The 115,343-nt window shown below is 38.2% G+C and carries 92 protein-coding genes, 1 tRNA gene and 1 pseudogene (2 of these 94 cut by a window edge); 7 read left to right on the top strand and 87 right to left on the bottom strand.

Annotation, left to right across the window (positions count from 1 at the left end; translation table 11 throughout):
- The 12 genes and pseudogenes from hemW to JJN12_RS05355 form a co-directional block, all read right to left on the bottom strand.
- Nucleotides 1-1,072: the 5' portion of a radical SAM family heme chaperone HemW gene (gene hemW / locus JJN12_RS05405; RefSeq protein ID WP_208428722.1), read on the bottom strand. 86 nt of this gene lie to the left of the window's left edge; the window shows 1,072 of its 1,158 coding nt (coding positions 1-1,072); the start codon lies at nt 1,070-1,072; its stop codon lies off the left edge, out of view.
- 59 nt (nt 1,073-1,131) lie between these two features.
- Nucleotides 1,132-3,369, bottom strand: a complete 2,238-nt coding sequence (gene mutL, locus JJN12_RS05400) for a DNA mismatch repair endonuclease MutL (RefSeq protein ID WP_208428721.1) — start codon at nt 3,367-3,369, stop codon at nt 1,132-1,134.
- Nucleotides 3,370-3,387: 18 nt separating this feature from the next.
- Entirely contained in the window at nt 3,388-6,180 is a 2,793-nt protein-coding gene (mutS, locus tag JJN12_RS05395) for a DNA mismatch repair protein MutS (RefSeq protein WP_331466910.1), read from the bottom strand.
- Entirely contained in the window at nt 6,149-7,171 is a 1,023-nt protein-coding gene (locus JJN12_RS05390) for an NAD(P)H-dependent glycerol-3-phosphate dehydrogenase (RefSeq protein WP_208428720.1), read from the bottom strand. The genes mutS and JJN12_RS05390 overlap by 32 nt, the downstream gene beginning before the upstream one ends.
- Before the next feature lie 16 nt (nt 7,172-7,187).
- Nucleotides 7,188-7,820, bottom strand: a complete 633-nt coding sequence (gene plsY, locus JJN12_RS05385) for a glycerol-3-phosphate 1-O-acyltransferase PlsY (protein WP_208428719.1) — start codon at nt 7,818-7,820, stop codon at nt 7,188-7,190.
- Between the two features lie 11 nt (nt 7,821-7,831).
- Complete coding sequence (gene der / locus JJN12_RS05380) at nt 7,832-9,169, bottom strand: ribosome biogenesis GTPase Der (RefSeq protein WP_208428718.1); 1,338 nt, start codon at nt 9,167-9,169, stop codon at nt 7,832-7,834.
- A 43-nt stretch (nt 9,170-9,212) separates the two neighbouring features.
- A complete protein-coding gene (locus JJN12_RS05375; RefSeq protein ID WP_208428717.1) occupies nt 9,213-9,593 on the bottom strand; it encodes a toxin-antitoxin system HicB family antitoxin in 381 nt (126 codons plus the stop codon).
- Nucleotides 9,580-9,684 (bottom strand): annotated as a pseudogene (locus tag JJN12_RS14715) (toxin HicA); the annotation flags it as partial. The pseudogene JJN12_RS14715 and the gene JJN12_RS05375, both read right to left, overlap by 14 nt.
- 115 nt (nt 9,685-9,799) lie before the next feature.
- Entirely contained in the window at nt 9,800-12,580 is a 2,781-nt protein-coding gene (locus JJN12_RS05370) for a class I SAM-dependent DNA methyltransferase (RefSeq protein ID WP_208428716.1), read from the bottom strand.
- A gap of 42 nt (nt 12,581-12,622) precedes the next feature.
- Entirely contained in the window at nt 12,623-12,763 is a 141-nt protein-coding gene (locus tag JJN12_RS14565; RefSeq protein WP_331466909.1) for a hypothetical protein, read from the bottom strand.
- Between the two features lie 435 nt (nt 12,764-13,198).
- Nucleotides 13,199-13,849 carry a cupin domain-containing protein gene (locus JJN12_RS05360; protein ID WP_208428715.1) on the bottom strand — a complete coding sequence of 217 codons (651 nt, stop codon included), beginning with the start codon at nt 13,847-13,849 and terminating at the stop codon, nt 13,199-13,201.
- Between the two features lie 238 nt (nt 13,850-14,087).
- Nucleotides 14,088-14,696: a YdcF family protein gene (locus JJN12_RS05355; RefSeq protein WP_208428714.1), complete on the bottom strand. Its 609-nt coding sequence runs from the start codon at nt 14,694-14,696 to the stop codon at nt 14,088-14,090.
- Between the two features lie 776 nt (nt 14,697-15,472).
- Between JJN12_RS05355 and JJN12_RS05350 the strand changes: the two genes are divergently transcribed.
- The 3 genes from JJN12_RS05350 (at nt 15,473) to JJN12_RS05340 (ending at nt 19,616) form a co-directional block, all read left to right on the top strand.
- Complete coding sequence (locus JJN12_RS05350) at nt 15,473-16,900, top strand: IS110 family RNA-guided transposase (protein ID WP_208428713.1); 1,428 nt, start codon at nt 15,473-15,475, stop codon at nt 16,898-16,900.
- 532 nt (nt 16,901-17,432) lie between these two features.
- Nucleotides 17,433-18,497: an NAD(P)-dependent alcohol dehydrogenase gene (locus JJN12_RS05345; protein ID WP_331466908.1), complete on the top strand. Its 1,065-nt coding sequence runs from the start codon at nt 17,433-17,435 to the stop codon at nt 18,495-18,497.
- Between the two features lie 159 nt (nt 18,498-18,656).
- Nucleotides 18,657-19,616: a CobW family GTP-binding protein gene (locus JJN12_RS05340; RefSeq protein ID WP_208428712.1), complete on the top strand. Its 960-nt coding sequence runs from the start codon at nt 18,657-18,659 to the stop codon at nt 19,614-19,616.
- 110 nt (nt 19,617-19,726) lie between these two features.
- Here JJN12_RS05340 and JJN12_RS05335 read toward each other — a convergent pair whose 3' ends face one another.
- The 7 genes from JJN12_RS05335 to pta all read right to left on the bottom strand — a co-directional run bounded on the left by JJN12_RS05335 (nt 19,727) and on the right by pta (nt 29,137).
- Nucleotides 19,727-21,811, bottom strand: a complete 2,085-nt coding sequence (locus tag JJN12_RS05335) for an elongation factor G (protein ID WP_208428711.1) — start codon at nt 21,809-21,811, stop codon at nt 19,727-19,729.
- Between the two features lie 247 nt (nt 21,812-22,058).
- A complete protein-coding gene (locus tag JJN12_RS05330; protein WP_208428710.1) occupies nt 22,059-22,943 on the bottom strand; it encodes a DUF5688 family protein in 885 nt (294 codons plus the stop codon).
- Between the two features lie 122 nt (nt 22,944-23,065).
- Nucleotides 23,066-24,535, bottom strand: coding sequence for a diguanylate cyclase domain-containing protein (locus JJN12_RS05325; protein WP_208428709.1), 1,470 nt, complete (start codon nt 24,533-24,535; stop codon nt 23,066-23,068).
- Between the two features lie 38 nt (nt 24,536-24,573).
- Complete coding sequence (locus tag JJN12_RS05320; protein ID WP_208428708.1) at nt 24,574-26,232, bottom strand: glycoside hydrolase family 13 protein; 1,659 nt, start codon at nt 26,230-26,232, stop codon at nt 24,574-24,576.
- 288 nt (nt 26,233-26,520) lie between these two features.
- Nucleotides 26,521-26,703, bottom strand: coding sequence for a 50S ribosomal protein L32 (gene rpmF / locus JJN12_RS05315; RefSeq protein WP_208428707.1), 183 nt, complete (start codon nt 26,701-26,703; stop codon nt 26,521-26,523).
- 130 nt (nt 26,704-26,833) lie between these two features.
- Nucleotides 26,834-28,027 (bottom strand): acetate/propionate family kinase, encoded by a 1,194-nt coding sequence (locus JJN12_RS05310; protein WP_208428706.1) that lies wholly within the window; start codon nt 28,025-28,027, stop codon nt 26,834-26,836.
- Nucleotides 28,028-28,138: 111 nt separating this feature from the next.
- Nucleotides 28,139-29,137, bottom strand: coding sequence for a phosphate acetyltransferase (gene pta / locus JJN12_RS05305; protein WP_208428705.1), 999 nt, complete (start codon nt 29,135-29,137; stop codon nt 28,139-28,141).
- Nucleotides 29,138-29,340: 203 nt separating this feature from the next.
- On the opposite strand from pta, the gene JJN12_RS05300 reads away from it, so the two are divergent.
- Nucleotides 29,341-30,615 carry a tRNA(Met) cytidine acetate ligase gene (locus tag JJN12_RS05300; RefSeq protein WP_208428704.1) on the top strand — a complete coding sequence of 425 codons (1,275 nt, stop codon included), beginning with the start codon at nt 29,341-29,343 and terminating at the stop codon, nt 30,613-30,615.
- Here JJN12_RS05300 and JJN12_RS05295 read toward each other — a convergent pair.
- The 31 genes from JJN12_RS05295 to JJN12_RS05145 form a co-directional block, all read right to left on the bottom strand.
- A complete protein-coding gene (locus JJN12_RS05295; protein WP_208428703.1) occupies nt 30,596-31,381 on the bottom strand; it encodes a hypothetical protein in 786 nt (261 codons plus the stop codon). The two genes, JJN12_RS05300 and JJN12_RS05295, sit on opposite strands and share 20 nt — an antisense overlap.
- Entirely contained in the window at nt 31,363-31,950 is a 588-nt protein-coding gene (rsmD, locus tag JJN12_RS05290) for a 16S rRNA (guanine(966)-N(2))-methyltransferase RsmD (RefSeq protein ID WP_208428702.1), read from the bottom strand. The genes JJN12_RS05295 and rsmD overlap by 19 nt, the downstream gene beginning before the upstream one ends.
- A 14-nt stretch (nt 31,951-31,964) precedes the next feature.
- Nucleotides 31,965-33,539, bottom strand: coding sequence for an AAA family ATPase (locus JJN12_RS14140; RefSeq protein WP_236013704.1), 1,575 nt, complete (start codon nt 33,537-33,539; stop codon nt 31,965-31,967).
- 26 nt (nt 33,540-33,565) lie between these two features.
- Nucleotides 33,566-35,611, bottom strand: a complete 2,046-nt coding sequence (recG, locus tag JJN12_RS05280; RefSeq protein WP_208428701.1) for an ATP-dependent DNA helicase RecG — start codon at nt 35,609-35,611, stop codon at nt 33,566-33,568.
- A gap of 11 nt (nt 35,612-35,622) precedes the next feature.
- Entirely contained in the window at nt 35,623-36,528 is a 906-nt protein-coding gene (locus JJN12_RS05275; RefSeq protein WP_208428700.1) for a bifunctional riboflavin kinase/FAD synthetase, read from the bottom strand.
- A gap of 10 nt (nt 36,529-36,538) precedes the next feature.
- Complete coding sequence (truB, locus tag JJN12_RS05270) at nt 36,539-37,468, bottom strand: tRNA pseudouridine(55) synthase TruB (protein WP_208428699.1); 930 nt, start codon at nt 37,466-37,468, stop codon at nt 36,539-36,541.
- The gene (locus tag JJN12_RS05265) at nt 37,468-38,451 is read right to left on the bottom strand and encodes a DHH family phosphoesterase (protein ID WP_208428698.1); all 984 of its coding nucleotides are present in this window, start codon (nt 38,449-38,451) and stop codon (nt 37,468-37,470) included. Before JJN12_RS05265 ends, truB begins: the two co-directional genes overlap by 1 nt.
- Before the next feature lie 24 nt (nt 38,452-38,475).
- On the bottom strand, nt 38,476-38,868 hold the full coding sequence (gene rbfA / locus JJN12_RS05260; protein ID WP_208428697.1) for a 30S ribosome-binding factor RbfA: 393 nt from the start codon (nt 38,866-38,868) through the stop codon (nt 38,476-38,478).
- Between the two features lies 1 nt (nt 38,869).
- Nucleotides 38,870-41,851: a translation initiation factor IF-2 gene (gene infB, locus JJN12_RS05255; RefSeq protein ID WP_328706789.1), complete on the bottom strand. Its 2,982-nt coding sequence runs from the start codon at nt 41,849-41,851 to the stop codon at nt 38,870-38,872.
- 24 nt (nt 41,852-41,875) lie between these two features.
- The gene (locus JJN12_RS05250) at nt 41,876-42,172 is read right to left on the bottom strand and encodes a ribosomal L7Ae/L30e/S12e/Gadd45 family protein (protein ID WP_236013703.1); all 297 of its coding nucleotides are present in this window, start codon (nt 42,170-42,172) and stop codon (nt 41,876-41,878) included.
- A 10-nt stretch (nt 42,173-42,182) separates the two neighbouring features.
- Nucleotides 42,183-42,440, bottom strand: coding sequence for an RNase P modulator RnpM (gene rnpM / locus JJN12_RS05245; protein ID WP_208428695.1), 258 nt, complete (start codon nt 42,438-42,440; stop codon nt 42,183-42,185).
- An 11-nt stretch (nt 42,441-42,451) separates the two neighbouring features.
- Complete coding sequence (nusA, locus tag JJN12_RS05240) at nt 42,452-43,516, bottom strand: transcription termination factor NusA (RefSeq protein WP_236013701.1); 1,065 nt, start codon at nt 43,514-43,516, stop codon at nt 42,452-42,454.
- Between the two features lie 26 nt (nt 43,517-43,542).
- The gene (rimP, locus tag JJN12_RS05235; RefSeq protein WP_208428694.1) at nt 43,543-44,010 is read right to left on the bottom strand and encodes a ribosome maturation factor RimP; all 468 of its coding nucleotides are present in this window, start codon (nt 44,008-44,010) and stop codon (nt 43,543-43,545) included.
- A gap of 60 nt (nt 44,011-44,070) precedes the next feature.
- A tRNA-Glu gene (locus JJN12_RS05230) sits at nt 44,071-44,142 on the bottom strand.
- Nucleotides 44,143-44,222: 80 nt separating this feature from the next.
- Complete coding sequence (locus JJN12_RS05225; protein WP_208428693.1) at nt 44,223-44,759, bottom strand: Holliday junction resolvase RecU; 537 nt, start codon at nt 44,757-44,759, stop codon at nt 44,223-44,225.
- Between the two features lie 247 nt (nt 44,760-45,006).
- Nucleotides 45,007-46,068: an RluA family pseudouridine synthase gene (locus JJN12_RS05220; RefSeq protein WP_208428692.1), complete on the bottom strand. Its 1,062-nt coding sequence runs from the start codon at nt 46,066-46,068 to the stop codon at nt 45,007-45,009.
- 17 nt (nt 46,069-46,085) lie between these two features.
- Nucleotides 46,086-46,682, bottom strand: coding sequence for a hypothetical protein (locus JJN12_RS05215; RefSeq protein ID WP_208428691.1), 597 nt, complete (start codon nt 46,680-46,682; stop codon nt 46,086-46,088).
- 32 nt (nt 46,683-46,714) lie between these two features.
- The gene (locus tag JJN12_RS05210; RefSeq protein WP_208428690.1) at nt 46,715-47,443 is read right to left on the bottom strand and encodes a pseudouridine synthase; all 729 of its coding nucleotides are present in this window, start codon (nt 47,441-47,443) and stop codon (nt 46,715-46,717) included.
- Between the two features lie 35 nt (nt 47,444-47,478).
- Nucleotides 47,479-47,814, bottom strand: coding sequence for a HepT-like ribonuclease domain-containing protein (locus JJN12_RS05205; RefSeq protein ID WP_208428689.1), 336 nt, complete (start codon nt 47,812-47,814; stop codon nt 47,479-47,481).
- On the bottom strand, nt 47,807-48,280 hold the full coding sequence (locus JJN12_RS05200; protein ID WP_208428688.1) for a nucleotidyltransferase domain-containing protein: 474 nt from the start codon (nt 48,278-48,280) through the stop codon (nt 47,807-47,809). Before JJN12_RS05200 ends, JJN12_RS05205 begins: the two co-directional genes overlap by 8 nt.
- Nucleotides 48,281-48,410: 130 nt before the next feature.
- A complete protein-coding gene (locus JJN12_RS05195; RefSeq protein ID WP_236013699.1) occupies nt 48,411-49,817 on the bottom strand; it encodes an RsmB/NOP family class I SAM-dependent RNA methyltransferase in 1,407 nt (468 codons plus the stop codon).
- A 5-nt stretch (nt 49,818-49,822) separates the two neighbouring features.
- Nucleotides 49,823-50,638 (bottom strand): GTP pyrophosphokinase, encoded by an 816-nt coding sequence (locus JJN12_RS05190; protein WP_208428687.1) that lies wholly within the window; start codon nt 50,636-50,638, stop codon nt 49,823-49,825.
- A 58-nt stretch (nt 50,639-50,696) separates the two neighbouring features.
- Complete coding sequence (locus tag JJN12_RS05185; RefSeq protein WP_208428686.1) at nt 50,697-52,061, bottom strand: PFL family protein; 1,365 nt, start codon at nt 52,059-52,061, stop codon at nt 50,697-50,699.
- 54 nt (nt 52,062-52,115) lie between these two features.
- A complete protein-coding gene (locus JJN12_RS05180; protein WP_208428685.1) occupies nt 52,116-52,388 on the bottom strand; it encodes an ACT domain-containing protein in 273 nt (90 codons plus the stop codon).
- A gap of 81 nt (nt 52,389-52,469) precedes the next feature.
- Nucleotides 52,470-53,327, bottom strand: a complete 858-nt coding sequence (locus JJN12_RS05175) for an MBL fold metallo-hydrolase (RefSeq protein WP_208428684.1) — start codon at nt 53,325-53,327, stop codon at nt 52,470-52,472.
- On the bottom strand, nt 53,320-55,575 hold the full coding sequence (locus tag JJN12_RS05170; RefSeq protein WP_208428683.1) for a cell division protein FtsA: 2,256 nt from the start codon (nt 55,573-55,575) through the stop codon (nt 53,320-53,322). Before JJN12_RS05170 ends, JJN12_RS05175 begins: the two co-directional genes overlap by 8 nt.
- An 11-nt stretch (nt 55,576-55,586) precedes the next feature.
- Nucleotides 55,587-56,174, bottom strand: coding sequence for a dephospho-CoA kinase (gene coaE / locus JJN12_RS05165; RefSeq protein WP_208428682.1), 588 nt, complete (start codon nt 56,172-56,174; stop codon nt 55,587-55,589).
- A gap of 20 nt (nt 56,175-56,194) precedes the next feature.
- Nucleotides 56,195-59,089: a DNA polymerase I gene (polA, locus tag JJN12_RS05160; protein WP_208428681.1), complete on the bottom strand. Its 2,895-nt coding sequence runs from the start codon at nt 59,087-59,089 to the stop codon at nt 56,195-56,197.
- Nucleotides 59,082-59,573, bottom strand: coding sequence for a zf-HC2 domain-containing protein (locus JJN12_RS05155; protein WP_208428680.1), 492 nt, complete (start codon nt 59,571-59,573; stop codon nt 59,082-59,084). Before JJN12_RS05155 ends, polA begins: the two co-directional genes overlap by 8 nt.
- A gap of 4 nt (nt 59,574-59,577) precedes the next feature.
- Nucleotides 59,578-60,096, bottom strand: a complete 519-nt coding sequence (locus JJN12_RS05150; protein WP_208428679.1) for a peptidylprolyl isomerase — start codon at nt 60,094-60,096, stop codon at nt 59,578-59,580.
- Between the two features lie 65 nt (nt 60,097-60,161).
- On the bottom strand, nt 60,162-61,382 hold the full coding sequence (locus JJN12_RS05145; RefSeq protein WP_208428678.1) for a ribonuclease E/G: 1,221 nt from the start codon (nt 61,380-61,382) through the stop codon (nt 60,162-60,164).
- 169 nt (nt 61,383-61,551) lie between these two features.
- On the opposite strand from JJN12_RS05145, the gene JJN12_RS05140 reads away from it, so the two are divergent.
- Entirely contained in the window at nt 61,552-62,172 is a 621-nt protein-coding gene (locus JJN12_RS05140; protein ID WP_208428677.1) for a hypothetical protein, read from the top strand.
- 8 nt (nt 62,173-62,180) lie between these two features.
- Here the strand turns inward: JJN12_RS05140 and JJN12_RS05135 are convergent, their stop codons facing one another.
- From JJN12_RS05135 to rpsU, 14 genes are all read right to left on the bottom strand, one after another.
- Nucleotides 62,181-62,465 carry a helix-turn-helix domain-containing protein gene (locus tag JJN12_RS05135; protein WP_208428676.1) on the bottom strand — a complete coding sequence of 95 codons (285 nt, stop codon included), beginning with the start codon at nt 62,463-62,465 and terminating at the stop codon, nt 62,181-62,183.
- The gene (locus JJN12_RS05130; RefSeq protein WP_208428675.1) at nt 62,452-62,817 is read right to left on the bottom strand and encodes a type II toxin-antitoxin system RelE/ParE family toxin; all 366 of its coding nucleotides are present in this window, start codon (nt 62,815-62,817) and stop codon (nt 62,452-62,454) included. The genes JJN12_RS05135 and JJN12_RS05130 overlap by 14 nt, the downstream gene beginning before the upstream one ends.
- A 280-nt stretch (nt 62,818-63,097) precedes the next feature.
- Nucleotides 63,098-66,319: a DEAD/DEAH box helicase gene (locus JJN12_RS05125; RefSeq protein WP_208428674.1), complete on the bottom strand. Its 3,222-nt coding sequence runs from the start codon at nt 66,317-66,319 to the stop codon at nt 63,098-63,100.
- A 67-nt stretch (nt 66,320-66,386) separates the two neighbouring features.
- On the bottom strand, nt 66,387-67,823 hold the full coding sequence (locus JJN12_RS05120; RefSeq protein ID WP_208428673.1) for a TrkH family potassium uptake protein: 1,437 nt from the start codon (nt 67,821-67,823) through the stop codon (nt 66,387-66,389).
- A gap of 4 nt (nt 67,824-67,827) precedes the next feature.
- A complete protein-coding gene (gene trkA / locus JJN12_RS05115; protein ID WP_208428672.1) occupies nt 67,828-69,186 on the bottom strand; it encodes a Trk system potassium transporter TrkA in 1,359 nt (452 codons plus the stop codon).
- 20 nt (nt 69,187-69,206) lie between these two features.
- The gene (gene miaB / locus JJN12_RS05110; RefSeq protein WP_208428671.1) at nt 69,207-70,745 is read right to left on the bottom strand and encodes a tRNA (N6-isopentenyl adenosine(37)-C2)-methylthiotransferase MiaB; all 1,539 of its coding nucleotides are present in this window, start codon (nt 70,743-70,745) and stop codon (nt 69,207-69,209) included.
- A gap of 55 nt (nt 70,746-70,800) precedes the next feature.
- A complete protein-coding gene (locus tag JJN12_RS05105; protein ID WP_208428670.1) occupies nt 70,801-71,385 on the bottom strand; it encodes a 5-formyltetrahydrofolate cyclo-ligase in 585 nt (194 codons plus the stop codon).
- Nucleotides 71,386-71,395: 10 nt separating this feature from the next.
- The gene (locus JJN12_RS05100; protein ID WP_208428669.1) at nt 71,396-73,003 is read right to left on the bottom strand and encodes an NAD(P)/FAD-dependent oxidoreductase; all 1,608 of its coding nucleotides are present in this window, start codon (nt 73,001-73,003) and stop codon (nt 71,396-71,398) included.
- Complete coding sequence (locus JJN12_RS05095; RefSeq protein WP_208428668.1) at nt 73,000-74,262, bottom strand: aminoacetone oxidase family FAD-binding enzyme; 1,263 nt, start codon at nt 74,260-74,262, stop codon at nt 73,000-73,002. The genes JJN12_RS05100 and JJN12_RS05095 overlap by 4 nt, the downstream gene beginning before the upstream one ends.
- Before the next feature lie 7 nt (nt 74,263-74,269).
- Complete coding sequence (locus tag JJN12_RS05090) at nt 74,270-75,400, bottom strand: DUF3048 domain-containing protein (RefSeq protein ID WP_208428667.1); 1,131 nt, start codon at nt 75,398-75,400, stop codon at nt 74,270-74,272.
- Nucleotide 75,401: 1 nt separating this feature from the next.
- A complete protein-coding gene (gene ybeY, locus JJN12_RS05085) occupies nt 75,402-75,908 on the bottom strand; it encodes an rRNA maturation RNase YbeY (protein WP_208428666.1) in 507 nt (168 codons plus the stop codon).
- Nucleotides 75,886-77,295, bottom strand: a complete 1,410-nt coding sequence (locus JJN12_RS05080; protein WP_208428665.1) for a hypothetical protein — start codon at nt 77,293-77,295, stop codon at nt 75,886-75,888. Before JJN12_RS05080 ends, ybeY begins: the two co-directional genes overlap by 23 nt.
- The gene (locus JJN12_RS05075; protein ID WP_208428664.1) at nt 77,292-78,290 is read right to left on the bottom strand and encodes a PhoH family protein; all 999 of its coding nucleotides are present in this window, start codon (nt 78,288-78,290) and stop codon (nt 77,292-77,294) included. The genes JJN12_RS05080 and JJN12_RS05075 overlap by 4 nt, the downstream gene beginning before the upstream one ends.
- 90 nt (nt 78,291-78,380) lie before the next feature.
- Nucleotides 78,381-78,557 carry a 30S ribosomal protein S21 gene (rpsU, locus tag JJN12_RS05070; RefSeq protein WP_021886387.1) on the bottom strand — a complete coding sequence of 59 codons (177 nt, stop codon included), beginning with the start codon at nt 78,555-78,557 and terminating at the stop codon, nt 78,381-78,383.
- A 223-nt stretch (nt 78,558-78,780) separates the two neighbouring features.
- Between rpsU and JJN12_RS14710 the strand changes: the two genes are divergently transcribed.
- Entirely contained in the window at nt 78,781-79,131 is a 351-nt protein-coding gene (locus JJN12_RS14710; RefSeq protein ID WP_408610913.1) for a helix-turn-helix domain-containing protein, read from the top strand.
- 187 nt (nt 79,132-79,318) lie between these two features.
- On the opposite strand, the gene JJN12_RS05060 is transcribed toward JJN12_RS14710, so the two are convergent.
- A complete protein-coding gene (locus JJN12_RS05060) occupies nt 79,319-79,858 on the bottom strand; it encodes an HdeD family acid-resistance protein (protein WP_208428662.1) in 540 nt (179 codons plus the stop codon).
- A gap of 295 nt (nt 79,859-80,153) precedes the next feature.
- Here JJN12_RS05060 and JJN12_RS05055 point away from each other — a divergent pair, with 295 nt between their 5' ends.
- Nucleotides 80,154-81,428: an IS110 family RNA-guided transposase gene (locus JJN12_RS05055; protein ID WP_208428661.1), complete on the top strand. Its 1,275-nt coding sequence runs from the start codon at nt 80,154-80,156 to the stop codon at nt 81,426-81,428.
- 468 nt (nt 81,429-81,896) lie between these two features.
- Here JJN12_RS05055 and JJN12_RS05050 read toward each other — a convergent pair whose 3' ends face one another.
- From JJN12_RS05050 to mreC, 22 genes are all read right to left on the bottom strand, one after another.
- Nucleotides 81,897-85,937 carry a SpaA isopeptide-forming pilin-related protein gene (locus JJN12_RS05050; protein ID WP_208428660.1) on the bottom strand — a complete coding sequence of 1,347 codons (4,041 nt, stop codon included), beginning with the start codon at nt 85,935-85,937 and terminating at the stop codon, nt 81,897-81,899.
- Between the two features lie 260 nt (nt 85,938-86,197).
- Nucleotides 86,198-90,217 (bottom strand): SpaA isopeptide-forming pilin-related protein, encoded by a 4,020-nt coding sequence (locus tag JJN12_RS05045; RefSeq protein ID WP_208428659.1) that lies wholly within the window; start codon nt 90,215-90,217, stop codon nt 86,198-86,200.
- Nucleotides 90,218-90,586: 369 nt separating this feature from the next.
- On the bottom strand, nt 90,587-94,657 hold the full coding sequence (locus JJN12_RS05040; RefSeq protein ID WP_208428658.1) for a prealbumin-like fold domain-containing protein: 4,071 nt from the start codon (nt 94,655-94,657) through the stop codon (nt 90,587-90,589).
- Between the two features lie 272 nt (nt 94,658-94,929).
- Complete coding sequence (locus JJN12_RS05035) at nt 94,930-99,009, bottom strand: SpaA isopeptide-forming pilin-related protein (RefSeq protein ID WP_208428657.1); 4,080 nt, start codon at nt 99,007-99,009, stop codon at nt 94,930-94,932.
- Nucleotides 99,010-99,295: 286 nt separating this feature from the next.
- On the bottom strand, nt 99,296-100,231 hold the full coding sequence (locus tag JJN12_RS05030) for an RluA family pseudouridine synthase (RefSeq protein ID WP_208430325.1): 936 nt from the start codon (nt 100,229-100,231) through the stop codon (nt 99,296-99,298).
- A 22-nt stretch (nt 100,232-100,253) separates the two neighbouring features.
- Nucleotides 100,254-100,793, bottom strand: a complete 540-nt coding sequence (gene lspA, locus JJN12_RS05025; protein ID WP_208428656.1) for a signal peptidase II — start codon at nt 100,791-100,793, stop codon at nt 100,254-100,256.
- A 2-nt stretch (nt 100,794-100,795) separates the two neighbouring features.
- On the bottom strand, nt 100,796-101,905 hold the full coding sequence (aroB, locus tag JJN12_RS05020) for a 3-dehydroquinate synthase (RefSeq protein WP_208428655.1): 1,110 nt from the start codon (nt 101,903-101,905) through the stop codon (nt 100,796-100,798).
- 31 nt (nt 101,906-101,936) lie between these two features.
- On the bottom strand, nt 101,937-103,259 hold the full coding sequence (locus JJN12_RS05015; RefSeq protein WP_208428654.1) for a DivIVA domain-containing protein: 1,323 nt from the start codon (nt 103,257-103,259) through the stop codon (nt 101,937-101,939).
- 16 nt (nt 103,260-103,275) lie between these two features.
- On the bottom strand, nt 103,276-104,052 hold the full coding sequence (locus JJN12_RS05010) for a YlmH family RNA-binding protein (protein ID WP_208428653.1): 777 nt from the start codon (nt 104,050-104,052) through the stop codon (nt 103,276-103,278).
- A gap of 1 nt (nt 104,053) precedes the next feature.
- Nucleotides 104,054-104,608: a cell division protein SepF gene (locus JJN12_RS05005; protein WP_208428652.1), complete on the bottom strand. Its 555-nt coding sequence runs from the start codon at nt 104,606-104,608 to the stop codon at nt 104,054-104,056.
- A 22-nt stretch (nt 104,609-104,630) separates the two neighbouring features.
- Nucleotides 104,631-105,326, bottom strand: coding sequence for a YggS family pyridoxal phosphate-dependent enzyme (locus JJN12_RS05000; RefSeq protein WP_208428651.1), 696 nt, complete (start codon nt 105,324-105,326; stop codon nt 104,631-104,633).
- A 1-nt stretch (nt 105,327) separates the two neighbouring features.
- On the bottom strand, nt 105,328-106,728 hold the full coding sequence (locus JJN12_RS04995) for an HlyD family efflux transporter periplasmic adaptor subunit (protein WP_208428650.1): 1,401 nt from the start codon (nt 106,726-106,728) through the stop codon (nt 105,328-105,330).
- Nucleotides 106,729-106,800: 72 nt separating this feature from the next.
- Nucleotides 106,801-107,220, bottom strand: coding sequence for a twitching motility protein PilT (locus JJN12_RS04990; RefSeq protein ID WP_208428649.1), 420 nt, complete (start codon nt 107,218-107,220; stop codon nt 106,801-106,803).
- Between the two features lie 72 nt (nt 107,221-107,292).
- Nucleotides 107,293-108,282 carry a D-alanyl-D-alanine carboxypeptidase family protein gene (locus JJN12_RS04985; RefSeq protein ID WP_208428648.1) on the bottom strand — a complete coding sequence of 330 codons (990 nt, stop codon included), beginning with the start codon at nt 108,280-108,282 and terminating at the stop codon, nt 107,293-107,295.
- Complete coding sequence (mgsA, locus tag JJN12_RS04980) at nt 108,279-108,677, bottom strand: methylglyoxal synthase (RefSeq protein WP_208428647.1); 399 nt, start codon at nt 108,675-108,677, stop codon at nt 108,279-108,281. Before mgsA ends, JJN12_RS04985 begins: the two co-directional genes overlap by 4 nt.
- A 24-nt stretch (nt 108,678-108,701) precedes the next feature.
- On the bottom strand, nt 108,702-109,862 hold the full coding sequence (locus tag JJN12_RS04975; RefSeq protein ID WP_208428646.1) for an FtsW/RodA/SpoVE family cell cycle protein: 1,161 nt from the start codon (nt 109,860-109,862) through the stop codon (nt 108,702-108,704).
- A gap of 8 nt (nt 109,863-109,870) precedes the next feature.
- Nucleotides 109,871-110,146 (bottom strand): cell division topological specificity factor MinE, encoded by a 276-nt coding sequence (gene minE / locus JJN12_RS04970; protein ID WP_208428645.1) that lies wholly within the window; start codon nt 110,144-110,146, stop codon nt 109,871-109,873.
- Nucleotides 110,147-110,158: 12 nt separating this feature from the next.
- Nucleotides 110,159-110,947, bottom strand: coding sequence for a septum site-determining protein MinD (gene minD, locus JJN12_RS04965; protein WP_208428644.1), 789 nt, complete (start codon nt 110,945-110,947; stop codon nt 110,159-110,161).
- Nucleotides 110,948-111,034: 87 nt separating this feature from the next.
- A complete protein-coding gene (minC, locus tag JJN12_RS04960) occupies nt 111,035-111,709 on the bottom strand; it encodes a septum site-determining protein MinC (protein ID WP_208428643.1) in 675 nt (224 codons plus the stop codon).
- Between the two features lie 13 nt (nt 111,710-111,722).
- A complete protein-coding gene (locus JJN12_RS04955; protein ID WP_208428642.1) occupies nt 111,723-114,560 on the bottom strand; it encodes a penicillin-binding transpeptidase domain-containing protein in 2,838 nt (945 codons plus the stop codon).
- A gap of 2 nt (nt 114,561-114,562) precedes the next feature.
- Complete coding sequence (gene mreD, locus JJN12_RS04950; RefSeq protein WP_208428641.1) at nt 114,563-115,072, bottom strand: rod shape-determining protein MreD; 510 nt, start codon at nt 115,070-115,072, stop codon at nt 114,563-114,565.
- On the bottom strand, nt 115,072-115,343 hold the end of the coding sequence (mreC, locus tag JJN12_RS04945; protein ID WP_208428640.1) for a rod shape-determining protein MreC. 589 nt of this gene lie beyond the right edge of the window; 272 of the gene's 861 nt are visible here — the last part of the coding sequence; its start codon lies beyond the right edge, outside the window; it ends in the stop codon at nt 115,072-115,074. The genes mreD and mreC overlap by 1 nt, the downstream gene beginning before the upstream one ends.

The following is a 115,343-nucleotide window of genomic DNA, read 5'->3' as shown; positions in this document are numbered from 1 at the left end:
AAAGTTCGTTATTTATGTGCTTTTTTACAACATCTCCAAAAATCTCGTCTACAGTAAATGTGAATATTTTAGTGAACACTTGTTTACTTATTCCATCTATTAGCCTAAGCCCCAGAAACATAAATTCAGACATTTCATCTCTAAGACTAAGCTTAGTAATATTACGCCTTACATCGCTAATGCCTGCATTTTTAATATATTCTTTGAGATTTCCCACATTGTCATACCTTTCATTTTCAAAAAGAGATGATGCACCTACTCCAAACCCCAGATAAGGCACTCTTTCCCAGTATGAAGTATTATGCCTTGAATGGTAGCCTTTTTTCGCATAATTTGAAATCTCATATCTTTTATATCCCGCCTCTGCTAGTCTAAATGATGTCAATTCATACATAGCCCTGTCTTCATCTTCTGAGGGTAAATCCATTACCAAGGGAGCATTTTCTGCATATTTTTGATAAAAGTTGGTACCTTCTTCTATAATCAGGCTATAGCTTGAAATATGCTCGGGATTAAGCTTTATTAGTTCATCCAAAGACCTTTCATAGGTGGATATTTTTTGGTTAGGTATAGCACTCATAAGGTCAATATTTACATTAGTAAAGCCTGATTTTCTAACCATAGCATAGCTATCAAGGAAGTCCTCATAGGTGTGAATTCTACCAAGAAGCCTTAGTTCATCATCATTAGTTGATTGAAGTCCCAGGCTTATCCTGTTAATCCCTGCCTCTTTATATACTAAGAGCTTCTCTATATCTACAGTTCTAGGGTTGCACTCTATGGTTATCTCAGGGAAAAAGTCATCCTCATAAAGCTTGAAGTGCGACCTTATTTCATCTAATATTTCTTTAATATAATAAGCCTTAATTATAGACGGGGTACCTCCCCCAAAATAAATCGTATAGACTCTGTATTCGTCATTTACATTCTTGGAAACTTCTCTTATTTCCCTCTTAAGTGCCTCTATATAGGCTTTCTTTTCATCTTCACCGCAGGCTAAGGAATAAAAATCACAGTAGTTACACTTCTTTGCACAAAAGGGTATATGTACGTATAATCCAAGTCTTTTCAAAGCTCCTCCTATCACATCAAAAGAAACTGTCTAATCTACTTAATCTCTAAGTTAACATTCTATATCTGTCTCTTAAATTTCTTCTCCACATCTGACTTAGACATGAATATCATAGTAGGTCTTCCATGCGGGCAGTTGTAAGGATTGTCAAGACACATAAGCTCTTCAATTAAAGCCTTTGCTTCTAAAAGAGATATATTCATATTCCCCTTTATTGCTGCCTTACAAGCCATGGTCGCAAGCTTTACGAGTACAGTATCAGGGGTGGTCTTCTTTCCTTCAAGTGAATACTGGTCAATTATATCAAAAAGGAGGTCTTTTTCACTAATTCCAAAAAGCTCGGTAGGAACAGCTTTAATAACATACTCGTTCCCGCCAAAAGGCTCTATCTCAAAGCCCAGTTTGTGAAGATATTCATCTATTTCTTCAACAATCTGACTCTGGCTGCCCGATAAAGTAACCACAACAGGTGGCAGTAAGTTCTGAGATGTCACTTTGTTTTCAGAGATTTCTTTAACAAATCTCTCGTACATTACCTTTTCGTGGGCTGCATGCTGGTCTATCATATACACACTGTCGTCATATTCAATTATCCAATATGTTCCAAATATCTGTCCTATAATTTTGATATCAGGAAGAGCCTTCTTAGCAAGTATTCCTCCCTTAAACTCTTCTTTAGATGACTTGTTTGTATCGCAATGTAACTCGTCTTTATCATAAAAAACTTGTTCTACACCTGTAGCATTCATCATTCCGTCATCAGCTTGAAAGCTGTTTTCAGACATATTTTTATAAGTATCACCATCTTCTTTAACTGTATTAAAATCTTTATTATAAGAGGTTTTATCCGTTTGTTCTACAGTTGTAGGATATTCTCTATTATCTTCAGTTTCAACCGAATTTTCTCTGCTTACATCTCCTGCTAAATTTCCACAGGTATTTTTTATACCACCTTCTGATTTATCAATACTTTCAATTTCCAGCAAATCTAATTTATTCTTATCAGATGTAGTATCATTATCAAAAGGTGCATACATCTCTGACTTGACAAGAGGAGATTTCTCATCCCTCTTAACCTTATCTGCTACAAAGCTTTCCTGCTTAAATACAGGCTTTAGCTCCTTTTTCCACTCTCCCTGCCTGCTTTTTTCAAAAGGCTCAGGCATAGGGATGTCAGGTATGATGTAACCTCCTGACTTCTCTGTTTTTTCAGCCTTATGTGAAGAATTAAAATCTCTTATCAGGGGCTTCTTGTCATGTACCTGCTTTACTCCCATGTCAGGAAGTAAATCTTTTTTCCTAAGTGCATTATCAACCTCATGGAAAATTAATCTATATATGCTTTCAGTATCACTAAATCTAACCTCAAGCTTTGCGGGGTGTACATTTACATCCACCAGTGAATTATCCACACTTATAAGCAGGCAGGTAAAAGGAAATCTATGCTGCATAAGAAAGGACTTATAGGCATCCTCTATAGCCCTTGTTATTACCTTATTTTTGATAAATCTTCCGTTTATAAAATAATTCTCATACTCCTTATTTCCTCTTGTAAGAGAGGGCTTTCCGATATAGCCCCTGACAGAAAGACCGTTTACGAGTTCTCCGTCTGCATCAGGATTGTTTACAGGGATAATATTGGCAGTTGTTTCCTTTCCATAGATGTAGAATAACACATCCTTAAGGCTCCCATTCCCCATGGTCTGAAGCTTAACCTGTCCGTTTAAGATGAACTTAAAAGCTATTTCAGGGTGGCTAACAGCCATGTGTTCCATAACCTCGCCCACATATCTTCCCTCTGTCGCAGGAGTCTTTAGGAACTTTTTTCTTGCAGGGGTATTGTAAAATAAATTCCTTACTACAAATGTAGTCCCCTCAGGAGTTCCTATTGGCTCATTTGCTTCCTCTTTTCCTCCGTTAATCACATATCTGATTCCACTTATTTCATCAGCGGTTTTGGTAAGCACCTCTACCTCACTTACTGCGGCTATACTGGCAAGAGCCTCTCCTCTAAATCCAAGGCTTGATACTAAGGTTAGGTCATCAGCTGTTTTTATCTTACTTGTTGCATGTGGAAGAAAGGCAGTCTTAATATCATCACTGCCTATACCTTTTCCGTTGTCTGTAACCCTGATTAGGGAAGTTCCTCCGTCTTTAATTTCAACAGTTACCGAATTTGCATCTGCATCTATTGCATTCTCAACAAGTTCTTTAACTACTGCCGCAGGACCTTCTATTACCTCGCCCGCAGCTATTTTATTGATTGTATCCTTATCAAGGACATTAATAATTGACAAGACCTCACCTCGTTTCTACTACAACCCTCTGCTTTTTACTTTCTTTTGCATAGCATAGAGCTTATTAAGTGCATCTATAGGAGAAAGCTCTTCAAGCTTCATCTCCATTAGCTCAGCCAGAACATCCTCATTCTTTGATGAACCGAAAAATGAGAGCTGATTTTCATCTGTTTTATTTGGTTTAATAAGCCTCTTTTCTTCATTTTTATCAGGCATTCCTCCTGTTTCCGAAAGAAACTCTATTACATTTTTATTTTCTACATATTCTTTTGCACCTGACGGGCTGTCTCCTGCACCCTTTACTTCAAGCCTTTTAGCCTTTTCAAGGATATCATTGCTGTCAAGCTCTACTGCAAGCTCTTTAGCCCTTTCAATTACACTATCGGGTACCCCTGCCAGCCTTGCTACCTGAATACCGTAGCTCTTGTCAGCACCACCCTTAACTATCTTTCTTAGAAAGACTATGTTGTCTCCGTCTTCTCTTACCGCTATACAGTAATTATTGACATTAGGGAGCTTTCCTTCAAGCTCAGTAAGCTCGTGGTAGTGGGTAGCAAACAAGGTTTTTGCTCCAAGGAGTCTGGGGTTACTGATGTATTCAACCACAGCCCAGGCTATTGACAGTCCATCAAAGGTACTGGTTCCCCTTCCTATTTCATCTAAGATAAGCAGGCTGTCCTTTGTAGCATTTCTAAGGATATTGGCTACCTCAGTCATTTCCACCATAAAGGTAGACTGACCGCTTGCAAGGTCATCAGAGGCACCTACCCTTGTAAATATTCTGTCGCAGATACCTATGTTAGCAAAAGAAGCCGGTACAAAGCTTCCTATCTGAGCCATAAGCACTATGATAGCAGTCTGTCTCATATAGGTTGACTTACCCGCCATATTGGGACCTGTAATTATAGAGATTCTGTCATTTTTATTGTCTAAATAAGTATCATTGACAATGAAACCGTCTCCTCCCATCATTTTCTCAACTACAGGATGTCTTCCGTCTTTTATATCCACAATCCCCTCTTCATTTATCTGTGGCCTTGTGAAATTCTCACTTTCAGCAACAACAGAAAGGGAAATAAAAGCATCAATACCTGCTATAGCCTTAGCAGTCTTACTTATCCTTATTATTTCATCTGCTATCTCATCACGAAGCCCTGAAAATAGCTCATACTCGAGGGTTACAAGTCTCTCCTGCGCACCGAGTATCATATTTTCAAACTCTTTAAGTCTAGGAGTTATATATCTCTCTGCATTGGTAAGTGTCTGTTTCCTAGTCCAGTCATCAGGCACCAAGTCCTTGTAGGAGTTTGTTACTTCGATATAATAACCGAATACCTTGTTGTATTTGATTTTAAGGTTTTTAATTCCGGTTCTTTCTTTTTCTTCATTTTCAAGCTCTGATACCAAGGTTTTACCCTCTGTACTAGCTCTTCTTAGTCTATCTATCTCCTCATTATAGCCCTCTTTTATTATCCTACCTTCTCTGACAGAAAGTGGTGCTTCAGGAAATATAGCCCTGTCTATCTTTTCATAGATGTCAGATAGAGTATCAAACATCTCATTATAATCACATAAAAGCTTGGAGCTAAACTCCGGCAATAGACTTTTAATTGCTGGAAGAAATTCAATAGAATTCATAAATGCCAGTAAATCCCTTGGATTTGCACTCTTGTAGCAGATTTTTGCAAGCAGTCTTTCTATATCATACACCGGATTAAGATACTCTCTTATTTCTTCCCTAGTTATGATATTTTTGTTAAAATCCTCGATAGCATCAAGCCTAGCCTCTATTTCAGCCTTATTAACAAGGGGCTGTTCTAAGAAGCTTCTAAGTAGTCTTGCCCCCATTGCTGTCTTGGTTTTATCAAGCACCCAAAGAAGAGAGCCCCTTTTATTCTTATCTCTAAGAGTTTCTGTGAGTTCAAGATTTCTTCTGGTTGAGCCATCAAGCATCATATAAGCACTACTAAAATACGGCTTAATCGCAATTATATGAGTTAAGTCATTCTTCTGTGTTTCATACAGATAGGCAAGTACCATACCTGCAGAACATATAGCATTGTCCATTCCACTAAGTCCGAGCCCGTCAAGCACTTCTACCTTAAAATGCTTCTTTATCATCCTAACAGCAGCAGCATATTCATAATACCGTCTTTCCAGCTTAGTTATGGTTAAATTCTGTTTCTCAATGAACTCATCAGTAAGAATGCCTGATATAATAAGATTCTCATTACAAACAATTTCTGCAGGTTCAAACTTCGTTATCTCATCAAGCAGTGACTTAGAGGAAACTAACTCAGTTACAAGGAATTCTCCTGTAGATACATCTACAAGAGCTATGCCATAGTCCTCATTTACAGCCATTATTCCCATAAGGAAGTTATTCTTTGTCTCTTCAAGTGCTGAAGTATCGAGATTGGTTCCCGGAGTAACTATCCTTATGACCTCTCTTTTTACCAGTCCTTTAGCAAGCTTTGGATCTTCAGTCTGTTCACATATAGCTACCTTATAGCCTGACTGGACTAAAGTATTTAAATATCTGTCTACAGAATGAAAAGGTACTCCACACATAGGAGGACTGTTTTCATTGCTGCCCGATCTCTTTGTAAGCGTTATTTCAAGTACCTTTGATGCTGTAAGTGCATCATCATAAAACATCTCATAAAAATCGCCCATTCTGTAAAAAAGAATACAGTCACTGTATTCTTTTTTAATGTCATAATATTGGCGCATCATGGGCGTGAGGTTGTCTACATCTATCTCCATCTTTTGCCTTTCTTTATTCATCCCAGTCAAAGCCTGAGTGTTCATCCTTCTTATCTCTTAAAAGCAGTTCATTAAGAGCATCCTCTGCTTTTTTATTTTCAAATAATACCTTATTCATCTGCTCTACTATAGGCATGTCTATATTGTTGGCTTTAGCAAGTTTGCTTGCTGCCTTTGCAGAATATACTCCCTCAACTACCTGTCCAACCTCTGCCATCGCTTCATCCATAGTCTTTCCCTTACCCATAAGGTAGCCTGCATTGTGGTTACGGCTATGGGTAGAGCAACAGGTAACTATAAGGTCACCAATACCTGAAAGCCCTGCAAAGGTTTCAAGTCTTCCTCCAAGCTTCATCCCTAGTCTGCCTATCTCTGAGATTCCTCTTGTTATAAGAGCAGCCTTTGCATTGTCTCCAAGCCCCAGACCATCTATTACACCTGCCGCGAGCGCTATAACATTCTTAAGTGAACCTCCAAGCTCAATACCAATAATATCAGGGCTTGTATATACTCTGAATCTGTCAGACATAAAGGCATCCTGTATCATGCAGGCTATTTCTCTTGATTTTGCACCTACTACAGCTGTAGTAGGCATTCCCACAGATACCTCTTCAGCATGGCTTGGACCGGAAAGTACGGTAACTGTACCCTTATCACCATTCTCTGCTTCAAATTCACTCTCAATGATTTCAGTAAGCGTCATAAGAGTATCTTCCTCTATACCCTTAGCCACATTAACAACAGGTATTTTCCGGTCAATGTAAGGGGCTGCCTTCCTTGCTGTCATTCTAACATAAGGTGAGGCAACAGCAAATACAATAAGGTCTTTATCCTTACAGGCTTCTTTTATGTCATTTGTTATTTTTATGTTGTCAGCAAGTTTAATTCCTTTAAGATTCTTAACTATTCTTGTAGCACTTAATTCCTTATATTCCTTCTCAACTGCTGTCCAAAGTGTAAGTTCATGCCCATTGTTATTAAGTAAAATAGTTAAGGCACTGCCCCAGGTACCTGCTCCCAATACTGCTATTCTCATCCCAATAACCTCCACATTATTTTTTCTTACTGCCTAATTTATTTTCAGTTCCCTTCATAAGTCTTTCAATGTTTGATTTATGCCTTGCTATACCAAGTATGGTATAAAATGAAGCCACCACTACCAGCACCCACTGTCCCGGATAGAAAAAGGCAATGCTTACGGGAATTGAAATCAGTCCTACAATAGAGCCCATTGAAACATATTTGGTTACATAACTTACCAAAAGAAATACCGCTAAAGGTATCATTGTCATAGGAAAATTAAATACTAAAAAGGCTCCTCCTGTAGATGCTATCCCCTTCCCCCCATGAAAGCCAAGTGTAAACGGAAAGTTATGCCCAAGTACTACACCAAAGCCACATAAAAGCACATAATAATTAGTACTTAAAAATCCGTTTGTATCTCCTGTAAGATTAGGACAAATAAGATATCTAACTAAAAGGCAGGGAATAACAACCTTTAGCACATCTCCGACCAGAGTAGGGAGACCTCCCCTCAAAAATCCAAGAGTTCTTAAGGCATTGGTCGAGCCAATATTACCGCTTCCTTCATGCCTTATATCAATATGATTGCATTTGCCTACGATCAGCCCTGTAGGAAAATTACCGAAAATATAGCCTAAAACAACAACAATCGCACTTAACATAGTTACTCCTATTAATGTATTTTAGTCGTATCATCAGCACTTCTCTCTCTTATAATGAATCGAAGTGGGGTTCCGGTAAAGCCAAAGGCTTCCCTTATTTTATTCTCAATATATCTTGTATATGAATAATGCATCAGTTTTTTGCTGTTTACAAAAACTATGAAGGTAGGAGGCTTTACAGAAACTTGGGTAATATAATATATCTTAAGCCTTCTTCCCTTGTCTGTTGGAGGCTGCTGCATAGCTACAGCTTCAGCAAGTATATCATTAAGCACACCTGTAGATACTCTTAAAGTATGATACTGAATAACCACATCTATAAGGTCAAAGAGCTTATTAAGCCTCTGCCCGCTTACTGCTGATATAAAGAGGAACTCCGCATAAGGCATATAAGCGAGGATTTCTTTAAGCTTTTTAGTATGCTCATTCATGGTCTTATCTGTCTTTTCAATGAGGTCCCATTTATTTACGGCAACTATTACACCTTTGCCACGCTCATGGGCAATTCCCGCTATCTTTGCATCCTGCTCGGTAATCCCCTCTGTTGCGTCAATTACAAGAACAACTATATCAGCTCTTTCTACTGCTGATACAGTACGAACAATGCTGTAATACTCAATATCTTCCTTAATACGGCTCTTCCTGCGGATACCGGCTGTATCTATCATTATGTATTCCTTGCCGTTTCTTCTGATTCTTGTATCAATCGCATCTCTTGTAGTACCGGCTATATCTGAAACTATTACTCTGTTTTCTCCGAGCAGCCTGTTGATTATGGATGACTTTCCTACATTTGGCTTACCTATGATGGCAATCCTTGGAGTATCATCTTCTTCAGCCTCAGGGCTGTCCTCAGGAAAATGTTTAATAACCTCATCAAGCATATCTCCTATACCTGTCTGGTTTACGGATGATATAGGAAATGGCTCGCCAAGTCCAAGGTTGTAAAATTCAAAGACATCAGCCTGCTGTTTTACAGGATTATCTACTTTATTAACAACCAAAACCACAGGTTTCTTGGACTTTCTAAGCATGTGAGCTACCTGATTGTCAGAATCTACAAGACCTGTCTTAACATCAGTTATAAATATAATTACATCAGCTGTATCTATGGCAATCTCTGCCTGCTCACGCATATTTGCAAGCATCATGTCACTTGTATCAGGCTCGATACCACCTGTATCTATCATAGTAAAGGCTTTGTTAAGCCACTCTGCATCAGCGTATATCCTATCTCTGGTTACACCGGGTGTATCCTTTACTATAGATATGTCGCTGCCTGCAAGTTTATTAAAAAGTGTAGACTTACCTACATTAGGCCTGCCTACTATTGCTACTATTGGTTTCAAATTACACCTCAATATTTGTATTATTTACCGCTACTCTGTAATTTTACCTTATTGTGCGGTGTTTGTAAAGGTTGGAAGAATTATTCATTGAAAGTAAGTAAACGCAATACTGGTTCATACTTACACCTTCTTCCTTAGACTTATCAGCCAATAATTTATGCAGGCTTTTTGGCAATCTTAACTTAAATTGTCCGGAATAATCATCATAGGAAGTAGGTTCAGGAATGGTAACTCCCTCTTCTAATGCTGCAGCAATCCATTCTTTTTTTGCATCACCTGCATTCTTAACAACTGATTCAAGTGTATCACCAACTGTTATACATCCCGGAAGCTCCGGATATCTTGCGGCATATCCACCTTCATCCTTATCCGGAACAATTTCTAACTTGTATGGTAGATTCAAGTAATAATCAATTGTTTTCATGTAACATTTCCTCCTCAACTATATCACGTACCATTTCAACGTATACCTTCTTTATTGGTTCATGCTTAGGAATCGTAATCGGGGTCTTTCCTGATTATATAATGGTGTCATATGTGGTGTCAATATAAATTACAATTTCACATCTATCTTTGTTTATTTCTAAATATTCTGAGTTACATGGTAATTAAATAACTATTCATACCTTGTTATTTTTGTTTCCCCACCAGTTTCTGATACATTTTCATAAGTTTTGCTACACAGTCAGCTTCTGACAACTTAATGTCAAAGCCATAGGCCTTCATCACAGCTCTATCGTTCTCCGTATGTGCTTTTCGTAGTTCAGCAGGCATTAGAAGAGGATCATATAAATCTGCAAGGCTACTATTAGGATAAAGTTTCCTTGCATCTAATATACCTTGTGCTGTCTGTTCGATTTTTCTCTTTTGTTCATCAGATGGTTCAGGCCAAGGAAAGTTGTTGTAGACTATATCTTTTGAATATCTATAATCACTTTTTAGTCTACCACATACAACTCTAGTCCATGCCATGTGAACATTTGATGTCAGAACACCAAATTCATATATTCCTGCATCTGGAATTATAGCAGCTGAATTTGTAGGAATAATATCTCCATTTAAAAAACCTAATGGTATGTATCTACGATTTTCAGATGATGTTAATGGCATAATTATATAAGTTAAAGGATTTTTAGTCTCTCTAAAAAGGGTAGGTGTATCAGCCAATTGTTGTCTATCCTGTGCTCCATTAAGCCTATCTTCTCTACACAGTTCTATTCTTTTCATTATTTCCGGCATTTTATGAAGTTCTGCCGGATCAGCCCCTACCAGCCACAGGCAATATCTATCCCTATTGTTGATATACTCAGCCGCACCTGTTAATTTTTTGATATATTTTACTGCATTTGGTTCTTTTTCTATAAACGATTCATAATCTTCTGCTTCTATTATCAAATGCCCACCATCTGCCGGTCTATTACCTGTAGTCATTTTGGGTACATTACAAAGAGGCTTTGGTATTGACTTCACAAATATTGTTGGAGCTTCTATTAAATAGGGATTAATTTCAGATACAATTTTTATACTATCATTAGTAAATATTTTTTTCTCCACTCTATCATTATTTGTTCCAAATCCAATAATCACACAATGAACATGTGCTTTTAAATTTGCTTCACTATCCCAAATAAATGTTCTATATGCAAAATTAATATGAATATTAAATCTTTCATATAGGGGGCCCCATACACTTGCCACCTGTTCACCTTGAGTAATTGAATTAGTTGAAACAAAAGCTATAGAAACATCTGTATTTTCAATATATTTTGAAGCTTTAAAATACCAAGCAGATACATAATCAATTTTACCTGCAGTTTTATATGGTTTTCCTTTTTCATCAACATAAATCGAAAGAATATCAGCTTTCTGATTTTCATTTTGCATAGAATATCCTACAAACGGTGGATTCCCCATTATATAATTAAGCTCTTCTGCAGGTATAACATCATTCCAATCAATTCTAAGTGCATTTGCCTCTACAATGTTTGCATTTGTCTTAAGCGGAAGAAAGTCCAGATTTATAAGCATAATGTTTTCTGTCTCTTTCATCATCTGGCTTTCTGCTATCCATAGTGCAGTCTTTGCAACTGTTACAGCAAAATCATTAATTTCTATTCCATAAAACTGACTAATTGAGACTTTGATAGGATTTACTGCCTCTCCTATCATCATCTGACCACTTTGCAGAGTACGTATTACCTCGTTTTCAAGGCGGCGGATAGAAATGTAAGTTTCTGTAAGGAAATTTCCACTTCCCGCTGCCGGATCTAAGAATTTAAGAGATGAAAGTTTATCCTGATAATCTTTTAACAATTTCACCCTTGTTTTAATTACAGTATTTTCTTTTATCTCATCAAGTTCTTTCTTTAATTCATCTAAGAAAAGTGGGTCTATTACCTTATGGATATTCTCAATAGAGGTATAGTGCATACCGCCGGTTCTTCTTGTTTCAGGATTTAAGGTAGATTCGAACACAGCTCCAAATATTGTAGGGCTTATAGCAGACCAATCAAATTCTTCGCTTGCCTTCACTAAGATTAGTTCTCTTATTTCATCAGTAAACATTGGTATTTCAATATTTTCATTGGCAAAAAGACCACCATTTACGTAAGGAAATTCTGCCAGTTCAGGTATGAGGTAAGGATCCCTATCTTCTACCCTTTGATCAAGCACTTTAAACAGGTCAATTAGGGCATTTCTTAAATGATGGGTATCATAGTTGGCAAGATAATCATGAAACATATTTCTTCTTCCAAATATGCCTGCATCTTCAGCATATAGGCAGAATACAAGTCTTACACAGAGCACATTCAGGCTTTTTAAGGTTTCCGGATTCTCAGGATTCTTATATTGTTTCATAAAAGCAGTATATAACAATCCAACAATATCTCCCGCTTTTAAGGAAATTTCCATTTCATGTGAGAGCTGTTTTACTTCTTTTTTTACTATAAAATCCAACATCGGATATTTTCCCTGAAGCTCAACCAGCATTATTTTATTAGGTTTAGGTACTTGTACATTCATGTCATAAACCCAAATTTCAGCAAAATTTGATATAATAATCCAGCGTGCTTTTTCTTCATATGGTAGATTATCATTATATCTTTTGGCCTGTTCATAAGGAGTGAGTTCAATACCGCCTGAATTGTGTAATTTTTTATCTAGTCCTATTCCTAAGCTTTTCTGTTCTATAAGCACTTTAGTTGCAGGAATATAAGCATCAATTTTTTTGGTATTACCATCCACAACAACCTTTTTTTCAAAATTTATATAGTCAGTCGGATGTGTTATTCCCATTACATTTCCCAAAAAATCCAGCCAGTATGAACGGGCATCTTCTTCTTCACTTCCCCTATTATTCCACTTATTTACAAACTGTCTAGCTGCTTCCCTCTGTTCTACATCTGTCATTTATCTATCCCCTTACATTATAATTTATTCTAATATTCCTTCTTAAAACCCACCCTGAAAATATGCCCTCGCAATTACATAAGAAGGTTCATAGTATGCACTGCAGTTATAATTATCTATCTTCTCACAAATCTCATCATTGTATACCCTTATAATTCCCTCTACTTCTGTTTCATTTGACATAGAAGTATCGTGAATAAGTCTTTCGTATACCTTTCAGGTTTTCCTTTCCCAGTTTATTCACCACATAACTATTTTTTTGGTGCAGCCTTCTTGCCACACGCTCTATCATATAGCAGATAAATTTAACATCATCTCTTGTAATTTCTTCATCTGGAAAATATATATTTTTCAAGCTTCCTCACTTCCTTCAAACTTAAGAGTTTTAAGTGCTTCTTCAGTAAAAATAATTATACCCTAAACACAACTTAAAATCCACTCTTACCACAATACTTCTTTCTTTTTCAATTAACATATATAGAGAAGATATACTGTAAATTTATACAAGAAAGAATCATGCCCGGAGATTTTTGTATCACAAGAGATTCCGGAGGAATTTCCTATGACATAAAAAAAACGACAGCCTCCATAAGGAAACTGCCGCCTGCTTATAAACCATTATTTTACAAGTAAAAGAGCCATCTTGAATCTTCCAACCGCCTTTACGCTGTGAAGGGCATTTTTTTCGAATTTGAAGTTATCTCCTTCATTTACCTCATAGTCAGTGCCTTCATAGTTAATAACACCCTTTCCTTCAAGGGCAAATACTATAGCCTCGCCCGGAGCACGGTGTTCTGAGAGGTAGCAGCCTTCATCAAAAGCCATTATCATAAACTTAAGATTGTCCTGTCCGATGAGGTCAAGATTTGTGATGCTACCCTTCTCATAGTCAAGTAAGTTCTTTAATTTTGTAACCTCTCCTGCTTTTAATACACTATTCATATTAATCTCCTTTTCAAGTAATATTTCTATATATGACAGGCCGCTCTCTGTACCGGCCGACATACCACATAAAGTTTTGGGAGCAACGTATAACAAGGCATTTTCAGACATATGTTCTGTATCATTTTCATTCAGATTAAACACACCAAATCCGTCTGTACCTATGTAAAGTACCGGGCAGTCATAACTTTCCTTGCTTATATCAGTTCCCCTACCCAGCCTGAAGTAAGTAAAAGGAGCATCTGATAAACCAAGCTTTGTAGATATGGTCAACTCACTTTTAATCTTGTACTCTTCAGAGAACCTAAACTTACTACCTGTAACCATCAGCACCTCCTATTATTATCTTAGTAACCTTAAAACACGTTCTTTACTCTTTGTATAATGATAAATAATCCGTTGACAGTCTATCATACTCCGGAAATATCATTTAACTATCTTGTAAAGTACTTATTGTTACCTGCTATTGCAATTACCCACTTAATGCTATCTTATCCAATCCGGCATATAATTGCAACTGAAATTTGAGCAAAATACCTATGTTCTCATTAAAGAACACTGAACATCACTCTGATTGTGATGAGCTTATATCTTTTATGTAATTTTCGAAATATTCACCACATTTTCTAAGCTCTCCGAGTACAACCTGTCTGCCTCTTTCTGTATTGTACCAGTTATCCGCGGTTATGTTTTGAGTGTTGGTTGGGACTACATATAGCTTAGTATCAGGAAATAAATGAGAGTAGGTCATAAGCGCCCTCCTTGCGTGAAAGGCTTGTGGACAGATGATGGCTGATTTTATACGAAACTTCATCTCACGTAATAATTCCTTAGAATATATCGCATTTTCATAAGTGTTGGTAGCCTTTTCTTCCCTTATTACATCTTCATCAGGTACACCGTTTTTTATAAGAACCGAGGTTAAAAACTCTGCCTCTGTTCTGTAAACACCCTTATATCTCTCATCAGTTACCCTTTCATTCATAAATCTGCCAAACTGATAAAAGTACATTCCAGATGGCATAATTTTCTCTGCTTTACCCTCTTTATACAATCTCGCAGCAGTTTCAGCAAGAACCCAGTTAGATGAACCCGGAATGAAGATTATATCAGCTTTCTCCGGTTCATCCTTTATGAAGATAAATTTTGTAATATCCTCAATATTGTTTCTCATTTTATATTTACTCCAATCAACTCATTATATTTAAGATACAAGTGTCAAAAGTATAAAATTCGATTGGGGCTTGCTAGCAAGAGAATTTATTATCTATTGACACCAACATCATATTAATTAAAAATTCAAGTTCTAAAAGTATGTTCATTCCGATTTTACTAACTCATAGCAAAACAGTTTCCTTTCTCACCTACACCATTTTAATTCAAATTGCTCATAAAGGTCAATATCCTGTCACTATACTATTTTACTTTTTAAGACTGTATAAAGATATTATCCGCAGATATTCTACAAAATATTTCTATTAATTATTCACTTATTACATTATCTTATTATATTGAATAATTTTGCAAAAAATACTATAAGTTTTTTCAAAATTTTTATTGATATTTTTTTAACAAACTGTTATAATATTCACATAACTTATGATACAAGTGTCAAAAGTATAGAAATTCGATGCAAGCTTGCTTGCAAGAGAATTTATTAACTTTTGACACGCAAAAAATATGAGTAAGCAGCCATTTTTTGTAAAAAATGAGCTGATTACGAATATTTTTGCAGGGATTGCTAAAGCTGTGCTGTAGCAATCCTGTATCACTGGGTGTCAAATACTTTTGACACCCACATCATAACTTATATTAAATAAATACAATTTGAAAGCTTCCTGTATACTATAAATAGGTCAAGAGATTGACATAAAAAAATACCTCAAGTAAATTTAGATTATTACTGACCTGCCAGTTGGTAAAATCTAAAAAACACAAGAGGTATCTAAAATGAATATTAAAGGCACAAAGAAAAAAAATCAAGTAGTAACAGCAAATATTTTTGAACAGCAGGAGCTTTTGAAAAAATCGGAGGTGATTAAGGAAAATCTCGCAGCTTCAACCTGGCGTGAGTTGGAAACCAATGGTAAGTTCGATAAAAATAAAAAACTCTCTTTTATCAGCGATGACATGCTTATCTTGGGATGTGATGTAGGCAGCGAAACGCACTATATGAGAGCAATTGATACCAGAGGACGGGAACTCAGTAAGTCCGCACATTCTTTCAACAATAATCAAGAGGGCTTCCGGAGTGCAAAGGAATGGGCAGTGAGGATAGCCGCTGAACATGATAAGAGTCAGATAGTGCTTGGCTTAGAGCCGACCGGTCACTACTGGTTCTGCCTTGCTACATGGATGATTACAAATGGAATCAGTGTTGTTCAGGTAAACCCTTATGCTGTTAAGCAGACAAAGGAGGTTGAAGATAACAGCCAGCTCAAGGATGACAGGAAGGATCCAAAACTGATAGCAAATCTTGTCAAGGATGGCAACTTTGGTATGCCATATCTTCCAGAAAAAATCTATGCTGAACTTCGTAGGTTATCCATGTTCAGAGACCAACTGAATGAAGACAGAATTCGAACAATCAACCGGATGCACAGGGAGATGAAGATATATTTCCCGGAGTATAAGGAAGCATTGGGAAAAGTCGATGGAGCATTTAGCCTTGAACTGCTGAAAGAGGCACCATTTCCGGATGAACTGACCGCACTTGGAGAAGAAGGGATAAGACAGATTTGGCATGCTGCTAAACTTAGAGGACGCGGGTACAGCAGAGCCAGAGAAATCTTACAGTACGCAAAAGCAAGTGTTGGGATTAAGGATGGATCTATTGCAAGCAAGGCAGCTGTAAAGTGGTTCGTGCAGAAAATCATGGAACTGGATGTTGAACTTGCTGTTATAGAGAACCAGATCAACCAGAAATGTCAGGAGATACCGCATACAGGTAACGTTCTGGAGATATCTGGGATTGGAGAAAATACACTTTCCGGTATTCTTGCAGAGATGGGAGATATTTCAAGATTTGATGATGTTAAGGAAATACAGAAATTAAGCGGATTAGGCCTTGTGGCATGCAGTTCAGGAAAGCATAAGGGAGAAACCAAAATCAGTCATAGAGGACGCAAACGACTCAGATATTGGTTATTCCAGGCAGCAAAGTCAGCAGTGGCCCATGCAGAGGAATTCAAAGAACTCCATATGTATTATACGACACGAGCCGATAATCCGTTGAAAAAGATGCAGTCATTGATTGTGATAGCCTGCAAGCTTCTGAGGATTATCTATACGATTCTGAATACTGGTACGAAATATGCTCCGAAGAAGATGTTGATGGACATCAGACGTCCGGAAAATAAGGAAGCTATTGTAGCGTAAGACAGTCGGCAGCAAAATTTATTCCAGAGCCTTGCCGGTTTTCGGATTCTTCCGAGATCGGGCAGGGTTCTGGAAGGGAACCCGATAACGATGGAGCGCTACAGGTGCTGCATCATCACAATGACCAGCAAAACGAGTCAGGGTAAGCATCCACGGAATATCCGTACCCTGTGGAGTATGCAGGTCAGTAAAATCAAAAAACAAACAAGAGCTGTAGCTTGCAGTAGTTCTCTCCGTAGGGCATGACCCTGTTAGAAAGCTTAGCAGGCACTCGGTGTATGGACAGGTGGGACGAAGGAAGTTGGGACACGATCCCTTTAGACACGGAAGGTTCACCATCATAGTTAGCAGAGGATTTATAGCCTTTATAAAGCAAAACAATGGGATGCTTTATAAACTACACCCTCTTTTAGCTGTTCAGTATAAAATACAATGACTGTCATACATTTTTTGCTCTGTTTTATGAGGTAAATATTTAAAGAAAAGCCTGAAATTAAATGATTTAGGGCTTGACATTATAGGAAGGAGATCTATGATGAAGGGTTACGCAATGTTGAAAATCGGAGAGTCAGGCTGGATTGAGAAAGAAAGACCTAAGTGCGGTCCTCTTGATGCTATTTGTAAACCACTTGCACTTGCAATCTGTACTTCTGATGTACACACACTTTGGGAGGGTGCTATCGGCGAAAGACATAATATGATCTTAGGACATGAAGGCTGTGCTGAGGTTGTCGAGGTAGGTGAATTGGTTAAAGACTTTAAGCCTGGAGACAGAGTTCTCGTACCTGCTATTACACCTGACTGGAACTCACTTGAGGCTCAGGCAGGCTTCTCAATGCACTCAGGCGGTATGCTTGCAGGTTGGAAGTTCTCTAACTTTAAGGATGGTGTATTCTCAGAGTTTTTCCATGTAAATGATGCAGATGGAAACCTTGCTCACCTTCCTAGCAATATAAATACCGTTGATGCTTGTATGCTCTCAGATATGGTACCTACAGGCTTCCATGGAGCTGAGCTTGCAGATGTTCAGTATGGTGATTCAGTTCTCGTTATCGGTATCGGTCCTGTAGGCCTTATGTCTGTTGCAGGAGCAAACCTTCGTGGTGCTTCAAGAATCATTGCCGTTGGTACAAGACAGGTATGCGTTGATGCCGCAAAGGGCTATGGTGCTACAGACTTTATCAGCTATAAGAATGGCGCCATTGACGAGCAGGTACTAAAAATGACTGATGGCAAGGGAGTAGATAAGGTAATCATCGCCGGTGGCGGCGTTGAAACTTTCTCTCCTGCTGTTAAGTGCTTAAAGCCGGGTGGAAAGATTGGTAACGTTAACTATCTCGGATCAGGCGAGAATATCGACATTCCTCGTGTTGAGTGGGGAGTAGGTATGGGACATAAGCTTATAAACGGCGGTCTTATGCCTGGCGGCAGACTTCGTATGGAGAAACTTTCTTCACTTGTTTCCGCAGGAAAGCTTGACCTTTCTCCTCTTTCAACTCACGTGTTTGAAGGATGGGATCATATCGAAGAAGCTCTCTTCCTTATGAGAGATAAGCCTGCAGACCTTATTAAGCCTGTAATCAAGATTCAGGACTAAGATATATTATAGTTATTGTCTTTTTCAGTCTATTATGATGTAAGTATCAAAAGTGTAAAACTATTTATATGATGTGCTTACGGCATATTAGCAAATAAATTTTATAGATACCTGTATGGAGTTGTTCTCTGTACAGGTATCAAAGATTTGAGGAGATATATGAAAATACTTATAGTATCAGGCTTTTTAGGTGCAGGTAAAACCACCTTTATTAAAGAGCTTGCAAAGCGTACAAAAAAAGAAATAGCTATTTTTGAGAATGAATACGGAACCTCAGGTGTAGACGGCGATATTCTAAAAGAGTCTACAAATGTAAATATTTGGGAGCTCACTGAAGGCTGTATCTGTTGCTCTGTAAAGGGTGACTTTGCTGCTTCCGTACTTACTATAGCAAACACCGTCAATCCTGATTATCTTGTTATAGAGCCTACAGGCGTTGCTATGCTTAGCAATCTCATAGCTAATCTTTCCCAGATAGAATACGAGCATATCAGGCTTATGGCTCCTATATCAATCGTAGATGCCTTAAGTATTGAACGCTATAAGGACGAATTCCCTGAAATATATAAGAATCAGATAGAATATGCTGATACCGTTATATTTTCAAAAACCGAGAATTTATCCTCCGAAGAGAAAGATAAGCTAAAGCTTGAAGTAAGCGAAATAAATCCAAACTGTAAGATAATTACCGAGCACTACTCTACCTTGCCTGACTCTTTCTTAGATAGTCTTCTTCTTAAATATCTTGACGGAGCTATAGAAATACCTGTTAAAGAAGATTATGAAGAAATGCCAGACAGCTTTTCTCTTAACGATATTTCTATAAGATCAATTGAAAGATTTATTATCTTTCTTGAAAATCTAATAAGAGGTAAATACGGCAATGTTTTTAGGGCTAAGGGAAGCTTCGCAATTAAGGGCCTTAACCTTAGGTTTGACCTTGCAGACTCCCGTTATCAGATAGAGGTAGGAACTGACGAAATCTCTAATAAGGCGGTATTTATTGGAAATGATATTAAAAAGCAAAAAATAAGAGAGGTTTTCTTTGAAAACTCTAGATTTATTAAAATCGGACAAGTAAATCCGTTCCCCCCAGATAAGTATATTGTATTCTGGTAACATAAAATACAAGGCCCTTAAAAACCTATCTATTCACAAACAGCCGGTCAGAATATGTAAATATCCTGACCGGCTGTTCTTTAATTCAATTCAAATTGTACATGTAAATACTATTGCTCTTCCTTGGAACTTGCAGCATTTTCTTCAACTACCTTAGCCTGAACATCAGCAGGTGCTGCCTCGTAGTGGCTGAATTCATAGGAATACTCCCCTATTCCACCTGTCATAGACCTGAGGTCTGTAGAATATCCCAAAAGGCTTGCCTGTGGAATATCGTCAAGAATCTCAGTTCTTCCATCATAAAGAGTATTCATTCCGCTTACTCTTCCTCTTCTCTTGTTAAGATCACCCATTACATCTCCAGTGAATTCGTCAGGAACAACCACTCTAAGAGTCACAATAGGCTCTAAAAGTATAGGCATAGCCTGCATAAATCCGTCCTTAAATGCCTGCATTGCAGCTGTCTTAAACGCCATTTCAGAAGAATCAACAGGATGATAAGAACCATCTGTAAGTGTAGCCTTAAGTCCAACTACAGGATAGCCTGCAAGAGGTCCCTTTGCCACGCACTCAGCTATACCCTTTTCAATGGCAGGGAAGAAGTTCTTCGGAATAGCTCCACCAAATACGGTTTCTTCAAAAATATACTGCTTTTCAAGGTCATCTGAAGGCTCAAAGGTAATATGTACATCACCATACTGACCATGTCCACCAGTCTGCTTCTTGTACTTGTTCTGAACTGAAACCTTCTTCTTAATAGTCTCCTTATATGGAATACGTGGCTTAAGAAGCTCGATATCAACCTTATATCTGTTTGCAAGCTTGCTAACAACTACCTCCAGCTGCTGATCTCCTATACCGTAGATGAGTGACTGGCGGTTTGCACTGTCATTTACAAGCTTAATGGTTGGATCTTCATCTACTATCTTCGATAATGCACTTGCTATCTTATCGTCATCACCCTTATTCTTGGTTACATATCTCATATATGTATATGGAACAGAGAATGAAGGCTTGTCATATACCACAGGTACAGCCTTGGTAGCTATGCTGTCACCGGTAGCTATATCAAGCTTGCCTATTGCACCGATATCTCCAGCGTGAAGCTCTTTTACCTCTATCTGTTCTTTACCCCTAAGCACATAAAGCCTTGATATCTTCTCCTCAACATCCTTTGCTACATTGTAGATAGTTGAATCTGCCTTAAGTACACCAGAACATATCTTAATAAGTGAGAACTTGCCGATGAACGGATCAGCTATTGTCTTAAATACCTTAGCAGTCATCTCTTTATTCTCGTCATAATCAGCATGGAAGCTGTTGCCTGTCTTCTGATTGATACCTGTAATAATGGTCTTATTTGGTGAAGGGAAGTAATTAACTATCTGGTCGATAAGGTTTCTTACTCCCTTAGCCTCAAGACCTGAACCCATAAGTACAGGCACAAGACTAGTATCTCCAACGCTCTTTCTAAGTGCCGTAGACATCTCAGCCTGAGTAAATTCTTCACCATTGAAGTATTTATCCATCATGTCATCGCCTGTCTCAGCAACTGCCTCTAAGAGAGCATCTCTATAAGTCTGTAAATATTCCATAGAATAGTCAGGGATATCAGATTCTATATAAGTGCCGTCGTTATTAAATCTACGTCCGGCCATTTTTACCACATTTACAAAACCAACAAACTTTTCATTTTCACGAATAGGTAACTGGAAAGGAGCAACCCTTGTTCCATATAGTTCCTGTAATGCTTCCACTACCTTCCTGTAGCTGGCATTATCATCATCCATATCAGTTACAAAAAACATTCTTGGTAGTTTATATTTTTCACAAAGATTCCAAGCTTTTTCAGTACCCACCTGAACTCCTGCTTTTGCAGAAATTACAATAATGGCAGCATCAGCGGCACTTGCTGCCTGCTCAGCTTCACCAACAAAATCAAAATATCCCGGAGTATCTAAAATGTTAATCTTCGTTTCATCACTTACAATAGGAATAATAGAAGTCTGTATAGAAAATTCTCTCTTCTGTTCCTCTTTGTCATAATCACTGATTGTAGAGCCGTCTTCAATTTTCCCCTGTCTTGTAATTACACCCGTTACATACGCCATGGCCTCTGCAAGTGTAGTCTTGCCGCAGCTGCCATGGCCCAGTAGAGCTACGTTTCTAATTCTTTCATACTTAAAAATGTCCATAATCTTCTCCAATCTGCCACAAACTTATGTAGCCTGAAATTCGGATTTAGTACATATGTATATTTTACAATTATTATGGATATTTTTCAAGTATTATGTTGAAATTTTACTAATGTTATACCATCTTTTTATTATTTATTTGGATAAAGAGCATTAAAACAGCCATCTTTTGCTGATTTGGGCAAAAAATATATACAATTAAAACAAAACAAGGGAACGGGAAAAACCCGAACCCTTTCATAATTAATTATGCTATCTCTAGCTTCTTGCTGTTTCTGTAATAACAATATACCTTGTCTGAGAGTACATCTTCATCAGAAACCACTGTATTGTTGATATTCTGAACCATATCCTGCAAGGTGGACACTTCTTTATCTTTTGTGGCCTTGATAATAATAGTCTCATGTATAGAGCTTGGGAGAATATATAAATCAGATTCTAAGTCAGAAGAAATCCTATCTAATATTTTGTCATACAAGATAACTCCCGCACCACAGCTCTTTCTCTTGTTACAAACTATGTACATTTCCTCGATATCTTCTTCCCTGTCTTTAGCAGGAATGAAGCTTGACATAGGAACCACATCGGGAGCCAATAGCTTTGGTGTATTCTTTTTAGCTATCTCCCAAAGTTCAGCACTACTAAGGCCAAACTGGTCTGCTATCTCATTGGTGATGTGAACCACCCCAAAGTCTTTTCCAAGATCCGTGGCAACAAAGGCAAATATAACCGCCAAATCCATTACCTTGATATAAGGTCTGCCGCTTAGTCTTCCCTTATTCATCTCAAAATTGACCAGCTCAAAGATTATCCTGTCTTTTATTATGTCGATATCTGTATAATCTCTTTCATCGAACTTAGGAGTAGTAAAATCCATAAAGATATCATAGAGTTCATCCTGTATAGAGCTTAATTCATAAGACTGATTCTCACAGTATTCTCTATAGAAGTCTTCCAGGTAAATAATCCTAGATACCTTTTTATTATCCTTAGCTTCTTTGCAAAACAACGAAAGGCCATAGCGGCATACATCGTTATTCTTAGCAACCTTTTTCAATACAACCTCATAAGAAGAACCAAGTCTTCTCTGTAGTCCTTCCTTTACTACCTCGACAAATTCATTATAATTCAAGTTTCCCCACTTTCCCCCAACTTGTCGAATCAAATAAACAACTCACATTATAAATTAAATTTATGTCTTTGACAACGGCAAAATAACCAAAAATAACGACTTTTATTCGTCATTTTGCACAATCATCTAATTTCGTTAACAGTCAAAAGAGGACCAAATAAATCTCCTTCTACATATTCTCCACCACATTCAACTGCAACAGCGTCCGTGGCTTCATCATTTACTCCTGAAAACGATATAGTCTTTCCAAGCTTTTTAGCCACTTCTGTAACTATCTTCAAATATTTTACAACCTCTTCCTCTTCATCCTCTTGTAATAGTCTGTTTAAGGCTATTGAAATCTGAGATACCGGCAAGACTTTTAGAATCTCCATTGACATTCCTCCTGTTCCATATCTTCCAACTCTAAAACTAAATCCCTTGGCAATAAGCTCTTCCAGAACAAAACTAAACTCCGGTATATCTGCTATTAGTATACTTTCATCTATTTCGATTATCAGCCTCTTTGCATCAATTCCGCTCTCGTTTACTATACTGTAGAGCTTGTTTCTAAACTCATAGTTAAGCACCAGCCTTTTCGATAAAGGCAGAATTACTTTTTTATCAGTAAAAGCCTTCATTTCCTCACAGACTTTTTTAAATGTATTTTCTCCTAGTGCAAATATCTGACCTGTTTTTTCTGCAAAGCCTATGAATTTTCTTGCATGCCATATACCCTGTTCCCCTCTGTCCCAAAGGAGCCTCATACGCACAGTATCATATGTTTTGTTTTTTATGTCATACACAGGGGCATACTTAATGATAAGGTTATCGTTTTTAATAGCATTTGTGAGGTTTGACTGGAGTTCCAGATTTTCAATCTCTTTTGTTGTCATCTCCTCATCATAATAGCAATAGTTGTCCTTACCCAATCGCTTTGCTTCTGTAAGTGCTGTTGAGGCATTTTTAATGAGTACGTCTGCTTTTGTCCCATCTCTAGGAACTACAGCAGCGCCTATACTTGTTGTAATCACCAACTGACCAAATGAGGTTATAAAAGGAAATCTAAATGACGCTTCTATTCTCTTTAATTTTTCATCAAATTCTGCCAAATCAAGGATATTCTGGCTAAGAACCATGAATTCATCACCACTCATCTTTGCCAGATAGTCATTTTCATCCTGATTCTGTCTAAGCCTATGACTTACATCCAGTATAAGCTCATCACAATTAGCATGTCCCCACATATCATCAATCTGTTTAAAATTGTCTAGGTCAATGTACATTATACCGGCATATTCTTCTTTCCTAAGAGTCTCAAGTGTATGATTAAGCACTTCAATAAAGGCCACACCGTTAGGAAGACCTGTATAAGAATCCTCATAGGCAAGCTTTCTTATCTTGTCCTCCCCTGTCTTTATCTCCCTGTATTTTACATTAAGCTCTTCCTGCGTGGTATTTATCTCACTATATACATTATCAAGATCACTTAATGTATCTTTTAGTTTTCTTTCTGCTTCCTTCTTTTCTCTAAGAATTTTATTTCTTGAAAAAAGAAGTAAAATAGCCAATATCGACAACAAACCAATTACAATATATAACAGATTATCCAAACCTTCTTCCTCCCACCACACAAAACTAAGTATCTATTCTAAAAAAGTATGGCAAACGCTTCAAATGGCCTTAATTTCATATCATTTAGGTTAATGTCTTTATAATTATTAATAAGTACTCTACCATTTCCTATATCATTATAGTCGAAATTTCTTGTATTTTCGGAAAAGTTACAAGCAACTAGGATTGTATTATTATTTAATCTCCTTAAATACACAAAGAGATCCTCATCATCAGGAAGGAGTAATTCATAATCGCCATACACTATAATTTCATGCTCTTTTCTTAAAGAAATAAGCTTTTTATAATAATTAAATACTGAATCCTCTCTTGTCAGCTGTTCCTTAGCATTTATCTTTTTGTAATTAGGGTTAACATTTATCCAAGGTTTTCCGGTAGTAAATCCCGCATTTTCGCTATCATCCCACTGCATTGGAGTTCTTGCGTTGTCCCTGCTCTGATGACAAAGCTTAGGAAAGAGCTCCTCAGGACTGATTATTCCATTTTCAGTGAGTTCGTGATAGGCATTGATTGATTCAAGGTCCCTAAAGTCATCTACTGACTTAAATACAGTATTAGTCATACCAAGCTCTTCCCCCTGATACACATAAGGAGTTCCCTGCATCATATGCAGGCAGGTGGCTATGCATTTTGCAGAAAGCTCTCTATATTCATCTTTTTCACTGCCTAGTCTTGATACAATTCTAGGCTGGTCATGATTACAGAAATAAAGGCTGTTCCACGCTACTCCATTAAGCCCTTTCTGCCATTTAGTAAGGTTCTCTTTAAGTGGAACTAATGGAATTCTCTTTGTAGACCACTTCATAGTTTCGCCATTATCAAGCGCTGTGTGTTCAAACTGAAAGACCATACTAAGCTCTGTTCCGGCAGAGTTTGCATACTTTTTAGCCTCCTCGACAGTTACGCCTGCACACTCACCTACGGTCATAAGGTCATACTTAGACAATACTTTCTTGTTCATTTCCTGCAAATACTCATGCACTCTTGGTCCATTAACGCAGGACTCAAAGCTTCCATATAGACCTCCATTAGTTGGGCCATCAGGGAAGCTTTGATCCTTTGATATAAGGCTGATAACGTCCATTCTAAAGCCATCTATGCCCTTTTTGCACCAACGATTCATCATAGCATAGACTTCTTCTCTAACCTTTTCATTTTCCCAGTTAAGGTCAGGCTGTTTCTTTGAAAATAGATGTAAATAATACTGTCCTGTAGTCTCATCATACTGCCAAGCAGAGCCTGAAAAGCAGGAACCCCAGTTATTTGGCTCCTTGCCATCTTTACCATCCTTCCATATATAGAAGTCACGCTTCGGATTGTCCTTTGAACTGCGGCTTTCTATAAACCACTTATGCTCGTCAGAGGTATGGTTAACTACTAGGTCCATCACTATTTTAATACCCAGGCTATGCGCCTTAGCAAGCATTGCATCAAAGTCAGCCATAGTGCCAAACTCTGTCATTATGTTTTCATAATCACTTATATCATAGCCGTTATCATCGTTAGGAGACTGATATACAGGAGAGAGCCAAATCACATTTATTCCAAGCTCTTTTAGGTATGGGAGCTTCTTAGTTATTCCTTTTAAGTCACCGATTCCATCACCATTGCTGTCGCAAAAGCTTCTTGGATATATCTGATATACTACACTTTCTTTCCACCAGGTTTTATTCATTTTATCTTAGTCTCCTTTATCTATAGTAACCATTATAGGTTCAACAATAATGCCCTTCTCATCATAGTGTTAGAATTGTTTCCTACATTTTTGTCTTATTTATAGAGTAATGATAAATGCAGAAAAAGTCAATTAAAACTTGCATAAAGGCTCCCTTATATTATCCAAGCATTTATCCGAAGTTCTTCCTGTCAAATATTAGCTATAGACTTATTATTAAAAATTAAAAGAATTTCCTTACACAAAAAAGCCACCTCCTAAGAAGTGGCTTATATTGTTTAATCAATATTAATCTTCAACTTTAACGATTTCTTTCTTGTTGTAAGAACCGCAAGCCTTGCAAACTCTGTGAGGAACCATAAGCTCTCCGCAGTTACTGCACTTAACAAGTGCCGGAGCACTCATCTTCCAGTTTGCTCTACGAGCATCTCTATGACCCTTAGAGCTCTTATTCTTTGGACAGATTGACATGTGAACACCTCCCTTATCAATACTTTATACATTGTATTCAAAAGGATTTATCACTGAGATAACAATCCTCGAATAAACAATAAATTTCATACCTGACTATTGTACAGATATTTAAATGATTTGTCAAGTATTATTTTACAAGTGCAAGTGTGTCTTTTGCAATAGCAAGTTCCTCGTTTGTAGGAATTACATATACCTTAACCTTGCTGTCAGGAGTAGAAATAAGCATGTTCTTACCTCTTTCCTTATTGGCAGCATCATCAATCTTGATACCAAGATACTCAAGGTTTTCACAGATATCTTTTCTGGTAGTAGAGCTATTCTCGCCTACTCCAGCGGTAAATGCTATGGCATCTACACCGTTCATTGCAGCGGCGTAAGCACCGATATACTTAATTACTCTATACTTAAAAGCATCGTTAGCAAGCTTTGCTCTTTCATTACCCTCAGCCGCAGCCTTGTCAAGGTCTCTAAAGTCACTGGATACTCCTGAAAGGCCAAGCACACCGGACTTTTTGTTGAGAAGATTAAGAATCTCATCCACTGTCTTGTTCTCGTGATTTGCAATAAACTGGATAACCGCAGGGTCAATATCACCTGATCTTGTTCCCATAATAAGACCTTCAAGCGGTGTAAGTCCCATGGAAGTATCAACACATTTTCCATCAATAGAAGCTGAAATTGAAGATCCGTTTCCAAGGTGGCAAACTATAACCTTTCTGTGTCCCTCAGGAAGCTCGCCAAATCTGATAGTCTCAGCAGATACATACTTGTGGCTGGTTCCGTGGAAGCCATAACGACGGATAGAATATTTCTCATAGTACTCATAAGGAATTGCATACATATGAGCCTTAGCAGGCATAACCATACCAAAACCTGTATCAAATACTGCTACATTAGGAGTACCCGGCATAGCCTCTTCACAAGCTTCTATACCCATAAGGTTTGCAGGGTTGTGAAGTGGTCCAAGGTCGAAGCAGTCTCTTATAACCTTCTTAACATCATCAGTTACAATAACAGGATCACTATAGACAGTACCTGCATGAAGTACTCTGTGACCAATTGCAGATATCTCTGAGACATCAGAAATCACACCATGGTCTTTGTCTGTGAGCGCATCCATAACAAGCTTTACAGCTACAGTATGGTTAGGCATTTCGTGCTCAAGAACGAAATCATCTTTTCCTACAGCCTTGTGTGTAAGAAGGGAGCCGTTGATACCTATTCTCTCACAGAGTCCCTTTGAAATAACTTCCTCTGTTTCCATATCAATAAACTGATATTTAAGAGAAGAGCTTCCACAATTGATAACTAAAATTTTCATAAACATACCCCTTTTTTGTTTTTTTGTTTATATAAATTAGGTTTATGAAGTATAGACCCAATTCATTTTTGATAATCTAAATCAAAGATTACAGCTTACTCTAAAGGAAACTTAGATCTGTGCCTGAACTGCTGTAATTGCAACCACTCCAACTATATCGCTTGCTGAACAGCCTCTTGAAAGATCATTGACAGGACCTGCAATTCCCTGTGTAAGAGGTCCATAAGCCTCAGCCTTTGCAAGGCGCTGTACAAGTTTGTATCCTATATTTCCTGCATCAAGGTTAGGGAAAATGAGTGTATTAGCATGACCTGCAACCTTGCTTCCAGGAGCCTTAAATTCACCGACAGAGGCAACAAGGGCCGCATCAAGCTGAAGCTCTCCGTCAAGAGCAAGCTCAGGGTTCTCTTCCTTAGCTATCTTAGTCGCTTCCTGTACCTTGGTTACATCATCATGCTTAGCTGAACCCATAGTTGAGTATGAGAGCATCGCTACTCTTGGCTCCGCTTCTACAAGGGTTCTGAATGACTCTGCTGAAGACTTGGCTATGGCTGCAAGCTCTTCTGCATTTGGGTTCTGATTGAGACCACAGTCAGAGAAGACAAAGGTTCCCTTCTCACCCATATCGCAGTTAGGTACTTCAATTATGAAAAATGAAGATACAAGCTTGGTTCCAGGCTTTGTCTTAAGTATCTGAAGACTAGGCCTAAGAGTATCTGCGGTTGAATGGCAGGCACCTGAAACAAGTCCGTCAGCATCCTTCATCTTAATCATCATAACTCCGAAATAAGTATTGCTGGTTGTAAGAATCTTTCTAGCCTCTTCCTCTGTCATACCCTTGCTTTTTCTAAGTTCAACGAGGGAAGCTACATAATCGTCTAATCTATCACTTTTTTCCGGATCAATAATTTTAGCACCTGTTACATTGAATCCGCCTTTTTTAGCATCTGCCAGTATTTTCTCTTCTTTTCCAAGAAGAACCAGGTCTGCAATACCTTCCTTAAGTACAGCGTCAGCAGCCTCTAATGTTCTCATATCCTCACTCTCAGGAAGTACAATAACCTTCTTGGATGTTTTTGCTTTTGCTTTAATTTTGTCAATAAAAAACATAACTTTATGCTCCTTTCAAAATACGTAAAATATAATACTAATAATTTCACCAGAAAAAATCTTTATAGTAAATTTCTATGAATAAAATATTTTTTCACCACATTCTATTATAACCCCTTTATGAAAAACATACAAGGATAGTTGAGAAAAAAATATAAATATATTAGAATGATTGTAAAAAGATACAAATAATTAGGAGAGTTATGATAAATAATCGTAAAGTAGCTGCTATAATCGCAGAATATAACCCATTCCACAACGGCCATGCCTATCATATCGAAGAGACGAAAAGAATAACCGGGGCTGACTATATCATTATTCTTATGAGCGGTAACTTTGTGCAAAGAGGTGAACCGGCTATAATCGACAAATATTTAAGAGCAAAGTCTGTTCTTTCATCAGGTGCAGATGCTGTATTTGAGCTTCCTGTAACCGTATCAACAGGAAGTGCAGAAACCTTTGCAGATGGCTCTGTAGCTCTTGCCAATAAACTTGGAATAGTTGATTTTCTCTCTTTTGGGGCAGAGAATGATAATATAGATGAGCTAATAAGCTGTAGTAGATTTCTTGTTGGGAGCGAACATAATGATGAGATTACAAAGCTTATGTCAGAAGGCTTAACCTATCCCGAAGCAAGAGAAGCCTATCTTAGGCATATGGGGCGTGTAAAGGAGGCTGATTTACTTAAGACTTCAAATAACATCCTTGCCATATCTTATCTGAACAAGCTTTTTAGGCTTAATTCAGATATTTTGCCTGTAGCAGTGAAAAGAGCGGAGGCCTTGCATGATTCAGAAATATCACCTGATGATACCTCCTCTATTACATCAGCCAAAGCCATAAGGCTGGATTTACAGGTTAACTCCGGAAAAATAAGTGGCAGATATATCCCTGACTCGACAAGGAACCTGCTTAATCCTAACGGTAGTTATATTAAAAATAATGATTTTTCCGATATTTTATTTTATAAGCTTGGGAAAATAATTTATACGAATGATAAGAATACTGCAATAGGTATTTTAAGCAGTTACAGCGATATTACTGAAGACTTAGCCGGAAGAATATACAACTTATTTGGCAAGGTCACTACCTACGATGATTTTGCGGCAGCACTTTGGTCTAAAAACTATACTTATGCCAGAATCGACAGGGTTTTGTACCATATCATAGGTGAAATCACAAAAGAGCTGATTGAATCAAACAAAGCCTTTGACTTTTGCCCCTATATAAGGCCTCTCGCCATAAAGAGAGAATCCTCTGTCATCTTAAATGAAGTAGGAAAAGCTGTAAAAAACAGTGAGAAGGTTGAACTAATAAGCAGAATTGGTGATGCAAATAAACTACAAAATAAAGCAGCCATACAAACCTTCAATGTGACAAGGTTTATGACTGCCCTATATAATCAAATCACCTACAAAAACTATGGTATAAAGACTTACGATGAAGCTTCAGAGAGTTTTATTTATTTTTCTTCTTAAATGAGAATCTATCGCTAAGGTCTACGAGCTCTTCTTCATCATCTTCTTCCTCGAACTCATCATCTTCATCATACTCGTCACGGGCTCTGTCATCATCGTCAGAGTCCTCTTCTTCAAAATCACCTGACTCGACATTTACTGTAAACTCACCCTCTTCGTTTTCACTATTACCATCAGTCCCGTCTTCATCAGAACTATAGCCATTTACTTCTCGCGCTTCAAGAATCTGAGCATTTAACTCATCTCTGTTATTCTTAACTATTTCTAAGTTACTCTTTAAGGTGTCAATTACACTGTTTGAACTCTCTATAGTCATCTTAAGATTATGAGATACCATCTTTTCAACAGCTGCTAACATTTCTTCAGCATAAGAAAGCGCACCTATTTTAATCTGCGCTGCCATCTCTTCTGCTTCTTTAATGATGGCATCTGCGTCATCATCTGCCTGTCTAAGTATTCTTTCTGCCTCCTTGTCGGCTTCAATAACAACAGAATCCTCTTTTACAAGCTCCTTAAGTTGGTTTCTCGCATCTTCTTCTATTTGTGCCGCTTTGTTGGACGCAGCCTTTAATATTTCATTTTTAGCCTTTGTTATTTTATAAGCTTCTTCAAGTTCATTTGGTAAAGTCTGTCTTAAATTGTCAATATAATTAAGAAGTTCATCCTTTGAAATCTTAATCTTATCCCTTGATAATGGGCCTGCATTGTGACTGTCAACAAAATCTGACATCTCGTCAATCATTTTAACTATTTTATTGTCTGCCATAACTTACTCTCCAAATTATTTTTTCTTAAAAACAAATGTCTGTTGTTTTTATATATTTTATCTTTAACTATCTTGAGTCCCAGATAATCCACGAATGAAAAATCTGTGTTCTTACTTGCCTCAACGATAATAATAACCTCATCATTAAGTATAGCCGAACCAACCAGCGCAGTCAAGATACCTTGCTCTAATCCCTGATTATACGGAGGATCTAGAAAAACAATGTCAAATCGCTTCTTTTCAAGTTCCAGTGTTCTTATTCCCGATAGAACTTCGAGTTTAAGAATCATAGACTTGTCGGCAAACTTTGTCTTATCTACATTTGCCTTGATGCACTTAACCGCCTCATCTGATTTCTCCACAAAGGCAGCAAACTCTGCACCACGGCTTAAAGCCTCTATGCCTATCTGTCCGCTTCCTGCATATAAATCAAGAAAATTTGCCCCCTCAGTATAGCCCTGAAGCATATTAAACAAGGTTTCCTTTATTTGGTCAGAAGTTGGTCTTGTTTCAAGACCTCTAGGCGTAATAAGGGGCACACTTCTGGCAATTCCCGCAATAACTCTCATATTCCCTACCTTTTCTATCTTTCCAATTCAAAATCCTCTGCCTTTATAACTGACAAATCTTCAACAGACGGCTCAGACAGATGAGACAATCTATTTGCCTGTCCTACAAGCATTTTCTCAAAGATATTTCGTATGCCTCTTGCATTACCAAAGATCCTTTTACCCTGTTCGTCCATTGAAGCAAGATATGTCCTTAGTTTTTTCATTGTATCCTCTTCAAGCCTCATCTCCATTTTTTCAGCCATAGAATACATGATTGCAAGCAGCTCATCCTCATTATAGTCCTTAAACTCAATGAACTTATTAAATCTGGATATCAGTCCTGTATTCGCCTTGAGAAAAGCTTCCATTTCTTTGGTATAACCGGCAACTATAACAACAAGGTCATCTCTATGATCCTCCATAAGCTTTACGAGAGTATCAATAGCTTCAGAACCAAAGTCATTTGCAGCACCCGGAGATGAAAGAGAATAAGCCTCATCTATAAATAATACACCGCCTAAGGCCTTAGTTACTACTTCATTAACCTTAAGTGCAGTCTGTCCAACATAGCCTGCAACCAAGCCTGAACGGTCAACCTCCACAAGACCTCCCTTTGAAAGTACACCGAGTTCCTTGTATATGCCTGCTATAAGTCTTGCTACTGTTGTCTTTCCTGTACCCGGACTCCCTGTAAATACCATATGATAAGACATATCAGGGGAAGGAAGCCCTTTTTTCTTCCTAAGCTGTCTGATATTGATTAGATTTATTAATGAATGAACCTCTTTTTTCACATCTTCCAATCCAACCAATTCTTCAAGCTCAGATACAAGCTCATCAAGACGCTTCTTTTTATCTTCTTCCTTAAACGGAATAGGCTCAACGACAGCCACCTTTGGAAGTTCATCATCCGCAATAGGTTCTTCATTTGCTACTGCTTCTTTTAGTATTGGCACTATCTCATCAGTCTCTTTATTCTTATCATCCTCACTATCTTTTATTTCATTCTTTACAGAATCATTATACTTAAAGCTCTCTCCGGGCATTGAAATATCTCCCGATGCCTTACGGAAGAGATATCTGTCATTTATCCGCTCAGCTCTGTCTGCAAAGAAAATAAAAGCGTGAACCGAGTTGTAATAATCAACTATAAACTGTGGCAAATACTCATCTCTGTTTGAATTCAAATACGACATTGCGACAATGATATTTAATACCATATCCATGTACGCACTTGACATATTGGAGTTCTTTTCTCTATCGCGTAGGGAGCAAAGCTGCATTATAATTGGTGGAGCTTTAACTACAGCCTCAGCCTGTCTGATTATTTCCCCGCTAATGTCCTCTACATCAGAAATATCATATTGCTTACTGTCAGGTAGAGATACAATGAACTTTACCTCATCCTCTCCAAGCTTGCCTCCATATATCGCAATATTGATTAAAAGCGACTGTATATACAAATCAAGTGTCTGAAAAATAGTCTTGTGGAGAATCTTTTCTGCCTGAATAAAGTAGCCTTCACTTTCAAGCTTATTGCAGAAACCAACAAGACTTCTATAGTTAGCCTTTGCTATATCAAAGACCTGTCCTGCGTTTGTGTACATATACTTCCCCTATCTAACCAAATCATCTAAAGAGTCATAACATCTTCTCCATAGCCATATCCTCTGGAGTAAAATTTTCTCCCTCTATCATAACATTCATTTTTGGTTTTGTCACTCATGCATTTTACAGTTTCTGAAGTTAGTTTTAAAATATCTGCATCACCTATGATGTCTCCTATGTTAAATGCCATGTCGCCGCTCTGTCTTATGCCAAATACATCTCCCGGGCCTCTTAGCTTCATATCTTCTTCTGCTATCTTAAATCCATCGTTGGAGGTATTTAGTATATTAAGCCTTTCCATAGCCTCCTTGGAGGTATTTCCAGACATAAAAATGCAATAAGACTGAGCTCCTCCTCTACCTATTCTACCTCTTAACTGATGAAGAGAAGCAAGTCCAAAACGGTCAGCATTTTCAATCATCATTACAGTTGCATTTGGTACATTTACACCAACTTCTACAACTGTAGTAGATACCAGTATGTCTATTCTACAGGCTGCGAATTCATCCATGATGTGATTTTTTTCTTCATTTTTCATCTTACCATGAAGATATCTGACCCTTGCCTTATTGCTAATCAAAGATATAAGCTCATCTGTATAGCTGATTACGTCTGACAGCTCATCATTGTCCTCAGACTTCTCAATCATCGGACAAATAATGTATGCCTGGTGGCCTTTCTTTACCTCATCTAAAATGAACTTATAAGCTGTCATCCTGTAGTCCTCATCCACAACACAATTTTTGATAGGCTGTCTGTCGGCAGGAAGCTCATTAACGATTGAAATATCAAGATCTCCATAAAGTATTACTGCAAGGGTTCTTGGAATTGGTGTAGCACTCATGACCATAGTATGAGGCTCATCGCCCTTGTCCGTGAGTCTTTCTCTTTGTTTTACACCAAAGCGGTGCTGCTCATCTGTGATTACCAAGGCTAACTTATCATAAACCACCTTTTCCTGAATGAGGGCATGGGTACCTATGATGATATCAGCTTCGTGTTTTTCTATCCTTAATAAGACTTCTTTTCTTTCTCTTCCCTTAACAGAGCCTGTAAGCAATACTACCCTTACCCCATACTTTTCTAAAGCTGTAGAAAAGCTATCGTAATGCTGCCTGGCAAGCACTTCAGTTGGCACCATTACACTTGCCTGATAGCCGTTTTTTGCCATCAACAGGCAGGAAAGCATTGCTATAACAGTCTTGCCGGAGCCCACATCTCCCTGTACAAGCCTATTCATTCTTTTGCCTGACATGAGGTCAGCCCTAACCTCTTCCCAGACTTTCTGCTGAGCGTTTGTCAAAGAAAATGGCAGTGAAGAAATAAAGTCTACCACTGTAGAATCATCATTTACAATATAAGGCGATGGTGTTTTTTCTCTCCCAAGCTTCAATCTATCTATAGAAAGTGCAAATAGAAAGAATTCATCAAATACCAGTCTTCTTCTTGCATCTACTAAAGTGTTGTAGGATTTGGGAAAATGTATTTCCTGCAAGGCATCTTTTAGGGAAATTAGAGAATTCTCATCCCTAATGTTCTTTGGTAAATAATCTATACTTGAAGTTACTTCTGCAAGAACTTCCTTTAATGACTTTCTAAGAAGATTGCTTGTAACTCCCTTGGTAAGGTGATATATGGGTTGAAGAACTTCGGTTTTTCTCCGATATTCCACTTCTGTAAGCACTTCAGGCTGAACCATACTGATAAACTTACCTTTTCTTACTACCTTGCCTCTATATATCATGTGCACGCCCTTAGCAAGCTTTGACTTCATAAAAGGCATATTAAACCAGTTTAACTCAATTTTCCCACTTCCGTCACTTACCTCACAGATTAAGATACTCTTCTTACCCATCTGCTTCAACATAGGAAATGATACAGGCATAGCAGATATTATAGCTGTCATTCCGCTTTTTACCATGCTTATTGGTATTATTTTATCGTATTTATCATAATTTCTTGGGAAATACTTTAATATATCTCCTTTGGTATATATACCGAGTTTATTAAGAAGGAGGGCGGTCTTTGCACCTATTCCCTTTATGGCTGTAATGCTTTCTTCTAAAACCATACTCCCTCCTTTTAAGCCGTGTACTCCCTCGCCCTTACAGCATCTATATTCACCTGTCTTTTTACATCCTCAAGCGAATCAAACTTCATTTCAGGCCTGATAAAGTCTAATAGCTTTACCTTGGCAAAATGACCGTAAACATCACTGTCTAGCCCAAAGAGCCAGGTTTCTACACCAACTGCATTGTCTTTTCCCACTGTAGGCTTAACTCCTATGTTGGTTATGCCTCTATAGACCTTATAGTCCAGCTCTGTGTCAGACACATATACACCAAATGGGGGCAATAGTTTGCAAGCCTCAGGCTTAATATTAATAGTTGGCATGCCTACTGTATGTCCCAGATGATTTCCGTGAATGATTTCACCTGAAAATGAGAACTCTCTTCCAAGAAGCTCGTTTGCCAGCCTTATCTCACCTTTTTTTATTAGACTTCGTATGCGGGTACTCGATATAACCTCTCCATACATTTTCTTTTTTTCTATGACTTTTAATACATAGCCATACTCTTTACTTCTTTTTTCGAGAAGTTCTACATCACCAAGCCTGTCTTTACCAAATCTAAAATCCGTGCCTACAACCAGCATTTTAGCGTCCAGCTTATCATGAATAATTGTTTTTATAAATTCATCTGCATCAGTATTAATAGTTTCCATAGTAAATGGATAGTCTATCATATAGTCAAAGCCTGAATCTTTCATCAAATTAATTCTCTCAGTACCTGTCTCAATTACCTTAAATTCTTTATCAGAGAGTATACTAAGAGGATTCACATCAAACGTGAACAGTACCTTGGTGAGGCCTTTTGTCTTTAACACAATATCTATAAGCTCTTTGTGCCCCAAGTGTAAACCATCGAATTTGCCCAGCGTAACTACAGTGTTATGTAACCTAAAGCCACTACCTTTTATATACTCCATATCTCCCACCTTAAAACATCTTGTCTATTTTAAATGCATTTATATCCCCATTATAGCTGTAAACAGCCTTAAATTCTCCCTCATCGTTATACATCCTGAATTTTTCACCATTTTTAGGTTCCAAGGCTTCTATATCAGGTTTAACTGCAGCTGCTTTTATAATTCCACCATTTTCAAGAAGTATACACGCATATCCGCTCACATCCACTCTTTGAAGATTCTTAAATACATCCTCAATAGGTATGACTATCTCAGAAACTCTATTTTCTCTAACAAGCTTTTCTATTTCATCAAGCTTATAACTATTCTCAAGGAGGAAGTTCCCTGTTTTCGTTCTAACCAGGCTTTTCATTGCTGCTTTGCATCCAAGTTCATTTCCTATGTCCTTGCACAAAGTCCTTATATAAGTCCCCTTAGAACAGTCAACTACTATCGTGGCCTCCCTTCTGGAAACATCTATATTTTTAATTTCAATACTGTAAATTGTTATCTCACAAGGTTTACGCTCTATTACCTTGCCTTCTCTTGCAAGCTCATAAAGACGCTTTCCTCCAACTCTCTTAGCTGAATACATAGGAGGAGTCTGTAGTTGTCTGCCTATAAAGCCTGATATTACCTTAGAGAGATTATCCTCAGTCAGTTTTTCCTTATACCAGTCATTAGAAAAGTTTGTTTCTTCAATAATTTCTCCTGTAACATCCTCAGTATCCGTCGCTATACCGAACTTGATTTCGGCTATATACTGTTTTCTATGGTCTGTAAGTAACTCACATAGTTTTGTAGCCTTTCCTATGCACATAGGCAGCACACCTTCGGCTGCAGGATCAAGTGTTCCTGTATGTCCGATTTTGCGCTGCCTAAGAATTCCTGTTAACTTAGATACTGCATCTCTCGAAGTAAATCCTACTTCTTTATATACATTTATGATTCCATTTAGCATTAAATATAACCCTTTTCAAGTAACTGAAATTGCAGTTGCTTTGTGATATTATTGATTACATCATGTACTTTTCCACTGGAAATAGTACATCCTGCAGCCATCTTATGACCGCCACCGCCAAAAAATGCAGCCACCTTACTGACATCAATATCAGACACAGTAGCTCTCATGCTTACCTTATATGTGTGAGGTTCCTTTTCATGGATAAATACAGCTACCTTAACGCCATCTGTAAGTCTTAGCTGGTCAATGATGCCACTCAGGTCATTATTGCCAACCATATAAAAATCAAGCTCTTTTTGAGTAACATAGGACACAATTCCTACTCCATCCCACAATATAAGGCTCTCCATCAGGCATCTTCCAAGTACCTGATTCTGCTTGAAGGTTCTTGAATAGAAATTATGGTCAATAATATGCCCAAAGTCTATGCCTTTAGCCATAAGCTCACCCGCAATTTCCATTGTACGCTTTGATGTACAGTTGTGATGAAATACACCTGTATCATGAATTATCCCCGTATACAGGCAGGCTGCCACATCCTTGCTAATAAGCTCCACATCCATCATCTCAAATACCAATTCGCAGGTCGAGCTAAGTGATGGGAAAATAAAGTTCTCATCAGCTACTCCCTTGCTTGTTATATGATGATCTATACAGATAGTCTTCTTTGCTGTCTCAAATAACTTAGACGCAACACCAATCCTCTCAGTATCCCCTAAGTCCATCATAAAGAACACATCATATACCTTGTTCTCTGCGTTATTCTTAATAACATCAGAACCGGGAAGTTCCTTAAACTCACGTCCAATAGGTTCAAGGTATACATCAATTGTCTTACCTGTATGTTTAAGATAATTATACATTGCAAGCGTTGAGCCGATGCAGTCTCCATCAGGATTGACATGACCTGCAATTGCAATTGTCTCTGCATCCTTTACAAGCTCTAAAATATGTATCAGATCATAATTTCCTACAAACATCGTGCCTCCCCCTCTAAGGTATATCTATACCTCTTCATCATCAGAGTCATCAACATTATCTTCGTTCTTAGGTTTTACCTGATCAATAAGTGCAGACATATGCATGCCATACTCGATTGAAGTATCTAACTGAAATCTAAGCTCAGGAGTATTCCTTAAGTTAATACTCTTTGCAAGTTGGCTTCTTAGGTATGGCATCGCACTTTTCAGTCCTTCCAAGGTATCCTTTTGCTTCTTCTCGTCTCCAAGTACGCTTACAAATACCTTGGCTGTCTTAAGGTCAGGAGCCACTTCCACATCAGTAACTGAGGTGAGTGAGCTTACCCTTGGATCCTTAACACCCATACGGATAAGTTCACCTAAAGCTCTCTGAACCTCGGAATTTATTCTGACATTCTTAATACTGTTTTTACGCATTTTAACTCCTTGGTACTTCTACCATCTGATAAAGTTCAACCTTATCTTCCTCTTTAACATCATTGAATTTCTCAAATACAAGACCACATTCATAGCCTGCATTTACTTCTTTGACATCATCCTTAAATCTCTTAAGAGAAGCAAGATTTCCGTCAAATATAAGGTCCTTATCTCTTGTAATCCTTGCTTTACAGCCTCTTATAATCTTGCCGTCAAGTACAAATGAACCTGCTATATTACCGATACCTGAAGCCTTAAATACCTGTCTGATTTCGGCATGTCCTATAACCTTTTCTTCATAAATAGGCTCAAGCATACCCTTCATCGCAGACTCAACGTCAGAAATAATATTGTAAATAACCTTGTAGAACCTTACGTCTACCTTCTCTCTGTCTGCTGTATCCTTAGCAACAGCATCCATTCTTACGTTAAATCCAATTACAATTGCATTTGATGCACTCGCAAGAGAAATATCAGACTCATTGATAGCACCAACAGCACCATGGATAATTCTGATTGCCACTTCATCATTGTTGAGCTTAATAAGACTCTGTCTGATTGCCTCAACAGAACCCTGTACGTCAGCCTTAATAATAACATTAAGCTCCTTAACAGTACCAGCCTTAATCTGGTCAAAGAGACCGTCAAGAGAAAGCTTCTTCCTACTCTCGTCAATGAGTCTTGCCTTGTCCTGTGCAATAAATGTCTCAGAAGCAGCCCTGGCTTCCTTGTCGTCCTTAAAGCTAAGCATAGTATCGCCTGAGTTAGGAACTCCGTTAAGTCCCAAAATCTCAACAGGAATAGATGGACCAGCCTCAGTTACATTGTTTCCCTTATCATCGAGCATAGCTCTAACCTTACCAAAGGATGAACCTATAGATATGGAATCACCTACGTGTAAGGTACCCTTTTGCACAAGAACAGTAGCAACAGGGCCTCTACCCTTATCAAGACTTGCCTCGATAACTATACCTCTTGCACTTCTATTAGGATTAGCCTTGTACTCAGCAACATCTGCAGTTAAGAGCACCATTTCAAGAAGCTGTTCAATACCTTCTTTGGAATGTGCTGAAACAGGTACGAATATGGTAGAGCCACCCCAATCCTCAGGAATGAGTTCATACTCAGTAAGCTCCTGCTTTACCTTATCTACATTTGCACTTGGCTTATCTATTTTGTTGATTGCAACTATTATTTCAATACCGGCAGCTCTAGCGTGATTAATTGCCTCCACTGTCTGTGGCATCACACCGTCATCTGCAGCTACAACAAGTATAGCTATATCTGTAGACTTTGCACCACGCATACGCATAGCTGTAAATGCCTCATGTCCCGGTGTATCAAGGAAGGTAATCTTTCTACCGTTGATATTCACCACTGAAGCACCAATGCTCTGTGTAATACCGCCTGCCTCGCGGCTGGTTACATTTGTAGAACGGATTGCATCAAGAAGCGAAGTCTTACCATGGTCAACGTGTCCCATTACGCATACGACAGGAGGGCGCTTAATCATAAGTGACTCATCTTCTTCATCTTCCTTAAGAAGCTCAGCTACAAGGTCAACAGGCTCCTCAAGTTCACAAATTATGTTATATTCTAAAGCTATTTCTTCAGCTTCTTCAAAGGTAATATCCTGAGTTACCGTATACATCTTACCCTGTAAGAAGAGTTTTTTAATGATAGCTGAAGGCTGAACCTTCATCTTATCTGCAAGTTCCTTAATGGTTAAGGTATCAGGAATAATGATATTCTTGATTGTATCTTCCTCGGCAGGCTTAGCCACTACTTCAGGCTTGATAAATGCGCCCTTTCTGTTAGGGTCTTTCTTCTTTCTGTGTGCTACATTATCGTCATCATCAATGCTTGAGAGGGCTTTATTCTTATCGAAGCGTTTGCCAAGGTTCTTTTCTGCACGCTCTCTTTCCTTAGCTTTCTCACGCTCTCTCTCACGCTCTCTGTCACGATTGCCTGTCTTTGTTACAATGCGCTCTTCTCCGCCTGCACTGCTCTGATTTCTGCCCTGTCCACCTCTTGCCTGTGGGCCTCTTGCACCGGCATTACCTCCTGTACGTGAACCACCTGCAGGAGTTCTTTTATCATTTGAAGAATTTCCGTCTTTATTAAATGGCTTATCACCTCTACTAGACTGTGGTCTGTCTGAATTTCTGTTTCCTCTAAAGCCTTCACCATTTCTGTTCTGACCATCGCCCTGTCTCTGACGGTTATCTCTACTTCCGTCCTTTGAAGCATCTCTTGAACCCTGAGGCTTATCACCTCTTTTTCTGTCGCCAAACTTCTGAGACTTATTGCCTGAAGCCTGTGCTCCACCCTTTGGAGATAGTGCAGCTGCCTGGCTTGCTTTCTTTCTGGCAAATTCAATAGCAGCCTCTTCAGGTGTAAGACTACGAGTTTCAGGAGACTGTGCACTCTCTTTCTCTTTGGCTTCAGGATTCTTATGCTCCTTAGGCTCCTTAGCTTCTTTAACTTCTTTAACTTCTTTTTTATGCTCCTTAGCCTTTGTCTCCTTGCTTTTTGCCTCTTGTTCTTTGACTACAGGCTCATCTGAAGCAGAATTTGCAGAATCCGCTTCTTTTATTGGAGCTTCCTTTGCTTTCTTTGTCTTAGGAGCCGCTTCGTCTTTGCTCGCAGCCTTCTTAGCTTCAGATTCAGCAGAAGCTTTCTTAGCCTTTCTTTCAGCAGCCTCACGAACTTCAGGAGACCTTCCGTCAAAAGTCTGCTCTATCTGCTTCTCTACAGGCGCTGCCTTTACTTTCTTTGGCTTAGTCTCTGCCTTTGCTTTAGGCTTCTCCTTCTTTATGGTATCAGGAGCAAACTCCATACGGGCAGCTTTCTCCTCTTCATCACTAAGAACACTGCGCATGTTCTTGACATTGTCATAACCATTTGCTTTAAGGAAATCAACAATTTCCTTACTCTTCTTATTTATCTCAGTAGACAACTCACTTACTTTCATTTTAGACATTTTATCGCCTTTCCCATTTAATAGCTAATTCAATATGTTTAAGATAGCTTTTGCAAATCCTTCATCAAGCACAGCCATTGAGGCTTTCAGTGCAGAGCCTGTAGCATTGCCAAGTTCAGCCTTGGTCTTGTAAAATCTAAGCTCTACCTTGTGGTGATTACATCTATCAGTGAACTTTTTCTTAGTATTGTCGGAAGCATCTTCAGCAACTATTACCAGAACTGCCTTCTTTGAATATATGGCATTTTCAGTAAGGAATTCACCAACCGCCAGCTTTCCTGCCTTTCTAGCAAGTCCTAAGTAAGATAATACCTTATCCATATTCACCTTCCTATAATGACTGTAATTCTACTATAAGTCTGTCATATACATCGACTGATACTTGTGACTTGAAGGAACGATCCAGTCCTTTGGATTTTTTCAGAGTCTCAAAGCACTTTGAATCCTTGCATATATAAGCACCTCTGCCATTTTCCCTACCTGTAGGATCTAACTCTATCTCTCCCTCTTTTGTCCTCACAATCCTAATCAGTTCCTTTTTATCTTTAACGCTTTTACACGCTATACAAGTTCTCTGTGGATTATTCATCCTCTACCTCTTTATTCGGATAATATCTGTGATTCACTCTTTATATCAATCTTATATCCTGTAAGCCTTGCCGCGAGCCTTGCGTTTTGTCCTTCTTTTCCTATTGCAAGTGAAAGCTGTGAGTCTGCCACAACAACCTTAGCTGTCTTTTCCTCAGGGTTTGCTTCTACGGATATTGCTCTTGCAGGAGAAAGTGCATTCATAATAAATACTCTTGGATCCTCACTCCATACAACTATATCTATCTTTTCACCTCTTAGCTCATCGACCACAGCTTCAACTCTGGAACGATTTACACCTACGCAGGCTCCTACTGCGTCTACTTCAGGGTTGTTGGAGTAAACTGCTATTTTAGTTCTTGAGCCCGGTTCTCTTGAAATACTCTTTATTTCAACTGTTCCGTCCTTGATCTCTGTAACCTCTGATTCAAAAAGCCTCTTAACCAAATCAGGATGTGTCCTTGATACCGTTATCCTAGGTCCCTTGGAAGTATCCTTAACCTCTACAACATAGAGCTTAATTCTCTCTGTTGACCTGAATCTCTCTGTCTTAACCTGCTCAGCCTCAGAAAGTAGTGCATCTACCTTTCCAAGATTTATACTAATATTATTACCTGTATATCTCTGTACTATACCTGTAACTATATCATGTTCTTTGGCAAAATACTGATTATAGAGTACTTTTCGTTCCTCTTCCCTAATTTTTTGCACTACAACCTGTTTAGCCTTTTGGGCTGCAATTCTTCCAAAGTTTTTAGGAGTTATTACTACATTTACTATCTGACCCTCAATAGCATTAGGGAATGTAGCCTTTGCCTCATCAAGACTAATCTGGGAGATAGGATCCTCGACAGTCTGGACAACCGTTTTCTCTGCAAGAACTGATACTTTCCCGTTCTCTCTGTCAATAGTAACCTTTACATTATCGTTCTTACCAAATTCATCCTTGCAGGCAACAAGAAGTGAATTCTCAACAGCTTCAAGTATTACTTCCTTGCTTATGTCATTTGTTTTTTCAAGCTGGTCTAGAGCTGCTATCAGTTCCATACCGCTATCCGGCTGCTCTTTTTTTCTCATTTTGTAATTACCTCCGTTTAACTTTATCAGAAATCAATTGCTAGCCTTATTAAGGCTATGTTTTTTCTTTCGAATGTTGCTTTTGTGTTATCTTCAAAACCCAGTGTTACAGTATCCGCATCATAAGCCTCTAAGGTTCCTGAAAACTCTTTCTGCCCTTCCAGGGCTTTGTAAAGCTTTACCTCTACTTCTTCACCAATACTCCTCTCAAAATCCTTATCCTTCTTAAGAGGTCTTCCAAGTCCCGGAGAACTGATTTCAAGTATGTAGGATTCCTCAATGAAATCTTCCTTATCTAAAAGGTCAGAAAATTCACGGCTTACCTTTTCGCAGTCATTCACAGAAAATCCACCTTCTTTGTCAACATAGGCCCTAAGAAACCAATTGGAGCCCTCCCTTACAAACTCGACATCAACCAACTCATAATTATTCTTGGCTATAATTGGTAAAATAAGCGCTTCAGCCTTTTTTTCATAGCTTTCTCTTTTACTCATAATTCTCCTTTATTGCATAAAAAAAGCGAACCTCTAACGGTTCACTTCCTAAAAAAATAATAGCCTGTAGGGGAATCGAACCCCTGTTTCTGCCGTGAGAGGGCAGCGTCTTAACCCCTTGACCAACAGGCCATACAAGTATGTGTTGCTTGACAACGAAGACAAGTATACATTATTGAAAATAATATGTCAATAGGTTTTTAAAATATTTTTTATTGGTCATCTCTGCTCTCAAGGTCCCTTTCAAGTCCTTCAAGATAAGGCACTGTCGTCTTACCTGTCACATCTAAGTAATAGCCTTCAAAAAACTCTTCTCTCTTGATACTCTTTCTCCCACCATGTACGGCTCTATCCCAGTATTTCTTAATTTCCTTAAATGGTGCGTAGTAGTATTCATCTGTATCAGAAAAATAAATAACCATAAAGGCTACCCCATCCTGCGCCTCAAAGTCCTCCATGAATTTTACCTGATGCTCGTGTATATTCTGAAGCGGGAAAGTAGCCTTATTACATTCTTTTGCATCAAAGCAGACAGGAATTCCCTGTACGACCCCAATATAGTCCACAGTACTCTTGCTATCAAAGTAAGCGAGGGTAATCTGGCCTTTATCATTAATGTTTACAGGTGTAATTGGAGTTGGAACCTTTTGAACTAGAGCAAGTCCCTGTTCTCTGTATTTATCATTGGTCATATTTATAAGAGTCTCAAGTAAAGAGCCTCTAAGACCTCTTGAATTCCAAGATGGCATATTTTCTCCTTTTCACTTTAATCTAAAACTATATTCATTTATTAATTACTTTGAAATAATCTCGTATAATTACTAAAAACCATCTCGCACTCAAGTTTCAATACCTTTTACTAATAATAAATTCAAAAGCTATAGTGCTCTACCACTTTACAAATTTAGTGTGCTAAATCATTTTAATGATCAATAAGTATAGAGTTTATAATAATTATTTACTTACAAATGGCTAATCATTACCTAGAGTACAGTCCTATAAATTAAAACCCAGCTTATCAGCAACCCGCTTCAGTCTCTCAGGCAAATCAACCTTAAAGCTCTTTCCACTTAAATAAGCAAAATCACCGTCTATTTCAGGAAATTTTATTTCATAAGAATGTAAAAACTGGCTATTAAGCCCCATTCTTCTATAGGTTGTATTCTCTGATTTAAGTCCGTATTTACCATCTCCTATCACCGGATAACCAAGGAATGATAGATGCGCTCTAATCTGATGGCTTTTACCTGTAATAAGCTTCACCCTTAACAGGCTGTGACCCACGCTGACCTTTAGAACTTCATAGGCTGTCTTTATATAATCCGCACCTTGCACCTTGTCTTTATATATTCTAACAGTATTGTGGCTGTCATTTTTAAGAAGATAGGCTTCGGCTGTAATATTTTCTTTCATCTCTCCCTTAACAATGGTGAGATAGTACTTTTCTATCTTTCTTGTTTTAATTATATCAGAAAGAAACCTAAGTCCTGAAAGGGTCTTTCCGGCAAGAATTATTCCACTTGTGTTTCTATCAAGTCTGTTTACCACAGCAGGCTTAACAGTAAGAAGGTCATTTGCACTTAGGCTTCCTGATTTGATTAGATAGCTTATAAGCCACTCATTCATGGAGACATCTCCAAGCTTTGCTATCTGAGAAAGCACATTTACAGGCTTATTAAGTATAATAATATCCCTGTCTTCGTAAATAACCTGTGGCTCGTCATATTCCCACTTCAGATTCTTTAATCTGTCATACAAAGAATTATCTGCCCCACTCTCAAGTTCATCCTCAGCAGTTGCCTCATATTCCCTGTCAGCTGTCTTAGATGAAATAACTTTTCCACCAAACTTAACCACAGTCTCATCCGAGAGGTAAAGCTTAACTTCATCATCTTCCTTTAAGCATTCGCTTCCGGCAGCTTTCTTGCCGTTAAGCACTATGTTTTTCTTCCTTAGCATCTTATATATAAAGCTCGCAGGAGCCTCCTTTAAGAACTTCATAAGATACTTATCCAGTCTCCCACCTGCTTCTATATGCTTTATTTTAAGTAATATCATTATTAGTTACCTTTTTATCACACTATAAAGTATTTCATACTCTCCGTAAAACTCTTAATCTCATCCATATCTGTTTCCGATGCCTTTTTCTCAGGAAATGCTCTTACAAACTTCTCCATATCATCAAAAACAACTAAGTTATCGCCTCTACCTTGATTTTTAATGTGTTTATCTATATAAGCCTTAGCTGTATCTACCCTTTTCTTGTAATCATATTCATTACGAGCTGTAGTACCATCTTTTCCTTTATAAGCTATAACCCTACCCTTAAACACTGCTATAAGGTCAAGATGCATTACATGTTCAGATGAAGTAAATACAGGTGAATACAGCAAAATTCCCTTTCCTTCAATGCTTTCTTCTGCTTTAAGCAAATCTCTATCCTTCATTTCTTTATAGGGCATAAGAATGAAAAATGTAGCCAGGCTTCTCCCTACAGGAAGTACAAACAATAAGGCTAGCACAGAGAATATATTTTTTGCCTGCATTTTATTGAGAAATAGTCCAATTATAAAAATAACAACTGCAGCTAATACATTTAAGGCTACATTCAAAAAGAGTTTACGCTTTCTATAGTTAAGGTAGCCTTTTTCAAACTTATTATATTTATTCATCAATCCTTACTCCAATTATATAGTTATATACCCTACACGCAAAGAGCATCTATTTCATCCTCAGTCAGTTCTCTTACTTCACCTAAGCCTAAATTGTCATCTAACGTTAGACTTCCCATTCTTAGCCTCTTAAGATAAACAACCTCATTGTCAACTGCCTCAAACATCCGCTTTATCTGATGAAACTTACCCTCAGATATAGTTACCTTTGCACTAAATTTCTTATCATTTTCACAGATTTCAAGTACAGCAGGTCTGCTAACAAAGTCTCCTAAGTCTAGCCCTTCTTCAAATGCAGTCTTATCATCATCCTTAAGAGGATATTTAAGCTCTGCAAAATATACCTTATCTACGTGGTTTTTAGGAGATAACAGCTTATGATTAAGGTCTCCGTCATTGGTGATAAGAAGAAGTCCTTCTGTATCCTTATCTAGTCTTCCGACTGGTGAGAGCTCGTCAAACCTCGGGCAATCTATACCACTTTCCTTAAAAACATCCATAACAGTCTTGGTTTTACCCTTTTCTGTAGAGGTGATTACTCCCTGTGGCTTATTCATCATATAGTAATAATATTCTACATAGCCTACTTTCCTACCATCTAAGCAAACTTCATCATTATCTGTGTCAACCTTTGTATCAGGACTTTTAACAATGACTGTATTAACTGTTATTCTACCTTTCCTTATATACTCCTTCACCTTGCTTCTGGTTTCAGAAGTCATATCAGAGAGGTATTTATCAAGTCTTATAGTTTTTGACATAAATCACTCCATTCAGTCTTAATATTACTTTTATGTTATTCACTGTTATAAATCATCTGCAGCAATTCTGGTATGTCATTTTTAAGTGTTTCAAAAACAACATTCAAATCTACACTTCCATAGTCATGAACAATTCTATTTCTTAAGCCATATATTGCATTCCACGGTATATTACAATTATTCATCTTATAACTTTCAGATAATTTCTTTGCATTCTCTGAAAGCTGAATCATTCGAAATAACATCGAATCCAGTAGTATTTCATTATCATTCAGTTCTTCTATACAAACATTATTCATGTGGAGAACTATAAAATCCAAGTCTTGAATAATTTTACTTATATAATAATTATCATCCTTAGTATTATCCATATATTTTTATTCCATCTTTCAATATTTCTTCCAGCAACTCTACATTATCCTTTAATCCTGCAACTTCTATTACATCCACCTTTTTATGTAACGAATTTCTTATCTCCTCTACCAAGCCATAAAATTTTAATCCTTTGATTTCAGTAGATATCAAAAGATCTACATCACTATCATCTTTTGCCTTGCCTTTAGCGTAGGAACCAAAAAGATAACAAAAATTAATTTTATATTTATCAAATATTTCTGAACACTTACGGCTTATGTATTCAAGGTCTACAATTCCATGTTCCTCATCAATAGGGTTAATTTGGGATAATTTCTCATAAATATAATTATATTTCAAATTTCCCCTTTTATCTAAGTCATTTTCATATGATTTATATGAACGCAGGGAAATCCCTACAATACCAGCTGCTTGTTGCTGAGTCAATTCCTTGTCTAATCTTATACTCTTCAAATCTTTCATAAATTTGCACCTCTAAAAATATAATAGTGCATATTTTACACCTTGTCAATAATTAAAGTGCATTTTTTGCACTTTAATACTGAAAAGATGCATTGTTTGCACCTTATAAATTGATAATAGTGCAAAATTATCACATCATCCTCCAGCCCGCAAAGTATTTATTCTTTACGGTAGTGCCTGAAAGCTTACCAAAGCCCAAAGGAAAGCCATTTACCCCTATCAGAATAAATTCCCCTTTTTCTGCCTTATCAAGTCCGTTCTTTACAAGTTCATCTTTGGTAACCTCTATAGTTTCACACTTAAGGTATTTAATTACTCTATCATCTTCTACATCTAAATCCAAAAAATACTTAGATTCAGCCTTGGTTCTTGACATAGCAAAGGGCTGGCTTGGCTCAAATCTGCCTTTTTTCCTATCACCTATATAAAGCCCATTCCTAAGTATTCTAAGTCCAGATACATCAGGCAGGCCTTCAGGAATGAGGTATAGCTTATCTCCATGAAGCTCAAGCCTTGTAAGTTCATCATCCTTTAGTCCCCAACTCTTTAGGAAGGCTTCTTCCTCCTTCGTGAGTTTAATATTCTTGACATGAGTGTCAAAATACTGCGGGAAACTGCTCATCTTCTTATGAAGGAGGCAGAGAAAATGCCCCTCTCCTTCCATCCTATGTGGCCAGATGCGGACAGCCCCCTTAATCTCTTCTCTTTCAGAGCCAACCCATTCAGGGTGTCCATTATCAAAACCCTCGTAACCTTCGTTTATTGATACAACTTCAAGTTCAGGAAACATAGTTAATATATAGTCAATTGTACCCTCATTTTCATCAGGTGAAAATGTACAGGTGGAGTATAGCAGATATCCATCCTCAGCCAGCATGTTTACTGCATTAGGTAAGATGTCCTTTTGTAAATCATTGTAATAACCAGTGCCATACTGTTCCCAGTTCTTTATAATAGCAGGCTCTTTTCTAAACATGCCCTCACCTGAACAAGGTGCATCTACAAGGATTTTATTAAAGTAACCCTTAAACACATTACTCAGATTCCTCGGTGTTTCACTGGTAATCAGTGCATTCTTAATACCAAATACCCCTAGATTTTTAAGCAGAGCCTTTGCCCTTGTTGCAGAGATATCATTGGAAACAAGCACGCCCTGTCCATCTAACTTTGCTGCAAGTTCAGTACTTTTCCCACCCGGAGCCGCACATAGGTCTAAAACTCTGTCACCCGGCTTTACCTGAAGTACATTGGCGGGGGTCTGAGCAGAAGGCTCCTGTATGTAATAAAGCCCTGCATAATAATAAGGATGCCTGGTTGCCGCAAATATACCAGCATCAAAATAATAGCCATTGTCAATCCATGGAATCTTGTCCATCTTAACCACAGAAAGTCCCTCCCATTCATCAGGAGAGACCTTAATTCTGTTTAGTCTTAGGCCCTGTAAAGGACTTTTATTATAGCTTTCAAGGAAATTATCATAATCCTCACCAAGCAGGTTTTTAATTTTGCTTAAAAAGCTTTCAGGTAAACTAATCATCTATACTACAAATTCCTTTCAGGCAGGCTTTGGCTTCTATAACCCTCAGATATACTGTCCAATTCTTTGCAAAACTTACTGAGCGTATTTAGGTCATCTTTTGCATAAATATCATAAAACTCTTTTTGAATCTTGGCTACCTCTCTGTCATTGGCAACCTTATAGAGATTTTGAATGTTATTTAGTATCTGGGATACAATCCCAGCCTTGATTCTAAATGAATTCTGGGCGTCCACAATCTCATTTCTTATTGCAGACATTTCATTGTCAAGCTGAACTATGGCTGCTGCTGCATTTTTAAGCCTCATCGATACAGTTTCAGGCATATTTCCTTTGTACTTATACTGAAGCGAATGCTCTATAATGGCCCAAAAATTCATAGCCAGGGTTCTAACCTGTATCTCAACCTTTACCGTCTTTTTCCCTGTCAGGGTTTCTACATCATAGGTAGCAATTAAATGATAGCTTCTGTAACCACTACTTTTCTGATTGCTTATATAATCTTTTTCCTCATGTATTTGTAAATCTGAACGGCTTTTTATCATTTTGATAACATTGGCGATATCATCCTCAAACTGACAGATAATTCTAATGCCTGCAATATCCTCAATCCTGTTTTCTACGTCATAGAGCGGAATCCCCTTTTTCTGTGCCTTTTCAATGATACTGGAAATTCGTTTTACTCTTCCTATTACCTGTTCAATGGGAGAATACATGCCCATTGCCCTGTATTCCTCTATTATGTGATTTAATTTTACTACAAGTTCATCCACCGCAAGTCTGTAAGGTGCTAAAAATTCACTCCACATCTTTGTTTCCATAGATAACCCAACCTTTAGTTTACTCAATACTGAGAATTTTGTATATCATTTTCAAGGATTAATTCTTAAAACTATGTATAGGAGCAGGGATTCTGCCACCTCTATTGATAAATTTTTCACAGGAAAATCCATTTACAGGCATAATAGGTGCATAGCCTAAAAGCCCTCCAAATTCAGCCTGTTCACCAACATCCTTGCCAACTACAGGTATAAGCCTTACTGCTGTGGTTTTTTGATTTATCATGCCTATAGCCATCTCATCGGCAATAATACCTGAAATGGTCGCAGATGAAGTATTGCCTGGAATCGCTATCATATCAAGTCCTACTGAGCATACACAGGTCATCGCCTCGAGCTTTTCGATGGTCAGTGCCCCATCAAGCACAGCATTTATCATCCCCTGATCTTCACTCACAGGAATAAAGGCTCCGCTAAGGCCTCCTACATAGGAAGAAGCCATAACTCCGCCCTTCTTAACCTGGTCATTAAGAAGCGCAAGTGCAGCAGTAGTACCGGGAGCTCCTGCGTGTTCAAGTCCCATTTCACGGAAAATATCTGCAATAGAGTCGCCTATAGCAGGCGTAGGTGCAAGAGACAGGTCTACTATTCCAAAAGGAATGCCTAGCCTTTTCTCAGCCTCAAGCGCTACAAGCTGTCCTATTCTCGTTATCTTAAAAGCTGTCCTCTTAATCTTCTCACAAAGAGTGCCAAAATCATCCCCTTCAGAGTGTTTAAGTACAGCTCTCACCACACCGGGACCGCTTACTCCGACATTGATAATCTTATCTGCTTCTGTAACTCCGTGAAAAGCTCCAGCCATAAATGGATTATCATCAGGTGCATTGCAAAATACAACGAGCTTTGCGCATCCAATCGAGTCTCTTTCTTTAGTAAGCTCAGCTGCCTCTTTGATAATCTCTCCCATCAGCTTAACTGCATCCATATTGATGCCTGTGCGTGTTGAGCCTAGGTTTATGGAGCTGCATATATGCTCAGTTTCCTTAAGCGCTCTTGGTATTGACCTGATTAAAAGCTTGTCCGCAGGAGTACTGCCTTTGCACACGAGTGCAGAATAGCCACCGATAAAGTTAACCCCTGTTGCCACTGCTGCCCTGTCAAGAGTCTTAGCAATAGACACGAAGTCCTCCTCTGTTTTACAGGCAGAATTGCCAACTATAGCAATAGGCGTAACTGATATTCTCTTGTTCACAATAGGAATACCGAATTCCTTGCCTATCTCATCACCTGTTTTTACCAAGTCCTTTGCGGTCTCGGTAATCTTCTTATAGATATTTTCATTAAGTTTTTCCAAATCATCTGTAATACAGTCTAAGAGGCTAATTCCAAGTGTTATGGTACGCACATCAAGATGCTCATTCCATATCATTTCATTTGTCTCAAATACCTCTCCAATAGTAATCATTACTTCCTCCTAATCAACCTATGGTTAAATGTGATTTTTGTGCTCTTAACACTACTAGATACGATGCATGTTGGCAAAGATCTCTTCGCGCTGAATATTTGCCTTAAGTCCGCATTCCTCACCAAGCTTCATAAAGCCGTCCGATACAGATGCAAAATCATCATCAAATCCGGTTACATCAACTATAATCATAAGGTTAAAAAATCCACCTACAAGAGTCTGTGAGACGTCAAGTATATTGATTTGTTTTTCCGCAAGGAAATTGCATATTTCAGCCAGCTTTCCCACACTGTCCTTTCCTACTGCTGTAATTACCGCTCTTTTCATAACTTCTCCTTCTTGGGAACTCCCCCATATATAATATTAAAATTGTGTAGGTGTCAAAATCATAAGACACCCAAATATACCCTATGCACTCTTATTACCTGCAATTTCTTCTGCCTTAATTATAACTCTCTCAGACAAAGTATTACGGTTTGCTACTATCACCTTGGTATAGGACTCAAAATCCTTATGCTCCATCAAAAGCTCACACCTTACTGTCTCAAGCGCCAGTTCAGGCATATTATTCTCATCACTGAGGTGGCCTAGAAAAATCTGCTTGACCTCCTCATTCCAAAGCCCGGTTATAAGCTTAGCTGAATTCTCATTTGAGATATGCCCCTTGTCCCCAAGTATCCTTCTTTTAAGCCTGAAAGGATACCTCCCTGCTTCAAGCATTCTCTCATCGTGATTTGCTTCAATAACCATTGCATTGGAACCTCTTAGTCCCTCTTTAATTTCATCGGTTATCATACCGAAGTCTGTACATACAGAGAGCTTAACGTCATACTTTTCAAAGGTAAAGCCCAAAGGTTCTGCCGCATCGTGAGGGATATTAAAACCATTCACCATAAAATCACCTATGCAAAAAGGTCTGTTTGGCTCAACCTTATACATCAGCTTTTTATAACTGCTGTCAAATCCCTTGCATCTCGTTATTTCCGAAAGGGTACCGAGACTGGCAAATACAGGTATCTTATACTTCTTTATAAGCATCATAAGTCCGCTTATGTGGTCTGTATGCTCGTGAGTAACAAAAATTCCTTTTATTTGCTCAGGTAAAACCGATAGTTCACTTACACTCTCAATTATCCTCTTGCAACTGATACCACAGTCTACAAGAATGTTATTTCCTTCTGAGTCTCCAATAAGGCTTGAATTCCCACTGCTCCCACTGGCAAGGGTAGTCAGCCAGACTGAAGGACTATTATCCGTATTACTCACTCCACGCCATCCTAATCTGATCTCCGTCCTTAATAGGTGAGGTGAAGTCCATATCCCCCACACCGTTTACTTCAAGTATCAGCCTTCCTCTATATTCAGTCATATCAAAGGTGTAGAAGTCAAGTACATCCACAAGCAGATAATGCATCTTGCCTTCTAGTGTTACTACTGTGCCATTTACAGTAACCGTGATATTCTTTGCTGATGGATTAATCTTCTTTTTCACTCCATTCATCACATCCTCTTCAGTCACGGCTGCGCTCTTATAACTTCCTCCAATATTATTTCCTTTAGCACCTCCTAAGTCGCCTTCCATTTTAGAATAGTCTGCTATAGGAACAGATATAGCATCTTCTCCACTGCCAAAGGTAATACTGTCTGCTGTTTTCGTATAAGAAGTTGTATTTTCTGTAGCATTAAAACTAATCTCTTTGCTATATTCATCATCATCAGGCAGTTCTTCAAAGCTATTATAATCAGTCTCCTTTGAGATGACTGCCTCAGTATATGAAGCATTATCAGTTATTGTAAAATTGTCATATATCTTAGTATTCTCATCTGCAGGCATATTGTTGACAAGGATTCCTTCATGATAAGGTAAGTCAAGCATTTCCATAACCTGAAGCAGAGTATAGTAGTTCCTTAGAATCACATTATCTCCATCATCAACAGCATAAAAGCCTGATACCAGCTTACCATTTACCTCGGCAAGCTTTGGACAGCTAAGCTCCTTCCCATTAAACATAATATGGAAGGTATTGTCCATCTCTCTTATCTTGCTTACCAGAAGCTTTGCAGGTTCTCCTGTTGTAGATGGTTTGACTGTTATCATATCATTTTTGGATATAGGCTTACTTATACTTACAAGTTCTCCATTTAACCTAATCTCCGCAGGCTCACCGACCTCTCCCCTTTCAACCCTTCTTGCACCATCAAGTGTATAAGTAATTGATTTTCCACGTTTAGGGAAGATATCGTCATTTGAGAAACCATCTTTACTTAAGACATCATAAACTGTCAGCTTAGAGTTATCATAAAGCTTGATTCTCTTGCCATTAAGAGTTACATAGATAAAGTTGTTTTTAGCCTGATAGTAGCTGTAGCATATACCAATAGGCGTAACCAAAAGGGGATCTTTCTCTACACCCTCATCAGCAAATTCAACCTCGCCAAGCACTTCCTTGCCTCTTAGCGCCACTCTTTCCTCAGGAAGCCCTAAGATTTCGGAAATATGCGAGGTAAAGCCCTTTACCTTTCCTCCTCCTCCAACCACAAATACTGCACTTACAGTCTTGCCACCATTTAATTCCTTGATTTTATCAACTATTTCTTCGGTGATTGACTCTATGGTAGGAGAGATTGTTTTCAGTATATCAGCTGAGTTCATAGTTTGTGTAATGTCCATTACATCCTTAAATTCAACTTTGTCATTATGTAAATCTCTCTTTATTTTATCGGCTGTATTAAAGTCAACCAGACAAAGCCTTGCAATAATCTCAGTGATTTCATCGCCTGCATGAGGAATCATGCCATATGCAATAACACAGCCGTCATTGGTTATGCAGATATCAGAAGTACCTGCTCCCACATCGACAAGCGCAATATTAAGAAGCCTGAATTTTTCAGGGATAGCAATATCAATCGCAGCTATAGGCTCGAGTGTGAGATTTGCCACATTGAGTCCGGCATTTTCAACAGCAGCATAGAGGTCATCCACAACATCCTGTGGAAGGAAGGTAGCTATTAACTCTGCATCAATTTTGGTCCCCTTATGTTCTTCAAGGTTGACCATCTGTTGACCGTTTATATAATAACGCATAACAGAGTAGCCTACGCAGTAAAAATCGTTTTCAGCATCCTCAGACTCCCTGATTGCCTTGTAGGCTTCCTCCACACCCTTCATCTCAAGAGCATGAATTTCATCATCATGTATTACCGTATCTTCGGTGAATTCAATGTGGGGATGAACATTTACTGTTTTAAGTACACGTCCCGCAGCGGCGATGGAAACTTCAGTTAATTCTCTGCCAAGCTTAGCCTCAAGCTTAGCCTTCATCTTTCTTATAGATTCTGCCACCTTAGGTATATCGTGAATCTGTCCATCCTGCATGGCCCTTGTTTCGTGTTCTGCCTGCTCTATGGCAAATACCTTAAAAGTATGTTTGTCTATCCTTGCTCCAACAGTTCCAACCAAGCTTCTTGTACCTATATCAAGGCCAAATACCAGCTTCTCAGGTAAATCCTGCATAGTACCCTCCTCTAACAGCGCTCTAATATATTTTTAATTTGAGCTAAAGTTTCTTCCTCAGTACCTGAATTATCAATAACCTCATCCGCAACTTTCCTGTATTCTTCATCAGAGTTTTGGTTATCTATTATCATTGAAGTCTTAACTCTATCCAGTCCACGGTTGTAATAAAGCCTTTTAAGCCTAACATCCTTATCAGCATAGACATACCAAACTTTGTCACACTTACTATTATACCCTACTTTTATCAAAAGTGCAGTCTCTAAAGCAATATATTTATAATTTTTTTTAATAAAATCTTCTATTCTTTTATCTACCTCAGCTTCAACCGCAGGGTGTATGATATTATTAAGTTTAGTAAGCAATGCTTCATTTCCAAAAACCTTGTCACCAAGTATTTTTCTGTCAACCGACTTATCTTCTGAGAGAACTTCTTTTCCAAATACATCCACTATTTCATAATACGCCTTAGTTCCTATTTCCATTACCTCATGTCCTACTGTATCGGTGTCGATGACGGCAGCACCAAACTTAGCCTGCAACAACTTAGTAACCAAAGATTTGCCTGAACCTATACCACCTGTAATTCCAATAACCAATTATATCCCCCTCCAATCGATTAATGAGCATCATACCAGTCGTAGCCAAACTTTACTTCAACAGATAGCTTTACCTTAAGGTCAGCAGCCTTCATCATCTCTTCCTTAAGAATGGCCGCTACTGCAAGTCTATCCTCTTCCTTGGCCTCAATAAGGAGTTCATCATGAATCTGTAAAAGAAGTTTTGAGTCCGGATATTCTCTCTTAAGCCTCTTATTCACATTATTCATAGCTATTTTAATAATGTCGGCAGCAGTTCCCTGTACTGGCGAATTCATAGCTATCCTCTCCCCGAACTGTCTGTTCATAAAGTTGTTGCTGCTAAGCTCAGGTATAGGACGAATTCTTCCAAAGTAAGTCTTTACATATCCGTCTTCTATACCTTTTTGTACCAGCGAATCAAGATATGTCTTCACCTTTGGATATGCCTTAAAATAATCATTTATATACTTCTCGGCATCTTTTCTTGATATACCCAGATTCTCTCCCAGTCCAAATGAGCTAATTCCGTATATTATGCCAAAATTAACTGCTTTAGCATTTCTTCTTTGCATATCAGTAACCTCATCAAGAGGAACCTTAAACACATGAGAAGCGGTTATCCTATGTATATCCTCTTCACTTTGATAAGCCTTTATGAGCTCCTCATCACCTGAGAGGTGTGCCATTATCCTAAGCTCTATCTGTGAATAATCAGCATCCACAAAGACGAAGCCTTCCTTAGGAATGAAAGCCTTTCTTATCTTTTTGCCAAGCTCCATCCTTATTGGAATATTCTGAAGATTTGGCTCTGTACTTGAAAGCCTTCCGGTGGCTGTTACCAGCTGGTTTAACTTACAGTGAATCCTTCCGTCCTCCCTAATATAGGCTTCAAGCCCATCAGTATAGGTAGACTTAAGCTTTGCAACCTGTCTGTAACTTAGCACCTTCTCAACTATCGGATCTTCAAGCCTTATCCTCTCAAGAACATCGGCAGAGGTGGAATAACCTGTCTTTGTTTTCTTTCCGTATGGAAGTCTAAGTTTTTCAAAAAGTATCACCCCTAGCTGCTTTGGAGAATTTATATTAAATTCCTCCCCTGCCTTCTTGTAGATTTCCTCTTCGTAGTTTTTAATCAAAACCCCAAGTTCTTTTGAATACTTATGGAGCTCTTCTCTATTTATCCCTATTCCTCTCTCTTCCATTTCATAAAGAGTAGATACTAAAGGCATTTCAATGTTTTTGTACAAATCTCCCATTCCTAACGACTCTATCTGTGCAAACAGCTTGGGAGCGGATAAAAACGCAGCCCTTGCCACAAGCTTAGTATCTTCACCTGAAAGAATATCAGGATAATCGAGAAGCACAGCCTCTACATTATGTTCTGTGGCCAGAGGATTTAACAGGTAATGAGCTACAGAGAGGTCATAAAGGTTAGGATAATAATCATTCATTAAAAATGTAAGCTTTTCCTTCAGTGAAAATGTCACAAAACAGGTATCTTTACATCTGTTAAATAACTTGTCCAGATTTTCCTTTAGAAAATCGAGGTTAATAAACATTTCTTTCTTAATAAAAACTTCCTTAGTATCACTTGTCAAAGTAAGACCTTCATCACTTATATCAAAGCCCACATATTTTCCACTGCTTTTAATGCCCTCAAAGCATTTAAGAGCCTCATCCATATCATTGGTTTCAGAAGTTTCAAACTTAATCTTAGGCTCTGCTTCTTTTTTTATTACTTTCATAGACTCTGCTTTTTGACGCAGTTTCTCTATTAGCTGTATACCGTTATCAGATATTAGCTTCTCTGATATCGCTTCCTTTAAGCTGTAAGGAAGATTATCTACATCTATATTTTTGTACTCATAAGTCTTGTCATCATTTTTTAAATCACTAATATCAACAGAGTTAAACTCAAGCGCTTTGATTATCTTTGAACCATTCTCGAAGTCTATATTAGTGCTTAAATCAGATAATTCAACACCTGTAATATCGATATCCGTCTTGATGGTAGCAAGCTCTTCGGACAGCCTTGCAGACTTTTCCCCTACAAGCTCGGTATCAGAGGTCTTAAGAAGATATGAAAGCGGCGACCTGTTGATGCCAAGTTCTTCCTTCCAGAGTTTCTTTATCTCATCCAGTTCTTTCTTATCTTTACCATCAATGACCTTGTAAAGCCCATCTACAGTATGATATTTACCTATTAGAAGTCTGGCAGTAGCCTCGCCTACTCCCGGAACTCCCTTTATATTGTCAGACGGATCTCCCATAATTCCTTTTAAGGAGTTGACATTTTCAGGCTCTATGCCAAATTCCTTTTTGATTAGCTCCCTGTCATATACAAAGCATCTATCTGGTGCATTTACCGTGGATTTATCTATGCCATATTTTTTATATAATTCATCAGTCTTTTCAGCGGAACTATGCATCAGCCAAAGTTTAGTCTTATCATCCACCAGCTGTAAATAATCATTATCTTTGGTCATTATAAATACAGGTATATCCGACTTAAACTTCTCTGCCAAGGTACCACAAAAGTCATCAGCCTCATAAGTTCCAGACATAAACTGTGCTATACCAAGAGCTTTAACCACTTCCTGACAGATTGCAAACTGGTCTGAAAGAGGAGCCATGGTCTCTCCCCTATTCGCCTTGTATTCAGGATATATCTCTCTTCTAAATGTATTTCTGCTCAAATCCCAAGCAATAGCGATATGACTGGGTTTTAGCTCCCTGATTATCTTAAGTAAATATTTAACAAAGCCAAAAACTCCGTTTGTATAGAAACCATCGCTGGTTTGCAAAATCTTATCATAGAACTTCTCTTTTTCTTCTACAGTCTTAGCAAATAATATCTGTCTTGGAAGACTTCCAAAAAACTGGGTAGACAAAAGACTTGAGCCGTCAATTAACAAAAGGTAATCATTATTCATGCAGGTTTCTCCTACTTTCTATCTCTTTAGCTAATTCATCTATATTGGTATACGGATCAGATAGGATGTGGCTGTCGTTAAATCTGAATCTCATACTTAGGTCATTGTCTATGAAGGTTCTGCTCTCGTTGTTCTCACGGACATTGTTCTCAACCTCCATATTTACTGACAGGCCCGTGAAAAGAACTGCCGCTCCGACAACTCCCGGAAAGGCAATCCTTCTTCTAAACCTGTGTTTTTTGTATTTTCTTATCTCTCTTCTTGTCTTTTCAATAAAATCATTGTACTCACCATGGTAATTATCAGAGGTCTCAAGCTTTCCATCAAGCTCCTTTATACAATTGATTATAGTATAGTAAATTTCAAGCTCTTCATTGCATTCTTTGCACGTCAAAAGATGCTCAAGCATTTCTTCTTCCTTAAGCATATTTAACTGTCCATATATAAAGGGCTGTATATTCTTTTGAAATTCACTACATTCCATAAAATCACACCTTTTCCGGCTCAGGATAATCCACACCCTTAGTATCTACTGTAACCTTAGCAATTTTCTGTTCTTCCTTCGGTCTGTCCTCAAAGTCAGTTTTTGTCTCAGCTATTTCATTGACAACATCCATTCCTGCTATAACCTTACCAAATGCCGCATAAGCGCCGTCAAGATGTGGAGAAGTCTTATGCATAATAAAGAACTGTGAACCTGCTGAATCAGGATGCATAGCTCTCGCCATAGACAGTACTCCAGGCTCGTGCTTTAGGTCATTCTTAAAACCATTCTGTGCAAATTCTCCCTTGATTCCATACCCCGGACCGCCTGTGCCTATACCATCAGGACAGCCACCCTGTATCATAAATCCCTTTATTACTCTATGGAAAATAAGTCCATCATAGAAGCCTTTTTTAACAAGAGAAATAAAGTTATTAACTGTATTTGGAGCAATCTCTGGATATAGCTCTGCTACAATCTTCTTACCATTTTCCATCTCAAATGTTACTACTGGATTTGACATAAACATACCTCTTTCTGTATTTAATATAATTTGGTGTAACCATCCTTAAAGCCACCTCTAAAAGGCTAACACATTTTAGGCTTATTATCAATCAGGATTTCATGAATTGGCCTTCCACTTCTCCTTCTTGTTATCTCCATAAGTCCAAGCTTGGTAATATCAGCCACATCACTTTTGGTACTGTCTTCCTTAAGAAAATTTTCCATCTCGTGTATCAGCTCTTTTTCCTTTGATTTCGGTATTTCAATAAAGTCCACCAAAATAATACCCGATAAATTTCTAAGCCTTATCTGGTCAGCAATCTCCCTTGCAGCCTCAAGATTAATCTTCATAAAGGTGTCGGCATTGGTGGTCTTACCCGCTACCGCTTTTCCCGAGTTCACATCGACAACAGTCAGTGCTTCGGTATACTCTATAATAATATATGCTCCTGACTTCAGCCATACCTTTTTTGACAGGGCTTTTTCAAGAGTGGTATTAACAGAGTAAAGAGCTGAGAGGCTCATCATCTCGTCTTTATAGAAGAAGAGTTTTTTAAGGTCAGCTTCAGAAAACCCTCTAAGGTACCCTTCATACTCCCTATATGTCTCTTCATCATCTGTCATTATTTTTTCTATAATAGAGCAATTGTCTCTTATAAGACTTAAATGCTCAGGTATTTCCTTAAATATCCTCTCATACTTGACCCCATGTCTGCCCCTATTGATGATAGATATGAATTTAACATACAGGTCATAGAGTGCATCTTCAAGCTCTTTTTCCGAAAGAGAGGCTGCTGACTTTCTAATAATCGCACCTGCTCCGGTTTCTCTTACAAATTTCTCTGAAACAGGAAGAAATCTATCTCTTATCTCTCTATAATTCTCCTCTTCCCTGTATTTTGTCGAAAGATGAACTCTGTCTAAGCCGGGTTTAAGCACTGCATACTTACCCATGAAGGTGAAATCGGTTGTGAGCGAGTATGACTTAGTCTTGGTAGGAAGCTTTGCTATCTGAACCAAAATCAAATCATCTACAACCACTCTTCCTCCCGGCTTCCCATTTGCATATATTATCTTCATTTCATCAGACAGTGGTAAATATGCCTGAATCCCTGGAAATATCTCTACAAAGCAGGCATTTATATTCTTGACTATGTTTTCTACCCTGCCCACTATAATATCCCCTATATTGAAGGATACCTCTCCATCAACATCCTCGGATATCTTAAATTCTTTTATATCAAAATCATCTGCAAGAGCAGAAACCAGTCTACCCTTAATCTTCGTTGAAATAATTCTTATCATAAATTCCTCCACAGATAATTATACCAAATTTGCAAAAAGATTTCATCTTTTTTACTGGATATATATAATTTTATTTGGTAAAATATGAGTAGCTTAATCTACATTCAAATTCGTATTGATTGTGAATTTGAAATATTCTCATATTAAATATTTTTAAGGAGTGTATTAAATGAGTGAAGAAGAAAACAAAGTAACTGATAAAGAAGAAAGAGAAGTCGTATTAAAGGATGTGGTTTATCCATATGAGAATGAATCTTATGAAGCTGAGTCTTCATACAAAGAGCCTTCTTATAGCGAAACTATGGAAAAGGCAAAAAGCGTTGATATCGCTAAGAATACGTATGTATACACAAATGCAGAGGATTCGTTAAATGAAAACATGTCTACAGCTTGGACCTTCCTATGCGTTGGTGTTGTAGGTATAATATTCACTGTGCTTAATCTTACAGGTGTCTTACACATAATGCAGGGAGGACTGCAAAAAGGTTTAACTCTCCTTATTTTCATAGCCTTTATGGTGTATGGAATATGGGTTATAAGAAGTAAGAAGGATATGATTGCAAAGGTTGAAAAAGAAAAATCTGACAGGAAAAAATACACCGAATGGATGAAGGAAAAATTTACAGATGAGGTTCTCTCTAATCTTGGGACTATGGAAGCATCTGCTGAAGAGCTTGAACTTCTCCAGATAAACTATATGAGCGATGAACTTGTAAAGCATTTTCCTGAAATCAATCCTAACTTTGCCGACAGACTGGCTGAAGACTTTTTTGAGGAGAAGGCCAAATAGCCTTCTCCTCAAGCCTGTTTCGGGGTAAATTCAATTTTTAATTCCATATTCATTCCTTTAGCCAATCTTTTTAACATATTTAACGTCGGATTCCTTGTCCCATTCTCAAGCTTACTTATGTCTGCCTGATTTATTCCTGTCCTCTCTGATAATTGTTTTTGAGTGAGATTTTGAGATGTTCTGGCATCTACAATAGCTCTGATAACATCAAGTTCGGGTTGTAAATTTTCAAATTCACTTTTAAAATCTGGATCCTTCATTTGTTCTTCTAAAAAAGTATCAAATTTTTTCATTTATCTTCATCCTTTCCAAATAATCTTTACGGTATGCTTTAGCCTTATTAATCTCTGATTTTGGTGTCTTATTAGTTTTCTTTATAAATCCATTTGTCATTATAATTTTACCATTATAATAAAAGAAATATAATACTCTGGAAATATCACTACCAACCTTTCCGCGCAACTCAAAAATTCCATCTTCTAAGTGCTTGCTATATGGTTCTCTTAACATATTTCCCTTTTCCTGTAGAATACTAATAATACCCACCATTTTTGCCCGCATTTTACAATCCAATTTAAGCAAAAACTCTTCAACAGGTATTTCGGAATTCTCCTTTTCATAAAACTCAACTATAAAATTATTCATATATAAAATTAAATATTGTAATGCAATTATATGGCATATATACCATAAATGTCAATATTATTTTCTCCTCTCAATTATATACTGCTTAATAGCATCTTAGGTTGTCAAATACTTTTAACACCTACACCATCATATAATATATATAGGTAAATAATGAATCTTTCATTCAAAATTATACACATGATCTAACTTTAAAGAATAAAGCGGTTAATAATAATTAATCGCTTTATTCTTTTACTTATATGAAAAATTGTAACTTTATTTATTACCTCAAACTTCCCTACATATTAAACAAATCCTCAACTTCTTCTTTGGTAAGCTTATTGATAAATACTTCTCCCGCTTTAATTACAGAATCAGCAAGGTTCTTCTTTTTCTCCTGAAGCTTATATATCTTCTCTTCGATAGTCCCCTTGGTTATAAGCTTAACCACATTTACGCTGTTCTTCTGACCTATCCTATATACTCTATCGGTTGCCTGATCTTCCACGGCAGGGTTCCACCAAGGGTCATAGTGAATAACCATGTCAGCACCTACAAGGTTTAATCCGGTACCGCCTGCTTTTAGAGAAATGAGGTATACATCACGGTTTCCGTTGTTAAAGGACTTGACATTTTCACTTCTCTGTGTAATAGGAGTAGAGCCATCCAGATAATAATAACTGATTTTCAGCTTCTTAAACTCTTCCTCAATAATATTTAACATAGATGTAAACTGTGAAAATACGAGAATCCTGTGTCCTCCCTCAATAGCGTTTTGCACTAATTGAAGCAAGAGATTTAGCTTGCCTGAGCCACCCTCATAGTTCTCCACGAAGGTTGAAGGATGACAGCAAATCTGTCTAAGCCTTGTAAGAGAGGCAAGTATCATCATCCTGCTCTTTTCAAAACCATTTTTATTGATTTCACTGTTAATCTTCTTCTTCATATCCTCAAGATACGACATATAAACTTCCTTCTGTTCATCTGTCATATCCGAAACCATCTTTCTCTCGGTCTTCTCAGGAAGTTCAGAAAGTACATCCTTCTTCATTCGCCTTAAAATAAATGGTTTTATGTGGAAATTAAGCTGTTTAAGTGCTTCTTCACTTTCAAATCTAACCACCGGCTTTTCGTAGAGATTCACAAACTTTGAATGTGAATACAAATATCCCGGCATAAGGAAATCAAATATCGACCAAAGTTCAGAAAGATTGTTCTCGATAGGAGTACCTGTAAGAGCAAACCTATGAGCAGCATTTAACATCTTTACAGCCTTTGCATTTCTACTGTTAGGATTCTTAATAAACTGTGCCTCATCCAAAAATGCAGTATCAAAGCTTACATCCTTTAGAAACTCTATATCCCTCCTAAGGATTGGATAAGATATAAGTACAACCTGATATCCTTCACAGCTTGCAATGAGGTCTTTTCTATCATTAGGATTACCCAAAATCATAACCACGCTCATTTCAGGACAGAAATTCTCTATCTCATCCTGCCAGTTATAAAGAAGTGATGAAGGGCAAACCACGATGAAAGTGGCATTCTTATTCTTTTTCCAAGTATTTGCCATATAGGTAATAGCCTGCAAAGTCTTACCAAGTCCCATATCATCTGCAAGTATTCCACCAAGGTAATACTTCGCAAGGGAGCTAAGCCACTCAAATCCAACCTCCTGATAAGGCCTGAGGTCTGCTCTAATGATAGAAGGCACCTTTAGCTCCACGTTCTCAGGATGCTTGATTTCTTCGATAAGGGCGGTAAATGATTTGTCAGCTTCGATGTCGTAGAGGCCCTCATCAGCAGCCTGACTTAGATAAAATGCATAGTCAATAGAGGTATATATCTTGCCGTTTGTGATACTACCCTTGTTAGTTCCTATTTTATCAATTAATTCACTAAGCTTTGTTAATTCTCCACCTTCAGTAAGGTCTATAAAACTACCGTTTCTAAGCCTGTAAAACTTCTTTTTTAGTTTCAGGCTGTTGAAAAGATCCGTAAGCTCATCACTTGAAACACCTTCAAAGTCAAAGTCAACTTCAAGCATGTTGTTCTCACTTTGAACTCTAACTGAAGTCTTAACAATCTTAGGCGGATTTACCTTAAGCTTCTTAAACTGCTCAGAGTAGAACAATTCATATTTATCAGCCAGATAAGAGAGGTTATTTTTAAGGAAATCATATATTGACTCTTCATCACTTAAATAAAAATACTGTTCCTCCCTCGTAAAGCCAAATGACTCAATATCTTCAAAGCACTCAGCCTCACGGCTTGGCTGCCTTACTATAAGAGCCTTTACGTCAGGCATCTTAAGGAAAGGATTGAACTTGTACTCTCCATAGGCAGTAATTACTTCAAGTTTGATTCTGCCCTTAACTATATCCATGTATATTTCAAACTTGACATTTTCCGTAATGTAGTTATCTTTGAGTGCATTAGGGATTGTAAGGGAAAAGGTCTCGTGAATCCTTGGAAGAACCACGTTCAAGAAGCGCTCCTTTTCTTCTCCCTCGAATACAAGTGTATCCTCTTCACCATCAGTAGGTCTATGGTAAAACGGCAGGAAATGCCTGGTAAATATCCTGTCAGGATGATAGATGGCATTGTCATAGTAAAACAGGTTGCCTCTTTCATCAAGCGGAATTATGCGCTCTTCATCCCAGGACAAAATGACTGAATCATCTTCATCAGAAAGATTCAGATAAAAGTTAAGGTCAGGCTTTCCCATAATGAACCTTACATTTTCAAAGCTTTCTTCAGCAAAGGTAAAATTAAACGGAAGCTTTATTATCTTAAGCAGTCTTAGAAGCATATGTCTGTCAAAGAAAATCTCTGACTTCGAGAATATACCGGTAGCATTTCCTTTTCCGACTATCTCTTGAATGTCAAGAATTTCACAAAGGAAGTCTAACACGCTCTCAGATTCATGGTCAAAACGATTCTCACCTGGAAAATAAGAAAAATCTTTACCTAGCGAAATAGGCTGGCTGCATATATAGTCAGACAAAAATTTTCTTATATTTTGAACCTTATAAAGTCTTGTACTACCTGCTGATATGCTTACAGCAGCCTTAACTGAATTGTCCGCCCTAAGCATGGCATCAAGTCTAATACCAAGCCTTACATGGAAAATATCACCAAGTCCTGCCATATAGTCCATGTTGTCAAAGTAATCCAAGATTCTTGTTATACGTCTCTTTTCTCCAGACTCAATCTTTTGCTGCTTTCTCCTGTCTGAATAATCATTGATAAAAAGCATTACTGCCACAGCGTGTTTGCAAGCACCGGGATGCTTTCTGCTTCCCGGACAGTTACACTTATACTCTATATTCTCGGGGTTGGTTAAGTCTATGTCTACCGTATAATTACTCTTCCCTTGAACTATAGCCCTGTAGTGCTCTCTGCTTTTAGACTTTGATATACTCTTTATAGCCTTTGAAGAATAGTACCTCACACCTCTGTTATATGTAACTTCATCTGCTGCAAGGTTTTTAACAAGTGCTCTATTTATTTCCGACATACTCTCCCTCTAAAATTATTATTACCTTATGGATTCAAAGAATCCAAGTTAACTTTTATCCTCGGGGTTACTTTCTACTCCAGGTTGCCCGTGAGAACAACAGGAGCATAGGGAAAATCTCAAGTCTTCCAGCTAACATATCAAAGGTTAAAACTAATTTTGAGAGATTGGAAAATTCTGAAAAATTCCCTGTTGGTCCAACTTTTCCAAGTCCCGGACCTATATTATTAAAAGTAGCTGCAACTGCAGTAAAACTTGTTTCAAAATCGAAATTATCAAGTGCTACGATTAGCAGTGAAACTGCCATTATCATCAAGTACGACACAAGATAGACATTGGCATTTCTTATTACAGAGTGTTCAACTATCTTTCCGTCCATTTTAAGTACCTTGATACTCTTTTGATGAATCATTCCTTCAATTTCTTTCTTAACTGTCTTAACATAAATCAGTATTCTCGAAACCTTCATACCACCACCGGTACTTCCTGCGCAGGCTCCGATAAACATAATCATCACAAGTACAAACTTTGAAAACATCGGCCATAGGTTAAAGTCAACCGTTCCATAGCCTGTTGTCGTGATGACAGAGGCCACAGAGAAGAAAGCGTGGTGTATACTATAATACAGATTGTCTAAGCGCCCCCAGTTAAGGACAATTGCTGTAACTGCACCAAATACAATGATAAGGTACCATTTCACCTCTTCAATGTTAAAGATTTCTTTTACTTTCTTACGAACAAGAAGAAAGTAAACATTAAAATTAATACCAAAAAGGAGCATAAACACAGCAATTATAGTCTGCTGCGGCATAGTGTAGCCAAGGCAGCTGTCATTATGGATGCCAAAGCCGCCAGTTCCTGCAGTACCGAAGGTTATACAGATAGAATCAAATAGGTTCATCCCTGATAAAAGAAGGATGACAAACTGTACCACAGTCATTCCAAGGTAAATCTTGTAAAGATATGATGCAGTTTTCTTTACGTTTGGAACAAGCTTGCCTACTGAAGGTCCCGGGCTCTCCGCCCTCATAAGATGCATGTCAACGCCACCAAAAAGAGGAAGGACTGCAAGTATAAATACAAGGACACCCATTCCTCCTATCCAGTGTGAAAAACTTCTCCAAAGAAGTACACAATGAGGCACAGGAGTCAGGTCAGTGATTACGCTTGAGCCTGTAGTAGTAAAGCCTGAAACTATTTCAAACAAGGCGTCTATGTAGTTAGGCAATACGCCTGTTATAACAAATGGAATCGCTCCCACAAGACTTATGACTATCCACGTCATCGAGCAGATAACAAAGCCTTCTCTTGCATAAAACCTTTTGTTTGAAGGTTTTTTAAGGACAATAAGTCCGCCTGCTGCAAAGGAAATCAGAGAGCAAATAAGAAAAGCAAAGCCCTCTTTCTCTCCGTATACAAAAGCCGTAACAGCAGGCAAGAGCAAAAATGCCCCTTCAAAATTAAGTACCCAGCCCATAATATAGGCTATAATCCAATAATTCATACCATTACTCCGCTATAATATCGTCTATACTTCCAAGACCGGTGTTAGTAGTAATTACAATCACGCTGTCACCCTTTTGAATAATATCTTTACCTGAAGGTGTGATAACCTGATTGTTCCTGTATATGGCTGCAACTATAACATTGGGCTTTAGGTTTAACTTCTCAAGTGTTTTCTTGGTTATCTTCGAGTCTGACTTGATAAGGAATTCCATTGCTTCTGCTTCATTGTCAAAGAGCTTATACAAGGTCTCCACATTGCTTCCTTTGGAGTTTTGCATCGAACGTACATACTTTAATATGTAGTGTGATGTTATATTCTTAGGTGCAACTACTGAGCCAATTGGAAGTTCCCTTATGACCTCCTCAAACTCAATCTTATTAATTTTGGTTATTGATTTAGCCTTAGATATGTGGTGGGTGTACATCGAAAGCAGGATGTTCTCCTCATCGATATTGGTAAGCGTAACAACAGCATCTGCATTCTCTATACCTTCCTCAAGAAGTATCCTTTTATCTGTAGCGTCCCCGTGTATAACTATAGCTTCAGGAATGAGCTCCGAAAGCTCAGCGCAACGTGCTTCATTTGTTTCGATTATCTTTACATCTATCTTAGCCTTAACCAGTTCAAGACAGAGGTAATAAGCAACAGTACCACCGCCACATATTATGACATTTTTAATCGGTTTGGCTGCAACACCGACCTTGTTAAAGAAATCATAGGAATCCTTAAACTTTAATATGCAGGAGAAGGTATCTCCTTCCCTTAGTACAAAGGTACCTGTAGGTATCTCTACCCTTCCGTTTCTGCGAACCATGCAGACAAGAACATTCCCAGGTGTGTTCTTTGAGAAGTCTATGAGACTCATCCCATCAAGCACAGAGTTTTTGCCTATGGTTAGTGAAATAAGGTTTACTCTACCCTTGTAGAATGTATCAACCTCCATAGCTGAAGGGAAATGAATAAGCCTGGCTATTTCAAAGGCTGCTATCCTTTCAGGATTAATCGCCATTGAAAGTCCAAGTTCTTCCTTAATGTAGTTAATTTCCTCGTAGTACTGAGGATTCCTCACTCTGGCAATGGTCTGGCAGTTACCTGCTTTCTTAGCCATAAGACAGGCAAGTAGATTAATCTCATCCTTGTCAGTTACAGCTATAAGTAGGTCTGCATCCTGAACTCCCGCATCAAGAAGCATCTTATAACTTGTACCGTCACCACTGATAGCCTGTATATCAAGTATATTTATTGCATTTTGTAAGACTTTATTATCCTTGTCAATCAGGCAGATATCATTTTTCTCATTGCTAAGCTCTCTTGCAAGTGCATATCCTACTTTCCCACAGCCAACTATTATAATATTCATAATCCCAATTATCTCCTAAGTTATAACTCTCCCATCAGATAAAATCTGCAGTTCTCAGTGATTTTAACATCTAACAGCTTGCCAATGTAATCATCCTTATTGTCAGTAGGCACGCTAAAATGCACTAAGGTATTGTCAGACATACGTCCGGTTATGACAAGTGGCGACTCACTGTTGACCTCCTCAGCAAGAACCTCGACCATCTGTCCAACCCGACTTCCAAGCTTGTCATCAGAATACTCTGCCACAGTGTCCTGAAGCCTCTTAAACCTTCTTTTAACGGCTTCTACATCCACCTGGTCCTCCATAGCGGCGGCAGGAGTCCCTGTACGCTTTGAATACTCAAACATATAAGCGCTCTGGTAGCGAACCTGTCTAACCACGTCAAGAGTATCCTCAAAATCCTCTTCAGTCTCTCCCGGGAATCCCACGATTATATCAGTAGTAAGAGCAATCTCCGGGATTCTTTTCTTTATCCTGCCTGCAAGTTCAAGATAAGATTCTTTGGTATAACGCCTGTTCATCCTCTTTAGCACATTGTTGCTTCCTGCCTGAAAAGGAAGGTGAATGTGCCTGCATATCTTCTTTGAAGCTGCAATTACTTCAATAAGCTCCTCTGAAAAATCCTTTGGATGAGGTGTCATAAAGCGGATACGCTTAATCTTATCAACCTTTTCTATCATTCTTAAAAGTCCTGCAAAGGTAATGTCTTCACCCGATTCACTTACAAGTCCTTTCCCATAAGAATTGACATTCTGACCGAGGAGCATAATCTCGATTACACCTGCATCTGCAAGACACTGCACCTCCTTAACTATGTCCTCAGGGCGCCTGCTTCTCTCCCTCCCCCTTACATAAGGAACTATGCAGTAGGTACAGAAATTATCGCAGCCATAGGTGATATTTACACTCGCCTTAAATGAATACTTGCGTTCATCAGGAAGGTCCTCAACTATTTTATCGGTATCTTTCCATATATCCACAAGCATTGTATGCTTAATTTTATATTTTCCGTTCTTTTTTACAGGATTGTGTGCGGCATAGCTCTTGGATGCAAACATCGCAAAAACGAGTTCCGCCAGCTTGTATATGTTATGAGTGCCATAAATAAGGTCAATAAAGGAATAGCTTTCTCTTAACTTATTCACTACTGTATTTTCCTGCATCATACATCCACAAAGGGCTATCATCATGTTAGGGTTTAGCTCCTTCATTTTCTTAAGATAACCCAGGTTTCCATATACCTTCTGGTCTGCATTCTCCCTGATTGTACAGGTATTTAGGATAACAAAATCAGAGCTCTTATCCTCATTATTTACAAAGCCTATCTTCTCAAGTATTCCAGCTATTTTTTCTGAATCTCTAAAATTCATCTGGCATCCAAAGGTATTGCAGGAAAATGTAAGGCGTTTACCTGCATTTTCACAAATAAGCTTGTATACCTCAGCAGCCTTTTCCATGTAGTAAAACTGCCTCTCGGGCTCATTTACAGGTTCTAAGGCTCTTACTTTGTCAAAGTCATATTCAACCTTAAATATATTATTTACTGTATTCTCCATTTTTATCCAATCTAATCTTTATTTCCGTCATAATTCGGATTACTCTATTACCGTCCTAATCAATCCATCTGTTTTCAGTTATAACTAAATCAACCTTGCCATCATACTCCTTGGCAGGAACAGCCTCAAATATCTGGTATTCATAGGCTAAGGCCGTAACGTGAAATCTCTTTCTATCAAACTGCGCCAAATACCTGTCATAGTACCCGCCTCCATAGCCTATTCTATTCTTCTCCAGGTCAAAGCAAAGCCCCGGGATAAGGATTTCAATCCTCTTAGTGCCCAAGGCAGGAGAAACTCTCTCTCCACATCCGGGTTCCATTATACCATAAACTCCCCTATCATATAAAGTATCCCCGTCAACCAGTAAGAATTCCATCATCGCACCATCTGAGACAGGAGAAATCACCTTGGGAAGAGCAACCCTTTTACCACTCTTTAAGGCAGTTTGTATGATTCTCTCAGTCGGAATTTCATCTTTCATTGAAGAGTAAGCAAAGATAATATCAGCCTTCTTAAAATATTCACTGTCTAAATACCTGTTTACTATTATCTCTGCATTTATTCCATCTTCATTGGCGGTTAAGCCGTTACCTCTCCTATCCTTTACAACTTTTCTAAAACTATTTTTATCCTGCAAATTACTACCTCTAAATTCTCTTCTCTATTATCTTAAGAGCAGCCTTAACGCCGTCTACAGCAGCACTTGTTATGCCTCCTGCATAGCCTGCTCCCTCACCTATAGGATATATACCTGTAATATTGGCTTCATAGCTCTCACTATCCCTTAGTATCCTAAGAGGAGACGAGGTCCTTGATTCTACACCAAGCAGTACTACATCATCCCTGTCAAAGCCCTTTATTTTAGTACCGAAGCTTCCCATGCCAAGGATGATTGACTCACTTATATACTTAGGCAGTATCTCTCTTAGATTTGCAAATTCAGTTCTGCCCTTAGATACAGTGGTTATCCCTCCAAAGCCTGTGCTGTTTTTATTCTCCTTAAAGTCTCCAAAGAGCTGGATAGGGATAGCACCTTTTGCAAGCTCATAAGTCTTTTTCTCAAGTTCCCTCTGATATCTCACTCCTGCAAGTGCATCATCTGCACCAAAATCGGCAGGATTAACTGCTACCACTATTGCACTGTTGGCATTCTTGGAGCCTCTATCGTTATAGCTCATACCATTTACAAGGGTTCCTCCCTTTTCGGAAGAAGAATTGACTACATATCCGCCGGGACACATACAAAACGAATACACCCCCCTGTCTTCAACTCCTTTTGCTGTCACCTTATAATCTGCAGGCGGAAGTCTGTCATACATCTTTCCGTACTGGTATCTGCTTATCATTTCCTGTGGGTGCTCTACCCTTAGTCCTACTGCAAAAGGCTTAGGAGTCATAATTATCCCCTTTGATGAGAGCAATTCAAAGGTATCCCTTGAAGAATGTCCTATGGCTAGAATCAGTTCCTTACAAGGAAGGATTTCCTCATCATTTAGCACAATGTGGCTGATATCTCCCTTCTTTGTCTCAAAGTCAGTAAACTTAGTTTCAAACCTATACTTACCGCCTAAGGATAATATCTCCTTACGCATATTTATCAGTATATCTTTAAGTACATCAGTCCCTATATGGGGCTTATTGAGGTATAGGATTTCAGGATCTGCACCGAACCTTACAAAGGTCTCAAGCACAAAAGGAATTCTTCTATACGGATCCTTTACCATGGTATTTAGCTTTCCATCAGAAAAGGTGCCGGCGCCTCCTTCACCAAACTGTACATTGGTTGTCTCAGACAGTTCCCCGGTCTCCCAGAACTTATCTACAGTTGCAGTCCTCCTCTCTACATCCTGTCCCTGTTCAACGATAATCGGCTTTAAGCCCGAAAGGGCAAGCACATAGGCACAAAAGAGTCCTGCAGGGCCGCTCCCCACAATCACAGGCCTTATTTTGTCATCAGTCTTTGTAATTCTTTTTATCTCAAGCTTTTCTTCCTTGTAGAGAGTTACATCAGGGACGGGTCTTCTTGCAGATATAATCCTGCTATAAGCCTTGTCAGTAAGTGAAACAACTACAGATAGGCTATAATGTATGTCATCCTTTTTTCTTGCATCAATTGACTTTTTCTTGGTTTCATAAGCCAAAATCTCATTATCATTTATCTTAAGCTTTCTAATACAGGCCTTCCTCACATCCTCGGCTGTATAGCCTACAGGAAGCTTTACCTGCGAAACCTGAAGTAATTTACCTTCTATCATCTTCCTCCATTTCCAACCTCTAAGGCACTTGCAAAGGCCCAAGTCAGATTGTATCCTCCACAAAGTCCATCCACATCAAGTACCTCTCCTACAAAGAAAAGCCCTGGAACAAATTTTGATTCCAGATTATCTGTAACCTCGTCCATCGAGACACCGCCTGAGGTTGTCTGTGCAGCTTCAAAACCGCTAACTGATATTATAGCAAATTTTGACTTTTTAAGCCACCTTGTAACCGAAATAATTTTATCATCCGGGATATCTTCTACCTTGGTTTTACTTCCTAAAAATGAATCTGTTAAATACTTTGATATCTTCTCATAGGTAAAGCCTGTTAAAAATTTGTCAGAAATCTTATCAGCTAACACTATTCTACGTTTATTAAGTATTTCAAGAAGTTCGCTCTCTGAGGTTTCATAACAAAAATCCAAGAAAAAATCCACCTTTTTACCCTCGTCTATAGCCCTTGCCACCTTGCCTGAAAGCTGCATAACAGGTATGCCACTAAGACCCTGCTCGGTAAACTGGATTTCCCCTATTTCACTGCCGATTGATTCTTCTTTACCATCTTCATATGCTATAGCTTTAACCTCAGCCACAGTCCTAAGGCCTGCAAAAAGTGAAATATCTGTTTTTACTGATGTAAGCGCAGGAAGAGGTTTAATCATAGTATGTCCGAGACTCTTGATAACCGCAAATAAACTCCCATCACTTCCCGTACTTGGTGCAGCAAGTCCTCCACAAGCGATGACAACTTTCTTTGCAAAATATGAATAATAGCCTCCTGCACTTTCTGTAACTATCTCAAAGCCCTCAGATATAGGCTTTATGTCTGTGACACTTATATTCGTTTTAATCTTTACCTTGAGCCTAAGTAATTCATCATTAAGTATGTTTACAAATTCTTTTGCACTTTCTCCGGCAGGATAGACATAGCCTGCGTAGGCCCTGTCAAAGCTCCTTCCTTTTTTTACCATCCATTCAATACCAAAAGAAGAAAAAAGGTCTGTTATTCCTTTTTTCCCCCATGTATTGATAATATTATAAGATTTTTCAATATTTCCGCTATTGTAGCAGAATGGTTCCTGATAAATATTGGTAAAGTTGCATCTCCCATTACCTGTGATGGCAAGCTTCTTACCGAGAGTCTTATTGTGCTCAAGTATGCTTACGCTCTGCCCTCTCTTTGCAGCAATTATTCCTGTAAGCATACCTGAAGCACCGCCTCCAATAATAATTAAATCACGAATATCGTTAGCCATAATTCCTCTATTTTTTCTTAAATTTAACCATATCTTTCCTATTTGCAGGAAATACAGCGTAGTATGTCTTACCTGTATTTACAAGCACTTCGTTTTTATGCTCCTTGTCATAGAAGAACTTAGTCTTGTCCGCGTCGCCTTTCTTCTTCCAATAAACCTTTATTCCTCTGCCGTTTGTTATATAATAACCGCTTCCTGACTGATTTATCAAATCCATTGTCTGATAGCCATTGTGGTCTTTGTTGTACTCATTTACAAACTGAATAAAAATATTCTTAAACTTAAGAGCCTTTCCTGTACCTTTATCGATATGTTTGGTGCCAAAAGCAAATCTGGTATAAGACTTGTCCTTTTTTCCATAAGTAAAGTAAGGAGTCATATATGCTGAAAAAGGAACCTTCACATATTCCGACTTAAATGAACCCTTCTCATCATTTTTAACCTCTTCATCCGAGAAATTAAAATGTGAAGTAAGGCCTTTTCTTGGTTTCGTTCTTATTTTCTTGTCCTTTACAGCCTGCATTATACCCTTGGCACTTGCAAAAGCGTTGTGAGGTGCGCGGATAGTGTTATCTCTGTAGAATGCCTTAGCTCCCTCCCAGGATAGGCCGGAAACAGTGTCTACTCCAAGTTTTTTAATCTCATCTATGGCATAATGTGTCTGACCAAAATGAATAAAAATGGCATCAAACTCATTAGCAAAGTCCACATAATAATGTCTTGCACTTCTTACAGAGCCTATCCTATCTCCCTTCATATAGTCAAAGACTCCCATAAGTCTGGTGATTCCTCCCTCTGCAAGGATTTCATATAAAATGTCCGCTCTGCCTGTTCCTGTCTGTGGATAGGCAAATTCTATGTTGTTGAACATAAAGGCGAAAGGACGCTTATTCTTATACTTTTTATCCAGAGCCTTACCGCTTAAAGGGCTGGTATACTCAGGCTTAATAGCTCCTGCAGGTGTTACAGTCGATGATATATTCAGACTTGATGCAGGCTTATTATCTACAACTGCTTTAGATGACTCAGTCTTTGCACTTGAAGTGGTAACATTGTCTGCCTTTTTGCCACAAGCAGATAAAAGCATAAACACTGAGGTAACAGCCAGTAATCCGGTAACTAATATTTTCTTTTTCATATCATCCTCCATTTCTTGTTATACCGAGGGCATCAAGTATGGCTTCTTGTTTTACTTCCATCACTTTTCTTTCTGCCTCGTCTATATGGTCATATCCCAGCAAATGAAGCATACTGTGAGCAATAAGAAATGCAAATTCTCTTTTTTTGCTATGCCCATACTCATCTGCCTGCTCATATACTTTATCGACAGAAATCATGATATCTCCCAGCAGGAGCTCATCTGTTTCAGGATTTATATAACTTTCAGGATTTGCTTCAACATAAGAAAAGTCAGAAGGATAATCATAGTCAACCATAGGAAACGAAAGCACATCCGTAGGCCTATCTATTCCCCTAAATTCCTTATTAGCTGTATGTATTTCTCCATTTCCCGTAAGAAGCACATTTACCTCGGTTTCATAGGGACAGTTCTCGGTTTCAAGAGTCTTATTAATTACAGCTTCAATAACTTCTTCATAATCAAAGTCAAGCTCTCTATTAACTTCATTCTCCACTAAAATAGTCATAGCTTACCCTTGCCTCCTCCAAAAGATAATCCTTTATGAATTTGTATTCATTAAGAGAAAGACCTGATGCATCAAGCCTTCCCGCCATCAAGCATGAGTCCATTACGATGTCTACTATAGCTGTTACACTTCTCTTTAGCCCTTTACCGTCTAAGAAATCAATGGTTTGGTTAAGCTTACATACTATCATGGTTATGGCTGTCTCCTTAGACCTCGGATAACCAAGCTTAAAATTATGCTCCTTTATAAAGTCTGTAACTTCAATAGGAAAATTATTTTCTTTGGCTAGAATCAGCCCCTCTTTAACATAGTTATTGCTTACGGCTCTTCCACACTCAGCAAAGAAACTACCTACTTCTGCAAGACTTACCCTTCCTTCTATGAGTTTTGCTATATCTTTAACGAGCTTAGAAGTCCTAGATGCCTTATTAAAAAGCTCTTCATTAGCTGAAATCAGTTTATACGCAGTATTATTTTCACTTAAAAGATACGAATAATCTTTATCTTCAGGCTCCTTATCTGTTAGGACAATATCGTTAGTACCGACAGTCCCAGCTACAACAGTTTCTGTAAGGATTATTTCTTGTTCTACAGATGTAGTATCTACATCTTTATTACTTTTTTCTACGTCTGCCACTTTTATTTCAGACTCCATAACATCAGATACAGCTTTGCCATCTTTTTCATCTAAATCAACTGTTTCATCCTTAGCCTCAGTGCCTTCAGTAACTTCCGCCTCTTTAATAATGGAGTTTATCTGCTTAAACATAAGCCAGCCTATTATGACACAGATGGTTATAATCAATGCTTCCTTTAGATAGTACAGGCTAAAAAGCATTTCCATATCCATACCGTGCAGAATCAAAAAGAAGGCTGCTTCAAATGACAACAAACAGATAATCGAATAAACCAAGCTCACAAAGTCTGAGTAGTATCTGGTTAGAATGATAAGTATAACAGCCGTTAAGAGACTCTTTGCCACATACTCAGGTGTAGCTTCAGTAAATATTGTAGTTATAAGCACATAGGCGAAAACAGACATAAATGAGCTGATTATCCCCGAGAAAAACACTGATAGCAATATCCCTATCAAAAACAGCCATCTAAGCGTAGATATATCCGAGAATACAGCAACGCACACTGTAAATATAAATCCTGATACAGAAAAAATCTCCTGCTTGATTCCACACTTTTTATTATCTAAAGCAGCCCTGGTATATCTGTCATATAACTTATAGATTATACAAAATGCACAGACAAAAAGGGTGATTCCAACAGCCTTAAATATATCTCCGAATTGAAGCATCCCAAAGGCTGCACATAGGGGTACTGAAAAAAATATATAGCAATCCTGTAAAAAGTAATGCTTAGGGTCATCTACGGTCATCTACGATAGCTCCTTTTATTTTCTTTATGCAGATTCTTCTTCTCGTACTCATCATAAGCAGTAACTATTCTTTGTACTAAAGGATGACGAACCACATCCTTGTTGGTCAGGTTAGAAAAACCTATCCCCTCAATATTCTTAAGTATCTTAACCGCCTCTTCAAGACCTGACTTGACACCGTTTGCAAGGTCTTTCTGTGTTAAATCTCCTGTAATAACAACCTTAGAGCCAAAGCCTATTCTTGTAAGAAACATCTTCATCTGAGCAGGAGTGGTATTCTGCGCCTCATCCAGTATGATGAATGCATTATCAAGAGTCCTTCCCCTCATATAGGCAAGAGGAGCGACTTCTATAAGTCCCTTTTCTGCATTTGCCTGAAAGGTCTCTGCTCCCATTATCTGGTTAAGGGCATCATATAAAGGCCTTAGATAAGGGTCTACCTTGCTTTGTAAATCTCCCGGCAGGAATCCTAACTTTTCTCCCGCCTCTATGGCAGGTCTTGTTAATATTATCCTCTCTATCTTGTTATCCTTAAAGGCCTGAATAGCCATAGCCATAGCAAGATAGGTCTTTCCCGTACCGGCAGGACCCAGTCCAAATACTATAATATCCTTCTTAATCTGGTCTACATACTTCTTCTGACCGATAGTCTTAGGCTTGACAGGCTTACCACTCACAGTATGTGCAATAATCTCTTTATCTATGCTTTCAAGACTCTCAGCAGAATCTACAGGCTCTTTGATAATGGAAACGGCATAGTTTACCTGCTGCTCAGTTATATCAGTTCCTCTAAGAGAAAGGGCTAAAAGCTGCTCCATTACCTTAAGAGCCCCTCTCACATCTTCTTTATTTCCTTTTATATGTGTAACTCCATCTCTTGAGACTACTTCTACCCCAAAAGACTTCTCTATTATCTTGATATTACTGTCAAATGCACCTGATACATTTGACTCGTGACTAACCGGTATATTTATTGTAATTTCAGAAACTGCCAAGTTATATGCTCCTTTATTGTTAATAATAAAACTAATTAATACGCTAAAAAGACGCAGAGCCATATCGACACTGCGTCCTTTCAACTTTAATTATTTGAATTTGCGTTTTCTAGCAGCCTCAGACTTTTTCTTACGTCTGACAGATGGCTTCTCGTAATGCTCTCTTTTACGAATCTCCTGCTGAATACCAGCCTTCGCGCAGTTTCTCTTGAAACGGCGAAGAGCGCTATCAAGAGTTTCGTTTTCTTTAACGATTACATTTGACATTCTCTCACCAACCCTCCCCTCCAGCTGTAGATTTAGTGCCGACAACTGATTGGGTAATAATAACCATAGCACAATAGGTATTCTACACTATTTAACTCCATTTGTCAAGCCGAAATTTTAATTACTGCTTGCGCAGGATTTCGTAGTAGTTTTTCAACTTAAATGCAACATGGTGTTGCACTTACTCTGACAGGTACCTCTGTTGCATTTACATTGAAAGATATTGTTGCTGGCACAGGTTTTTTCAATCAGAAGTATTGCTGATTTCCTCGAGAAATCCCCTTCTACCATTTCAAGAGAAATACATAAGCATTCACTTGTCAAAATGCCTAATTCCTGTGACTGCAATGATTATAATGGATGCAATGTTAAGCATGTATGTGGTTCCAAAGACTGTAATAAAAAATGCCGCTCCTGCCATCTTGCCAAAAAATACTGTGAACATTATGACAAAAGAAGCTGTGAACACCGGAACGGTTCCAAGGTAAAGCTGTGCAACGGATGTACAAAACTAAAGCTTAAAATAATAAGCGAAAGTGATGTAAATTTGACTCCAAAACTATTAAAACACTAAACAGGAATAAAGTAAATACCTTTCAAAGTAAACGCAACACTAAAAACCGTTGCATTTAACCTGAAAGATGCAGTTTCAGGTCTGTTTGCTATACTCTTTTTTCGCCCAAAGCAATAAAATCAAACCAAATTTGATTAAATTCAGTCTGATTTTATTGATATAATTTATCATTTAGTCTTATCTTTGTTTAAGCCGCAACAGCAATCATATTCGCCCCGGCAATAATAATGTTCAATCCAAAATTGATTCCGATAGCAACAATGAGACCTGTCGGATTGAACAGGCTGAGCACTCCGCAGACAATGAGCAGGATTCCCGCAATAAGGATAAGCCACCAGCGTCTTCCAAGGATCTCTGCATCGAGAGCCTTTCTTACTTTGTGGATACGAAGCGCCACCATGATTCGGATCACACCTACTACGATCAGCCAGATTGCTGCAAGATAAACAATTGTCATATCTACGATCAGCTGCATAGCCGTACTGCCGATCAGGATGATGCCAAATACGAGAGAAGCAATCGCTCCGGCAAGCTCCCAACCGGAGGACATTCCCTCCTTCTTTCTTTCATGCCAGAGTATGATACCGCCAACGGAGTCAATGATCATATTGACGCCGACTACATATCCGAGCGTCATATATGTCATAACCGGATTCATAAGGCAGTACATGCCCGTAATGATCATCACAATTCCAAGGATAAAGGTTACGATTCTACTTGTTTTCATAATAATCTCCATTCCGCCGCCTTCGGCTGGCGGCACAAATAGTAATGAAAGTGTTTCAACTCTCTACGTTATGCTTTAAAATGGTTTGCAAGAAGCTATACTACAAAGCACGTGAGGAGGAGTTGTAATAACTTTCTTCGTTTTAGACAGCATAATAATCAGTGTAAGTTCTGCCTTTTCAAGCACAAATGAGTGGTATTACGAATCCGTACACTAAGAATTGCTTAAGCGCCTTAGTTTAATTGTGTGGCAGTTCAGTCAATGGCTTCTTATCATTTACGAAAGGAGTCTGACTATGAAAGTTACTTACCAAACCTGTTGTGGTGTCGATGTTCACAAATCTTTTCTCGTTGCCACGATTGTAAAAACTACGGGTGGCATTGAACCATCTTACCAAAAGAAGCGCTTTTCCACCTTTAACAATTCAATTCTTGAGTTCAAGCAATGGCTTCTCGACAATGATTGTCATGATGTCTGCATGGAATCCACAGGTAAATACTGGGTTCCTGTCTTTAATCTTCTGGAAGATGAGATCAATGTTGTCATTGCCAATCCCAAGTGGGTAAAGGCTGTGAAAGGCAACAAAGATGATACCAAAGATTCTAAATGGATTGGGGATTTATTCCGTCTCGGACTTGTCAAAGGCAGCTATATCCCTTGTAAGATAGTCCGTATTCTCAGGGAATACACTCGCTATCGTTGCAAGCTTGTTTCCTGCCGTTCAAGTGAAAAGAATCGATACCAGAATGCTCTTACTGTTTGTAATGTTGCATTAGATTCTGTTGTTTCCGATATCTTTGGGAAGTCATCCACGTCCATTATCGACTATCTACTTGAACAATCGGGTACATCCATTAACCACGAAGAAATCGCATCTAAGCTTCTTCGGAGCCTCAAATCCAAAGAAGATGCTGTTATAGAATCCGTCGAAGGATATCAGATGACTGATGCCCAAAAATACCGTATGCGCCTCGTCCGCGCACATATGGATTATATCACAGCAGAAATCAAAGATGTTGATAAAATGATAGAAAATATGATTTCTTCTAATCCTGATTTTGAAAATGCTGTCCAGTTCCTCTGTACCATTCCGGGTGTCAAATGTGATAGTGCAATAACTATCATCTCCGAAATCGGTACGGATATGTCTCAGTTCTCAAGTTCCAAACGTTTATGCTGTTGGGCTGGTTTAACACCTGGCAGCAATGAATCTGCTGGTAAGAAGAAATCTGTTCGGATTACACGTGCCGGAGTCTACCTCAAACCTGCATTAGTACAGTGTGCTCATGCAGCCGTAAAATCTGACCAATCTCCTTACTACAAAAAGAAATATGAATCTCTTGTTAAACGTCGTGGCAAGAAAAGAGCCATTATCGCTATTGCCCGTATGATTCTTACTGCCATCTACCAAATGCTGTCTACTGGCGAGCAGTGGAATCCGAGCGACCTTTATAAAATCGATGTGCCTGAAGCTCTTATTGAAAAACAAAAGGCAAAAGCTATCAAGCAAGCCAAGAAACTATTGCAACGAGAGGGACTACTTCCTCCTGATGAGCCAGTAGCTTCTTAATCGAATTTTCTAACTCAATAACACTTCAAAAAGTTGCCTGCCTTAGACAGCTTAGTTAAGTGCGCCAATCTATGGCTTTCCTATACTTTCTTTCACACTATCCACCTCACAGTTCTATTACATGCGGAGCAATGTCCGGATCATGATTGGCAATCACTTGAATACAGTTGTTTTTTTTTGCTTGCGTGAAAAAATTAATTTTAATATCGTTTGTTATTTTTGTTGCCCTTCATATTTTTGATAAATCGAGTATACAGAAAAAAAGGCTCTTTGTCAACTGAAGTGGGTTGAATGGTTTGTGTCAAGTAATCGTTGTAGTTTTGAAGCTTAAATGCAATCTGGTTTTGCACCTACTTTGGCAGTTATCCCCTGTTGCGCAAAAAAACTCCCACCCTCAAGCGGGGTGGGAATCTCATATTTTTATTTACCTAATGTATAATATACTAAAAGTAAATCAGATGAATCCTATTAGATTTCTTCTTTACGTCTTCTAAATGCAAAACCTGCCATAAGTACAAGTCCTGCACCGGCAGCGTAGTACCAAGTTGTAGCCGCGCCACCTGTCTTAGGAAGCGCCTTACGGTTCTTCTTTGCCTTGAAGCCATCTAAAGGAGTCTTATCATCTTCAAATACATACTCTTTCTTTCCATTAGGCTTAGTCACCTTTACAACCTTACCCTGAGGTGTTCCATCATTTCCTATAACCTCGAATTCATCAGGGCTGTTAGGATCATTAGGATTAGGTGTATTGTTTATTGGATATGAAGGTATGCTAGGTGTTGGAGTTGGTGTATCAGGTGTCTTAGGTGTAACCGGAATCAGAGGTGTCGGATTCTCAGGTGTTGGTGGGTCAACCGGCTTTTTAGGATTCTCAGGTGTTGGGTTAACCGGAGTAGGAGGCGTAACAGGTTTTTTCTTGTTAATTACCGTAAGCACTCTCTTCTCAAGTGTTGCCTGACCTTCATAGTTACCGTCTAAAGCAATGTTTAAGTCACCATTTTCGAGCTCAACCACCTTTATCTTGTAAGTAACTCCGTTTGTCTCATAGCCTTCAGGAGCCTTTGTCTCAGTAAGCTCATAGCTGCCTGCAACGATATTTTCAAACATAACTGCTCCATCTGTAACAGTCTTTACTGTTCCCATATCCTGCTCAGTTACGTTAGAGTCTGCAAGCCTCTTTAATCTAAACTCTGCTCCTGCAAGTTCTTCACCATCGGCATTCTTCTTAACGATCTGAAGCTTGTCATAGTTTATATCCTTAAGACTTCCCCAAGCATTAGCTTCTATGCTGTGCTTAACACCAACTTTCCTACCTATCTGCTTTGATTTTTCTATAAGGACTACATCATTTTCAAGCTCATCACCCTTCTTTGCATCCGGTGCAAAGTCGGTAATATATGATATCTTGTATGATGTGTCATTGTCCGGAATATTGACTATTAACTTTTTCTGCTCAAGGTCATAAACAAAAATCTTATCAAGTCCTTCTGTAATCTCCACAGGATTTACAAAATTTCCTTCTGCATCAAAGCTACCCTTCCAGATTTTGTAATTGTCATCATTAAAGGCAAGATTAGCAGTACCCTTTTCTTTTCTAAGCACAAGATTTCCTTTAAGCTGATCTTCAAGCCTGAGCTTGGTTTCATTGTTATCGTTATAAACCTTATAAGGCTTGTAGAAGAGGTTCCACTTTATGTAGCCGTTCTTGTCAATGAAGATCTTGTCGCCATCATAATTCTTCCAAAGGAATCTATCGTCGTAATCAGCTTTCGCAGTCTTCTCAATTTGAATATAGGCTCTTTCATCGCCCTGAATCCACATTTTTGCGGTATTCCAAACTTGGCCAATTTCATTCATTGGCTCGTCACTCTTAAGCTCAGCCTTTACAAAAATAACATAAGGACTATTTAGCTTGTCGAATGTAAATCTTATTTTATTATAGTTATTATAATAGTCTTTATCGAGAAGCGCAAATATATTGTTATCGGATATTTCCTTGTCGCTAAGAGGCTCACCAACAGCATTAACAATGGAGCCTACGCTTCTTGCTCTGTCAGAAGGTATATGAGCAAACTTACCGAATCTATGGTCAGCTTCACTGGTATCTTTGTATTTAAGAGCAGGCTCTCCCTTGTAGATGAGGAAATACTTGTCGCGGCCTTCCTCTTTCTTAATAGGTACAAGCTTTAGATGATAAGATAATTCATCGCTTAATACGAACTTACCTATATCACCCTGAACATCCTTAATGTCTTTTGCATTTACGCTAATCTTAAATACCACGCTTCTTGTCTCTTTATCATAAGCTGTTTCAGTATTATCAATAGCAATTTTATTGTTAGCGTCAAACACATCATTATTTGCAGCTGCTACATCATAATCGGTAAGGAACTTCTTAGCCGCTGTTCTTGAGAGTACCTGCTTATCAAGAAGCTTTGACTGATAATGGTATTCAACCATCTTGTTAAGTAATACGTTGCCTCCTGACGCAAGCAAGTAGTAGTTCTGAAGCCTGTTTAACCCGTCTTCACGCTCGGATACAATCAAATTGTGCTCCATAACTTTTGACTTAAACTTAACAAAGTTATCTACTCCCTGAACGAGCTTTACCTCAAGGACATGTCCTACTACATTACCATCCTTAACTACTTCGTATACATTATTTGTAACACCACTTGTAGCATCAGTGATTGGTTTGTTAATGTTCATTAACTTCTGGTGTCTGCCCATGGTCTCATCACCAGCAGGATTCTTTGGAAATAATTTTTCCAAGCTTACCCCGCTTGCAAGTGTCGCAGCACTGCTTTCACCAAGCTTTCTAAGTGAATATCCGTTCGTAGAGTTGATTGTATCACTATCTACCCTTACATTCTTATCAAAAATGAAGGCATCGTACATGTAGTAGTCACCAGGTGCGGCTATTGTATTTTTATCAGCAGTCATTGTCCACTCAGGCTCATTGCTTATATACTCACCTAATCCTGCGTCAAAAGCATTATCACTGCTTACTGCTAACTGGCTTTTAGCAGTCTTATTGATTGTACCTATCTGACCATTGCCACCGTGTACGTCTAAGATAGATGCATGTAGCTTTGTCTTAAACTTAATGTTATTATTCCACCATACATACGCATCATTGTCAAATCGTGAACTGTAATTATCAGCGTCTACCTTTGTTAGGATAGTAAGAAGGAATCTCTCTTTAACATTAGGTATGGTAAAGGTATGGTTATCTCCAGAAACTACAGGAGTTAACTCTGTTTTTTCCTCTTTCCAGGTATTCTTTGTCTTATCAAAAGTCTGTACAAAAGCCTTCTCAAATTTCTGAGGTATTCTTCCGGTTTTATCTTTGGTAAGTTCGTCAGAAATGGTTACATCTCCTAAGTCATACTCAGGACGGTTGAACTCTACTGTCCAGGTAATTGTCTTAGTGCCTTCATTGAAGCTTCCAAGCTTTTCTCCCATTTTTCTAACGGTAACGTCTCTATGTTTAGACCAGAACTGACTTGTTCCATATTTTATGAGGTGTATATCATTAGGATAATTTCTCACACCTGAAGAGCCAAAATCACCGCCAAAGTTTACATCAGTACTATACTTGAGTACTGCTTTACCTACATTAGAAGGATCCAGGTCATCTGCCTTTACTGTATAGTACATGATATTGGTATATCCTGTATCTCTTAGGGTTGCAATTGATAAGCCTGATGATTCATCTCTTGATTTACCATTTACGGTAAATGTACCTTCTATAAAATTGTTTCCGTTTACTCCACCCTTTGGATAGTCACGGAAGGTATAGCCTTCTATACTAAGAGGTACCCTTGGGGTAACTCCTCTTACATATCTTTCAGCTGTAATAGTCCAGTCAATCTTAGAGTTCTTCACGTCAAGAACGCCTGTCTTTGTAAGATTGACATCACCGACTATTTCTCCAAGTTGATAGTCTTTACCAAAAATTCTAATCACTTTCTCATTGGTTGTAGTAAAGTCAAACTTAGAAAGGTCAGTAATTAAGGTAACTGATGCACCTATTGAAGTGCTGTCCTTTTCAAAAACAGCGTCATCTGTGTTGGAAAAATCAAATTTAACCTTGATATTTCCATCGTCATCACAGGTAAAGATAGCATCACAAATCTTAAGTTTTGATGCCGTATCTTCTACAGGGCGCACAACTTCATTAACACTTCCATTAATCTTTAGCTTGCTTCCTAAATCAAACTGAATATAGTCGCCCTTATTAATGCGGTTTTCTTCAGTTAAACTTTTGTTAAACACAGCGTTAAAGGATACATCCATCCTAATATAATTTGCTGTATTTATTGCTCCTGTAACAGGCTTTTCAACGTTACTGCTATCTTGTTGATAGATAGTTACGTTCACATTCTTTGCAAGATTTGTCTTGTCATTTCCTGCTGCGGCTACATATTCAGGAAGCTTTACGCCGGTTAGCAATATAGCTAACGTAAGTATGATTCCTAATAGTGCTGTTCCATGTTTTTTCCACATATTTTTACTCTCCTTGTAAATTATTTCCCCTCCCGCACCTGCGGAAAGATTATATCCCTTCCTTGGGATCCCTCATGGTTACAAATAGCAAAATATTTGGCATATATTTTACCACTTGTAATATTTATACCAAAAATCCACAAAAAGTGCAAGTAAAAAAAACATACACAAAAATCATTTTATTCGTCACATTTGACAAATGTTTTGATTTTCGTGTATGTTTTGGTAACCTTTATCGGTATATCTGTATTTTATACTTATTACTCTTCTTCTTTACGTTTTCTAAATGTAAAGCCTGCCATAACTACAAGACCCATTCCTGCTGCATAGTACCAAACTGTGGATGCGCCACCTGTCTTAGGAAGTGCCTTGGTATGGCTCTTCTTTGCCTTAAATCCGTCTAAAGGTGTTTTATCCTTCTCAAAGATATACTCCTTTTCTCCATTTGGCTTGGTTTTCTTAACAACCTTACCCTGAGGAGTTCCATCATTTCCTATAACCTCAAATTCATCAGGACTGTTAGGGTCATTTGGATTTGGTGTATTGTTTATAGGATATGAAGGTATAGAAGGTGTTGGGTTTGGTGTATTAGGTGTTGTAGGATTAACCGGAATCAGTGGTGTTGGGTTCTCAGGTGTTGGTGGAACCACTGGCTTCTCAGGTGTTGGTGGGGTTGGAGGTGTTACAGGCTTCTTATTGTTGATTACTGTAAGTACCTTCTGTTCAAAGCTTGCCTTTCCTTCATAGTTGCCATCTAATACGATGCTCAAATCACCATTCTCAAGCTCAACAACCTTAATCTTATATACAACTCCGTTTGTTTCATAACCTTCTGGTGCTTTTGTCTCTGTAAGCTCATAGCTTCCAGCAACAAGATTCTTAAACTTAACAGCGCCATTTGTTACAGTCTCAACAGTTCCCATATCCTTCTCTGTAACTGTTCCGTCTGCAAGTCTCTTTAAGCTAAACTTTGCTCCTGCAAGCGCTTCACCATCAATATTCTTCTTGATTATCTGAAGCACATTATAGTTCATATCCTTAAGGCTTCCCCAGACATTAGCTTCCACCTGGTGGCTTACTCTTACTTCACGGCCTACCACTTTGTCTGCCTCTATGAGAGCAACGCTATTCTCAAGAGAAGCGTTCTTTTCCACATCTTTTGCAAAGTCTGTGATATATGAGAATCTGTATCCTGCGTTTCTATCAGGAATATGCATAACCAGCTTCTTCTTTGCAAGGTCATACTTGAATATTTCATCAAGTCCTGTAGTAATCTCTACCGCATTAACAAAGTTACCGGCATCGTCATACTCACCCTTCCATACCTTATAGTTATCATCTGCAAATATAAGCTTGTCTGTACCCTTTTCTTTTCTAAGTACAAGGTAACGGTTTACCTCATCCTCAAGTCTAACTGTAGCTGTATCGTTGGCAGCATATACTCTGTATGGCTTGTAGTACACATTCCAGTTGATGTAGCCATGGTCATCGATGAAGACCTTATCTGCGTCATGGTTCTTCCAAAGGAATCTTTCATCATACTTCGCATATGCATTTTTAGAAATAGTGGAATAACTGCCATCAAGCTTAATTGTGGCATTGTTCCATACCTCGCCTTTTTCATTAGCAGTAATGTCTTTTTTCATTACAGCCTTTACAAAGATAACATAAGGGCTGTCTATCTTGTCAAACGAGAAAGTAATCAAATCATTATGGAAACCATCACTTCTAATATCGGTGGTTATGCCTTTATCAGTTATTTCCTGATCTGAAAGAGGATTACCTACAGCATTTACCAGTGAGCCGATTTCTCCTGTGATATCATTAGAAAATGTCGGAACACTGCCATATCTCTGATCTGCTTCATTTGTATCTTTGTACTTAAGTGTAGGCTCACCCTTGTAGATAAGGAAGTACTTATTATCCTTTATTGGTGCAAGTTTTAGGTTGGAATCTAATTCGTCTGTTAATATAAACTTTCCTAAGTCACCGTTTACATCCTTGATATCCTTTGCATTTACACTTATTTTAAACACTACAGATCTGGTATCTCTGTCATAAGCTGTGTCTCTGTTGTCAATTGCTCTGTTGTTTACAGAGTCATATACATCACTGTTTGTAGCCTCTGCATTATAATCAGTAAGGAACTTCTTTGCAGCTGTCTTTGAGAGTACATGCTTATCCAAAAGCTTTGGCTGATAGTGGTATCCAACCATCTTATTAAGTACTACGTGAGCTCCCTTTGTAAGGGCAATATAATTCTGTACCTGATATACACCGTCATTACGGTCTAATACAACGAGGTCTTTGTCCATAACTCTTGACTTAAACTTAGCATAGTTATCTACTCCCTGCACAAGCTTAAGCTCAAGTATGTGGCCAACTACTACACCACCCTTAAGGACTTCATATACTGAATTGGTCACTCCGCTTGTAGCCTCTGTAACAGGGCTTTCAGGATTAACAAGCTTCTGATGTCTTCTATAAATTGTATCTCTATTTATTACATTACTTGAAAATACCTTATCAAAGCTCGCACCGCTTGCAAGAGCCGTAACGCTGTTGTCTCCTACTTTTCTTATGGAGAAGCCATTAGCTGTATTTATTGTTTTACTGTCTACATTAACACTATTATCAAAAATGAACGCATCGTACATATAGTAGTCGCCAGGAGTAGACACAGCATCTTTATTAGCTGTTACTGTCCACTCAGGTTCAAAGCCGATATAATCGCCTCTTCCACCTACATATCCCTCATCTCTATCTGCCAATGTCTGGCTTTTAGCGGTCTTGTTAATCTCACCAAATTTTATGTTACCGCCAGGTACAGTATAGATATCAGCATGTAGCTTTGATTTATTCTTTACATTGTTATTCCACCATACGTATGCATCATTGCTAAAGTCTATACGATAGTTGTCTGGCTCAATCTCTGTTTCAATGATAATCTTAAATCTACCTGTGACATTAGGTATGGTAAATGTATGATTGTCGCCTGAAATCACTGGTGTTATTTCAGTCTTAGTATCACTAAATTTAGAGCTTGTATTATCGTAATACTGGATATATGCCTTCTTAAATTTCTGTGGTATCCTGCCCTGATTATCCTTGGTAAGTTCATCTGAAATAGTTACATCACCAAGATTATACTCAGGGTAGTTGAAGTCTATAGTCCAGGTAATTGTCTTTGTATTGGCATCATAAGTACCAGTCTTTTGACCTGTTTTCTTAACAACAACTCCCGCATATGCATCCCAGTATTTGCTTGTTCCGTATTTAACTAATCTTGCTCTATTGCTGTAACTGCGTTGACCCCAATTAAAGTCGCCACCAAAGTTAACATCTGTACTGAGCTTTATTACTGCTTTGTTGTTATTATTAGCATCAAGATCATCCGCCTTTATTGTATAAGACAAAATTCTTGTATACTCACTACCACTTTCATAAAATACATTAAGACCTGATGTTTTATCCCTAGACTTATCATTGATTGTGAATGTTCCTGGGATATAGTTATTACCTAATTCTTTAAGTGATTCAGGGTCTTCTTCTATTGTATATCCTTCAAGGCTAAGAGGCTGCTTTGGCTCTACTCCCTTTACAAACCTTTCAACTGTAATAGTCCAGTCAATCTTAGAGTTCTTTACATCAAGTACTCCGGTTTTTGTTAACTTCGCATCGTCATCAATTGTACCAACCTTGTACTCTTTGCCAAAGATTCTAATTACCTTCTCAGTAGTTGATACAAAATCAAGCTTTGATAGGTCAACCTTTACTTTGATAGAAGCACCTACAGTCGTGCTTTCTTTTTCAAAGACTTCATCAGCAGTGTCTGAAAAATCAAATCTTGCTTTAACGTTGCCATCAGCACTCTTTGTAAAGATTACATCACATATCTTAAGCTTTGAAGCTTTGTCAATGATAGGCTCTTTAATATTATCAAGTGCTTCATTGTCTCCTGCAAACTTAAGCTTATCACCTAAGTTAAACTCTACATAATCACCTTTTTCGATATGCTTATCCGCATCAAGCGCCTGATTAAATACTCCTGTAAATGACATGTCAATCTGAATATCATTTTCTGTATTTATATCTCCTGTAACAGGCTTATAACCATCATATCCTTGCTTTTGTGAGATGGTCATCTTAGCAGTACTTTGCACAAGACTAGTCTTGTCATTACCCGCTGCCGTTACAAATTCAGGCAGTTTTACTCCGGTTAGCACTATAGCAACCGTGAGTATCAGACCTAACAGTGCAGATCCATGTTTCTTCCACATACGTTCTCTCTCCTTTAATATTGTTTTTCCGCCTCCTGCCATCAGCAGAAAGAAGTAAATGTCCCATATTTTGGGTGTCTACGGGTTACAAATAACGTATTAAGTTATTTATAATTTATTACTTGTAACATTTATATCAGAAATTCACGAAAACTGCAAGTAAAAAAAACATACACAAAAATCATTTTCTTTGTTGCATTTAACGAAGAATTTGTTTTCTGTGTATGCTTTCGTGGTTTTATTCAGTAAGTCTGTAATCTAAGTAACTTGTTCACACTAATACTTTCTTGTGCTTAGCTTTGTAATTAGCTTGTTACCTTATTCGTACTATCTTTCTACTAACTTTGACTTATACTTGTGCTTATCTCATTACTTTTCTTTTTTACGTCTTATGAGTACCAAGCCACCTACAAGAACCAGACCGATTCCCGCAACATAGTACCAAACTGTAGAAGTTCCACCGGTTTTTGGAAGGTTCTTCTTCGCTTTATTTCCACCTAAAGGAGTGTCATCATCATCAACTATCTGATTATTCTTTCCCTTTGGCTTGTTGGTCTTTACCACCTTACCCTGTGGTGTCTTATCTTCATCAACCACCACTCCATCAGGTGTCTTAGGACTATTTGGAGTAGGTGTTATAGTCGAAGGTGTGGTCGGGGTTATAGGTGTAGTTGGGGTTGGTGTAGGTGTTATAGGTATAACAGGTGTTGGATTCTCTGGTGTTGGGGTTACCGGAACTAAAGGTATAGGGTTATCCGGTGTTGGTGGCACTACAGGTGTTGGATTAACCGGTGTAGGTGGTACCACTGGTGTTGGATTAACCGGTGTAGGAGGATTGACAGGATTTGGAACATCAGGTGTCTTTTTATTAATTATACTAAGAACACCCTGATTCATCTTTGCCTTTCCTTCATAGTTGCCATCTAAAAGTACCTTTAATCCGCCATTTTCAAGCTCTACAACTTTTATCTTGTATACCACGCCATTTGATTCATAACCTACAGGTGGCTTTGTCTCGGTAAGCTCATATTCGCCAACTGTGAGGTTTTCAAACTTAACAGCAGAATTGGTTGCAGATATAACTGTTCCCACATCTCCTGCAGGACTCTGTGCGCTTGCAAGCTTCTTTAAGTTAAACTCAGCTCCTGCAAGCTCTGTACCTTCAGTATCTGTCTTTACTAACTGAAATGCACCATAGTTCATATCCTTAAGACTGCCCCAAGCATTGGCTTCAACCTTGTGGCTTACTCTTACTTCACTGCCTACCTGTTTGTCTTTCTCTATAAGAGCAACGCTATTCTCAAGAGATACATCCTTTGCTACGTCTTTTGCAAAGTCTGTGATATATGAGAATCTGTATCCTGCATTTCTGTCAGGAATATGCATAACCAGCTTCTTCTTTGCAAGGTCGTACTTGAATATTTCATCAAGTCCTGTAGTAATCTCTACCGCATTAACAAAGTTACCGGCATCGTCATACTCACCCTTCCATACCTTATAGTTGTCATCTGCAAATATAAGCTTGTCCGTACCCTTTTCTTTTCTAAGTACAAGATAGCGGTTTAACTCATCTTCCAGTCTAACTGTAGCTGTATCGTTGGCAGCATATACTCTGTATGGCTTATAGTACACATTCCAATTGATGTAGCCATGGTCATCGATGAAGACCTTATCTGCGTCATGGTTCTTCCAAAGGAATCTTTCATCATACTTAGCATATGCATTTTTAGTAATAGCGGTATTGCCACCTTCAAGCATAATTGTGGCATTGTTCCATACCTCACCTTTTTCATTCAAAGGAAGATCATTTTTCATTACAGCCTTTACGAAGATAACATAAGGGCTGTCTATCTTGTCAAATGAAAAGGTAATTAAATCATCGTTATAACCATCTTTTCCGATTGTAGCCTCTATACCTTTGTCTGCTATTTCCTGATCTGAAAGAGGATTACCTACAGCATTTACCAGCGATCCTATCTTTCCTGTTATATCGTTAGAAAATGTAGGAATACTGCCATATCTCTGGTCTGCTTCGTTTGTATTGTTGTACTTTAGTGTAGGCTCGCCCTTGTATATAAGGAAGTACTTATTATCTTTTATTGGTGCCAGTTTTAGCTTGTAGCATAGTTTATCATTTAAGATAAACTTTCCTAAGTCACCATTTACATCCTTGATATCCTTTGCATTTACGCTGATTCTAAAGACCACAGATCTGGTATCTCTATCATAAGCAGTGTCTCTGTTGTCAATTGCTCTGTTGTTTACAGCGTCATATACATTACTGTTTGTAGCCTCTGCGTTATAATCGGTAAGGAACTGCTTTGCTACTGTCTTTGAGAGTACATGCTTATCTAAAAGCTTTGGCTGATAGTGGTATCCAACCAGCTTATCAAGCACTACGTGGGCTCCCTTTGTAAGAGCAAGGTAGTTCTGTACCTGATATACACCGTCATCACGGTCTAATACAACGAGGTCTTTGTCCATAACTCTTGACTTAAACTTAGCATAGTTATCTACTCCCTGCACAAGCTTAAGCTCAAGTATGTGGCCAACTACTACACCGCCCTTGAGAACTTCATATACTGAATTGGTCACTCCGCTTGTAGCATCTGTGACAGGACTTTCAGGATTAACAAGCTTCTGGTGTCTTTTATAGATTGCATTTTTTGATTTATTTGAAAATACCTTATCAAAGCCCACACCGTTTGCAAGAGCAGTAACGCTGTTGTCTCCTACTTTTCTTATGGAGAAACCATTAGCTGTATTTATTGTTTCTCTGTCAACACTTACGTTATTATCAAAAATGAAAGCGTCATACATATAGTAGTCGCCAGGAGTAGATACAGCACCCTTATTAGCTGTTACTGTCCACTCAGGCTCATAGCCGATATAATCGCCCTTTCCACCAACATAGCCAAGTTCACCATCTGGTGAGGCCTGGCTTTTAGCAGTCTTGTTAATCTCACCAAACTTGATATCTCCACCTGGTACAGTATAGATATCAGCATGTAGCTTAGTCTTATTCTTTACATTGTTATTCCACCATACGTATGCATCGTTACTAAAATCTATACGGTAGTTGTCAGGCTCAATCTCTGTTTCGATAATAAGCTTAAATCTACCTGTAACATTAGGTATGGTAAATGTATGATTGTCACCTGAAACCACTGGTGTTATTTCAGTCTTAACACTACTAAAATCATATTTATCATAATCATAAGCCTGGATATATGCCTTCTTAAACTTCTGTGGTATCCTGCCCTGATTGTCCTTGGTAAGTTCATCAGATATTGTTACATCACCAAGCTCATACTTAGGGTAGTTGAAGTCTATAGCCCAGGTAATTGTCTTTGTATTGGCGTCATATGTACCTGTCTTATTACCCATTCTTCTTGCTGAAACACCGGTAGAAACACGCCATCTCTGGGATGTATTGAACTTAACCAGCTCAACAGCATTATAATAATAGCGATCTCCCCCGCTAAATTCACCACCAAAATTAACATCTGTACTGAATTTCACTACTGCCTTACTAGTATCAGCAGTATCTAAGTCATCAGCCTTGATAGTATAAGACATAGCATCGGTATAATCTGTACCATATACTTTACCCACCTTTAAGCCTGATGTCTCGTCTCTGGACTTATCGTTGATTGTGAATGTGCCAGGTATATAGTTATTACCCCACTCTCCCTGGGAGGTAGGGTCTTCAAGAAAAGTATAGCCTTCTATGCTAAGAGGCTGTCTAGGTTCAACACCCTTTACAAATCTTTTGGCAGTAATGGTCCAGTCAATCTTGGAGTTCTTTACATCAATGACACCGGATTTTGTTAATTCAACATCACTGTCAATAACGCCAACCTTGTACTCTTTGCCAAATATCTTGATGACTTTCTCAGTGGTATTCTCAAAGTCAAACTTTGAAAGGTCCACATCTACCTTGATTGATGCTCCGATATCTGCACTTTCTTTATCAAATACCTTATCATCACTGTTTGAAAAATCAAACTTCACCTTAATATTACCTAATGCATCCTTTGTAAATATTGCATCACAAATCTTCACATTTAATGACTTATCATTAATAGGAATTACAACTTCATTGGCAGACGCATTGTCACCTGTAAACTTGAGCTTTTCACCCAAGTCAAACTGTACATAATCACCTTTTTTAATATAATTCCCTTCATTTAATGTCTTGTTAAAAACAGCCGTAAATGAGATATCAACCTGGATATCTTTATCTGTGCTTATATCCCCTGTCACAGGCTTATAACCATTATATCCTTCCTTTTGCGAGATGGTTAGCTTTGCGTCTTTTACAATACTTGTTTTGTCATTCTCTGCAGCTAACACATAATCAGGAAGCCTTATTCCGGTGATGAATAAAGCCACAGTAAGTATTAGCCCGAGAAGCGCAGAACCATGTTTTTTCCACATACATTCTCTCCTTATGTAATAATAGTCGCTCTGCAAAAAAGCAGAAAGTTACAGTTGCCCCCTCCTTGGGATAACAGGCTCAAAGCAAAATATTGCTTATTTCCCCATTACTTACTATCCTAATTTATACCAAATATAATAAAAATAATCAAGCTAAATAATAATTATTATATCCTAAAATTAATAAAAAACGAAGGTCATGCTGCCGTATATATACAGACAGCACAACCTTCGTAAATTAGTTAATTAAAAGCATTTGTAACTATTACAGATTACTTTTCTTCTTTACGTCTCTTAAATACAAGTCCTGCTACAAATACCAAACCAATACCTGCAACATAGTACCAAACTGTAGAAGTTCCACCAGTTTTTGGAAGGTTCTTCTTCGCTTTATTTCCATCTAAAGGAGTATCATCATCATCTACTATCTGATTGTTCTTTCCCTTTGGCTTGTTGGGCTTTACTACCTTACCCTGTGGGGTCTTATCTTCATCAACCACCACTCCATCAGGTGTCTTAGGACTATTTGGAGTAGGAGTTATAGTCGAAGGTGTGGCCGGGGTTATAGGTGTAGTTGGGGTTGGTGTAGGTGTTATAGGTATAACCGGTGTTGGATTCTCTGGTGTTGGGGTTACCGGAATTAAAGGTGTAGGGTTATCCGGTGTTGGTGGCACTACAGGAGTTGGATTAACCGGTGTAGGCGGTACTACAGGTGTAGGATTAACCGGTGTTGGTGGTACTACAGGTGTAGGAGGTGTCACAGGCTTCTTCTTATTGATTATAGTAAGCTCATTCTCTGAAAGTTTTGCCTTTCCATCATACTTAGCTGCCTCATCGGAGAACTCCACCTTAAATCCGCTTTCAAGCTGTGTAACCTTAATCTTATAAACTATGCCGTTTGAGTCATATCCATCAGGTGTCTTATCTTCAGTAAGCTCATACTCACCAGGTGTTAGCTTCTCAATAACAATGGCTGAATTAGTCGTAGAATCAAATGTTCCAATAACCTTCTTAGGGTTTGCTCCATTGGCAAGCCTTGTTAAAGTGAACTTAGCTCCTGCAAGCTTTTCGCCATTCTCATCAGTTTTAACTATCTGGAGACGCTCATAGGTCCTCTTGGTTAAGCTTCCCCAAGCTGTACCGTCAATCTTATGGTTAACTGTTACTGTACTGCCTATCTGCTTTGAGGTCTCTATAAGAGCCGCCTCATTACTTAATTTGTCACCAGGCTTTGCATTGTCCGCAAAATCAGTTATATAAGAAATCTTATATACTGAATCGTTGTCAGGGATATTGATTACAAGCTTTTCAGCTGTTGTATCATAGGTGAAAATCTTGTCAAGTCCTTCTGTAATCTCTACAGGATTAACGAACTTTCCGTCCTTGTCTATCTCACCCTTCCATATCTTGTAATTGTCCCCCTCAAATACGAGGTTTCCTGTACCCTTTTCTTTTCTAAGAACGAGATTTCCATTTAACTTGTCCTCGATTCTTAATTTGGTTGCATTGTTATCGTTGTATACCTTGTATGGGATGTAGTTAAGGTTCCACTTGATGTATCCGTTATCGCTTATGTTAACCTTATCTCCATCTATTCCCTTTGTAAGGAATCTTCCGTCATAATCAAAGGCTGCTCTTCTGTTAGCAGTATACTTATCTAATGTAAGTGATACATTGTTATAAGCAGTAGCTATTTTATTGGTATACTGAGGTATATCATTTCTAAGTTCAGCCTTCACAAGAACTACATAAGGTCCGTTTAGCTTGTCAAAGGTTATATTAAGCTGGTTCTTAATCTTTGGATAGTTCTCAACAACCTCGCCGCTTATACCTTCTTGCGTAAGCTCAGCATCTGTAAGCGCACCACTAACAGCCTTTACTACATTAGTTGATACAAGTGAAGTCAAAGTATCATTAGTTCCAGGATACTTGTCTGCAGAAGTTCCTCTATATACAAGGAAATATTTATCATTAGCAGGGTTTGCAGCATCCTTTTTGATTGGAGCAAGCTGGAACTCATAAGGAAGTGTATCCTTAAGCACAAACTTACCTATATCTCCATCAACATCCTTAATATCAGCAGCATTTACGCTTATCCAAAAGTATACAGACTTAGTCTCTCTATCGTAAGCTGTTTCACTATTGTTCTTTGCCGCTCCTTTATAACCATAATAAGGAGAATGACCCTTATCGTCATAAATATCAGCGTTTGCTGCTACAGCATCATAATCTTTCTGTAACTTTTTAGCTGCATCCTTTGAAAGAGTGCTCTTAGCCAGTATTCTTGACAGATAATTGTATTCTGCATCTTTGGTAAGCAGTGTCTTGCCATTTTTAGCGAGAACTACTCTGTTTGCAACACGAGAACCATTATAAGTATTTTCATTTACAAGAGCAGATCTATCCATAATCCTTGACTTAAATGTAGCTTGATTGTTTACTCCCGGTACAAGCTTAACCTCAAGTACATGGCCTACTGTCTTGCCATCCTTAACTATCTCATAAACTGCATTAGTAATACCGTCAGTCTTAGTTTTTAATGGATCGTTGATATCAACGAGTTTCTGGTGCGTTCCGCTATCAGGCATTATCTTTGCAAGTGATACATTGCCTGCAAGTGATGTAACTGAAGGGGCTCCAACCTTCTTTAGAGAAAAACCATTTCCTTCATTTACAGTCTTCTTGTTTATGGTTACATTCTCATCAAAAATGAGAACGTCATACATATAGTAGTCGCCTGTACCTACAGGAACAACTTTGCTGTCAGCAGAAATAGTCCACTCAGGTTCAAAGCCAACAAAAGAGAACCAAAATGAGTGATTTTTAGCAGACTTTTTTATATCGCCATAAGTCTGTCCACCAGGAAGAGTTGTGGATACACTACCACTTAATTTAACCTTGTACTCTTCTTTATCGTTCCACCATACATAAGCATCGTTGTCAAAATCAGCACGAACGCTGTCAGGTTCAATTTCAGTCTCAAATGTAACCTTTATCTTTTCATTAACATTATCAATGCTAAATGTATAATTGTTTCCTGTATTAGAGATAGCAGTCAATGTGCTCACTGCGCCCCAGGTCTTATCTGCTTCATTCCATCTCTGGTACTTTGCATTTAAGAACTTCTGCTCTATTCTTCCAGTCCTATCAGGTGTGAACTCGTCAGATATCTTAACAGTTCCAAGCTCATATGGAGGCTTGTTAAACTCGACAGTCCAGATAATCTTCTTACCGCTGTCGTCTATCTTACCTTCTTTTATACCAAACTTTTCAAGGTTAACACTTGCCCACACATCAGCACTTTCACCACTTCCATAAGGCTTAGATACCTGAGCCCTGTTAGATTCAGTGGTGTTTATACTGCCGTATTGGTTGATTCCAAAGTTTGCAACTGTGCTGAGTGTAACCACTGCCTTTCCTACATTGGAAGCATCTAAATCACCTGCAGTAATTGTATACTCATAATCGGCTGATCCGTTATCATATATATGTAACTTGCCTTCTTCATATTTATTTGATTCTTCTACAAGTCTGTCGTTTATCTTATAGGTTCCTCTAATGAAGTCACCATACTTTACACCATCTACAGTCTCAGTTGATGGTAGGTCACGAACCCTATATCCTTCAAGGCTTAATTGTTTGTCAGGCATGCCTTTAACATGTCTTTCGATTTCGATAGTCCAGTCTACTTTATGATTCTTAGGATCAAGCTTACCGGTTTTTTTAACAATTAGTTCACCTTCAATATAACCAACTTCATAGTCTTTTCCAAAAAGCTTTATTGTCTTTTCAGAATTCTTCTCCCAGTCAAGCTTGGTTACGTCAGGCATTACAGATACGCTTGCTCCTACCTTACCGCTCTTCATCTCAAATACTGCATCATCTGAATTTGAAAAATCAAACTTAACTGTGATATGTCCTGTAGCAGAATCCTTTGTAAATACAGCATCACAGATTTTGAGCTTAGACTCAGTATCAGTGATTGGAAGAGTAAGTGAAGCCGAAGCTTCATCAGCTCCTGCAAACTTAAGCCTGTCGCCTAAGTCAAACTGAACATAATCTCCTTTATTGATACGTTCATCAGGCTGAAGGGTATCATTAAATATCGCCTCGAATGACATCTCAACCTTTATCTCTTTATTGGTGTCAATCTTGGTAGTATCCGTAATTGGATAATAACTACCCCAGCTATCCTTTTGACTAAGTACAAAAGTTGTACTATCCTTGCCTGCTACCAGGCTTGTCTTGTCGCTGCCTGCTGCTGCTACATACTCAGGAAGCTTTATGCCTGTTATGAATAAAGCTATTGTAAGTATTAACCCAAGAAGCGCAGAACCATGTTTTTTCCACATACTTTTTCTCCTTTTTGATGTCTGTTAGTCTCCGTCAGCAAGTAGAAGTAATATCCCCTCCTTGGGACAATGAATAAAAAATAATCAGTTACATTTTAACTATTTTTTATTACTTACTTGTTAATATTAATACCATATTTTATTAAAATTTGCAATCAAAAAACGAAAAAAAAATACACAAAAAACATCATAACGAGTACATTACACATTATTCAATGTTTTTCATGTATTTTTTGTAACCATTTTGTAACCATCATTTTACGAATTGCTTACTTAACAAAACAAACTATAAATTTAACTTTGTTAACAACTTTGTAAAATAATCTGGCAAAGGGGCATGAAACTCCATATATTCTTTAGTTCTCGGATGAATAAACCCAAGCATCTCAGCATGAAGGGTCTGCCCATCAAGCTTAAAAGGATTCTTCGCCACCCCGTAGACATTATCTCCAAGAAGAGGATGACCGATGCTAGTCATATGTACCCTAATCTGATGTGTTCTTCCGGTCTCAAGTTCACACTCGATGTGAGCATAATTATTTCCATTGGGAGATGAAGAGTTCTTTAGAACTTTGTAGTGCGTAACTGCCGGTTTCCCGTTTGGCACTATAGCCATCTTTTTTCTGTCAGTCTTAGACCTTCCAATGGCTCCTTCGATTCTTCCTTCATTCTCCTTAAAAGTACCATAGACAATGGCCTGATACTTTCTTTTAATACTATGCTCTTTTAACTGTTCCGCAATAAATCTATGAGACGCATCATTCTTACAGGCTATTACTACACCTGTAGTATCCATATCAATTCTATGCACTATACCCGGACGGAGCTCTCCATTTATACCAGAGAGGTTATCCCTGCAATGAAACATCAGTGCATTGACAAGGGTTCCGGTGTAATGACCTGCAGCAGGGTGGACTACCATCCCTTTGGGTTTATTTACAAGGATAACATCTTCATCCTCATATAGAATATCAAGTGGTATATCCTCAGGAAGTATCTTGACATCCTTTACCGGAGGTAGATTCACTGTAATGGCAGCACCGTTATATACCTTGAAGCTACCTTTAACTATTTTCCCTGCAACCTGTACTCTGCCCTCATCTATTAGGTTTTTCAGATAGGACCTGGAGTAATCAGTGAGAGTTTCAGACAGATATTTATCTATTCTTTCCCCCTCTTCCTCTGAGTTTAGCTCAATGATATCATCAGAATCCTCATCCATTTCTGTATCGTATGTTTCTGTTTTACTGTTTTGTTTCATCCTTCACCTTACCAAGCATCTTATCAAAGTCATCATCCTTATAATAAAAAATACCGAGAAATATCATTGCACCTGCTGCTACAGTCACATAGCAGTCAGCCACATTGAAAATAGGGAAATTAATAAGTTCAAAGTATAGGAAATCAATGACATAGCTGTGACCATACTTAATCATAGTGAGTACTCTGTCTCCAAAGTTTCCCAAGGCTCCTGCAAGCAAAAGAACCAGCGCATAATGAAAAAAACTATATCTTTTCTCATACACTAACTTTCTAAGCATAAATATAACCAGTGCCACCACTGCTATAGTAATGACAATAAATATCCAAAAGCCGCCTTGAAGCATACCAAATGCCGCCCCGGAGTTTCCTCCCTCAAGCAGGGTAAAGCTAAACACACCAGGTATTATATCAAAGCTGCCATTTGACAAGAACTTTACAGCCAGCTGCTTGGTCACAAAATCGATGGCTGCCAAAATCACAACGGCTATAATCTCAAAAAGAAAAATCTTATTTTTATTCATACCTAACCTTCAAATACCTCATTTATTCCAAGCATCAGCTCTTCATCAGTCACATCTCTGTAGATTTCTGCTCTTCCTATCTCCGTAGTCAAAACAAACTTAATCCTTCCACCCTGCATCTTTTTATCTGACTTTGTTGCAGTTAGTATGTCTTCTTTGCTAAAGGATGTTTCAGATAAATTAATCCTTCTAAACAACTTGAAGCTCACAAGTATGTCTTTCATATCAGAAAACTCTTCCTCCGACATAAGTCCACGGCTAAGCGCAATTCGTGCAGCGGCTACCATGCCCAATGCAACACATTCTCCATGAAGAAGCTTGAACTCCATTAGTTTCTCGACTGCATGCCCTATAGTATGCCCATAGTTTAATATTGCTCTAAGGCCATCTTCCAGCGGGTCTTTCTCTACCACTTCTTTTTTTATTCTACAAGAGTGGAATATGATATACTCCAGAGTTAAATAGTCTTTGCCTAACACTTTATTTACATTATCCCTAAGATAGTCAATGAACTCTTTATCATAAATATAACCATATTTGATGACTTCAGCCATACCCGATAGATATTCTCTTTCAGGCAGTGAAATCAAAGTATTGACATTCATATAGACAAGTTTGGGTTGGTGGAAAGCCCCTACCATGTTTTTATAGGAGAGAAAGTCTACTCCTGTCTTACCTCCAACACTCGAATCCGACATGGCGAGTAAGGTAGTAGGAAGCTGTGCAAATCTTATTCCTCTAAGATAAGTGGCTGCACAAAACCCTGCAAGGTCCCCCACAACTCCGCCGCCTACGGCAAGTATTACATCATTTCTTTCAAACTTCTCTTTTATAAGTTTCTCATATAGCTTGTAAACTGTAGTCAGATTTTTGTTATCTTCTCCTGCAGTAAATGTAAAACTACTTACTATCTTTTTTGTATTTGACAATAACCTAGAAACTTCATCCTTAAAGCATCCAGCTGTGTTTGAATCAAATACCAGCATAAATTTGTTGCAGGTAGCAAAAACTACTGATAATATATCCGCCAATTTGATAAAATCAGGCTCAATGACTATGTTATAGGAGTCATCTACGCCTGAATTTATCTCAACACTAAGTATTTTACTCATATTTCCCTTTGCAATTTAAAGCCTGTTATCATTATAAAATTTCATCATCCGTGCCTAAGATATCACGAGGTATTCTGTTAATAAGATTGTCATTTACAGAAGTCGATTGCTCTCTTAGATTCTGCATCCTATCAATTTCCTGTCTTGTCTTTTCTTCTGCAGCAATCTTTTTTGCAAGAAGCACTCTTCTCTCCTGTGCATTCATCTCTCCTGCGCGTAAGTTGCCTGCAGACTGGCTCTTTGCTGCAGATGAAAGCATCTCTACAGCAGTAGGAACTGACTCGTGTGGATGTACTTCTTCTGCTGCAGCTTTTAGCTCAGAGGCAGGGCTTACATCAGTAACAGGCTTTGACTCATGTAAGTGCTTGTCATTCTCTGTTCTTACTCCCCTAATAGTACGAGTCTCTGCAAAATGTCTTGCATCACTAACAGGAGCTGATTCTGAGGCAGGATGAACTCCCTGTACAGGTTTTGCAGAAGGCGTTATTTTTGGAACTTTAACAGGCTTAATTTCCTGAGTAGTTACGGCTTTCGCTGCAGTATTTTCCTGTACAGGCTTTACATCACTTGCTTTTTTTGCTTCCTGCATTGGTTTAGCAGAAGTCATCGGTTTTACTCCCTGTACAGGCGTTCCCGCAGAAGCAGGCTTTGCTTCCTGGACAGGTTTTGTGGCAGTTTTATGTTTCAATTCAGGAACATGATCTACATCTTCCTCTTTGCTTTTCTCCATTACTGCTTCAAATTCATCTTTTTCTACAGCTTCTTCATCATCTGCAGTTTCTTTGTCAGATAAAAAATCCGCAATATTCTCATCTACCTCGGATGTATTATCCTCATCCTCCGGTATTGCATTTCGTGCATCTTCAAGTTCATCCTTAAGCTTTAAATAACCATCCAAATCATTAACGGATATCTTGTAAGTGTCACTATTAATGAGGTCTAACTGAGTGGTAATAAGGTTCTTTACATAAGACTTATAGAGTTCAAATCTTCTGTTTAGCTCATCTGTCTGTCTGTAAATAGCATCCAAATCATTCTTGGCTTTGGTAATTATCGAATCTGCTCTTGAACGTGCAACCTTTTCAATGATTTTGGCATTATTAAGCGCCTTTTCTTTCTTTTCATCAGCAGTCTTTTGAGCAAGCACAAGTGACTTCTGCAGGGTCTTTTCTATAGACTTATAGTACTGCATTCCCTCACTTAATGTAGTTAATTTCTCTTTAAGCTCAGAATTTTCTCTATTCACCTCTTCGAAAGACTCAACAATTTCATTTACGAAATCATCTACGCTCTTTTTCGTATAGCCAATACCCTTCTTAAATTCATGGTTCTTTATCTCGTTTAGTGAAAGCATAATCCCCTCCTGCAAATTAACAATATTTTCCGATATGAATCTGTAGCCTGTCTTTTTTTGTTTTTCCTAAACTTCCATAAAAAATAAATTTTCCAAAACCTCTTACGGATATTACATCACCTTCTGATACCTGGTAATGGCTCGTTGATGATGCTGCCGAATTAACAGCGACCTTATCTCCATCAATCAACATCTTTACCTTAGTCCTGGAAAGGTTAAGAGCCTCTCCGATTATTACGTCCAGTCTAAGTGATGGTACAGTACCATACTTGTCTTCAATCCGTCTGCAAACCATAACTTTGTCTACAGATGTCCTTTGTGCACTTACATTACATCTTCCAATCTGCCTAAGTTCACTTACGATGAAATCAGCAATTTTCTCCTGACAAAATACAAAGGCTTTAACTATACTTCCATTTTCTGATACGGTAAAGATATCACCTATCAGCTTCCTGTCTATTCCAAGCCCAAGTATGGCTCCAAGAAAATCCCTATGTGTAAGCGAGTTATTTTCATACTTTACGCTCTTTATAAGTATTTCAATACACTCAATTGGGAACTTAATATCTTCTCTATCCTCATACGATGCAGGAAAACAAACCATGACTCTCTCTGCGTCTTCTAAGCCTCCATATAGGAAAAACCTTCCTAACGGAAGGTCTGCCACCTGTCTTTTTAAAATTGCAACTTCCCTGTTATTAAGAAAATCTGAAAAAACACTTATATCTCTGGCAAAAGACAGCTTTGCCAAGTCTAGCAAATGCCTGAATACTAAATTTTCTTCCTTATCCATATTACTGTCCATTTAACTTTGGTACAGCAAAGAGAGTATCTATAAGCTCTTCTTCATTTTCAACTGAAAGCTCAACATTCTCAGGTGATATGATATAAACATACTTAGATACGGCTCTGAACTTACCATTGATTGCGTGCATCGTTCCAAAAACGAAGTCCACTATACGCTGTGCTTCTACCGTATCAAGTGCTTCGAGATTGAGGGCAACAATAGAGCCAGCAAGCAACTTATCACAAATGTCTTCAACCTCATCAAACCCCTTAGGGAGCTTTACACAGACCTCTGTTCCTGCTCTTCCACTCTTTTTAATAGGTATAACCTTGCGATTATCCTTTGGAGCAGCTGTTTTCTTCTTTTTCTCAAAGAATGAAGGCTCCTCATCTTCATCCTCATCATCGTAGTCATCATCATAGTCGTTTCTTCTAAGCTGTCTTGATCTTGAAGACTCTAAACGCTCTTCTTCAAGCTCATCTTCATAATCCTCATCATAGTCATCATCATAGTCGCTGCCGTCTTTGAATGACGTAAACATATGGCTAATCTTCTTAAACATAAACACACTCCTATTATTAATCTCAAATCGAATAGTCTCTGTGACCGAATATTCCGGTACCCACCCTAACTAGAGTAGCTCCTTCTTCAATTGCCGTTTCATAGTCACCGGTCATTCCCATCGAAAGGACATTCATACTCACATTATGAATGTTTTTGCTATTCAAGTCAACCATTATTTTATTAAGATTTTTAAAATATTTACGATTTTCTTCAGATTCCTCAGCAATAGGCGCTACCGTCATCAATCCTTTCACTCTTATATGCTCGAATTTTGCCACTTCTCTAATAAAATCTTCCACATTTTCAGGCAACACACCGAACTTGGTATCTTCCCCTGCAATATTTACTTCAACAAGTACATCCACAATCACTCCTCGTTTGACCGCTTCCTTTTCAAGCGCTTCTGCCAGTCTAACACTTTCAAGAGAATGTATCAGCGAGACCTTTCCAACCACATATTTTACTTTGTTGGTCTGAAGATGGCCTATTAGATGCCAATCAAGAGATTCGTCAAGCTTCTCCAGCTTGTCTTTAAGCTCCTGAACCTTATTTTCTCCAAATGACCTTATCCCACATCTTATGGCTTCTTTTATAGCTTCTACAGGATGAGTCTTACTAACCGCTATAAGCTTTACCTCTTCTCTTTTTCTTCCTGCACGCTTGCAGGCAGCTGCAATATTTGCTTCAACTAATCTCAGGTTATCAGATATTTCCATATTACTCCTTATCCATCTTATCCGCATTAAGAATTATATTGTCATATTCACTTATATTATAGCCTTTATCTATAGGGATGAGATAATATTCACTATTGTCACCCGTCAAAATGTCCGTATCAGGCTCTACGTGCCTGAATCGCGGATAACCGTTATTAATATTATATACCCCCTTCATAAGCTTAGTAGCGCTAACCGTATACGTATTTTGACTGTTGGCAGCCATTAGTTCATCCCCGGACTTAAAGCCCTCATTTACATCTACATACACCATTTTTTTCTTAGTATCCCTGTAGCAGATGTCTGCCTCAACATAACTAGTCACTGTTTCACCACTCTTATTGGTACTGCGCAGGGTAAATCCTCCTGTCCTATTGCCGCCTCCATTCATATAATATTCTTCGGGAATCTCATATACCTGTCTTTCAACCACTGAAGACTTTGGCACTTTGAGGCCGGTTACGCTTCTTAGCACAATATACACATTCACAAATCTCTTGTCAGCATAGTCCACCATATAGTTGTAAAATGTCAGAACGAGATAATTGCTCCCGTTTATTTCAGTGATATCCGCCTTTGCCTTTGCATTAAAGCCCTTGTTGTCAACATTAACATCCACATAGCCTTTATCCTTAAGCAGTTCTATCTGAGTTTCATTGACAGGAACCACTATCTTCCAGGTTTCATCTGAAATAAGCTTGTACACAGGAACTCCTGCCTCGACCTTACCATCATTTTCAGTAGCTATTTTCAGTATATAGCTGTTCTGCTTCTCAAATATATCAGAAGTAATGTTGTCTTCGGTAAGATTCTCAAGCCCGTCGGCTCCATATACTACAATACCACTGTCGCTTGCGGTGCTAACGCTAAAAGACCCCTTTGCGTCAGAAGACTTTTTAAGTGAAGCCATAATCTTTTTGCCCGAAGTAGTCATAACAGTCTCTTTCATAGACTCTTTAAGACCATAGGTGCTAAGGAAATTATCATCTCTGTTTATCTGGAACTGATGTAGTATTCCTGTAATTCTCTCCCCCGACTCATCACTTTGGTCGTCAGTAGTAAGCTTTGAATATATTTTTCCTGTCTTATCTATGGAAAATACTGCTTCTTTTCTTCTCACCCTTGAGTTACCGTTTACATAATAATTGATATATCCTGCTTCTTTGGACTTTACTACATTTTCATCTCTTAAAGCTAATCCGGTAGTATTGATAACCTCGGTCTTTTCATCACTTACTACTCTGTATATCGAAGTCTTTTCTCTTAGCATATAAGAAATAGTGTGTCCTAATATATAAATCAATATGATTCCAAAAACAACAAAGCCTACATGAAATTGGTTTTTCCCTCCGTATCGGACAACATTACTTCTCTTTCTCTTTGTCATCTTTCTTTCTGCCAATATCTATCCCTCCAAACAAACAAACTGCCACACCAAAAATAATGTGACAGTCTGTAAAATAAAGCAATAATCTTATAAGGAAACCAGCACATTACGCTTATATTCCTCAGGAAGTTCCTCACTCTTAACAGAAAGACTGAGAATAATGTCAACACTGTATTTATCTGCAACCTGAATAATCTTATCTAATACAGGCTTCATTGTTTCCTTATCTGTCAATGAAATCTTAAGGAAGCTATCAAGGAAAATAGCCTCAAGATCGTGGTCCTGAGAGATAATTCCGCAAACAAATCCAATAAATTCTCCAGAATTCTCTACAAAGAAATCCTTCACATTTATAAGACGGATCTTATTGTTGAGCTCATACATATGAGCAAGATCCTTGTCAAGAAATACAACATTACCACCTGAAGTTTTCACTGCTTCATTGGCCTTATCGAGTATTACTTTAGTCTTACCTTTTCCCTTTTCCCCACAAATAATATTTACCATAGTAAAACCCTCCTTTATATGAAAAAGTTTATTAAGCACTAATATTATATGTCAAAATACCATAAAATTCAATCAGTTTGAAGTATTTTGAGGTAAATTTTCAAAAACAGTTCCAAGCTGCGCATAGAGGTTGAGGCTATCTGATGCTTTAAGAATACCCACGATATAATTCTTATCGGCTGATGACTTAAATGACATCAAAATACAAGAGCCTGCCTCATCTGTAGTACCTGTCTTCCCTCCTATAACTGTATATCCGTCAGGTACTCTAAGCAAGCCTGCCAGATACTGGTTGGTAGAAATGACCTTAGTTATGACCTTGTTACCCAGGACATTTTTATATTCTAATGTGTATGACCCCTGATTAATTATCTTAACAAATTCCGGGATTTCAAGAAGCTTATGGAATATGAGATACTGGTCATACAAGGTAGTATAGTGGGCATTGTCGTGAAGTCCGGTACTATTTACAAATCTACTATGGGTAGCTCCTATTTTCTTAGCCTCTTCATTCATAAGAACGGCAAACTTCTCTTCACTTCCACTTACAGCAACAGCAAGAGCCTTTGCCGCATCATTGGCAGATGTTACAAGAGCAGCATTTAAGAGCTGTCTTATAGTAAGCTGGTCTCCATCCATAAGCCTCATTCTCTTAGCATAAGGCTCAGTGATTTTAATTGCTTCTCCATTTATTTTTACTACCCTATCCAAATCACTTTCTTTGGTAAAAACCACATAAGCAGTCATCATCTTTGTAAGACTGGCAGGGTACATCTTCTTAAAGCAATTCTTAGCATAAATAGGACTTTCTTCGTTAGCTACTATAACCGACTTAGCATTAAACGATGGTTTGTCTGTTAATTTATTAACATTTTTGTCTGTGATTACACAGAGACCATCTGACATCAGAGAGATATCAGAGGCAGAGGTTACCTTTTCATAAGCTCTGCCGCCTGTTCCCTCATCCCCATATGGGAAATATGCTATGGCATTGTTTCCACAGCCGGTCAATATAATTCCACACAGGGCTGCAAGAATTATTTTACTTTTTAACTTAATCATGACTTATACAATTCTCTCCAGTCAAGGTCGCCTCTATCCAAAGCTTTTATCATAAGCTCAGCTGATGCAAGATTAGTTGCAGCAGGGATATTGTTAGCATCACAAAGCCTAAGAATGTTGCTTACATTAGGCTCGTGGGTCTTTGAAGAAAGTGGATCTCTTAAAAATATAACCAAATCTATCTCATTATGGTCTATCTGCGCAGCCATTTGCTGCTCACCACCTAAATGTCCGGCAAGATACTTGTGCACATTTAGATTGGTAACTTCTTCTATAAGCCTTCCGGTAGTCCCGGTTGCGTATAAAGTATTCTTGCCTAGTATGCCTCTATAAGCAATGCAAAAATTCTGCATCAGCTTTTTTTTCGCATCATGAGCAACTAAACCAATATTCATATTCCACCCCTTTACAGTGTTTATTTAAAATAATATTTCATTCTCTCCTGAATTAAATGTCAATCCATGTTTTGCCTTTTGAAGGCCAACATTTAATACCATTGCTATTGCTAAGAAATTACTTAGCAGTGACGACAACCCATAGCTTAGAAACGGCAACGGAAGTCCTGTATTTGGCAAAAGCGCTGTAGCAACTCCAATGTTAACAAAAGACTGGAACGCAAGCATCGCAGATACACCAATCGCTATCATCTTGCCGGTAAAATCTGCTGTTCTTCTAGCTATCAATACGCACTTAAATACTATAAAAGCAAATAAAACTATGACCAAAACGCAGCCTAAAAATCCAAGCTCTTCAGCAAGAACCGAGAAAACGAAGTCACTTTCATTAACAAATACTTTATTAAAAAGTCTGAAATCCGAAGTGTCTCCGCCAAGAGTTTTTCCCAAAACCTTACCAGCGGCAATAGCATTTACAGAGTTTATCTGCTGATATCTTTCAGTAAGTGCATATTCTTCAGGGTTTAAGAATCCAAGAATTCTAAGTTGCTGTTTATTGGTAAGCAGCTTTTGCCCCGGTTGAATAACATACCAGAATAGTCCGGCACAAACAGGGACAGATACAGCTAGGGTAATACCAATAATTTTAAGGCTCAGTCCTGCCATAAAAATCATAATAGCAAAAATAAACATACATACCATACTGGATGAAAGATCTGTCTGTATGAGAATTAGTGATGTTGGAAGCATCATAATCACCACTGTTAAAGCAAATATCGACCATTTATTCAGCTTATTCTTGACTTTTGAAAATAATACAGCCAACACTATTATAAGTATTATTTTAACTAATTCAGACGGCTGAATAACAACAGAACCTATCGCAAGCCATCTATAAGCTCCGGTATCATAGTCAATACCAAAGGACGTAAATCTAACAAGTACAAGTAATATTATTCCGATTAAATAATACATGATTGCAAATTTGCAAATTAAATGGTAGTCAATCAACGCTCCTACTATAGCGACAATCAAGCCCAACACAACACCAATCAGCTGTCTTTTTGCCATTCCTGCTCCATCAGACCTAAAGAGGCAATAGACAGAGATAAGACAAAGCAACAAAGCTGCTGCAAGTAAGGAAAAACTAAAATCCTTAAAATCGTATTTTTTATTTTTTAACATCAGTATCCTTATGACCTTTTCCCTATCATCTCCTTAATAGGGATGTTTGCACAGATTGCAGGTACAGAGCCGTTCCTTGAATCAGACTCTGTCTGTTCAATCTTAATGTCAAGTCCATCAACATCTATTTCAACGTATTTTGAAATAACCTTAAGTATGTCATTTTTAATCTGCTCCATGATTTCAGGAGAACAGTTAGCCCTGTCTGATACCAGCACAAGCTTAAGCCTGTCTACTGCCTGTTGTCCCGAAGATTTCTTCTTGAAAAAATCCATTAAACTCATAGCTTAACTCCTTTACTTCTTAAATATTTCTCCAAGACGTGCCAAAAATCCTTTCTTGCTTTCAAGGTCAAGTAAAGGTACTTCTTCGCCTGTTATTCTCTTACAAATATTCATATATGCCTGACCTGCAAGACTATCGTTACCTACAAGAGGCTCCCCTGTATTGGTAGCTACAACGATATTTTCGTCATCAGGAACAACACCTAGAAGGCTGATGGCTAAGATATCAAGAACCTGTTCACTTGACATCATGTCACCTCTTTTAACCATGTCCATACGAAGCCTGTTGACTATAAGCTCTGTCTTTTTAATCTCATTTGCTTCAAGAAGGCCAATTATTCTGTCAGCATCTCTTACTGCTGATACTTCAGGCGTGGTAACTACAATCGCTCTATCTGCACCCGCAATAGCATTCTTGAAGCCTTGCTCTATACCGGCAGGACAATCAAGAATAATATAATCAAACTCATTCTTTAACTCTTCAGTAAGTGCAACCATTTGCTCGGGGTTTACAGCATCCTTGTCTCTTGTCTGAGCGCTAGGAAGAAGATATAAAGTCTCATATCTCTTGTCCTTAATAAGCGCCTGCTTGATTTTGCAGTTCTGCTCAATTACATCAACAAGGTTATACACAATACGATTCTCCAGTCCAAGAACCACGTCAAGGTTTCTAAGACCGATATCAGTATCGATAAGAACTACTTTTTTACCAAGCATAGCAAGACCGGTACCTACATTAGCTGTAGTAGTGGTTTTTCCAACACCACCCTTACCGGAGGTTATAACAATAACTTCTCCCATAAAAAAATCTCCTAACTAAATCAATATTCCATCAATAATATAATATAATTAAAATGAATTAATTACAAGTGAATAAGTAAACTTTTTTTATATTTGTAGTGAATCAAGTACATTTTTATCAAGATCCTCAATGCATATATTGTCATTTTCAACAAAGGCAACTTGAGGTGATAAGCACTTAGACTTACCTGAAAACGCAGTGTTGTCGGCACTTCTGGCTATCTTTGAGCCTATTCTAAGCTGTATAGGTGCCATATCAAGGGCAATGATGAAAGCATTGTCATTACCTCCTGCACCGGCTTCAGCCTCTCCCTTTAGGGCACCCAGTACCACTATACTGCCCTTAGCTACGACTTTTGCTCCGGGATTGATATCACCAATGATGATAACACCGGTATCAAATTCCATCATCTGACCGGATCTAAAATACCCTTTATGTATCTTTGTAAGGCTAATATCCTCCGATATGGCTATCTGATCCAGTTTTTTCTTGAAACGTTCTTCCCTTATCGGATCATTGTCGATTGTACACACTATGTTGATGGAAGAATTATGAATTATAGTATCAATTATAGTCTCTTCCTCGTCATCGGTAAGCTTTCTTCCGTCAAATGCCACTGCCATGTCCGCATTTCCAAAGAACTTAGCTGATTCCTTAAATTTTTCAGCCACTGCTTTACATAAAGCATCAAATTCAAGCTCTGGATCAAGAATTATCATAAGCCCAAAATTATTTGCTTTAATAACAACCGGTTGCTTCATTTTTCCTCCTGTATTAGTCTGCAATTATATTTTTAACTTTATCTTTGACAGCTTTTTTATTTAATGCCTCTTCATCCTCAACGCCAAAGTAATATTCATAAAAGTCGGCCACAGCACTTGCGGCATTTCCTGAGGTATAACCATTAGGAATGACACAGGTCACTGATATCTTTGGCTTTTTATAAGGCGCATAGGACGTGAAGAGACTGTGGTCAGCTCTCTGCTTAGAAAACTGAGCTGTACCGGTCTTACCTGCTATGAGGTTCTTAACCTTCTTAAAAAGTTCTTTATGGGAACTTCGACTGCCGTTTACTGCAAGATACATACCATCTCTTATAACGCTCCAAACATCAGGCCTAAGCGAAATCTGTGGTGTTTTCTTATTTTTGGAATTAGAAACTGTATTCTTCACAGTATTTCCCTTGATGTCCTTTATCTCCTTAATCACTGTAAGATAATTAAGTGTACCTTTGTTCGCAATAGCGGCCGTATACCTTGCTATCTGGGTAGGTGTAAATGCATAGCTGCCCTGACCGATAGAAGATCTTACAGAATCGGTGTCTGATATAGAAGGCTCGTACTCGTATAATTCGACTCCTGAAGTAGTGCCCTTCTTAAAGCCGAACATTGCAGCGTATTTATTAAGCTTCTCAAGACCTAGCTTTGAGTTATATTTGCCTTCAGAGTCAAGACTCATTCTGTATCCGCCTTCATAAAAGAAGTAGTTACAGGATACCTCAATAGCTGTTCTGATATCTATATTACCGTGTGGGACATTGCTCCAGCAGGCTGGAGGCTTGTCAGTCTTTGTAAATAATACTTTCGCATATATCTTCTCATGGTCACCTATGGCGCCGGTTGAAAGGTCTGCGGCTGCAGACACCATCTTAAAGGTTGAACCGGGTGCAGTCTTTTGCTGACAAGGCCTGTTGATAAGCGGATAGGACCCGTCAGTAGAGAGCTTAGCATAGTACTTGGCATCTATTTGGTTGGCAAGCTTGTTGTTATCATAGCTTGGATACGTAACCAAAGCCTTTACATCACCATTATTAGGGTTTGTGATAACCATTGAGCCTGAACAAGGATCAAGTGCCAGATTCGCAGGTGTTATTTCAAGACTCTTTATCTTACTCTTTATAAATGTATAAGGTGAAAGCGAGCCATTTAAGAGATTGCGGTATGCTTTCTCATCCTCTTTTAAGAAACCTTGCGAAAATAGTATAAGTGATACCTCTGTCCCTGAAATCTCATAATTAAATATAAGATTCTTATAGATGATTTTCTTAAACTGCAAATCAGATGTTATATTGTCAAATATGTAGTTAAGCAGTATTTTATATATTTCATCTGTGCTTAAGTACTCACTTCCTATATCAAGCTTAGGCAGATTAATCCATCTGTTAGATACTGCGTACTTAAGGAATTCTCCAAGGCTTTTCTTATGTGCAATATAATCCTTGAAGTTAATATCATCCTCATTGACTAAGGTCACGTCAATCAGCTTTTCATTCTTGACATAAGTATATATATAATCCATATACTCACTGATTGTCTTGTTATCACGTTCTTTTGAAACGCTGTTTATCTGCAGCAGGTTCTTTAGCTTCTTTAGGACACTGCTCTCTTCTTTCTTAAACTTAGAAAAGACAGCCTTTTCAACCTTTCCCGCCTTCTTTTTCTCAAGCCTTTCAAGGTCTATTGCTCCATTATCAAACAGGGCGTTATATACCTCATATATAGGTATCTTGATGTCATAGGCATTTTTGCCCTTGCCACCGTAGCTTGCAGAATTGTGTATTTTGCTAAGCAGGATAGCTGCCAGCTCTTTTTCTAATATGTTATAGCAAATCTTCTGCAGCTTACTGTCTATAGTCAGATAGATATCATCTCCGGCTTTAGGGGTTGATACATTTTCCACACCTGTTACATAGTAATCAGAATTTAAAGTGGCCTTCTCAGAACCCTTTTTACCTCGCAGGTATTTCTCAAAGGAGTATTCTACACCTATCTTTCCTATCTGGTCAGTTGTATTGTAATAATGCTCCTTATCCTCGGCTATTTCACCTTCGTTTACATTGCCGGTATACCCTATGATATGTGCAAAATACTTACTGTCATTGTAGTATCTGTATGTATGCTCTGCTATCTCAGCCCCAGGGAGGTCTGAGGAATTCTCAAGTACTGCGGCAACAATCTTTTCATTGACATTTGTTGCTACAAGAATCGGATTACCCCTGTTATAAGTATTTAAAAGGAGGGCAAAACGTATTGTCATGATTTTAAGAGCATCGTCTATACTGTATTCGTCACTTATGTCAAACATGTACTTTCCATGTCTTAAGTGCTCAAAAACTTCTGCAGCAGTTGCATTTCTCTGGGCAGTTGTAAGCTTCTCAATAGAAGTAGACATATAGGCATCTCTCTTGAATCTGCTCTCTGCCGTGCCTTCAACTGTAAATCTTAACTTTCCTTTTTTATCTTTCTCGATATAAAACTCAGGATAAAGCTTACCTCCATTAACCTCAATGATTCTAATTAACTTTATTATCATGGCATTCTTTTCTTCATCAGTCTTAAATGCCTTATAATCCTGTAAGGTAACATTATATGAGAGTCTGTTTGAGGCCAAAAGAACACCGTTACAATCGTAAATATTGCCTCTGGTTGCCTTGGTCTCACGAGTAATCTCCTCGTTATTTACAGTGTTCTTAGTAAGTTCTTCCTGTCTTACTACCTGTATGGTAAACACCTTATATACCAAAACAACGGAGAAAACAGAGTATATTAAAATCAGTGGAATAGTCCTTGTCTTAAGGATATTTTTGACAAAAGTCATCAAAGTGTCTAACAAAACTAGGCTTCATCCCCTTTCCCTATCGAATCTATTCTAAGGTAAACAAAATCAATAACCCTATACAATAGGGCTGCAACTATCATTGTATACACAAGTTCAGGCAAGATAATTCTTATCATATAATAAGGTAAATCGAGCCTGTTTCTAAGCAAAAACCCTGTAACATATATAAGAAAATTCAACACCATATCCGATGCTCCAACTAAGCCAAGAGGCACAAGTGTAGAATCGTTGCTGTAAAGCTTGCTGCTAAATCCTACCAGATAACCGATAATGAGATAAAATAAAGCATAATATCCAAGATAGTCGGATTCATTAAGGTCTATGAATAGTCCTGTAAAGAAGCCTAAGACCATACCCTGGACTCTACCGTATCTATATCCGACTATCACTATGGGGATGAGAATCACATTTGGCTTTACACCTGCTATGGCGATGTTGTTAAATATCGTAGTCTGTAAAAGATACAATAAAACAACCATAATAAAAGAGCCTATAACACGCTTCATCAATATAATTCTTCCTTTTCACGGGTAATAATAAGCACCATATCAAGCTTTGAAAAGTCCACTGCAGGAGTGAGGTAGCCTGATTCTGTCATATTGGAAGGATCTACTTTGATACCGCTTACATAGCCAATAAGTATACCCGGGTGATATTTTTGACTGGTATAAGACGTAACAACCTCATATCCATCTTGTATACTTGAGCCTTTCTTGATATCGGTAACCTCAATATGTCCTTCATCAAGCAGTTTTAAGTTACCCTTAACCGTACAGG

It is taken from the genome of Catonella massiliensis (assembly GCF_016651435.1).
Taxonomy (GTDB): Bacteria; Bacillota; Clostridia; order Lachnospirales; family Lachnospiraceae; genus Catonella; species Catonella massiliensis.
The sequence above is the reverse complement of the archived record's forward strand: the minus strand, read 5'-3'. Positions and strand labels throughout refer to the sequence as shown.

What these genes read in the sequence shown, in the direction of transcription:
- JJN12_RS05310 (WP_208428706.1), bottom strand. Translation starts at nt 28,027, where the DNA reads ATGAAAATTTTAGTTATCAATTGTGGAAGCTCTTCTCTTAAATATCAG.
- mreD (WP_208428641.1), bottom strand. Translation starts at nt 115,072, where the DNA reads ATGAAGCGTGTTATAGGCTCTTTTATTATGGTTGTTTTATTGTATCTT.
- minD (WP_208428644.1), bottom strand. Translation starts at nt 110,947, where the DNA reads ATGGGAGAAGTTATTGTTATAACCTCCGGTAAGGGTGGTGTTGGAAAA.
- JJN12_RS05210 (WP_208428690.1), bottom strand. Translation starts at nt 47,443, where the DNA reads ATGTCAAAAACTATAAGACTTGATAAATACCTCTCTGATATGACTTCT.
- JJN12_RS05005 (WP_208428652.1), bottom strand. Translation starts at nt 104,608, where the DNA reads ATGTTTAAGAAGATTAGCCATATGTTTACGTCATTCAAAGACGGCAGC.
- trkA (WP_208428672.1), bottom strand. Translation starts at nt 69,186, where the DNA reads ATGAATATTATAATAGTTGGCTGTGGGAAAGTAGGATATGCACTTGCA.
- JJN12_RS05035 (WP_208428657.1), bottom strand. Translation starts at nt 99,009, where the DNA reads ATGTGGAAAAAACATGGTTCTGCGCTTCTTGGGTTAATACTTACAATA.
- nusA (WP_236013701.1), bottom strand. Translation starts at nt 43,516, where the DNA reads ATGAGAAAAAAAGAGCAGCCGGATAGCGGTATGGAACTGATAGCAGCT.
- JJN12_RS05155 (WP_208428680.1), bottom strand. Translation starts at nt 59,573, where the DNA reads ATGGAATGTAGTGAATTTCAAAAGAATATACAGCCCTTTATATATGGA.
- plsY (WP_208428719.1), bottom strand. Translation starts at nt 7,820, where the DNA reads ATGTTAAGTGCGATTGTTGTTGTTTTAGGCTATATTTTCGGTAATTTT.
- JJN12_RS05225 (WP_208428693.1), bottom strand. Translation starts at nt 44,759, where the DNA reads ATGCCATCTTGGAATTCAAGAGGTCTTAGAGGCTCTTTACTTGAGACT.
- rpmF (WP_208428707.1), bottom strand. Translation starts at nt 26,703, where the DNA reads ATGTCAATCTGTCCAAAGAATAAGAGCTCTAAGGGTCATAGAGATGCT.
- JJN12_RS05375 (WP_208428717.1), bottom strand. Translation starts at nt 9,593, where the DNA reads ATGAAAACAATTGATTATTACTTGAATCTACCATACAAGTTAGAAATT.
- JJN12_RS05060 (WP_208428662.1), bottom strand. Translation starts at nt 79,858, where the DNA reads ATGAAAACAAGTAGAATCGTAACCTTTATCCTTGGAATTGTGATGATC.
- JJN12_RS05200 (WP_208428688.1), bottom strand. Translation starts at nt 48,280, where the DNA reads ATGAAAGATTTGAAGAGTATAAGATTAGACAAGGAATTGACTCAGCAA.
- truB (WP_208428699.1), bottom strand. Translation starts at nt 37,468, where the DNA reads ATGCTAAATGGAATCATAAATGTATATAAAGAAGTAGGATTTACTTCG.
- JJN12_RS14565 (WP_331466909.1), bottom strand. Translation starts at nt 12,763, where the DNA reads ATGTCAAATGAAACAGAAGTAGAGGGAATTATAAGGGTATACAATGAT.
- JJN12_RS05205 (WP_208428689.1), bottom strand. Translation starts at nt 47,814, where the DNA reads ATGGATAATACTAAGGATGATAATTATTATATAAGTAAAATTATTCAA.
- JJN12_RS05355 (WP_208428714.1), bottom strand. Translation starts at nt 14,696, where the DNA reads ATGAGAAACAATATTGAGGATATTACAAAATTTATCTTCATAAAGGAT.
- rpsU (WP_021886387.1), bottom strand. Translation starts at nt 78,557, where the DNA reads ATGTCAAATGTAATCGTTAAAGAAAACGAAACTCTTGATAGCGCTCTT.
- JJN12_RS05045 (WP_208428659.1), bottom strand. Translation starts at nt 90,217, where the DNA reads ATGTGGAAGAAACATGGATCTGCACTGTTAGGTCTGATACTCACGGTT.
- JJN12_RS05335 (WP_208428711.1), bottom strand. Translation starts at nt 21,811, where the DNA reads ATGGACATTTTTAAGTATGAAAGAATTAGAAACGTAGCTCTACTGGGC.
- JJN12_RS05295 (WP_208428703.1), bottom strand. Translation starts at nt 31,381, where the DNA reads ATGGCAGACAATAAAATAGTTAAAATGATTGACGAGATGTCAGATTTT.
- JJN12_RS05390 (WP_208428720.1), bottom strand. Translation starts at nt 7,171, where the DNA reads ATGAGAATAGCAGTATTGGGAGCAGGTACCTGGGGCAGTGCCTTAACT.
- JJN12_RS05215 (WP_208428691.1), bottom strand. Translation starts at nt 46,682, where the DNA reads ATGAATAAATATAATAAGTTTGAAAAAGGCTACCTTAACTATAGAAAG.
- mutS (WP_331466910.1), bottom strand. Translation starts at nt 6,180, where the DNA reads ATGAACACTCAGGCTTTGACTGGGATGAATAAAGAAAGGCAAAAGATG.
- JJN12_RS05340 (WP_208428712.1), top strand. Translation starts at nt 18,657, where the DNA reads ATGAAAATACTTATAGTATCAGGCTTTTTAGGTGCAGGTAAAACCACC.
- JJN12_RS05275 (WP_208428700.1), bottom strand. Translation starts at nt 36,528, where the DNA reads ATGGAGTATATAAAAGGTAGTGGCTTTAGGTTACATAACACTGTAGTT.
- recG (WP_208428701.1), bottom strand. Translation starts at nt 35,611, where the DNA reads ATGGTTTTAGAAGAAAGCATTACAGCCATAAAGGGAATAGGTGCAAAG.
- JJN12_RS05130 (WP_208428675.1), bottom strand. Translation starts at nt 62,817, where the DNA reads ATGAATAATTTTATAGTTGAGTTTTATGAAAAGGAGAATTCCGAAATA.
- ybeY (WP_208428666.1), bottom strand. Translation starts at nt 75,908, where the DNA reads ATGACTATTTTAGTGGAGAATGAAGTTAATAGAGAGCTTGACTTTGAT.
- JJN12_RS05125 (WP_208428674.1), bottom strand. Translation starts at nt 66,319, where the DNA reads ATGTCGGAAATAAATAGAGCACTTGTTAAAAACCTTGCAGCAGATGAA.
- polA (WP_208428681.1), bottom strand. Translation starts at nt 59,089, where the DNA reads ATGAATAATGATTACCTTTTGTTAATTGACGGCTCAAGTCTTTTGTCT.
- JJN12_RS05265 (WP_208428698.1), bottom strand. Translation starts at nt 38,451, where the DNA reads ATGTTTGTAGGAAATTATGATCTGATACATATTTTAGAGCTTGTAAAG.
- rnpM (WP_208428695.1), bottom strand. Translation starts at nt 42,440, where the DNA reads ATGAATAATCCACAGAGAACTTGTATAGCGTGTAAAAGCGTTAAAGAT.
- JJN12_RS05370 (WP_208428716.1), bottom strand. Translation starts at nt 12,580, where the DNA reads ATGACAGATGTAGAACAGAGGGAAGCAGCTAGACAGTTTGTAAATAAG.
- JJN12_RS05015 (WP_208428654.1), bottom strand. Translation starts at nt 103,259, where the DNA reads ATGCTTTCACTAAACGAGATAAAGAACCATGAATTTAAGAAGGGTATT.
- JJN12_RS05090 (WP_208428667.1), bottom strand. Translation starts at nt 75,400, where the DNA reads ATGAAAAAGAAAATATTAGTTACCGGATTACTGGCTGTTACCTCAGTG.
- mgsA (WP_208428647.1), bottom strand. Translation starts at nt 108,677, where the DNA reads ATGAATATTGGTTTAGTTGCTCATGATGCGAAAAAAAAGCTGATGCAG.
- JJN12_RS05185 (WP_208428686.1), bottom strand. Translation starts at nt 52,061, where the DNA reads ATGATTACTATTGGAGAGGTATTTGAGACAAATGAAATGATATGGAAT.
- JJN12_RS05055 (WP_208428661.1), top strand. Translation starts at nt 80,154, where the DNA reads ATGAAAGTTACTTACCAAACCTGTTGTGGTGTCGATGTTCACAAATCT.
- JJN12_RS04990 (WP_208428649.1), bottom strand. Translation starts at nt 107,220, where the DNA reads ATGGTAAATATTATTTGTGGGGAAAAGGGAAAAGGTAAGACTAAAGTA.
- JJN12_RS05300 (WP_208428704.1), top strand. Translation starts at nt 29,341, where the DNA reads ATGATAAATAATCGTAAAGTAGCTGCTATAATCGCAGAATATAACCCA.
- pta (WP_208428705.1), bottom strand. Translation starts at nt 29,137, where the DNA reads ATGTTTTTTATTGACAAAATTAAAGCAAAAGCAAAAACATCCAAGAAG.
- JJN12_RS05140 (WP_208428677.1), top strand. Translation starts at nt 61,552, where the DNA reads ATGAGTGAAGAAGAAAACAAAGTAACTGATAAAGAAGAAAGAGAAGTC.
- rsmD (WP_208428702.1), bottom strand. Translation starts at nt 31,950, where the DNA reads ATGAGAGTTATTGCGGGAATTGCCAGAAGTGTGCCCCTTATTACGCCT.
- JJN12_RS04975 (WP_208428646.1), bottom strand. Translation starts at nt 109,862, where the DNA reads ATGTTAAAAAATAAAAAATACGATTTTAAGGATTTTAGTTTTTCCTTA.
- minC (WP_208428643.1), bottom strand. Translation starts at nt 111,709, where the DNA reads ATGAAGCAACCGGTTGTTATTAAAGCAAATAATTTTGGGCTTATGATA.
- JJN12_RS05345 (WP_331466908.1), top strand. Translation starts at nt 17,433, where the DNA reads ATGATGAAGGGTTACGCAATGTTGAAAATCGGAGAGTCAGGCTGGATT.
- JJN12_RS05320 (WP_208428708.1), bottom strand. Translation starts at nt 26,232, where the DNA reads ATGAATAAAACCTGGTGGAAAGAAAGTGTAGTATATCAGATATATCCA.
- JJN12_RS05000 (WP_208428651.1), bottom strand. Translation starts at nt 105,326, where the DNA reads ATGGAAATATCTGATAACCTGAGATTAGTTGAAGCAAATATTGCAGCT.
- miaB (WP_208428671.1), bottom strand. Translation starts at nt 70,745, where the DNA reads ATGGAGAATACAGTAAATAATATATTTAAGGTTGAATATGACTTTGAC.
- JJN12_RS05170 (WP_208428683.1), bottom strand. Translation starts at nt 55,575, where the DNA reads ATGCAGGATTTACCTGAGAAGCTGGTATTTGGCCTTGATATAGGTACA.
- JJN12_RS05030 (WP_208430325.1), bottom strand. Translation starts at nt 100,231, where the DNA reads ATGGATGAGGATTCTGATGATATCATTGAGCTAAACTCAGAGGAAGAG.
- JJN12_RS05150 (WP_208428679.1), bottom strand. Translation starts at nt 60,096, where the DNA reads ATGTCAAATCCAGTAGTAACATTTGAGATGGAAAATGGTAAGAAGATT.
- JJN12_RS05040 (WP_208428658.1), bottom strand. Translation starts at nt 94,657, where the DNA reads ATGTGGAAAAAACATGGTTCTGCGCTTCTCGGGCTAATACTTACTGTG.
- rimP (WP_208428694.1), bottom strand. Translation starts at nt 44,010, where the DNA reads ATGAGTAAAAGAGAAAGCTATGAAAAAAAGGCTGAAGCGCTTATTTTA.
- JJN12_RS05010 (WP_208428653.1), bottom strand. Translation starts at nt 104,052, where the DNA reads ATGGATAAGGAAGAAAATTTAGTATTCAGGCATTTGCTAGACTTGGCA.
- JJN12_RS05050 (WP_208428660.1), bottom strand. Translation starts at nt 85,937, where the DNA reads ATGTGGAAAAAACATGGAACAGCACTATTAGGAATCATACTTACGTTA.
- rbfA (WP_208428697.1), bottom strand. Translation starts at nt 38,868, where the DNA reads ATGCGTAAAAACAGTATTAAGAATGTCAGAATAAATTCCGAGGTTCAG.
- minE (WP_208428645.1), bottom strand. Translation starts at nt 110,146, where the DNA reads ATGAGTTTAATGGATTTTTTCAAGAAGAAATCTTCGGGACAACAGGCA.
- infB (WP_328706789.1), bottom strand. Translation starts at nt 41,851, where the DNA reads ATGTCTAAAATGAAAGTAAGTGAGTTGTCTACTGAGATAAATAAGAAG.
- aroB (WP_208428655.1), bottom strand. Translation starts at nt 101,905, where the DNA reads ATGAGTAAAATACTTAGTGTTGAGATAAATTCAGGCGTAGATGACTCC.
- JJN12_RS05100 (WP_208428669.1), bottom strand. Translation starts at nt 73,003, where the DNA reads ATGATAGAAGGTAAATTACTTCAGGTTTCGCAGGTAAAGCTTCCTGTA.
- JJN12_RS14140 (WP_236013704.1), bottom strand. Translation starts at nt 33,539, where the DNA reads ATGTACACAAACGCAGGACAGGTCTTTGATATAGCAAAGGCTAACTAT.
- JJN12_RS05120 (WP_208428673.1), bottom strand. Translation starts at nt 67,823, where the DNA reads ATGAATTATTGGATTATAGCCTATATTATGGGCTGGGTACTTAATTTT.
- JJN12_RS05190 (WP_208428687.1), bottom strand. Translation starts at nt 50,638, where the DNA reads ATGGAAACAAAGATGTGGAGTGAATTTTTAGCACCTTACAGACTTGCG.
- JJN12_RS05360 (WP_208428715.1), bottom strand. Translation starts at nt 13,849, where the DNA reads ATGGTTACAGGTAGTAAGTTTAGGTTCTCTGAAGAGTACAAGATTAAA.
- JJN12_RS05145 (WP_208428678.1), bottom strand. Translation starts at nt 61,382, where the DNA reads ATGATAAGAATTATTTCAACGAAGATTAAGGGTAGACTGGTTTCTGCT.
- JJN12_RS05220 (WP_208428692.1), bottom strand. Translation starts at nt 46,068, where the DNA reads ATGATATTACTTAAAATAAAGCATATAGAAGCAGGTGGGAGACTGGAT.
- JJN12_RS05350 (WP_208428713.1), top strand. Translation starts at nt 15,473, where the DNA reads ATGAATATTAAAGGCACAAAGAAAAAAAATCAAGTAGTAACAGCAAAT.
- JJN12_RS05250 (WP_236013703.1), bottom strand. Translation starts at nt 42,172, where the DNA reads ATGGATAAGGTATTATCTTACTTAGGACTTGCTAGAAAGGCAGGAAAG.
- JJN12_RS05080 (WP_208428665.1), bottom strand. Translation starts at nt 77,295, where the DNA reads ATGACCGTAGATGACCCTAAGCATTACTTTTTACAGGATTGCTATATA.
- JJN12_RS05095 (WP_208428668.1), bottom strand. Translation starts at nt 74,262, where the DNA reads ATGGCTAACGATATTCGTGATTTAATTATTATTGGAGGCGGTGCTTCA.
- JJN12_RS04985 (WP_208428648.1), bottom strand. Translation starts at nt 108,282, where the DNA reads ATGATTAAGTTAAAAAGTAAAATAATTCTTGCAGCCCTGTGTGGAATT.
- JJN12_RS05135 (WP_208428676.1), bottom strand. Translation starts at nt 62,465, where the DNA reads ATGAAAAAATTTGATACTTTTTTAGAAGAACAAATGAAGGATCCAGAT.
- lspA (WP_208428656.1), bottom strand. Translation starts at nt 100,793, where the DNA reads ATGAATAAAAATAAGATTTTTCTTTTTGAGATTATAGCCGTTGTGATT.
- JJN12_RS05180 (WP_208428685.1), bottom strand. Translation starts at nt 52,388, where the DNA reads ATGAAAAGAGCGGTAATTACAGCAGTAGGAAAGGACAGTGTGGGAAAG.
- JJN12_RS05195 (WP_236013699.1), bottom strand. Translation starts at nt 49,817, where the DNA reads ATGATTAGTTTACCTGAAAGCTTTTTAAGCAAAATTAAAAACCTGCTT.